This window comes from Gordonia sp. BP-119, from assembly GCF_016924115.1.
GTDB classification, from domain to species: domain Bacteria; phylum Actinomycetota; class Actinomycetes; order Mycobacteriales; family Mycobacteriaceae; genus Gordonia; species Gordonia hongkongensis.
Map to the genome: position 1 here is coordinate 1 of NZ_JAFFZF010000018.1, position 97759 is coordinate 97759.

At 68.1% G+C, this 97759-nt stretch carries 82 protein-coding genes and 2 pseudogenes; 42 read left to right on the forward strand and 42 right to left on the reverse strand.

Annotated elements, in window-relative coordinates:
- Positions 1 to 232: 232 nt before the first annotated feature.
- Positions 233 to 946 carry a TetR/AcrR family transcriptional regulator gene (locus tag JW364_RS12115; RefSeq protein WP_065630855.1) on the reverse strand — a complete coding sequence of 238 codons (714 nt, stop codon included), beginning with the start codon at positions 944 to 946 and terminating at the stop codon, positions 233 to 235.
- 102 nt (positions 947 to 1048) lie between these two features.
- Between JW364_RS12115 and JW364_RS12120 the strand changes: the two genes are divergently transcribed.
- Positions 1049 to 1969: a sterol desaturase family protein gene (locus JW364_RS12120; RefSeq protein ID WP_065630856.1), complete on the forward strand. Its 921-nt coding sequence runs from the start codon at positions 1049 to 1051 to the stop codon at positions 1967 to 1969.
- A 311-nt stretch (positions 1970 to 2280) separates the two neighbouring features.
- Here the strand turns inward: JW364_RS12120 and JW364_RS12125 are convergent, their stop codons facing one another.
- From JW364_RS12125 to JW364_RS24415, 5 genes are all read right to left on the reverse strand, one after another.
- On the reverse strand, positions 2281 to 3492 hold the full coding sequence (locus JW364_RS12125) for a helix-turn-helix domain-containing protein (protein WP_307814776.1): 1212 nt from the start codon (positions 3490 to 3492) through the stop codon (positions 2281 to 2283).
- Positions 3493 to 3653: 161 nt separating this feature from the next.
- Positions 3654 to 7343, reverse strand: coding sequence for a murein biosynthesis integral membrane protein MurJ (locus JW364_RS12130; protein ID WP_205333766.1), 3690 nt, complete (start codon positions 7341 to 7343; stop codon positions 3654 to 3656).
- A gap of 390 nt (positions 7344 to 7733) precedes the next feature.
- A complete protein-coding gene (locus JW364_RS12135; protein ID WP_205333796.1) occupies positions 7734 to 10328 on the reverse strand; it encodes a DUF6049 family protein in 2595 nt (864 codons plus the stop codon).
- Between the two features lie 118 nt (positions 10329 to 10446).
- Positions 10447 to 11679 (reverse strand): NUDIX hydrolase, encoded by a 1233-nt coding sequence (locus JW364_RS12140; RefSeq protein WP_058253768.1) that lies wholly within the window; start codon positions 11677 to 11679, stop codon positions 10447 to 10449.
- A 20-nt stretch (positions 11680 to 11699) separates the two neighbouring features.
- On the reverse strand, positions 11700 to 11822 hold the full coding sequence (locus JW364_RS24415; RefSeq protein WP_264186656.1) for a hypothetical protein: 123 nt from the start codon (positions 11820 to 11822) through the stop codon (positions 11700 to 11702).
- 91 nt (positions 11823 to 11913) lie between these two features.
- On the opposite strand from JW364_RS24415, the gene JW364_RS12145 reads away from it, so the two are divergent.
- A complete protein-coding gene (locus tag JW364_RS12145; RefSeq protein WP_058253767.1) occupies positions 11914 to 13362 on the forward strand; it encodes a CCA tRNA nucleotidyltransferase in 1449 nt (482 codons plus the stop codon).
- Between the two features lie 24 nt (positions 13363 to 13386).
- On the opposite strand, the gene JW364_RS12150 is transcribed toward JW364_RS12145, so the two are convergent.
- Complete coding sequence (locus tag JW364_RS12150; RefSeq protein ID WP_078113888.1) at positions 13387 to 14295, reverse strand: diacylglycerol kinase family protein; 909 nt, start codon at positions 14293 to 14295, stop codon at positions 13387 to 13389.
- A gap of 49 nt (positions 14296 to 14344) precedes the next feature.
- Here JW364_RS12150 and JW364_RS12155 point away from each other — a divergent pair, with 49 nt between their 5' ends.
- The gene (locus JW364_RS12155; protein ID WP_065630859.1) at positions 14345 to 14941 is read left to right on the forward strand and encodes a TetR/AcrR family transcriptional regulator; all 597 of its coding nucleotides are present in this window, start codon (positions 14345 to 14347) and stop codon (positions 14939 to 14941) included.
- A gap of 33 nt (positions 14942 to 14974) precedes the next feature.
- Entirely contained in the window at positions 14975 to 16498 is a 1524-nt protein-coding gene (locus JW364_RS12160; protein ID WP_078113889.1) for a glycerol-3-phosphate dehydrogenase/oxidase, read from the forward strand.
- 23 nt (positions 16499 to 16521) lie between these two features.
- Here JW364_RS12160 and JW364_RS12165 read toward each other — a convergent pair whose 3' ends face one another.
- Entirely contained in the window at positions 16522 to 17613 is a 1092-nt protein-coding gene (locus JW364_RS12165; RefSeq protein WP_058253763.1) for an aminotransferase class V-fold PLP-dependent enzyme, read from the reverse strand.
- A 134-nt stretch (positions 17614 to 17747) separates the two neighbouring features.
- On the opposite strand from JW364_RS12165, the gene JW364_RS12170 reads away from it, so the two are divergent.
- Positions 17748 to 18305, forward strand: a complete 558-nt coding sequence (locus tag JW364_RS12170; protein ID WP_058253774.1) for a hypothetical protein — start codon at positions 17748 to 17750, stop codon at positions 18303 to 18305.
- Here JW364_RS12170 and JW364_RS12175 read toward each other — a convergent pair.
- Positions 18286 to 19620 carry an MFS transporter gene (locus tag JW364_RS12175; protein ID WP_058253762.1) on the reverse strand — a complete coding sequence of 445 codons (1335 nt, stop codon included), beginning with the start codon at positions 19618 to 19620 and terminating at the stop codon, positions 18286 to 18288. The genes JW364_RS12170 and JW364_RS12175 overlap by 20 nt on opposite strands.
- A gap of 145 nt (positions 19621 to 19765) precedes the next feature.
- Between JW364_RS12175 and JW364_RS12180 the strand changes: the two genes are divergently transcribed.
- Complete coding sequence (locus tag JW364_RS12180; protein ID WP_240199018.1) at positions 19766 to 20359, forward strand: YqgE/AlgH family protein; 594 nt, start codon at positions 19766 to 19768, stop codon at positions 20357 to 20359.
- 147 nt (positions 20360 to 20506) lie between these two features.
- Positions 20507 to 22558 (forward strand): CocE/NonD family hydrolase, encoded by a 2052-nt coding sequence (locus JW364_RS12185; RefSeq protein ID WP_205333768.1) that lies wholly within the window; start codon positions 20507 to 20509, stop codon positions 22556 to 22558.
- Positions 22559 to 23169: 611 nt separating this feature from the next.
- Here the strand turns inward: JW364_RS12185 and JW364_RS12190 are convergent.
- Together JW364_RS12190 and JW364_RS12195 are read right to left on the reverse strand one after the other, a co-directional pair.
- A complete protein-coding gene (locus tag JW364_RS12190) occupies positions 23170 to 24186 on the reverse strand; it encodes a bile acid:sodium symporter family protein (protein ID WP_078113891.1) in 1017 nt (338 codons plus the stop codon).
- Between the two features lie 43 nt (positions 24187 to 24229).
- Positions 24230 to 24739, reverse strand: a complete 510-nt coding sequence (locus tag JW364_RS12195; RefSeq protein WP_065630867.1) for an SdpI family protein — start codon at positions 24737 to 24739, stop codon at positions 24230 to 24232.
- A gap of 107 nt (positions 24740 to 24846) precedes the next feature.
- Between JW364_RS12195 and leuS the strand changes: the two genes are divergently transcribed.
- Positions 24847 to 27729 carry a leucine--tRNA ligase gene (gene leuS, locus JW364_RS12200; RefSeq protein WP_205333769.1) on the forward strand — a complete coding sequence of 961 codons (2883 nt, stop codon included), beginning with the start codon at positions 24847 to 24849 and terminating at the stop codon, positions 27727 to 27729.
- Positions 27730 to 27906: 177 nt separating this feature from the next.
- Here the strand turns inward: leuS and JW364_RS12205 are convergent, their stop codons facing one another.
- The gene (locus JW364_RS12205) at positions 27907 to 28239 is read right to left on the reverse strand and encodes a TfoX/Sxy family protein (protein WP_065630869.1); all 333 of its coding nucleotides are present in this window, start codon (positions 28237 to 28239) and stop codon (positions 27907 to 27909) included.
- A 72-nt stretch (positions 28240 to 28311) separates the two neighbouring features.
- Between JW364_RS12205 and JW364_RS12210 the strand changes: the two genes are divergently transcribed.
- Positions 28312 to 29505: an acyl-CoA dehydrogenase family protein gene (locus JW364_RS12210; protein ID WP_205333770.1), complete on the forward strand. Its 1194-nt coding sequence runs from the start codon at positions 28312 to 28314 to the stop codon at positions 29503 to 29505.
- 130 nt (positions 29506 to 29635) lie between these two features.
- On the opposite strand, the gene JW364_RS12215 is transcribed toward JW364_RS12210, so the two are convergent.
- Positions 29636 to 30883, reverse strand: a complete 1248-nt coding sequence (locus tag JW364_RS12215; RefSeq protein WP_205333771.1) for a lipase family protein — start codon at positions 30881 to 30883, stop codon at positions 29636 to 29638.
- Between the two features lie 60 nt (positions 30884 to 30943).
- A complete protein-coding gene (locus JW364_RS12220; RefSeq protein WP_205333772.1) occupies positions 30944 to 31828 on the reverse strand; it encodes an RDD family protein in 885 nt (294 codons plus the stop codon).
- Between the two features lie 111 nt (positions 31829 to 31939).
- Here JW364_RS12220 and JW364_RS12225 point away from each other — a divergent pair, with 111 nt between their 5' ends.
- On the forward strand, positions 31940 to 32935 hold the full coding sequence (locus tag JW364_RS12225; RefSeq protein WP_205333773.1) for a stage II sporulation protein M: 996 nt from the start codon (positions 31940 to 31942) through the stop codon (positions 32933 to 32935).
- 81 nt (positions 32936 to 33016) lie between these two features.
- Positions 33017 to 33292 (forward strand): hypothetical protein, encoded by a 276-nt coding sequence (locus JW364_RS12230; RefSeq protein WP_159371745.1) that lies wholly within the window; start codon positions 33017 to 33019, stop codon positions 33290 to 33292.
- 34 nt (positions 33293 to 33326) lie between these two features.
- Here the strand turns inward: JW364_RS12230 and JW364_RS12235 are convergent, their stop codons facing one another.
- The 6 genes from JW364_RS12235 to JW364_RS12260 all read right to left on the reverse strand — a co-directional run bounded on the left by JW364_RS12235 (position 33327) and on the right by JW364_RS12260 (position 38573).
- Positions 33327 to 34061: an RraA family protein gene (locus JW364_RS12235; RefSeq protein ID WP_240199019.1), complete on the reverse strand. Its 735-nt coding sequence runs from the start codon at positions 34059 to 34061 to the stop codon at positions 33327 to 33329.
- Positions 34061 to 35566: a tripartite tricarboxylate transporter permease gene (locus tag JW364_RS12240; protein WP_205333774.1), complete on the reverse strand. Its 1506-nt coding sequence runs from the start codon at positions 35564 to 35566 to the stop codon at positions 34061 to 34063. Before JW364_RS12240 ends, JW364_RS12235 begins: the two co-directional genes overlap by 1 nt.
- A complete protein-coding gene (locus JW364_RS12245) occupies positions 35566 to 36135 on the reverse strand; it encodes a tripartite tricarboxylate transporter TctB family protein (protein WP_205333775.1) in 570 nt (189 codons plus the stop codon). Before JW364_RS12245 ends, JW364_RS12240 begins: the two co-directional genes overlap by 1 nt.
- Positions 36125 to 36523: a universal stress protein gene (locus JW364_RS12250; protein ID WP_165629334.1), complete on the reverse strand. Its 399-nt coding sequence runs from the start codon at positions 36521 to 36523 to the stop codon at positions 36125 to 36127. The genes JW364_RS12245 and JW364_RS12250 overlap by 11 nt, the downstream gene beginning before the upstream one ends.
- A gap of 64 nt (positions 36524 to 36587) precedes the next feature.
- Positions 36588 to 37634: a tripartite tricarboxylate transporter substrate binding protein gene (locus JW364_RS12255; RefSeq protein WP_205333776.1), complete on the reverse strand. Its 1047-nt coding sequence runs from the start codon at positions 37632 to 37634 to the stop codon at positions 36588 to 36590.
- A gap of 258 nt (positions 37635 to 37892) precedes the next feature.
- A complete protein-coding gene (locus tag JW364_RS12260; RefSeq protein WP_165629336.1) occupies positions 37893 to 38573 on the reverse strand; it encodes a GntR family transcriptional regulator in 681 nt (226 codons plus the stop codon).
- Positions 38574 to 38681: 108 nt separating this feature from the next.
- On the opposite strand from JW364_RS12260, the gene acnA reads away from it, so the two are divergent.
- Together acnA and JW364_RS12270 are read left to right on the forward strand one after the other, a co-directional pair.
- Positions 38682 to 41279, forward strand: coding sequence for an aconitate hydratase AcnA (gene acnA / locus JW364_RS12265; protein WP_205333777.1), 2598 nt, complete (start codon positions 38682 to 38684; stop codon positions 41277 to 41279).
- A gap of 92 nt (positions 41280 to 41371) precedes the next feature.
- Positions 41372 to 41665 (forward strand): hypothetical protein, encoded by a 294-nt coding sequence (locus JW364_RS12270; protein WP_058253737.1) that lies wholly within the window; start codon positions 41372 to 41374, stop codon positions 41663 to 41665.
- A 359-nt stretch (positions 41666 to 42024) separates the two neighbouring features.
- On the opposite strand, the gene JW364_RS24420 is transcribed toward JW364_RS12270, so the two are convergent.
- Complete coding sequence (locus tag JW364_RS24420) at positions 42025 to 42150, reverse strand: hypothetical protein (protein ID WP_269434039.1); 126 nt, start codon at positions 42148 to 42150, stop codon at positions 42025 to 42027.
- Between the two features lie 685 nt (positions 42151 to 42835).
- Between JW364_RS24420 and JW364_RS12275 the strand changes: the two genes are divergently transcribed.
- Complete coding sequence (locus JW364_RS12275) at positions 42836 to 43294, forward strand: Hsp20/alpha crystallin family protein (RefSeq protein WP_159371737.1); 459 nt, start codon at positions 42836 to 42838, stop codon at positions 43292 to 43294.
- Positions 43295 to 44357: 1063 nt separating this feature from the next.
- Here JW364_RS12275 and JW364_RS12280 read toward each other — a convergent pair.
- Genes JW364_RS12280 through JW364_RS12300 form a run of 5 tightly spaced genes read right to left on the reverse strand, consistent with a single transcriptional unit; the run spans position 44358 to position 49636 of the window.
- The gene (locus JW364_RS12280; protein ID WP_205333778.1) at positions 44358 to 45650 is read right to left on the reverse strand and encodes a DUF58 domain-containing protein; all 1293 of its coding nucleotides are present in this window, start codon (positions 45648 to 45650) and stop codon (positions 44358 to 44360) included.
- On the reverse strand, positions 45650 to 46732 hold the full coding sequence (locus tag JW364_RS12285) for a MoxR family ATPase (protein WP_205333779.1): 1083 nt from the start codon (positions 46730 to 46732) through the stop codon (positions 45650 to 45652). The genes JW364_RS12280 and JW364_RS12285 overlap by 1 nt, the downstream gene beginning before the upstream one ends.
- Positions 46729 to 48021 (reverse strand): DUF4350 domain-containing protein, encoded by a 1293-nt coding sequence (locus JW364_RS12290; protein WP_307814777.1) that lies wholly within the window; start codon positions 48019 to 48021, stop codon positions 46729 to 46731. Before JW364_RS12290 ends, JW364_RS12285 begins: the two co-directional genes overlap by 4 nt.
- Positions 48018 to 48698 carry a DUF4129 domain-containing protein gene (locus JW364_RS12295; RefSeq protein WP_205333780.1) on the reverse strand — a complete coding sequence of 227 codons (681 nt, stop codon included), beginning with the start codon at positions 48696 to 48698 and terminating at the stop codon, positions 48018 to 48020. The genes JW364_RS12290 and JW364_RS12295 overlap by 4 nt, the downstream gene beginning before the upstream one ends.
- Positions 48695 to 49636: a glycerophosphoryl diester phosphodiesterase membrane domain-containing protein gene (locus tag JW364_RS12300; protein ID WP_240199020.1), complete on the reverse strand. Its 942-nt coding sequence runs from the start codon at positions 49634 to 49636 to the stop codon at positions 48695 to 48697. The genes JW364_RS12295 and JW364_RS12300 overlap by 4 nt, the downstream gene beginning before the upstream one ends.
- 316 nt (positions 49637 to 49952) lie before the next feature.
- Here JW364_RS12300 and JW364_RS12305 point away from each other — a divergent pair, with 316 nt between their 5' ends.
- On the forward strand, positions 49953 to 50342 hold the full coding sequence (locus JW364_RS12305) for a nuclear transport factor 2 family protein (protein WP_064572124.1): 390 nt from the start codon (positions 49953 to 49955) through the stop codon (positions 50340 to 50342).
- A gap of 205 nt (positions 50343 to 50547) precedes the next feature.
- Here JW364_RS12305 and JW364_RS12310 read toward each other — a convergent pair whose 3' ends face one another.
- Positions 50548 to 51228 carry an SDR family oxidoreductase gene (locus JW364_RS12310; protein ID WP_205333781.1) on the reverse strand — a complete coding sequence of 227 codons (681 nt, stop codon included), beginning with the start codon at positions 51226 to 51228 and terminating at the stop codon, positions 50548 to 50550.
- A gap of 85 nt (positions 51229 to 51313) precedes the next feature.
- Here JW364_RS12310 and JW364_RS12315 point away from each other — a divergent pair, with 85 nt between their 5' ends.
- Positions 51314 to 52654 carry an amylo-alpha-1,6-glucosidase gene (locus tag JW364_RS12315; RefSeq protein ID WP_058252975.1) on the forward strand — a complete coding sequence of 447 codons (1341 nt, stop codon included), beginning with the start codon at positions 51314 to 51316 and terminating at the stop codon, positions 52652 to 52654.
- Here the strand turns inward: JW364_RS12315 and JW364_RS12320 are convergent.
- A complete protein-coding gene (locus JW364_RS12320) occupies positions 52651 to 53274 on the reverse strand; it encodes a TetR family transcriptional regulator (protein WP_065631127.1) in 624 nt (207 codons plus the stop codon). The two genes, JW364_RS12315 and JW364_RS12320, sit on opposite strands and share 4 nt — an antisense overlap.
- A 122-nt stretch (positions 53275 to 53396) precedes the next feature.
- Between JW364_RS12320 and JW364_RS12325 the strand changes: the two are divergent.
- Positions 53397 to 54871 (forward strand): annotated as a pseudogene (locus tag JW364_RS12325) (MDR family MFS transporter).
- A 25-nt stretch (positions 54872 to 54896) separates the two neighbouring features.
- Here JW364_RS12325 and JW364_RS12330 read toward each other — a convergent pair.
- Both JW364_RS12330 and JW364_RS12335 read right to left on the reverse strand, forming a co-directional pair.
- Positions 54897 to 55229, reverse strand: a complete 333-nt coding sequence (locus JW364_RS12330; RefSeq protein ID WP_205333782.1) for a hypothetical protein — start codon at positions 55227 to 55229, stop codon at positions 54897 to 54899.
- A gap of 125 nt (positions 55230 to 55354) precedes the next feature.
- The gene (locus tag JW364_RS12335) at positions 55355 to 55645 is read right to left on the reverse strand and encodes a WhiB family transcriptional regulator (RefSeq protein WP_137809188.1); all 291 of its coding nucleotides are present in this window, start codon (positions 55643 to 55645) and stop codon (positions 55355 to 55357) included.
- Between the two features lie 554 nt (positions 55646 to 56199).
- Between JW364_RS12335 and JW364_RS12340 the strand changes: the two genes are divergently transcribed.
- The 13 genes from JW364_RS12340 (at position 56200) to JW364_RS12400 (ending at position 69865) form a co-directional block, all read left to right on the forward strand.
- Positions 56200 to 56583: an ethanolamine utilization protein gene (locus tag JW364_RS12340; RefSeq protein WP_205333783.1), complete on the forward strand. Its 384-nt coding sequence runs from the start codon at positions 56200 to 56202 to the stop codon at positions 56581 to 56583.
- 9 nt (positions 56584 to 56592) lie between these two features.
- On the forward strand, positions 56593 to 57177 hold the full coding sequence (locus tag JW364_RS12345) for a dimethylamine monooxygenase subunit DmmA family protein (protein ID WP_159371727.1): 585 nt from the start codon (positions 56593 to 56595) through the stop codon (positions 57175 to 57177).
- Entirely contained in the window at positions 57174 to 58175 is a 1002-nt protein-coding gene (locus JW364_RS12350) for a PDR/VanB family oxidoreductase (protein WP_205333784.1), read from the forward strand. Before JW364_RS12345 ends, JW364_RS12350 begins: the two co-directional genes overlap by 4 nt.
- Positions 58172 to 59704 carry a DUF3445 domain-containing protein gene (locus JW364_RS12355; protein WP_205333785.1) on the forward strand — a complete coding sequence of 511 codons (1533 nt, stop codon included), beginning with the start codon at positions 58172 to 58174 and terminating at the stop codon, positions 59702 to 59704. Before JW364_RS12350 ends, JW364_RS12355 begins: the two co-directional genes overlap by 4 nt.
- Entirely contained in the window at positions 59701 to 60699 is a 999-nt protein-coding gene (locus JW364_RS12360; RefSeq protein WP_065631121.1) for a PDR/VanB family oxidoreductase, read from the forward strand. The genes JW364_RS12355 and JW364_RS12360 overlap by 4 nt, the downstream gene beginning before the upstream one ends.
- Positions 60696 to 61706 carry a DUF3445 domain-containing protein gene (locus JW364_RS12365; RefSeq protein ID WP_165629345.1) on the forward strand — a complete coding sequence of 337 codons (1011 nt, stop codon included), beginning with the start codon at positions 60696 to 60698 and terminating at the stop codon, positions 61704 to 61706. Before JW364_RS12360 ends, JW364_RS12365 begins: the two co-directional genes overlap by 4 nt.
- Positions 61707 to 61762: 56 nt before the next feature.
- Entirely contained in the window at positions 61763 to 63133 is a 1371-nt protein-coding gene (locus tag JW364_RS12370; protein WP_065631120.1) for an ammonium transporter, read from the forward strand.
- A gap of 226 nt (positions 63134 to 63359) precedes the next feature.
- A complete protein-coding gene (gene glnT / locus JW364_RS12375) occupies positions 63360 to 64718 on the forward strand; it encodes a type III glutamate--ammonia ligase (RefSeq protein WP_374100821.1) in 1359 nt (452 codons plus the stop codon).
- A 64-nt stretch (positions 64719 to 64782) separates the two neighbouring features.
- A complete protein-coding gene (locus JW364_RS12380; RefSeq protein ID WP_205333786.1) occupies positions 64783 to 65679 on the forward strand; it encodes a glutamine amidotransferase in 897 nt (298 codons plus the stop codon).
- The gene (locus tag JW364_RS12385; protein WP_205333787.1) at positions 65667 to 66425 is read left to right on the forward strand and encodes a protein glxC; all 759 of its coding nucleotides are present in this window, start codon (positions 65667 to 65669) and stop codon (positions 66423 to 66425) included. Before JW364_RS12380 ends, JW364_RS12385 begins: the two co-directional genes overlap by 13 nt.
- A gap of 179 nt (positions 66426 to 66604) precedes the next feature.
- Complete coding sequence (locus tag JW364_RS12390) at positions 66605 to 67936, forward strand: FMN-binding glutamate synthase family protein (protein WP_137809192.1); 1332 nt, start codon at positions 66605 to 66607, stop codon at positions 67934 to 67936.
- Entirely contained in the window at positions 67933 to 69123 is a 1191-nt protein-coding gene (locus JW364_RS12395) for an FAD-binding oxidoreductase (protein ID WP_205333788.1), read from the forward strand. Before JW364_RS12390 ends, JW364_RS12395 begins: the two co-directional genes overlap by 4 nt.
- 94 nt (positions 69124 to 69217) lie before the next feature.
- The gene (locus JW364_RS12400) at positions 69218 to 69865 is read left to right on the forward strand and encodes a helix-turn-helix domain-containing protein (RefSeq protein WP_374100822.1); all 648 of its coding nucleotides are present in this window, start codon (positions 69218 to 69220) and stop codon (positions 69863 to 69865) included.
- Between the two features lie 9 nt (positions 69866 to 69874).
- Here JW364_RS12400 and JW364_RS12405 read toward each other — a convergent pair whose 3' ends face one another.
- From JW364_RS12405 to JW364_RS12450, 10 genes are all read right to left on the reverse strand, one after another.
- Positions 69875 to 70561 carry an EthD domain-containing protein gene (locus tag JW364_RS12405; protein WP_205333789.1) on the reverse strand — a complete coding sequence of 229 codons (687 nt, stop codon included), beginning with the start codon at positions 70559 to 70561 and terminating at the stop codon, positions 69875 to 69877.
- A gap of 404 nt (positions 70562 to 70965) precedes the next feature.
- Complete coding sequence (locus tag JW364_RS12410; RefSeq protein WP_205333790.1) at positions 70966 to 72252, reverse strand: MFS transporter; 1287 nt, start codon at positions 72250 to 72252, stop codon at positions 70966 to 70968.
- Between the two features lie 57 nt (positions 72253 to 72309).
- A complete protein-coding gene (locus JW364_RS12415) occupies positions 72310 to 72783 on the reverse strand; it encodes a MarR family winged helix-turn-helix transcriptional regulator (protein WP_205333791.1) in 474 nt (157 codons plus the stop codon).
- Between the two features lie 90 nt (positions 72784 to 72873).
- Entirely contained in the window at positions 72874 to 73503 is a 630-nt protein-coding gene (locus JW364_RS12420) for a TetR/AcrR family transcriptional regulator (protein WP_205333792.1), read from the reverse strand.
- 129 nt (positions 73504 to 73632) lie between these two features.
- Positions 73633 to 75162 carry a long-chain fatty acid--CoA ligase gene (locus tag JW364_RS12425; RefSeq protein WP_205333793.1) on the reverse strand — a complete coding sequence of 510 codons (1530 nt, stop codon included), beginning with the start codon at positions 75160 to 75162 and terminating at the stop codon, positions 73633 to 73635.
- 7 nt (positions 75163 to 75169) lie between these two features.
- Positions 75170 to 76297, reverse strand: a complete 1128-nt coding sequence (locus JW364_RS12430; protein ID WP_065631111.1) for a DUF5938 domain-containing protein — start codon at positions 76295 to 76297, stop codon at positions 75170 to 75172.
- A 79-nt stretch (positions 76298 to 76376) separates the two neighbouring features.
- Positions 76377 to 77180, reverse strand: a complete 804-nt coding sequence (locus JW364_RS12435) for an SDR family NAD(P)-dependent oxidoreductase (protein ID WP_205333794.1) — start codon at positions 77178 to 77180, stop codon at positions 76377 to 76379.
- A gap of 260 nt (positions 77181 to 77440) precedes the next feature.
- Positions 77441 to 79534, reverse strand: a complete 2094-nt coding sequence (locus tag JW364_RS12440) for a PhoX family phosphatase (protein WP_205333795.1) — start codon at positions 79532 to 79534, stop codon at positions 77441 to 77443.
- 185 nt (positions 79535 to 79719) lie between these two features.
- Positions 79720 to 81762: a TPM domain-containing protein gene (locus tag JW364_RS12445; protein ID WP_205334519.1), complete on the reverse strand. Its 2043-nt coding sequence runs from the start codon at positions 81760 to 81762 to the stop codon at positions 79720 to 79722.
- A gap of 93 nt (positions 81763 to 81855) precedes the next feature.
- Positions 81856 to 82647 carry an LLM class F420-dependent oxidoreductase gene (locus JW364_RS12450; RefSeq protein WP_165629357.1) on the reverse strand — a complete coding sequence of 264 codons (792 nt, stop codon included), beginning with the start codon at positions 82645 to 82647 and terminating at the stop codon, positions 81856 to 81858.
- A 94-nt stretch (positions 82648 to 82741) separates the two neighbouring features.
- Between JW364_RS12450 and JW364_RS12455 the strand changes: the two genes are divergently transcribed.
- The 3 genes from JW364_RS12455 (at position 82742) to JW364_RS12465 (ending at position 86000) form a co-directional block, all read left to right on the forward strand.
- Entirely contained in the window at positions 82742 to 83905 is a 1164-nt protein-coding gene (locus JW364_RS12455) for an aminotransferase class I/II-fold pyridoxal phosphate-dependent enzyme (RefSeq protein WP_307814780.1), read from the forward strand.
- 84 nt (positions 83906 to 83989) lie between these two features.
- Positions 83990 to 84637 carry a bifunctional 2-polyprenyl-6-hydroxyphenol methylase/3-demethylubiquinol 3-O-methyltransferase UbiG gene (locus tag JW364_RS12460; RefSeq protein ID WP_205334402.1) on the forward strand — a complete coding sequence of 216 codons (648 nt, stop codon included), beginning with the start codon at positions 83990 to 83992 and terminating at the stop codon, positions 84635 to 84637.
- A 112-nt stretch (positions 84638 to 84749) separates the two neighbouring features.
- Positions 84750 to 86000, forward strand: coding sequence for a triacylglycerol lipase (locus tag JW364_RS12465; protein ID WP_205334401.1), 1251 nt, complete (start codon positions 84750 to 84752; stop codon positions 85998 to 86000).
- 36 nt (positions 86001 to 86036) lie between these two features.
- Here the strand turns inward: JW364_RS12465 and JW364_RS12470 are convergent, their stop codons facing one another.
- Both JW364_RS12470 and ilvD read right to left on the reverse strand, forming a co-directional pair.
- Positions 86037 to 86303 carry a lipopolysaccharide assembly protein LapA domain-containing protein gene (locus tag JW364_RS12470; RefSeq protein ID WP_137810943.1) on the reverse strand — a complete coding sequence of 89 codons (267 nt, stop codon included), beginning with the start codon at positions 86301 to 86303 and terminating at the stop codon, positions 86037 to 86039.
- A gap of 130 nt (positions 86304 to 86433) precedes the next feature.
- Positions 86434 to 88149: a dihydroxy-acid dehydratase gene (gene ilvD / locus JW364_RS12475; protein ID WP_065631105.1), complete on the reverse strand. Its 1716-nt coding sequence runs from the start codon at positions 88147 to 88149 to the stop codon at positions 86434 to 86436.
- Positions 88150 to 88205: 56 nt separating this feature from the next.
- Between ilvD and JW364_RS12480 the strand changes: the two are divergent.
- The 9 genes and pseudogenes from JW364_RS12480 to JW364_RS12520 form a co-directional block, all read left to right on the forward strand.
- A pseudogene (locus tag JW364_RS12480) lies at positions 88206 to 88657 on the forward strand (alpha/beta fold hydrolase); the annotation flags it as partial.
- A 246-nt stretch (positions 88658 to 88903) separates the two neighbouring features.
- The gene (locus JW364_RS12485) at positions 88904 to 89596 is read left to right on the forward strand and encodes a GntR family transcriptional regulator (protein ID WP_307814781.1); all 693 of its coding nucleotides are present in this window, start codon (positions 88904 to 88906) and stop codon (positions 89594 to 89596) included.
- On the forward strand, positions 89593 to 89820 hold the full coding sequence (locus JW364_RS12490; RefSeq protein ID WP_010843879.1) for a ferredoxin family protein: 228 nt from the start codon (positions 89593 to 89595) through the stop codon (positions 89818 to 89820). The genes JW364_RS12485 and JW364_RS12490 overlap by 4 nt, the downstream gene beginning before the upstream one ends.
- Positions 89821 to 89903: 83 nt before the next feature.
- Positions 89904 to 91343 (forward strand): ABC transporter substrate-binding protein, encoded by a 1440-nt coding sequence (locus JW364_RS12495; protein WP_205334399.1) that lies wholly within the window; start codon positions 89904 to 89906, stop codon positions 91341 to 91343.
- On the forward strand, positions 91340 to 92197 hold the full coding sequence (locus JW364_RS12500) for an ABC transporter permease (protein WP_205334398.1): 858 nt from the start codon (positions 91340 to 91342) through the stop codon (positions 92195 to 92197). The genes JW364_RS12495 and JW364_RS12500 overlap by 4 nt, the downstream gene beginning before the upstream one ends.
- Before the next feature lie 23 nt (positions 92198 to 92220).
- Positions 92221 to 92997 carry an ABC transporter ATP-binding protein gene (locus tag JW364_RS12505; protein WP_240199022.1) on the forward strand — a complete coding sequence of 259 codons (777 nt, stop codon included), beginning with the start codon at positions 92221 to 92223 and terminating at the stop codon, positions 92995 to 92997.
- Between the two features lie 7 nt (positions 92998 to 93004).
- Positions 93005 to 95722 (forward strand): fumarate reductase/succinate dehydrogenase flavoprotein subunit, encoded by a 2718-nt coding sequence (locus JW364_RS12510; RefSeq protein ID WP_205334397.1) that lies wholly within the window; start codon positions 93005 to 93007, stop codon positions 95720 to 95722.
- 145 nt (positions 95723 to 95867) lie between these two features.
- The gene (locus JW364_RS12515; protein WP_205334396.1) at positions 95868 to 96704 is read left to right on the forward strand and encodes an alpha/beta fold hydrolase; all 837 of its coding nucleotides are present in this window, start codon (positions 95868 to 95870) and stop codon (positions 96702 to 96704) included.
- Positions 96705 to 96739: 35 nt separating this feature from the next.
- Positions 96740 to 97567 (forward strand): alpha/beta hydrolase, encoded by an 828-nt coding sequence (locus JW364_RS12520; protein ID WP_205334395.1) that lies wholly within the window; start codon positions 96740 to 96742, stop codon positions 97565 to 97567.
- The last annotated feature ends 192 nt before the right edge of the window (positions 97568 to 97759 follow it).

Here is a 97759-nt window from a genome sequence, read left to right on the forward strand (position 1 = left end):
CCGGCTCATCGGCATCCTCCACGGCTGCCTCAAACACCGCACCCTCTACAACGAACACACCGCCTGGAACCACCGCGCCAACCTCGCCGCTTGACACCTTGCACCCCTGGGATGTCTTCGTGGCTCGTCGCTTGCGCTCCTCGCACCTCAGGGAGCAAAGGGAGGGCATCGATTTGACCCCACACAGCAGCGGTTCTGTAGTTCTTGCGGATATGGGAGCAGCCTCGAAGGGTCAGGTCAGAAGCCGGCCATAGGCGGCGACGAAGAGCTCCACACAGACGTCGAGGATCTCGTCGAGCGCGTAGCGTTCCGCGTCGGCCTCCCCCGCACCGGCGACGTACCAGTCGACGAGAAGCTGGGTGACTGCTCCGACCAGGCCCACCGACGCCAGCCGTTCGCGGTCCGACGTCGGTCGCGAGCCACGAGCGAGTGCCAGGATGAGCGCGGCCCAGTCGTGGATCGCGCGCATGCGGACCCGCTCGATCTCCGGGGACACACCCACCACTTCGACGAGCATCACACGCGCGCGCCGGGGATCGTCGGCGAGGCAGGACATGAACGCCCCGAGAGCCGCTCGTGTGACCTTCGGAACATGCTCGGCGGCAACGCCTTCCGCCGAGTCCGATGATCCGGGGGCGGCGCCGGCGATCTCCGCTGCGGCATCGACGGTCGCCGCCCGGACGAAGTCGACGCAGTCGTCGTACACGGCGACGAGCAGGGCGGCGCGGTCGGTGAAGGACTCGTAGAAGTATCGCTGCGTCAGTCCGGCGAGGTCGCAGATCCCCTTCACCGACACGTTCGCGTATCCGTCGGTTCCGAAGGCGTCGAGCCCGGCCGCGATCAGGGCGGCGCGACGGCGTTCGCGCCGCTGCGTCGGGTCGGCTCCGCCATAGCGTCGTCCGGGCGGGGTCGGCGTCGACGGGGTCGGGTCCGGCACGGCTGTCACGCGAGCTCCCTCCCGGGTCTTTACAGCAGATATTCTGACACGTTACCTTGTCAGAAGTAAGTGACATGGCATCGTGTCAGATATCGCTGTGAGGGGACAATCGTGCTGGAGTTCTTGCCGGAGCCGATGCGTGAGCCGACCGTGCTCGCGATCCCGTTCTTCGTCACCCTGCTGGCCATCGAGTGGTTCGCCGCGGCCAAACTCGAGCACGATCACACCGAGACAGCGCCGCCGGGCGCCTACGACTCGCGGGACGCGCGTTCGAGCGTCTCGATGGGACTGGTGTCGATCGCGACCAGCGCCTTCTGGAAATTCCTCGGACTCCTGCTGTACAGCGTGCTGTTCGCCTATGTCGCCCCGTGGCAGCTGCCCGCGGACGAGTGGTACACGTGGATGATCGCCTTCCTGGGCGTGGACTTCCTCTTCTACTGGAGTCATCGCGTCTCGCATCGGGTCCGCCTGGTGTGGGCGACCCATCAGGCCCATCACTCCAGCGAGTACTTCAACTTCGCGACGGCGCTGCGGCAGAAGTGGAACATCAGCGCCGCGGTGCTGATGTGGATCCCCCTACCGCTCCTCGGCATCCCGCCCGCACTGGTGTTCGCCGCCTACTCGCTGAATCTCATCTACCAGTTCTGGATTCACACCGAGCGGATCGGAAAACTGTGGGCACCCGTCGAATTCGTGCTCAACACACCGTCGCATCATCGGGTACACCATGGCTGCGACCCCGAGTACCTCGACCGCAACTACGGCGGGGTCTTCATCCTGTGGGACCGGATGTTCGGCACGTTCGCTCCGGAGATCCGCCGGCCCCGCTACGGCCTGACCAAACCGGTGGACACATACAACATCCTGCGACTGCAGACGCACGAATATGCGGCGATCGCGCGGGATGTGCGCGGTGCGTCGACGTGGCGCGCCCGCCTCGGCTACGTCTTCGGGCCGCCGGGATGGACGCCACGCGACCTGGTCGGAGAGCAGGTGGCGGGGAAGACTGGCGCATCCTCGGAACGCATCTGACGGAGCGACCTCAAGGGCGAGGTCGGTCGGGCGCCATATGCGGTCACTGTGCCGATCGTCGTGACGAGTGAGATGAGCGCGGTCTGGATGCCGAGCACCGCCCGTCTGATAGCCAAGCTCATGAGCCAGACCTCAACTCACGCAATCTGGTGCGTGCATCTGAGTCTGCCGCGAACAGGTATCCGAGCCCTGCTGCCACCACCGTCGCCCCGAGAACGGCGAAGCGCCCGAGGCCCCCGGGTCGGTCCTACCCTTCTCGCGTGTCAGGCTGTCGCGTGAGTACCGTAGGGCGGCCGAGGGAACCGTCACGGTCAGATACGGGCGCGCGGTATCAGGATGGCGTATGCCAGTTTCCTCAATTGCCCGTCGATGCCCGGCCGAGAGCGGAGCTCGGGGGACGAGATCACGTGGCCGGCGAACCCGGCCAGAGCCTGCTCCAGAGCCTTGGCATCGGCCTGTGACAGGCTGGGCGTACGCACACGGATGGCAGTGGTCCACTCGGCGGAGTAGTCCGAGGTGGTGCGGCCGAGAGAGATCTGGTCGGCTTCCGGTAGATACACCGCGTCCCGAACTGCCACGGCCAGCACCCGCCCATTGGGGCCCAGCGAGTAGTCGACGAACACGCGCAGGAGCACGTCGAGCGTGTCACCGGCGGCGGCTCCGTCGAGTGCCGCGATCGACGTCCCCAACAAGCCTTCGATGCCTCGACGGATGACCGTCCACAAGATCTCGGTCTTCCCTGCGTGCTCGTGATAGACGGTCGCCACCGAGACGCCCGCGTGGGCGGCGATCTCGTCGATACGAACGTTCCGGAAGCCGCGTACGAAGAACAACTCGGTCGCGGCGTCGAGGATTCGTTCGCGTCGGGCGATCGGACTTCGACGTGATCGTGCGTCATCTGTCCCCACCACAACAGGAGCCGTGGCCAGGTCACAGTCGAGAATCGAGTCCGTGAGCGCCCGCTGGACCTGCATGAGGCGCTTGGCCGACAGTGAGCCACGCATCCGGGCCGTGCTCGAGTACACACTGAGGACAGCGGTCGCGAGTAGTTCCGCGCCCGCCGGGTCGACCGCGGGTCGGGCGGCGCTGATCTTCGCCGCCAGCGTGTCCACGAGTCCCCCGAAGGAGCGATTCAACTCGGACAGGCCCGATCGCTCCAGGTGCAATCGTTCGCGGTTCCAGAGGATGGAGACATCTCGATGCGCGGTCATGTCACCCAATGCGTCGAAGAACAACCCGATTTGCTCCTCGGGAGTGCCACCGCGCTCCTGCGCATCGGCCATGAACCGGCTGACGGTCCGCACCTGCGCGGTCAACGCCTGCGCGAGGATGTCCTGCTTGGACGGGAAATGTCGGTACAACGCAGGCCCGGTCAGTCCGACCGTCGCACCGATCTGTTCCATGCTCACGTTGCGGTAGCCGAACTCCTGAAACAGGCGTGTCGCCTCTCGGACCAGGTGTTCGAGCCGGAGTTCGGGCAGTCGAGCGCTCTTCGCACTCGCGGTGTCTGCGGATTTCGACACTGGTGTCGAGGGCAGCGGTACAGGAGACCGCGCCGATGGATCTGCGTCATGACCCGCTCGTACGCGAGTGCCGTCGTCGTTCATACTCGTTGGTCGTAACTCGGACCTCGAGTTGCACGCGCCGATAATCGCGGGGCGCGGTCAGGTGCTCGACCGGTGCGTCAGCCGGCCATCGTGACGCGCGAGATCTCGGCCTGATAGCCGCTTCCCGAACTCGGCAGGCTCGTGAGCCAGACCATGACGTAGCGGGTGGTCGGCGGCTGGGCGATCGGAATCGTGGTGGACGCCTGGTCCACCTGACCCGACGCCACCGTCGTCGTCCGGGCGAACGCCGGACGCGCCGACGGCGACGTACGGATCTCGACGCTGATCCCGGGCGTCGGACTCTCGATGGTGACCGACCGCACCGGGCGTTCCGCTCCGAGGTCGAACATGAGGCCCAGCCCCGGCTTGAGCCCGCCGAAGTCCGGACGCCCGCGATAGTTGTCGGTCTGCCACGGCGGGGCGGCGCCGGTGATCACGTTGCGTACGTTCGCCGAGTTGTCCGGTGTCTGCGCGGAGAAGTCGACGACCGAGACCGACTGCAGCGCAATGGGTTGCGGGGCCGCCGGGGCCGCGGGCGTCGGCGGCGGCTGGGCGCCGGGCGGAGGCGAGGGCTCGGTCGTGGTGAGGATCGAGTCGATGTCGCTCGAGCCGCTGCTGCCGCCGAAGATGTTGGTGGCACCCACGATCAGCGCGATGACGATGAACAGGGCGAGGAGTCCGGCCCCGATGAGCAGCGCCAGGTTGCGGCGCGGTGGCTTCGCGTCGCCACCGGCACCCAGTCGGGGCGCCACGCTCACCGGCTGCGGGGCGTCGGCGTCGGTGATGGCGGGCAACATGTCGGTGTTCAGGTCGACGACCGTGGCCTGATCGAGGACGTGCTGCACCGTGGCCGCGGTACGGATCCCGCGGGAACCGTCGAGCGCGCGCGCCGCGACCGCCGAGATCTCGAACGGGATGTCGGGCTTGCTGAGCCGCGGCTCGACCGGTTGTCCGTCCTCACCGGGTGTGGCCACGGGGATCCCACCCACGGGCTCGGTGGTGTCGGCGGTGGTGATCAGCCGGGACCCGTCCGCGGGATCGAGCGCCCAGCGGTTGAGCAGGAGCGCGTACAGCACGGCCCCGAGGCCGCGGACATCGGACGCCTTGTCGTCCCCGGCGAGGGTGCCGGGGAACGCGAGCACGGCATTGCCGTCGTGGCTGATGCGGATGCGGTCGGGATGGTCGATGGACAGCGCGCCACCGGAGCGGTGGGCGATCTCGGCGGCCGCGGCGAGTGATCGGACGGCCCGCGCGGCGCCGATCGGCGACGGTCCCGACCCGGCGACATCCGCCAGGGACGATCCGGGCACCCATTCGGCGACGACGATGCCGCCCGACGATCCGCGGACGACGTCGAGGACCCGTGCCACCCCGTCGGAGTTGATCTGGCCCAGGCGCAGGGTGCGCGACAGCACGGCCTGCGGTCCCTGATCGGACATCTTGGCGGCCTGACCACGCTCGGGCGGCGGTGCGAGTTGCTCGGCGTCGACGAAGGTCAGCGCGACCTCGCGGTCGAGGTTGATGTCCTGGGCCCGCCAGAACTGCAGACCGCGGGTGCCGCCGTGCTGCTCGAGCAGTCGGTACCGGCCGCCGGCGACCGCAGCGCCGGGGATGAGGCGTGGTCCGCGGCGGCGTGGGCTCGCCGCGCTGTCGGCCGCACCGGTTTCGGCGGCGGGAGTCGGGGTCGGTGGAGTGGGTGCGTCGCCGGCTCGGGGCTCGGCGGGCGGCCCGGTGGCAGCAGTGGTGTCGACCTCACTGTCACTCACGCGACGGACTCCTCTCCTGCGGTATCTGATGTCGCGCGGTACCGGCGCGCGTTCGGGGATGGGGCGCACATCCCGGGTCGCGCCGATCGCGCCACCGGAGTGTACGGAGTACGACTGCCACGTCGCGGTACCTCTGTCGAAGCGGCGCAGCACCTGTACCTGACCAGAGTACGGGAGCGATTCGTCGCCGGTGACGCGCGGAAACTGAACTGTGATCGCCGGTGACTGTTCACGTTCGGGCTGCGGCGGCGGGGCGAGCGCCGGGATGAACCGGCCGAGCAGACGGCGTACGGCCAGCCCGATCGCGACGACATCCGGTACGCGGGCCGCGGCGAGACCGGCGTAGGTCACCGCGAGCACCACCGCGGCGGTCAGCCCGAGGTAGAGGACCGACCCCACCTTGCCCAGCCAGCCGATCATGTCGTCGAGGCCGGTGAGTTTCGCGACTGCCCACACGGTGGCGGAGACCCCGATCGAGACGGCCAGGGTCACGACGGACGTGCGTGCCACATCCGAGAGCCGGGCCCCGCGAAGACGGCTGCGGAGCAGGAAGTGCCCGACGACGGCACCGACCAGATAGCCCAACCCGTTGGACAGCGCGAGCCAGCGCACGACGAGTTCGGGATCGTCGAAGAGCACCGGCCCCAGGTACGACGACACCACCTTCACCACGGTGATGCCCAGCGCGATGAACGTCGGGGTCCACGCGTCCTCGCGGGCGTAGAACACGCGCAGCTGGACGAGGGTCATCGAGTACGGGATGAGGGTGAACGCACCCCACGACAGCACCGAACCCAGCTGCGACGCGGAGGCGGCGTCGAACTTGCCGAAGTTGAAGACGGCGATGGCGATGGCCGGTCCGAAGAACGTCATGAACGACACGACCGGGACGAGGGCGACCATCGTGAGTCGCGTCGCCAGGGACAGATCGTCGACGACCGCCTTGGTGTCGTCGGCGGTGGCGTTGCGCGACAGTCGCGGCATGATCGCGGTCAGGATGGTCACGCCCAGCACGCCGTACGGAAGCTGCAACAACTGCCAGTGGGTGAAGTAGATGCTGACGCCCGACGCGTCGGCCGACGATGCGATCCGGTAGGTGACGATCAGGCCGACCTGGAGCAGCGCCACGTACGCGACGATCGCGACGGCCATGTTCCCGAACTGGCGCAGGCGCGCGTCGATCCCCCACTGCAGGCGCAGCCGCACCCCCGACTTGCGGAGGAACGGCACCAGTATCAGCGCCTGGAGCACGACGCCGGTCGTGCAACCGATGCCGAGCACCAGGAGCTGCGGATCGGACATCCGGACGGGGTTGAGGGTGATCTCGCCGGGCACCACCGCGTAGAGCACGAGAGTGGTGATCTGCACGACGTTGTTCAGTACGGGCGCCCACGCACCCGGCTTGAAGTAGCCGCGCAGGTTGAGGATCGCGATGAACAACGCGGACAGGCCGTAGAACAGGATCTCCGGCAGCAGCAGGTAGGCGAGCGCGGTCGACAGCTCGCGATTGACCTGCCCGTCCCCCAGGTTCAGATAGGTGAGCAGCGGCGCCGCGATCACCGCCACGACCGTCGCGGTCCCGAGGACGACGACGGTGATGGTGAAGATCCGGTTGATGAAACCCTCGCCGTCGTCCTCGGCCTCGGCCCGGGCGAGCAGCGGGATGACGATCGCCGTCAGCACGGCGCCGAGGACGACCTCGGCGATCATGTTCGGCAGCACGTCGGCCGCCTGGAACGCCGAGGCGATGGCAGGGCCGAGCATCGCGAGGATGAGTACGGTCCGCAGGAAGCCGGTGATGCGACTGAACAGGGTGGCGATCGCGATCGACCCGCTGGTGCGCAGGATGCTCGAGTCCGAGTCCCGCGCCAGACCGGTCGACGACGCTTTCCCGTCGGGCGTTTTCCCGTCGGGCGCCTTCTCGTCGGGTGCCTTCTGGACGGACACCGCGCCGGCGGCCACCGGACCGTTCGACGGTCCGCGGGGGTCGGACGCGGTCATGACCCGCGTGTTGTTCTGGGCCGGTGACACGTCCGGCCGGGCCGGCGTGGGGGCCGGTGGAGTAGGTGCCGATGGCGCGGGCGGACGCGGGGCCGAGGGTGCCCGCCCGCCCGGCCGCGGCGGCGCGGGTCGTGGGGCCGCAGACCGCGCGTCGGGCGATCGTGGTTCGGCAGGCCGTGGCGCAGTGGGTCCCGGATCCGGGGACCCGGGCGGGATCCGCGTCGGAGGGACCCGGCCACCCGAAACCCGGTTCGGCGGAATCCGCCGGGGTGCGGCGCGCTCGGGACGCTGGGGCGGCACCGGGCCGGGTGTCCCCGACCGCGGTACACGCGGCTCATCGTTCCAGGTCACGTCGCTTCTGCCGCCGTCCTCGGGTCGTGGTGATGTCGGTCATGGAGGGTCATCGCCCGGTTCCTCGCCGTACGTCCGACCCTCGCTCTGCAGGGTACGGCGTCGCTCCTGATACCCGCTTCCGGCAAGCAATCGCTCGAGTTCGTCGGGTTCGGGACGGTCGGCGTCGGCGGGATCGGGCTGGCCGCGGAAACGATGCCACAACCGACGCGCGGTGAGCAGGACCAGCGCTGCCGCAGCGATGATCGTGATGTAGAACAGCGGCTTGCCGTACGCGTTGGTGTGCACCGACAGGCTGATCGGCTGGCCCAGTGGCACGCCGGTGACCGTCGACAACCGGATCTGCACACTGATCGCCTCGGAGGCGTCGCCCTGGGTGGGCAGCTGGATCTGCCGGGTTCCGCGCGCCGGGATCTCGATCACCCCGAGGTCGCCGATCTCGATGCCCGCCGGCTCGGACGTGGTGATCCGGGCACGCACCGGGAGCGCGAGGTCGTTGCTCACGACCAGCAGCAGCGGACTCCGCTCGGAAGCCAGCGTGTAACGACCGCCGGGATCGAGGATGGTGACCGACTGCGACATCCGGTACAGGGTCGACGCGACGGCGTCGATGCGTTCGGTCTGCGCGCGCCGCAGGTGGGTGTAGACGGCCGACCCCTGGGCATCCGGGGAGCGGATCGCCCGGAGCTGGTCCTCGCGCAGCGGCGACATGTACCGCTCGGGGGTGGCGGCGACATCCGCCGAGCGCACCAGGGCGCCCTCGAACTGCCAGCTGTCCTCGACATTGCGTCGTATCGATCCGGTCGCGTCGCTCGTCAGCACCGAGCCCACCTCGCCCACCGGACCGACCCCGGGCGGGTCGATCAGCCGCGCCTGCTCGGGCGCGGAATTGAGGTCGGCGGCCAGCGTCGACAGCGGAGCCGGTGTCGCGGCACCCGATTCGAGGAGCAGCCGTGCGGTGGTGAACAGGGCCTCGGCGTCGGCGGACGTGGGCGACCAGTACGTCGGGGGCATCAGGAACGCCGATCTGCCGACGACCGGGTCGGGCGACGGGCGTGCCCCGGGTGCGGTCGGACCGGGTTCCGGCGCGGCGATCGCGGGATAGGCGAGGGCACCGATCGCGCTCTGGCGCCTGCTTCCCTCGGACTCGTCGGACAGGTCGACGCGCTGACTCGGAGGCGTCAGAGCGGGGGTGGACGGCGCCGTACCGAGCGCGGCGAACGAGGCGGTCACAGGTGCGTCGTAGGTCTGGGCGGCGAGGTCACCGATCCGGTAGCGGCCGGCGGCGTCGCGGCGACCGACCGGCGCGACGGAATTCGACGACACCGCGGTCGCGGTCATCTCGGCCTCGGTGAGGGCGGCGGCGCCGTCGGCGTCGATCGCCCCCAGGGCGGGGATCGAGAGACCGCGCACGCTCCGGACGCCGAGCACGGTGTCGATGATGTCGGCCGGTGACCGCAGCGCGGCCTCGGTGAGGCCGGTGTTGCCGATCCGGGTCAGGGAGGTCAGATCGGCCTGCGCGTACGGCAGGGCCACCACGCACATCCGCTGCGCGATCCATCGCAGGCCGGTGAGCCAGCGACCGGCGGCGTCCACGCCGCTACCGGGCCGGGTCGTCGACCTCGGATCGGCGGGATTGTCGGACACCTCGTACCCCAGCGACATCGCGCGCACCGTGACGACGAGGTCGGGGTCGATCGCCAGGCACATGCTGTCGGCGAGCTTCTCCGAACCGGGCAGTGCGCTCGGTTCCGGGTTCTCCGGTGTCTCGGATGGCGGCGTGTCCGATGTCACCGAATCCGATTGTGCGGGTGGGGGTTCCCCGACGACCCGCTGCAGCGCGGCGAGTAGCTCGGCGAGTCTGCCGCCGTCGGCGAGCGACCGCGCCATGTTTTCGTTGATCAACCGGACCGGTTCGGTGTTGCCGCCCAGCACACCCGGCGCGAGCTGCGGCGGGGCGGCCAACGGCCACACCATCGTCATGCGTGCCGGACTGGACAGGTTCGCCGACACCGACCCGTCCGGCCCGAGCCCGACGACCGGGTCGGCGTCGGAGTACTCGGTGGACGGGTCGACGTAACCGGCGGCCCGGGTGTCGTCGGGTGGCAGGGACAACACCGGCAGCAGCATCCGCGATCCCGCGACCTGCGCGGTGTTGCCGTACTCCGGGGTGCCGTTGACGTTGACCTGCATCGGGTACACGCCGGGCTGGGAGATGGCCAGGCCCTGGCCGTCGGGACCGTTGTTGGCCGAGAGTGCCATCGACATGCGGAAGCCGACGCTCTCGCCAGGGGCGAGCGAGTCGGACAGCGCTTCGAAGGGGCCGGCCACGGCGACGGCCGGATCGTCGTCGGCGAGGTCGGTGCGCAGGCCCGCGGCCGACGCCACCGGATCGCCGCGCTCGAGCCGGATGGTCAGGTCGGTGATGGACCGGTCGCCGACGTTGTCGACGCGTCCGCTGACGGTGACCACCGGCCGGCTGGTCGTGGTCACGATGTTCGGGGTCATCGAATCGATGACGATGCGGGCGAAGCGGCTCGGTGACCGGTCCGACGCGCCGGATCCGGCGTCGGAATCGCTGGTGGCCGTCTCCGGCGCCGCCGACGCCGGTCCCACCGCGCCGGACAGGACCATCAGACCGAGAACGGCCAGGACCACGGCGGAGGCCAGCGTCGCGAGCGCGCCGGACCGCAGCGCATGCGAGAAGGCGAGAGAACGAGACGAACGGGGCTCGGCGGCGGACGGGCGCGGCTCAGCCATCGCCGGCCGCGGGCCGTCGTGGACGGCGCCGGCGCCGGCGCGGACGAACCGGGGGCGGTGGCTCGTTGCGGCGCTGGTTGCGCGCGGCGGCGGCTTTCTCATAGGCGTTGGGTTCGGTACGGATGCTGTCGGCCTCGGACTGGGCCAGCCGGGTGGGGTCGGCGGCGAGTTCGGCGATCACACCCCGGGCCATCCGGGCGAGTCGCCGCTCGTCAGAGTACGTGAGCCGACGCGGGAGCTCGTGTAACGGCACCCAGGCCACCTCGGACACCTCGTAGTCGGCGTCGGACAGCTCGCCGCCCGTGCACCGCAGCAGGTAATGATGCACGGTCTTGTGGATCCGACGACCTTCGCTGACGAACCAGTAGTCGATCTTGCCGAGCGGGGCCACCACCGTGCCCTGGATCCCGGTCTCCTCCTCGACCTCGCGGATGGCGGTCTGCTCGGCGGTCTCGCCGGTTTCGATGTGTCCCTTGGGCAGCGACCACATGGTGCGGCCGCGACGGTCGACGCGACCGATGAGCGCGGCCGACAACTGGTCGACGGGGAGGTCGAGGTCGGAGATGACGAGCCCCCCTGCCGAGGTCTCGCGCACGGTGCGGAGTTTCTCGTTGCCCGCGCGGTCGGGATGGACGCGCTCGGCAGCCGGGCGTTCGGACGCACGGTCCGCCCGCGCCGTGCGCCGTCGACCCTTCGACGCCTTGCCGCCGGCCTGGGTCAGACCGGTCTTGGTCAGCTTGGCGCTGACGGCGACCATGTCCGACGGCTTCGGCGGGGTGACGCGGGGTCGCGCACGATCGGGATCGACCGGGAGCTTGTCGACGGGCTCGGCCTCGACCGGATCCGGGCACGCGGGATCGGCGGCCCGGGCGCGGGCGAGGTCATTGGGAGTCGGGTGATGAGTGCTGGGTGCCGGTTCGGAGGCCGGGTTGGGCGAGCCCGGTTTGTGGCCCGGCCGCGAGCCCGCCTGGCCGGGAGTCGGCTGCTTGTTCTTGGGTTGGGCATGACCGCTCTGTTTGTGCCCGTGCGGACTGTGCGCCGTCGGGGTGTGAGCGGGCGCCGCACCTCGGTTCTCGGACTTGCGCCGGCCCCGGCGGCGTCGGCCGCGCCGGGCACGACGCCCCTGGCCGGAGGCATTCTGCTCGCCTTGTCCGCCACCCTCACCGTGCGCACCCGACGAGACGCCGCTGACGTCTGAAGGGTTGGTCGAGGAATCGGTGGACACTCCACGATGCTAGCGGCTGGTCACCTGCAGTTTGTCCGGACGCCTCCGAGGGCGCGTAGGTTGTGGATTCGCAGTGTCGCGAGTGCGCCGGGGGTGTATGAGTCGTCGCCGACGAGCTGTGCGGCGTCGTCGTCGCGGGTCACGACGGTAGGGTGGCAAGCCGTGAACGACACTTCCCCGTCCGGTGCGGCGGCGTCTGGGCCATTCCGGAATGGGGCAGCCCAGCCGGACCAGGTGCACTCGGCGGACCCGGAACGGCGCACCCGTCTGCTCGCCGCCGCGGCGATCGCACTGCGCGACCTCGACGACGTCCTCGTGCCCCTCGGCAAGCTGTTCGAGACCGCCGGCCACGAGCTGTACCTGGTGGGCGGCTCGGTGCGCGACGCGGTTCTCGGGCGTCTGGGCAACGACCTCGACTTCACGACCGATGCGCGCCCGGAGACGGTGTCGCAGCTCCTCCGCGGCTGGGCCGACGCGTTCTGGGACGTCGGCATCGAGTTCGGCACGGTCGGGGTCCGCAAGGGCGACCACCTGATCGAGATCACGACGTTTCGCGCGGACTCGTATGACCAGGTCAGCCGCAATCCCGAGGTCACGTTCGGCAAGACCCTCGACGACGACCTGATCCGACGGGACTTCACCGTCAACGCGATGGCGGTCCGGATCGGCTCGGCGGGCGCCCAGGACTTCCGGGACCCGCTCGACGGGATGACCGCCCTGCTGGCCGGGGTCATCGACACCCCCGCCACGCCTGCACAGTCCTTCGGCGACGACCCGCTCCGGATGCTCCGCGCCGTCCGGTTCGTCTCCCAGCTGGGATTCCGGCTCGCGCCGCGCGTGTGGCAGGCGATCACCGACATGAACGGTGAGATCGAACGCATCACCGTCGAACGCATCCGCACCGAGCTGGACAAACTGATCTGCGGCGAGTTCCCGATCGAGGCGATCGACGCCATGGTCGAGACCGGTCTCGCCGAGCGGGTGCTGCCCGAGGTGCCCGGCATGAAGCTCACCATCGACGAGCACCACCAGCACAAGGACGTCTACCAGCACTCCCTGACCGTGCTCCGCCAGGCCATCGATCTCGAGGACGGCGATCCGGACCTGGTGCTGCGCTGGGCGGCTCTGTTGCACGACATCGGCAAACCCGCGACGCGGCGGCACGAACCGGGGGGTGGCGTCAGCTTCCATCACCACGAGGTCGTGGGCGCGAAGATGGTGCGCAAACGGATGCGGGCGCTGAAGTATCCGAAGGCGGTGGTGTCCGACGTGGCGCAGCTGGTCTTCCTGCACCTGCGCTTCCACGGTTACGGCGACGGCGCGTGGACCGACTCGGCCGTCCGTCGGTACGTCACCGATGCCGGTCCCCTGCTCGACAAGCTGAACAAGCTGGTGCGCGCCGACTGCACCACCCGTAACAAGCGGCGCGCCCGGCGGCTGCAGCAGAACTACGACAGTCTCGAGCAGCGGATCGCCGACCTCCAGGCGGCGGAGGATCTCGAGAAGGTCCGGCCCGACCTCGACGGCAACGCGATCATGGAACTCCTCGGCGTGCCGCCCGGCCCGATCGTCGGACAGGCGTGGCGTCATCTGAAGGAGCTACGCCTGGACCGTGGACCGCTCAGCCGCGACGAAGCCGAGGATGCCCTTCGCGAATGGTGGGCGGCGCGCAGCGGTCAGTGAGGACTGCGAGACGCCCCGGGCGTTTCAGCTCGCGGGCGCGAACACCTCGATCGCGTGCGGTACCGCCTCGAAAACCGCCGGCAGCTCGCCGACGAGGTCACCGTCGACCGACACGAGGGCGGGCGGATCGCAGTACAGCTCGACCTCTGCGCCGCGCATGGTCCGGACGTTCGGGCTGTCGATGTGCTTGCCCGAGAACACCTTCGGGAAGACACGCGCAATCGTCCAACGTGCCAGCCGCGGTGGGGTGAGCGCGAGGGTAACGTCGAGCCGGCCGTCGGTGATCGACGCCTGCGGCGTGATCTTCATGCCACCGCCGTACGACGTGGTGTTGCCGATCGCGGCGAAGATGAGGTCGGATTCGACGGCCTGGTCGTCGACGCGGACCTGGTAGTGACGCGACCGCAGTGCGAGTAGTTCGAGCAGCGCCGCGATCGTGTACCGGGACTGTCCGCGCGGTCGGCGCATGTCGATGGCCCGCGCGGTGACCGCGGCGTCGAACCCGGTGGCGGCGACCGTGCTGAACAGCGCGGTCTGCCCGTCCGGGAAGCTGACCCGGCCGAGGTCGATGGGTCGTCGGTGGCCGGCCAGGATGACCTCGACGGCGTCGGCCGGATCCAGTGGGATGCCGAGGTTGCGGGCGAAGTCGTTCCCGCTCCCGGCCGGGATGACGGCCAGCGGCTTGCCCGACCCGATCGTGGCCTCCACCGTCAGACGCACCGTGCCGTCGCCCCCCACGACGACGAGGACGTCGGTGTCCCCGCGGGCTGCCTTGCCGGCGAGATCGGCGGCGTCGGCGATGTCCTCGCCGACGATGATCTCCACCTCCACGCCGCGGGCACGCAGCAGTTCTGCGGCGTCGTGGGCGACGCGCAGGCCCGTTCCGTGCCGTGCGTACGGACTGGCCACGAGTGTGGCGTGTTCGATAGTCATATGAGTCGGCCCCCCGCCGTTCAAGTGATCCGTTACAGTGTTACACATCATGGCAATCCGTAACGAGGAGATCGGGGATCTCGTTCTGGATGCAGCACGGAGCTGTCTGCTGCGTAGCGGCGGACGCAAGGTGACTGTTTCCGAGGTGGCCCGACAAGCAGGCGTGAGCCGACCGACGGTGTACCGCCGGTGGCCCGACATCAACGAGATCATCCGCGGGCTGTTGACCCGCGAGGTCCTGGGGGTCGTCGAGGACGCCATCGGCGGACGAGGCGAACCCGCCGATCTGGATGCGCTCGTCGATCGGGTGGTCGCGGTCGTCGGCGCGCTCCGCGACGACGAACTGATCGCCTCGCTGTGGCGCGAGCAGCGAGACTTCATGGCGCCGTACGTCTTCGAGCGTCTCGGTACGAGTCAGCAAGGGGCGCTCGCGATTCTCTCGGACATGCTGTCGCAGGCCCAGGAACGGCGCCACGTCCGGGCGGGTGACGCCAAACGGATGGCGGCGATGGTGCTGCTGATCGCGCAGTCGTTCCTCCAGTCCGGGGCGCTGGTCTCCGACATCATCGCCGAGGGCTGGAGCACCGAGTTGCACGAGATGCTGGCCGGGTATCTGCGTCCGGCCGGTGCGGGCGTCGACGGATGACGTCGTGAGCGTCGGTCCCGCGGTGCGAGTCTGATGGCGACCCTGTCCGCCGACACCCGTCGTCGTGCGCTCGACCGTCTGACGTCCGGCGATCCCCTGGATCTGCTGGTCATCGGCGGCGGTGTGACCGGCGCCGGGGTGGCGCTCGACGCCGCGACCCGTGGCCTGCGCGTCGCGCTCGTCGAGAAGGACGACCTCGCGGCCGGAACCTCGCGCTGGAGCAGCAAACTCGTCCACGGTGGTCTCCGTTACCTGGCCAGGGGTGATCTGCGGATCGCGCGCGAAAGTGCCGTCGAACGTCATCATCTGATGACCGCCATCGCTCCGCATCTGATCGCTCCCCTCCGCCAGATCATCCCCGACCGTGGCGGCAGGCAGACCTCGATCATCCGATTGGGCCTCCGCGCGGGAGATGTGCTCCGACGCAACGCCGGTACCCCCGACTCGCTGTTGCCGCCGCCGACCCGGGTGTCGGCGCTGGAGACCCTCGCCCGCTTCCCGGCGGTGTCGCCCCACGGTCTGCGCGGTGGTATCTCCACCTCCGACGGTCAGCTCGTCGACGACGCTCGGCTCGTCGTCGCCCTCGCACGTACGGCGGCTGGCTACGGCGCATCCGTCTGCACCCGGGTGCGGGCCGAGCGCGTGGACGGCCGCGGGGCCACCCTCACCGATCAGTTGACCGGTGAGAGCTTCGACGTCGGTGCGCGGATGGTCGTCAACGCCACCGGCGTCTGGTCCGGCGGCATCGATGATGCACTCGCCGTACATCCCAGTCGGGGAACGCATCTCGTCGTCGACGCGGCGCGGTTGGGATTCCCCGACGCCGCGCTGATGACCCCGCTCGGCACCTCGGTGTCCCGGTTCGTTTTCGTGATCCCCGCGCAGCTGGGGCGCGTCTACGTCGGCCTCACCGATGTCGCGGCGCCCGGGCCGATCCCCGACGTCCCGATGCCGGACGAGTCCGAGATCGACTTCCTGCTCGACGCCGTGAATCCCGCTCTCGCACGGCCGTTGGATCGCTCGGACATCATCGGCACGTTCGCCGGTCTGCGACCGTTGGTCGACACCCGCGGCGGCGGCCGCGACTCCGAGGCCCTCGCCGACGTCTCGCGGCAGCACCACGTCGGCGTCCGCGGCGATGGTCTCGTCAACGTCCTCGGCGGCAAGCTCACCACCTACCGGCGCATGGCCCAGGACGCCGTCGACGCCGCGCTCGCGACCACCGACCTCACCGCCGGGGACTGTGTCACGACCACGACCCCGCTGGTCGGAGCCCTGCGGAGTCCGCGCGAGCAGGGGCTGCCGGCTTCGCTCGTGCAGCGGTTCGGCGGGGAGGCGCCGGCGGTGGTGGACGCCGCCGTTCTCCCCGGTCCCCTGGATCCGATCGTCCCCGGCATCGATGTCACCCGCGCCGAAGTCGAGTTCGCGGTCACGCACGAGGGTGCCCTCGACGCCGACGACATCCTGCACCGGCGCACGCGGATCGGCCTCGTGCGAGTCGACGCCGACGCGGCACGGCCGGAGATCGAGCGGATCCTCGGCGAGATCCTCGGGTGAGCGCGCTCGGCGCCGGGTGAGCGTCAGTAACCCATGGTGCGCAGGGCGTCTGCGACGCGGTCGAGTTCGGACCGGCGTACGTCGAGGTGCGGGCTGATTCGGAGCACCGGATGCTCGGTCGCCAGCGGGGCGCGCCAGGTGTCCGCGGCGGTGACCAGGACACCGAGTGACAACAGCTTGTCGCGGGCCGCGGCGACGTCGTCGAACTGCCATCCGGGCGGTGGTGCGAGGGTGATGATCGCCGACGGCTCGTCGATCGGTTCGAGGACCTCCCAGCTCGCGATGCCGTGGAGTCGTTCGCGGGTGACCCGGCCGATCTTCGCGAGTTCGCGGAAGACGCGCTGCTGGCCGATCTCGAGCAACTCGCGGACCGCGACACCGAGTCCGAGGCGCCCGGCGATGAATGCCTCGGAACCGTCGATTCGTACCGGCCGCAACGAGTCTCGACGCACCGCGACGAACCCGACGCCACGCGGGCCGGTGAGCCACTTGCGGCTGGTGCCGTAGACGACGTCGGCACCGGTGACGGTGGGGACGTGACCGACCGACTGCGCCATGTCCACCACTACGGGCACACCGGCCCGATGCGCGAGTTCGACGATCCGCGTGACCGGCTGCACCACACCGGACATCGAGCCGATGTGGCAGACGTGGATGAAGTCGGGCTGCTCGAACTGCAGCATGTTCTCGAGCGCGTCGGTGTCGACGTGACCGTAGACGTCCCCGTCGGGCATGGTCCGTACCGCGTACCCGCGGCGCTCGAACTCCTCGAGGTTGGGGCCGAATTCGTTCTTCGCCACCCACACGGTCGATGTGACGGGCAGGCTCCAGTTGGTGAGGAGGGCGCGCAGAGCGGCGCGGGCGCTCTCACGGAAGACCACCTCGTCGCCGGTGTGTCCGATCAGGGCAGCGAGATTCCTTGTGTCGCGCGCGATCTCCTCGGCGCGGTCGTCGGCGGCGACATACGACCCGCGTTCGGTCTCCCGCCAGAGGTGCGCGGTCATCGCGCCGATCAGTGCGTAGGACGAGCGGCCCGCCGAAGCAGAGTCGAGGTGTGCCAGGGCTGGTTCGAGCCGGGCCGCATGCCACTGCTCGCCGAGATCGCTGACGTACATGGGCCACAACCTACCGGGTGGTCGAGGTGTCCACACCCATCGGGAACCGCACAGCGGGAACCCGGGCGCTGGGAACCGATCGATGGGAACCGATCGATGGGAACCGGATTGGGCCCCGTTGCGTCCAAGACCTCATGGACCCGGCGATCGAGTACTTCTTCGGGACCGGCGACGGTCCGACGACGCGCTGGTCCGGGACCGCCGACCTCGCGCTCGGGGATCCGCGGTCCGATGTCCTGGACGCGATCGGGCTCGACTTCGACGGCGACGGCCGTCGCGATGACGCGATGTGGGACACCGACGCCGACGGTGTCGCCGACGTCGCCGCCCTCGACACCGACGACGACGGCGCGCCCGACGCCTTCTACCGCGACTCCGGTGCCGGTCTGTGGGACCGGCCCGTCGCGCGAGCCGACCTCGTCGGCGAACAACTGCCGCGGCGCGACGTCCCCGAGCGGACTCCGCAACCCCCGCCGGCGCAGGTCACCCGGGTCGACCTCGACGACGACGGCGACCCCGACGTCGAGATCGTCGGCGCCGACCGGGGCGGCCGGATCGTCGGCGAACGACTCTACGTCGACTCCGACGGGGACGGCAGCCACGATGTGATGCTGGTGGACCTGGATGCGAACGGCGTGGCCGACGCCGCCTACGACAACCGGGACCCGCGGTTCACGCGGCGGGGTCGGTGACGGTGTGCCGCACCGTCGTGGGCTCGGCGGACCAGTGCCCACGCGGATGCAGGAGGCGCACCACGAGCATGCCGAGCAGGTACAGCACCACCCCGAGCACGACGAGCCCGACCGCCCGGCCATCGTCGGGGATCGCGAGGGCCGCGACGGTCACCGCACCCACGTAGGCGATGTTGAACACCGCGTCCTGCACCGAGAACACCTGTCCGCGCACCGCGTCGTCCACGTCGACCTGCATCGCCACGTCGCCACACAGCTTGGCGATCTGGCCGATGAGTCCGAGTACGAACGCCGACCCGCAGATCACCGCGAACTCGAAGCTGAGTACGGACAGCTCGGCGAACGCGCCGACGGCCAGTGCGGCGAGCAGCGTCACGTACCGGCCCACCCGTGCCACCGCGATCGGTGTGATGATCGCGGCGAGAAGCGCCCCCGCGCCGGTGAAACCGATGACCACGCTGACGCGGTCGACCCCGTCGCCGGGACCCATCTGGCGCGTCAGCACCAGGATCATCAGCGTGTTCATCCCGAACACCAGCCGGTGGGCCCCGATCGCCGACAACGCGGCGGCCACGGTCTTGTGGTGGACGACGGCGCGGGCACCGTGCCAGAGGCCGACCGAGACCGCGTGCACGGCCGAACGACCCGGGTCGTCGGGCTCGTCGGGACCGAGTTGCAGCGGACGGAACCGATGCGCCAGCCCGCCGGAGACGACGGCCAGCACGATCCCGGCGATCATCGTGAGGGCACTGCCCACGTTGTCGTCGCCGAAGATCGCGCGGAGTCCCAGGGTGATGCCGAGCCCGACGGTGAGCATCGCGCCGCCCAACGTCGTGAACAACGCATTGGTGGCGACCAGCACCTCACGCCGCGCGACGTGCGGCAGTCCGGCCGACAGTCCGGCCGCCACGAACCGGCTCGCACCCGTCGCGGCGAGGGCGGAGATCAGCACCACGACATCAGGTGCGCCGGAGGCGACGGCCAGTGCGACGAGCCCGATGATCAGCCCGCGCAGCAGGTTCGCGTACAGGAGGACGTTGCGTCGATCCCAGTGGTCGAGCAACGCGCCCGCGAACGGGCCGATGAGCGAATACGGCAGCAGCAGCACCGCGAGGCCACCGGCCACCGCGAGCGGATCGGCATGGCGCTCGGGGTTGAACAGGATGCTGCCGACCAGCGCGGCCTGGAAGATCCCGTCGGTGATCTGACTGGACAACCGGACCGACAACAACCGGCCGAGTCCCGGCGACGAACGGAGGGAGTGGACGAACACCGACCACCCGCGTTGGTCACGGGTCACCTGGGTGCTGCTCACCGATCCAGCCTACCGAGCTGACGATGGACGCCGTCGGCCACGGACGTGCGATGATGGTCGGGTGGCCGGAGGTGAAGACGCAGACGATCCCACACCGGAATCCCGCCCCGGAGAACACTCGGCGGACAGCGGTGGTGGTGCGCGTATGCCCGGCGTCCCTTGGGATGCCGACCCCACGCCGCGGGTGCGTCCGGGCACCGCGCTGATCGCCTCGACCGATCTCATCGAACCCACCTTCGCCCGGACCGTCATCTACGTCATCGAGCACAACGAGTCGGGCAGTCTCGGGGTCATCCTCAACCGGATGAGCCAGACCGCCGTGCACAACCTCCTGCCGCAGTGGGCCGACATCGCAGCCTCGCCGCGCGCCCTCTATGTGGGCGGGCCGGTGAACCAGGAGGCGGCGCTGTGCCTGGGCGTGGTGAAACCCGGCACCGACATCGACGACGTGCCCGCCCTGCGTCCGGTCGACGGCCGGGTCGTCCTGGTCGATCTCGACGCCGACCCCGAGCCCCTCGCCGAGATCCTCGAGGGTGTCCGGATCTTCGCGGGCTACAGCGGATGGGGCATCGGGCAACTCGACGATGAGCTCGACCAGTTCAGCTGGATGGTCGCCTCGGCACTCCCTCGCGACCTGCTCGCGCCGCCGGCGTCGGACGTGTGGTTCGACGTCCTGCGCAGGCAGGCCTGGCCGAAACCTCTCCTCGCGACCCACCCGATCGATCTCAGCGTGAACTGAGTCCGTCCGTCCGGACGGTGATGCTGAGCATTGCCTGAGACACCCGGTGATCCACGTCACCGGCGGGGTGTTAGGTTGTGGACGCTCGATCAATTTTTCGCTGGACAAGCCGTGGATTGTTCCAGCGCATGACATGCGGGGGTGTGCATGAGCGGGTCGAAGAGTGCGCGGGTTCTGGCCGGGGTGATCCTCGCGGTGGTCGCGCTGGTGGCGCCCATCGCCGTGGCGGGCGCTGCCCCGGTCGGACCCACCGGCGGCGCCGACGGGGCGCGATGGGCGGCGAGCCACGACGGCCCGCAACCCTATGCCGGCGTCAATGTCACCTGGGATGTGCCGATCCGGATGAGTGACGGCACGGTTCTCCGGGCCAACGTGTACCGCCCGGCCGACGCTCGCGAGCGTCCCACGTCGACGAAGACGCCGGTCATCGTCAACATGACGCCCTACACCAAGCTCATCACCACCGTCGGTTCCGCGGTGATGCAGAACCCGGTGCTCGAGCCCTACCTGCTGCAGATCGCGCGGTCGATCAACCTGTCCGGCACGCCGATCGACGGCATCAACGACATCGCGCACACCATCCGCGACGGCGGCGCGAAGACCTTCCTCGTCGATTTCGATCTCGTGCGCAGCGGCTACACGCAGGTCGTCGTGGATGTGCGCGGCACCGGTTTCTCGCAGGGAGTCTGGGACGTCTTCCAGTCGCGGGAACAGCGCGACACCATCGAGGTCATCGACTGGGCGTCGAAGCAGCGGTGGTCCAACGGCAAGGTCGGCATGTCGGGTGTGTCGTACTCGGCGATCAACCAGATCCAGGCCGCGAACAAGAACCCGAAGGCACTCAAGGCGATCTTCCCGGTCGAGCCGGGCGGCGACCTCATCCGCGACATCGTCGCGCCCGGCGGCGCTCTGGGTGTCGGCTTCCTCCCGCTGTGGCTGACGCTGGTCAACACCACCAAGATGATCCCGAACGTCGCGTCGATGCTGAACGGCACCTTCGACTGGAAGTGGTTGGCGGACCGGATCTCCGACCCGTTCACCTTCTACCCACAGCTGTTCGCCGCACTGCTCACCCCCGACATCCCGTCGGTGCCGCCGAACCTGAAGGCGTTGCTGGACAACAACTCCGAACCGAGGTCCGCGTGGCTCGACCACGCCGACCGCATCACCACCCCGACGCTCATCTACGGCGGCTGGTTCGATCTCTTCACCAACAGCGAAGTCCGGATGTACAACAACATCCCGTTGCCGCCCGGCAAGAAGCAGTTGATCATGGGCGACGGGTATCACCTCACAATCGGCGGCGGCCAAGAGGGCCGGCGGAACACCCCACCCCGGTTGGACGTCCTGCAGAAGGCGTGGTTCGACAAGTGGCTCAAGGGAATCGACAACGGTGTCGACCGCTACGGACCGGTCAATCTCAAGCAGGTCGGCGACTCGTGGATCACCGCCCAGCAGTTCCCGCGCGCCGGGATGGAGCGCCAGCGGCTCTACCTCGATGACCGGCGCAGCGGTACCGCGGCACACGCGGTCCGGGACGGCAGCCTAACTCCCGTTGCACCCACATCCCGCGCTCGGTTGACCATCGCGCCCGGTCTGGCGACGATGTGTTCGCGCGACGCCGCACAGCAATTGGCCGGTGCCCTGGCGATCTTCCCCTTCTGCGCCGACGACGCCCGCATCTCCGAGCGCGCCGCACTGACGTTCACCACTCCCCCGATGACCACGACACGCAGCGTGTCCGGGTACGCCAACGTGCGGTTGAACACCGTTCTCGACGCCACCGACGGATACTGGACCGCCACCCTCAACGACGTCGCTCCCGACGGGACGTCGAAGGTGCTGACCTCCGGTCAGGTGATGGCGTCGCTGCGCGGATACGACGAGGCGAGGTCGCGGTTCGCGCCCAACGGCGACGTGATCGATCCGTTCTACGAGCTCACGTTGGCGTCACGCCAACGCGTCGTGCCGGGCCGCCCGGTGAGTGTCGACATCGGCCTGCTGCCGACCGAGGCACTCATCAAACCGGGCCACCGCCTGCGGATCGACGTGTTCGCGATGAACTTCCCGCGCGGTCTGCCGTTGCGTCCGCTGTTGAACGAGTCCGGACTCCGGCCGCAACACATCCAGCTCGACCCGAACCGGCCGAGCTTTGTGAACCTGCCGCTGTCGACGCCGGTGGGACCCCCTGCTCCCTGAGGAGCGCCCGGAGCTTGCGGAGGGCGCGTCACGAAGGGTCTTCGCAACCCGACTCACCAGGACCCTTCGTGACGCTCGCAAGCTCGCTCCTCAGGGAGCGGGTGGTGACGCCCGCGAGCTCGCTCTCAGTATCTACGGCTTGGCGGTCGTGGACTACGAAAGAACCCGTTGTGTCGGAGCGGGCCCAACCTCCGCTCCCTGAGGAGGCCGGAGCTTGCGGAGGCCGTCACGAAGGGTCCTGGCGAGATGACGTCGCCAACCCTTCGAGGCCCGTCGACCTCGACGCGCTCCTTCGTCGCTTGCTCGGCCCGGCGGCCAACGCTCCTCGTACCTCAGTATCTGCGGCCTGGCTGCCGTCGTGGGGTCGAAAGAACTGCATCGTTGCCGCCCTATCTTGAAGCGCAATCTCTGCCGAACTTGCGCTACTCGCGTGCACTGTGGCGCCGCATTCTCGTGACCGACGAACTTCAACTCGACTCCTAGACTTCGATCGAAGTCCATCGGTCGAGTTGAAGTCTGCCGGTCGCGGGCCCGGCGCCCTCCGTTGTTATCTGCTCTACCCGCAGGCCGCTTTGCGGACTCCGGAACCGCTGAACTGGCGTTCTTTCGGATCAGGGAGCCGGGGTGGGCGCGCCGGCCGCTTCGGCGTCGTCGGCCTGCCGCCCGTACCGAGTGGCCAGCCACGAGCAGATCATGAGCTGGATCTGGTGGAAGATCATCAGCGGCAGCACGATGAGGCCGACGGTGGTGCCGGCGAACAGGACGGTCGCTATGGGCAGGCCGGTGGCCAGGCTCTTCTTGGTGCCGCAGAACTGGATGGCGATCGTGTCGGCGCGGTCGAAGCCGAGCCGCTTCGGGAGCCAGCCGGTGATCGCGAGCATCACGATGACGAGCAGCAGCGAGATGACGGTCACGGCGATCACCTGACCCACCTCCACCGACGACCAGATGCCCTGGACGACCCCCTCGCTGAACGCCACGTAGACGACGAGCACGATGGCGCCACGGTCGGCCAGCTTGGTGATCTTCGCGTGCCGGGTGAAGAACGGGCCGACCCACCGGCGGGCGAGCTGCCCGAGCAGGAACGGCACCAGGATCTGCGCGACGATCTTCAGGACCGACGTCGCGTCGATGCTGATGTCGCCGGCGTTCTGCATCAGCGCGACCACCAGCAGCGGGGTCAGGAAGACGCCGAGGATGTTCGACGTGGATGCGCTGACGATCGCCCCGGCGATGTTGCCTCGGGCCATCGAGGTGAAAGCGATCGAGGACTGCACCGTCGATGGGACCAGGCATAGAAAGAGCAGTCCGGCATAGAGGTCCTCGCCGATCAACGGCTCGACAACCGGTTTCAGCGCCAGTCCCACGATCGGGAAGACGATGAACGTGAACGCGAGGATCGTGACGTGCAGCCGCCAGTGCCGGAGACCTTCGAGCGCCTCGCGTGGATGAAGTCGAGTGCCGTAGAGGAAGAACAGTGCGGCGATCGCGACGATCACCACCCAGTCGAGTGCCTCCGCCGCCGCGCCGCGAACCGGCAGGAATGCGGCCACCGCGACGGCGATGCAGATGGCCAGGATGAAGCCGTCGATCGGAGAACGATCGAGGAGATTCTTGAGAGTACGCATGGATGTGCCCCGAGATCAGTGATGTGAGACGACGCCGGCCGCCTCAGGCCTGGGCCGAGTCGCCTGCGCAGACGCCGCGCAACGAGCAGGCACCGCAGCTGCTGGTGCCGCAGTCGGCCGCCGGGGCCGAGGGGTTCTCGTCGGCGGCATGGCTGTGGGCGTCGCCGCCGGAACAGCAGGAACAGCCCTCGTCGTCGGCGGGTACGGCTGCAGCGGCGCGTACCCCGATCCCGCTGACCAGTCCGACCACCACGAGCGCGGCCACCAGCGCGACGAGTCCGAAGGCCAGTGCCCACCCGCCCGGGACGGCAAGGGTCGCGATGGCCCCCAGCGTGAGGATCACCGACGCGCCGAGAGTGCCCGGTCCGGCGATGCGGTTGGCGATGCGGAAAGCCTCGTCGGACCGCATGGTCTCCGCGGAGCGAACGCCGATCCAACGATTGCGCGGGAGGGTGCCGCGGAGTCCGCGGATTCCTACCACCGCCCAGAGTCCGGCCAGCACGAAGAGCAGTACGGCAACGGCGACGGACACGGCATTCACGACCCACAGCATACGACCGTGCGTCGTACCGAAGTGAATCGGTATCTGACGAGCCGGTGCCGCCCACGTCGGAGGCGACCGGATTGGGGGCGGCGACGGACAGGATTTACCCTGGTCGCGTGACTTCAGCCGAGAAGACGAGCGGCGACACCGCCGGCACGACCGCCCACCGCTACACGGCGGCGGTCGCCGGCGAGATCGAGCAGCGCTGGCAGCAGACCTGGTCCGACGAGCACGCCTACGAGGCGCCGAATCCCGTCGGGCCGCTCGCCGGTGACCTGTCCGCCTTCGGCGGCGGGGACGCCGACGCCGCCGACAAGCTCTTTGTGCAGGACATGTTCCCCTACCCGTCCGGCGCAGGCCTGCATGTCGGCCACCCGCTCGGCTTCATCGCGAGCGATGTCTTCGCGCGCTACCAGCGGATGACCGGCAAGAACGTGCTGCACACGATGGGCTTCGACTCGTTCGGCCTGCCCGCCGAGCAATACGCTGTGCAGACCGGCACCCATCCGCGCACCACCACCGAGCAGAACATCGAGCGCTACCTGGGCCAGATCCGACGGCTCGGGCTGGGCCACGACGAGCGCCGTCGGGTGGCCACCACGGACGTGGACTTCTACCGGTGGACCCAGTGGATCTTCCTGCAGATCTACAACGCCTGGTACGACACCGACCAGGGCAAGGCTCGGCTCATCTCCGAGCTGGTCGACGAATTCGCTTCGGGTGCACGAGCATTGGGTGGAAAGCATGAGGGGCGCCGCTGGGCCGACCTCTCCCCCGCCGAGCGCACCGAGATCCTCGACGACCATCGCCTGGTGTACCTGAGTGATTCGCTGGTGAACTGGTGCCCCGGACTGGGCACCGTGCTGGCCAACGAGGAGGTCACCGCCGACGGCCGCAGTGACCGCGGCAACTTCCCGGTGTTCCGGAAGCATCTGCGGCAGTGGATGATGCGGATCACCGCGTACTCCGACCGGTTGCTCGACGACCTGGATCTGCTGGACTGGCCGGACAAGGTCAAGACCATGCAGCGCAACTGGATCGGACGCTCGCGCGGTGCCCAGGTTCGCTTCGACGTGCCCGGCGTCGGCGGCATCGAGGTGTTCACCACCCGTCCCGACACCCTGTTCGGCGCCACCTACATGGTTCTCGCGCCCGAGCATCCGCTCGTCGGCGACCTCATCACCGGAGCATGGCCCGAGGGCACCGATGATCGCTGGACCCGCGGCGGGGCCGACCCCGCGGCCGCGATCGCGGAGTACCGCGCGTCGATCGCCGCGAAGTCCGACCTCGAGCGCCAGGAGAACAAGGAGAAGACGGGTGTCTTCACCGGGAGCTTCGCCGTCAATCCCGTGAACGGAGAGCAGGTTCCGGTCTTCGTCGCCGACTACGTCCTCATGGGCTACGGCACCGGCGCGATCATGGCGGTCCCGGCCCACGACGCCCGCGACCATGAGTTCGCGACGGTGTTCGGACTGCCGATCCGCGAGGTGATCGGCTCCGACACCGACATCGCCACCGAGGCGTACGTGGGCGACGGACCCCTGGTGAACTCCGGGTTCCTCGACGGTCACAATGTCGAGGACGCGAAGGCGGCGATCGTCGAACGTCTCGAAGCCGACGGTATGGGCACCGGGAGAATCCAATACAAGCTGCGCGACTGGCTGTTCGCCCGTCAGCGTTACTGGGGCGAACCCTTCCCGATCGTCTACGACGCCGCCGGCCAACCCCACGCGCTGCCGGAATCGATGCTGCCGGTGGAGCTTCCGGAGGTCGACGACTATGCGCCGGTGTCCTTCGACCCCGACGACGCGGACAGCGAGCCGTCGCCTCCGCTGGCGAAGGCCACCGAGTGGATGACGGTGGAACTCGACCTGGGCGACGGCGTGCAGACCTACACTCGGGACGCCAATGTCATGCCCCAGTGGGCGGGCAGTTCGTGGTACCAGCTGCGCTACATCGACCCCACCAACTCGGAAACCCTGTGCGCCAAGGAGAACGAGGCGTACTGGATGGGGCCCCGGCCGGCACTGCACGGCGAGAACGACCCGGGTGGCCTCGACCTCTACATCGGTGGCGTCGAGCACGCGGTGCTGCACCTGCTGTACTCGCGGTTCTGGCACAAGGTCCTCTTCGACCTCGGATACGTCACGAGTCGCGAACCGTACCGAAAGCTGTTCAACCAGGGCATGATCCAGGCGTACGCCTACACCGATTCGCGCGGCATCTATGTGCCCGCCGAAGAGGTCACCGAAGAGAACGGCGAGTTCTTCTACAACGGTGAGAAGGTTCGCCGGGAGTACGGCAAGATGGGCAAGTCCCTGAAGAACTCGGTGGCGCCCGACGACATCTGCCGCGACTACGGTGCCGACACGCTGCGCGTCTACGAGATGTTCATGGGTCCGCTCGACCAGTCACGGCCGTGGGCCACCAAGGACGTGGTGGGGTCGCAGCGATTCCTGCAGCGCATCTGGCGACTCGTCGTCGACGAGGAGTCCGGTGCGCTCCGGGTCGCCGACACCGAGCTCGACGACGACACGAAACGGTTGCTGCACAAGACGATCGCCGGCGTCCGCGAGGACTACGACGCGTTGCGCAACAACACGGCGGTCGCCAAGCTCACGGTGCTGACCAACCACCTCACCAAGAACTTCGAGAAGACCGGCGCCCCGCGGGAGGCCGTCGAGGCGCTGGTGATCATGCTGGCTCCCCTGGCCCCGCACATCGCCGAGGAGCTGTGGCACCGGCTGGGTCGGGAGACCCTGGTGGTGCGGACCGCATTCCCGGTCGCCGATGAGGAGTGGCTGGTCGAGGACACCGTCGAGATCCCGGTTCAGGTCAAGGGCAAGGTCCGCAGTCGGATCACCGTCCCGGCCGACGCCGACGAGGAGACCCTGCGTGCCGCCGCGCTCGCCGACGAGAAGATCGTCGCGCTCCTCGACGGCGCCGAACCCCGCAAGGTCATCGTGGTGCCCGGTCGGATGGTGAACATCGTTCCCTGACGGCACCTCTCTGATCCGAGTGGGCCGTACTCATGCTCCCTGAGGTGCGAGCGAAGCGAGCCACGAAGGGCTCGCAAGGTGTCTCACCAGGCCCTTCGTGGCTCGTCGCTTTCGCTCCTCGCACCTCAGGGACCAGAGATCGACGCTCGCTCCTCAGGGATCCTAGGCCGGTCGTATCTACTTCGGCGGCAACTTCCGCGCGTAGTTCGAACCGATCGCAATCCAGCGGGAGAGCTGGCGGTCGGTGGCGATGCCGGCGTCGTCGACGCGTAGCCATCCCCGGAGCTCGCGTTCCGACATCACCATCGGCCGGGTGTGCGGGTACTCGAGGAGGCTCTCGGTCTCCTCGGGTGCGACGCGCACCATGATCCCGCCCTTGCCGCTGGCAGCGACGGCCATGTTGCCGTTGATCAGAAAGGCCAGCCCGCCGAACATGCGCTTCTCGTCGAGGCCGCACTCGGTCGCCAGCAGAGCACGGATGCGGTAGGCCAGTTCCTCGTCGTACGCCACCGGTCCACATTATTCGGCTTCGGTCACGAACCGGGACTTGGCAACGAACTTACTGCGCAGTAAGGTACTGCCATGGCGATCAACCTGGAGCTCCCGAAGAAGTTCGATTCGACGGTCGAGCGCACCCACATGGCTGCCGAGCACCTCTTCCGGCCGATCTCGCGCAAGTACGACCAGGCCGAGCACGAGTACCCGGTCGAACTCGACGAACTGGCGAAGCTCGCCAAGCAGAGTCGCTCCACGGAGAAGTCCGCCGACGCCGAGAAGTCCGCCTCCGACGCTCCGTCGGTGAACGGCGCGAACATGCGCGGCCTCCTGTCGGCTCTGGAGATGAGCTGGGGCGACGTGGGCCTGCTGCTCTCCATTCCCGGTCAGGGCCTGGGCAATGCCGCGATCGCGGCCGTGGCGAACCCCGAGCAGCTCGAACGCTTCGGCGACGTATGGGCGGCGATGGCCATCACCGAACCGAGCTTCGGTTCCGATTCGGCGGCGGTCTCCACGACCGCGACCCTCGATGGCGACGAGTACATCCTGAACGGCGAGAAGATCTTCGTGACCGCGGGATCGCGCGCCGACCACGTCGTCGTGTGGGCGACCATCGACAAGAGCGTCGGACGCGCGGCCATCAAGAGCTTCGTCGTGCCGATGACCACCGAGGGCGTCACCGTGGCCCGCCTCGAGCACAAGCTGGGCATCAAGGCCTCCGACACGGCCGTCATCCGGTTCGAGAACGCGCGGGTCCCCGCCGAGAACCTGCTCGGCTCGCCGGAGATCGACACCAAGAAGGCCTTCGGCGGGGTCATGCAGACCTTCGACAACACTCGTCCGGTGGTCGCCGCGATGGCCATCGGGCTCGGTCGCGCCTCCCTGGAGGAGCTGCGTCGGATGCTGGAGGAAGCGGGTCACGAGATCGACTACGACCGTCCCGCGTCGTCGCAGCACGCCACCGTCGCCGAGTTCATCCGCCTCGAATCCGATTGGGAGGCCTCGTGGTTGCACACGGTGCGGGCGGCGTGGATGGCAGACAACAAGCAGCCCAACTCGACCGAGGCATCGATGTCGAAGGCGAAAGCCGGTCGGACCGTCACCGACATCACCAACAAGACCGTCGAGATCGGTTCCACGGCAGGCTATTCCGAGACGTCACTGGTGGAGAAGTGGGCGCGTGACTCGAAGATCCTCGACATCTTCGAGGGAACCCAGCAGATCCAGCAGCTGATCATCGCCCGGCGCGTGTTGGGGAAGAGCTCAACCGATCTGACCTAAGACTCTCTGGAGTCGGCCGCAGTCAACTGGTCGCGACCGCCGAAGAACGCACCCGAAGAACTCATTTCGACCGCCAGACCTTGATCGAAGTCTGGCGGTCGAAATGAAGTCTGGGTGTCGTCGAACGTCCTCAGACCTGCGCGATGAGCCACGCCGCGATCGTCGCAGCGTTCGCGCGGTCGGTGGCCACGCCCGCATGCCCGGTGAACCGGTCGGAGTACGTGACGCGCACCCCGGCGCGCCGATAGGTCTGCACCAGACCGGACACCAGCGGTTGCGGCGACACGGTGTCGACGGTGCCCGAGTCGATGCGGACCGGTAGCCCCCGATCGAAACGCAGTTGGTCGACATCGTTGTCGCGCAACACTTTCAACAATGCGGCCTTCATCTCGTCGCCGCGCGGTCCCAGGAGCTGGGCCGGTGCGAGGCCGCCGAACGAGTCCGGTGAGGTCAGGTCGGCGTAGCAGCGGGCCTCGACCTGCGGACGGAGCCTGCTCGCCGCCGCGCTGAGCCCGCCGTTGGACATCAACTCGTCGAACTCGGGATCGGCTGCGGCCGCGCCATACCCGATGAGAGCGGCCAATCCCATCAGTTCGTTGATCGCGGGACCGGACACCGGAACGTGGGACGCCCCATCGAGGAGCGCGGCCACCTGCGTCGGCGGTGCGAGTGCCGACACCGCGCGGAGTCGGAGGTCGCCCCATTCCGATAACGGCCGCGCCGCGGCGGCCAAGGCGGCGACGGCGCCCTCGGAATGCCCGGCCACGACGACGTCGCGGCCGATCCGTCGGTCGTGATCCGCGACAGCCAGCGCCATGTCGACCGTCGATCGCGCCAGCGAGTCGCCGATGAGATACGGGTGCGGCCCGGGCCCGCCGATACCCTCGAAGTCGGGCCGTGCCACGGCGAATCCGGCGTCGAGCAACCGGCCGACGATGCCGTCACCTGACGTCATGCGGGGAAGTTCGGAATGACCGGCATGGGCCTGCGACGGCGCGCATCGGTCTGCAGCGCCGACCGTCATGTGATTCCACACGGCGAGCGGCCAACCCCCGGCGGGCGGCCGCGTCGACGGTGTGAGCAGCGTGCCGGTCATCTCCGTCGGGAGACCGCGGACGGACGTCGAGCTGTATCGCACGCGCAATGTCGAACCCGCTTGGGGGAGTGCGATGACCGGGTCCGTCACGGTCTCGGAGTCGACGATGCGCGGGACAGCGTGAACACCGGCCGCCGAATCCGGCCCTGGACCTCCCGCCCTGGCGGGAGCCTGCACGGTCAGCACCGTGGCGAAGGTCAACGCGACTCCGACGACTGCGGCGAGAAGCCGTCGGCCGCCGATCGATCTCGTGTCCTTCGCAAGCAGGGTGGGCACCGTCACCCGTAGCAGAGTAACCGGGATCCGGGTGCGCCGCGCCGCCTCTGCGGGTCGCAGCACAGATCAGCGCAGGAGACGTTGGCGCAGTGCGGCTTCGCGCGCGAGCCGTTCGGCGTCGCGGCGGCGGCGCTCGGCCATGATCGCCGACAACACGTCTTCGAACGGGGCGCCGGGCGGGGGAGCGGGTGCGACGAACGGCGCGACGTCGAACACGATCCTCCGGGCGGCATGGGCTCTCGGCTCGGGCTTCATGCCGTGGCGGCCGTTGAGGAACTGGCGGATGATCACCGCGAGTGGGTCGGGGAGGGCGGCCATGTCGGCGGACACGGCCCACGAGTGCAGGCCGGGTGGCATCTCGATGGGTGCCTGCTCGACGAGCCGGTGGCGGTCGCGGATGACGTAGGTCCCGGCGAGCAGGTCGCCCAGGCGCTTGCTCTTGCGCGAGATCGCCGCCGAGATCAGCGCTGGGAGTCCCAGGCACGCATACAGTTCGACGAAGCCGACTAGTGCTCGGGTCAGGGAGTGGCGGAACCCGGTCGGGCCCGCGTCATCGCGGACTGTTCGGAGGCCCAGGACGAGGTGTCCCACGGTCTTCCCCGGGGTCACGGTCTCCAGCAGCGTCGGGAGTGCGACGACGGCGACGATCGGGATCAGGGTGTTGATGGTTCCCCGCCACGCCTCGCTCGCCTCGCCGGCGACCTTGAACGACATCCACCACAGGAACAACCACAGTCCGAACCCCAGCAGGACGTCGATGATGCCGGAGAGAATCCGGTAGCCGAGGTTCGCCGGCGGGAGTGCGAGAGCGACCGCCTCGCCGGAGACGAGGTCGTTGCGTCCAACTCCGACCGTCGTCGTGGCGCCCGCGCCCCATGCGACCGGACCGGGCCGGCCGGCGACGGGTGCGCCCGGGCCCGCGGGGGGCCGAGGCGGCACTGGACGAGACATCACGCCTCACCCTACGACGCAATTCGTCGACAGGGCATCGGGAACTCACAGCCCCGACGTCCGCTGAATGACACGTGCCGCGGAGGTGAGAATGCCCGATACGCTGGCCGAGTGGATCTCGACGCCTATGTGTCCGCGCACCGCGCGACGTGGGAGCGGCTTGACGCGCTCTCCCGGCGCCGCCGACTCACCGGTGCCGAGGCCGACGAGATGATCGACATCTATCAGCGGGTGGCCACCCACCTGTCGGTCATCCGGTCGACGGCGCCCGATGCCTCGCTGGTGGCATACCTGTCGGGCCTCCTGGCCCGCGCCCGCGGTCGCGCGACCGGAACCCGGGTCAGCACGCCGGCGACGGTGATCGAGTTCTTCACCCGGTCGTTCCCCGCGGCCCTGTACCGGATGCGCTGGTGGTGGCTCTCGGCGATGGGCGGATCGCTCGGTGCGGCCGTGATCATGACGTGGTGGGTCCTGGCGCACCCGCGGATCGAGAGTTCGTTCGCATCGCCCGCGGAGATCGAGCGTCTCGTCACCAACGACTTCGAGAACTACTACAGCGAATACGAGGCGACGTCGTTCGCCGCTCGCGTGTGGACCAACAACTTCTGGCTGGCCGCGCTGTGTATCGCGTTAGGGGTCTTCGGGTTCCCCGTGATCTGGATGCTCTATACGAACATCCTCAATCTGGTGGTCGTGGCGTCGATCATGATCCGGCACGGTCGTGGTGACCTGTTCTTCGGACTGATCCTGCCGCACGGAATGCTCGAACTGACCTGTTTGTTCGTCGCTGCGGGCGTGGGCCTGCGGATCTTCTGGGCCTGGGTGGCCCCGGGGAATCGAACGCGTGCAACGGCTCTCGGGGAGGAGGGCCGAGCAGCGGTCGGTGTCGCGCTGGGTCTGGTCGTCGTGCTGCTGCTGTGCGGGGTCATCGAAGCGTTCGTCACGCCGTCCCCGCTGCCTACCTGGGCCCGGATCGGGATCGGCGTGACGGCGTGGACGCTGTTCATGGCGTACGTCTTCGTCGCCGGGCGCCGCGCGTACGAGTACGGCGACACCGGCGATCTCGACGAGGCAGCTCGCGGGCTCACCGTCCCGACGGCGAGATAGCGGCCCGTCGACGTCGAACCGGAATCGAACGACGCCTACGATCACCGGAAAGGGTCGACGACGACGAAGGGGAACACTCTGATGGCAACTCGCAAGGGATCACTCGACGCTGTTTCGCTGCTGGGCGGGGGACTGGCCGCCACCGGGGTTGCGCACTTCATCAAGCCCGAGATCTTCGGCCCTATCACCGAGCCGGTATTCCCCGACGACACCACCACCTGGACCTACCGCAACGGTGCCTGCGAGACCGCTATTGGCCTCGCACTGGTGTCGCCGCGGACCCGCCGGCTGGGCCTGGCCGGGCTGGCCGGTTACGTCGGGTTCCTCGGTTACCGGGCGGCTCTCGCGAAGAAGTGACCGTGGGGCGGAGGTGACGCCGCAGAGTGCGGGATCAGAACCGTCCGAACTCCGCCATCGCGTCGGCGAGGGTCATGCCGTTGCGGATGGCGGCACGGACGTCGATCTCCTTCTCCGTCATGGTCTCCGCTGCCTCGAGCACGACGTCGACGATCCCAGCGGGGATGACGATGACACCGTCGTCGTCGCCGAGGATGAAGTCGCCGGGCTCGATGACGACCGGTTCCCCGGATGCGCCCGGCAGGGTGACGGGTTGCTGCCACGTCTCGACGCGCCAACGGCCGCTGGTCTGCACCGAGGTCGGATAGCGGGAGAACGTCGTGAAACCGATCTCGTGGAGCCATCTCTTGTCGCGCACACCGCCGTCGACCACTGCGCCGACGGAGCCCCGCTGCATCATGCCGATCGCGACGAGTTCACCGAAGTAACAGACGCCCCGGCCGTTCCCCTGCCACACGGAGACCTCGTCCGGGCCGATCTGGCTGCACGCCTGCGCTTTCAGCGGGTCCCGTCCCGGGGCGGCGCTCGTCGCGCCCGAGATGGTGAACGCCCAGCCGGCCAGCCGTTCGCGTCCGGCCGCACACGTGAAGTCGGTGCTGAGCGCCTGATCACGGTGACCCAGGTCGTCGAGGACGTCGGCGACGTTCGCGACGTCGACGGCGAGGAAGCGGGAGCGGATGAGTGCGCGGTCGGTGCTGGTGCGCATGGGCATCGGCGGCTGACTTTCGGTGAGGGCGGGCGAGGAGCGGGGAAGGAACTGCTGTCGCATCAGGTGTCCTGACGCGTGCGCATCCGCAGGCGGCGGAACGCGGTGAACAGGACGACGACGGCCAGGACTCCGTAGAGGACCCAGGTGATCGCGCTGCCCACCAGCACACTCGGATCACCGCCGCTCGACATCATCGCGTTGCGCAGGCTGGTCTCGGCAAGGGGGCCGAGGACGACGCCGATCATGACGGGGGCGAGCGGGAAACCATAGCGCCGCAGCAGATATCCGACGAAGGCGATGGCGATGACCAGGATGAGGTCGGTGATCGCGGCCGAGGTCGCGTAGACACCGAGCACGCAGAACACCGCGATCCCCGCGTAGAGGTAGTGCCTGGGGATCAGCAGCAGTTTCGCCCAGATGGCGGCGAACGGCATGTTGAGGATCAGCAGCATGACCAGGCCGATGAACAGGCTGGCGATGAGCGTCCAGACGAGATCGGCGTTGCGCTCGAAGAGCAGGGGGCCGGGCTGCAGGCCGTACTGCTGGAATGCGGCCAGCATGATCGCCGCGGTGGCGGAGGTGGGCAGACCCATCGCGAGCAGGGCACCCATCGCGGTGCCCGACGTCGCGTTGCCCGCCGCCTCCGGACCGGCGACACCGCGGATGGCGCCGTGACCGAACTGGGGGTCGGGTCGTTTGCGGTCGAGACGACGCTCGGTTCCGTAGGCGAGGAACGTCGGCACCTCTGCGCCGCCGACCGGGATGACGCCGAAGGGGACGCCGAAACCGGTGCCGCGCAACCACGCCGGAAGCGCCTCGCGGAACTCGGCGCGCTTGAGGAAGGGCCGCCCGATGACGGCGTCCGCGTCCGGCGCACGCGTGCGATGGATGCGGGAGGCGACGTAGAGGACCTCGCCCAGAGCCAGGGTGCCGACGGTGATGACGATGATGCTGATGCCGTCGAACAACTCGGGCGCGCCCATCGTGAAGCGCTGGGTGCCCGAGATGCCGTCGATCCCGATGACCGCGAGGATCAGCCCGATGAGGAGTCCGGTCAGACCCTTGATGACGGAGTCGGAGACCACCGAGGCAATCGCGATGAAGGCGAAGACGGCGAGGGCGAAGTATTCGGCGGGACCGAACTGGATGGCGAGATCGGCGAGCTTGGGTGCGAAGAACACGACGATGGTCGTCGCGATCAAGCCGCCGATGAAGGCGCCGATCGCGGCGGTGGCGAGGGCCTGGGCGGCGCGCCCGCGTTTGGCCATCCGATGGCCCTCGAATGATGTTGCGATGGCGGTGGACCCGCCGGGCGTGTTCATCAGGATGCCCATGGTCGAGTCACCGAACAGGCCGCCGAAGTACACGCCGGCGAACATGATGAACGCGGCGGTGGGGTCGAGGGTGAAGGTCACCGGCAGCAACAGTGCGACGGCCATCGCCGAACCCAGGCCCGGGAGCACACCCACCGCGGTGCCGAGCAGCGCGCCGATGAAGACCCAGAGCAGGTTCATCGGGGTGAGTGCCTGGGAGAAGCCCTCCAACAGGAGTGAGACGTTGTCCATCAGAACAGCCCTCCCAGGACGCCGGCGGGCAGGTTCAGCCCGAGACCCGCCGAGAAGAACGCCTGCACCGCACAGGAGACGACGAGCGACACCGCGATGTCGAGGACCGGACGGGTGGAACCCATGGCGTAGGCGACGATCCAGAACAGCAGCGCAGCGGACAGGATCCAACCCAGCGGGATCAGCAGCACGGTGAAGGCGATGAGTCCGGCCAGGACGAGACCCAGTGCACGCCAGTCACTCTGCGTTCGCCACTGACCGGTCGCGGGCGGCACGATGTCGGGATCGGGCTCGTCGGGGTGACGCAGGGTCTGCACGGTCAGGAGTCCGGCGATCAGGTAGGCGCAGATCGTCAGGATGATCGGGAAGAACGCGGGCCCGGGAGTCGCTGCGCTACCCGGGATGTCCATCCCGATGATGCCGGCGGTCAGGTAGACGGCAAGTGCGAGCATGAGGCCCGCGACGACCAGACCGCTTCGGCCGGTGAGCGGTCGGCGCGCGCGGTCCGATCCGTGTCCGTCGTCGAGCGTCGTGCCGGCGGGCTGTACCGCCGCATTGTCAGTCGTCATGATGGGCTGCCTTCACTGCCAGTACGGGGACCTCGGCGTCGATGAGGATGCGCTGTGCGTTCGAGCCGAGCAGGAGTTTCCCGACCCGCGACCGACGGCGCAGGCCGACGACGATGAGATCGGCGGACAACTCCTCGGAGACGTCGATGAGTTCGGCGGCCGGATCGGAATCCTCGCGACGATGGCCGATCCAGCGAATCGCGGTGTTGTTGCCGGCGTTCTCGATAGGGGCGAAGTCGGGCTCGGGAATGCCACCGTCGTCGTCGACAGCAGGGGTTTCCATGTCGAAGACGATCAGTTGAGAGCTCTCGTTGCGCGCGAGGCGCCGGCCGTGTTCGAAGGCCGCTCGACCTTCGGGGGTGTGGGCGAAAGCGACAAGGATGGGCATGGGTTCTCCGTGATGTCGTGTGGGGCAGAAGTTGTGCAGTGCAGGTTCGGCGACCGCCGGTCAGTCAGTACCCGAGGTCGGCCCAGATGCCGCGGACGAACTCCGATTGCTGGTCGATGACCTGGTCGAATCCGGTGCCCGGCGTGAACGTGTCGGACCAGTTGTTGCGCTGCAGTGCATCTCGCCACTCGGGTGATTCGACGACTTCGGTGACGATCGCCTCGAGTTCGGTGCGCTGGTCATCGGTGATGCCCGGCGGTGCGACCACCCCGCGCCAGTTGGTGAGGGTGACGTCGTAACCCAGTTCGGACAGGGTCGGCAGATCGATGGCCGGGACCGGCTCGGGGGCCGAGATCGCCAGCGCGCGTAGATTTCCGGCGGTGATCTGGTCGACGAAATCCTCGTAACCACTGACCGAGGCCTTGATCGTCCCGGACATGAGTGAGGTCGCCAGTTCGCCACCACCGGAGTAGGCGATGTAGTTGACCGCGGCGGGGTCTATGCCGTTCTCCCGAGCCATCTGGCTGATGATCATCTGGTCGACGCTGCCCAGCGAACCGCCACCGAACGTGAAGTTCTTGGGGTCCTTCTTCCATTCGGCCATCAGCTCTTCGATGGTCGTGATCGGAGAATCAGCCGGTACGACGACGACGTCGTAGTCATCGGCGAGCCGCGCGATGGGGGTGACGTCTCCGAGATCCACGTCGGACCCGTTGATGTTGATCGCGCCCAGCATCGTGATGCCCATGACCATGATCGTGGTGGCGTCGCCGGTCATCCCCGCGAACTGGCTGAGTCCGATCGTGCCGCCGGCACCGGGGATGTTGACGACCTGCGAGTTATTGACGATGTTCTGGGCTCGCAGCGCCTGCTGCATCTCGCGCGCCGCACCGTCCCAACCTCCACCGGCGGCCGCGGGCGCGATCAGGGTCAGTTGCGATCGCGCGTCGGCGCCGCCCTCGCTCCCGGCCGCGTCGACGACGCCGACGACGACGATCGCCGCGGCGACCAGTGCGCCGAGTGCTTTGACGAGAGTGGGAACACGTCTCGGCGGGCGAGGTGCCGGGGTCTTGTCGGCCGACTCGTCGGTGCCGGGGGATGGTGCGGTCATGCGGTCCTCGTCTTCGTTCGGGGTCGGGTCCCGAGGCCGAGGGCTACCAACATCGTCTGACTCGATTCTGCTGCGGATGTGAAGACAACTTCGTCGGTGGTCACATCGGAAGTGTTGGCGTAACCGTCGTCACAGTCACGCTTGGGCGCATAAGTATCGTTTTGCGCTTTTCGCGCGCGCTCGGCGTCGCACAGTTATAGATTATAACCTATGACCGTGACGCAGGACACAGGGGTTGGAAAAGTGGCAGCGGCCAGGTCAGCCGGCGACGGGGTCCTCGGTGAGCGCATCGATGGCACGACGTCCGAGACTGTTGCCGATGTGCTCGCGCATCACCGCGTCGGCACGCTCGGCGTCACCGTCGGCGACGGCCTCCATGATCGCCCGGTGCTCGGCGGTGACCCGCGACCGGTCGTCGGGTGAATCGCCCCGGTGGGAGAGGCCGATGACTCGGTAACGATCTGCTTTGTCCCAGAGTCGTTCGAGGATGTCGATGAGAACGGGGTTGCCCGACGCGCGGTACACCGTGCGATGGAATTCCCGGTGTCGGACAAGGGCATCGACATCGGACGCACTGGCAATGGGCGAGAGGCGATCGAAGGCATTGCTGATGGCGGCGATGTCGGCCGCCGTTCGCGTCCGCGCGGCGAGCGCCGCCGCGAGCGGGTCCAGGTTCTCCCGTACCTGGTAGAGGTGGCGCGCCTCATTTGCCGATACGGGGGTCACCCGCGCGTCTCGGTGGGCCTCGAGTTCGACCATGCCCTCGGCGGACAGCCGGCGGATCGCCTCGCGGAGGGGAGTCGTGCTGACGCCGATCTCGGCCGCCAGCTTGGCCTGGGGGATCACCGCGCCGGCCGGCAGGACCCCGGTCAGAATTCGCCGTTGGAGCTCGGCGTATGCGTAATCGTTCTTGGTGAACATCCCGCCTGGCGTGGTCATGGCGGGCCTCCCGGCAGTGGTCATGGGACGTCGAGGTGCGGCAGCGCCGGACGCCGCGATGATATCATCGGTGGTGCAAGTTATAGGTTATAACCTATGGTGGGATGCATGAGTGGAGCTGAACGCCGCGCGCAACCCGATCTGCCGGTCGTCGATGTCGAGCGGCGGGTCGGGTCCGACGTGTACCGGCAGTGGCCCACGGTGGTCCGTCTACTCGCCGAGAACGTGACTCGCCATGCCGACGCCGAGACGCGCGATCGAGCCCTGGACGACATGACCCGCTGGCTTCGCGCCGGCACCAGCGACGCCGAGATCCCGTATGTGCCGGGCCGGTTGCTGATGCACGACACCACCAGCACGCCCGCCCTCGTCGACATCGCCGCGATGCGTGACGCGGTTGCCGCCCGAGGTGGGGATCCGACGGCGTTGAGTCCCCGCCTGCCGGTGGAGGTCTCGGTGGACCATTCGCTCGCGGTCGAGTCGTTCGCGCGCCGCGATGCCGCCGCGGCCAATCTCGCCCACGACATGCGCCGCAACGCGGAGCGGTATCGCTTCCTGGCCTGGGCGTCGAAGACGATGGACACCGTGCACATCAACCCGCCGGGTACCGGGATCATGCACACGATCAACCTCGAACAGCTCGCCACCGTGGTGACGGTGGAGAAGGTCGGTGGCGTCGACCACGCGGTGCCCGACATGATGCTCGGTACGGACAGCCACACGCCCATGATCAACGGGCTCGGTGTATTGGGCTGGGGCATAGGAGGTCTGGAAGCCGAGACGGTGATGTTCGGCATGCCGACCACACTGCGGATCCCCGAGGTCGTGGGAGTCCGCCTCACCGGGACGCTCTCCGCGGGCGTGCTGGCCACGGATCTCTCGCTGGTCGTCACGCACCGTCTGCGCGAGCTCGGGGTCACGGGTGAGTTCGTCGAGTTCTACGGGCCGGGCGTATCGGCACTGACGGTGGGCGCACGGGCGGTGATCGCCAACATGGCCCCGGAATATGGTGCCACCACCGGGTTCTTCCCCGTCGACGCACAGACCGTCCGATACCTGGCCGACACCGGACGTACCGCAGAACACTGCGAGCTCGTCGAGTCGGTGACACGACGGCTCGGGCTGTGGTTCGACCCCGATGCCGAGCCGCGTTTCACCCGCACGATCGACATCGACCTGGGTGCGGTGGTCCCGTCGGTGGCCGGTCCGCGTCGCCCGCAGGACCTGGTCCCGGTGACCGAGTTGCCGTCGACCTTCGACGCCGAGGGGCCTTCTCGATGCGACGACGACATCCCGATGCCCGCCTTCCCGATCGCCATCGCGTCGATCACGAGCTGTACCAACACCTCTGACCCGCGCCTCCTCATCGCCGCGGGTCTGGTCGCCCGCCGCGCACGGGAGCGAGGGATGCGGGTGCCGGAGTATGTGAAGACCTCCCTCGCGCCGGGTTCGCCCTCTGCCGCCGGCGTGCTCGAGCGGGCCGGTCTCGCCGACGATCTGTCCGCGGTCGGCTTCGACATCGTCGGATTCGGTTGTGCCACCTGCATCGGCAACTCGGGACCGCTGCCGGCGGAGATCACCGCGGTGGCCGAGGCGCACACACGAAAGCCGGTGGCTGTGCTGAGCGGCAACCGCAACTTCCCCGGCCGCGTCCACCCGGACCTCGAACTGGGCCTGCTGATGTCGCCGCCGATGGTGATCGTCTTCGCACTCGCCGGTGACGCGGCCATCGATCCCACCGCGGAACCGATCGGCGTCGACGCCGACGGACATGACGTGCTGCTCGCTGATCTGTGGCCCGCGCCGGAGGAGATCGACGCGCTCACCGATGCAGCGCGGCGTCCGCGTGATGTCGTCGACGATTTCGTCTCCGCGTCCCGCAATCCGGCATGGGACGCACTCGATGTGCCGGATGGGCCGCTGTTCCCCTGGGACCCGTCGTCGACGGCCCTGCGGCGTCCTCCTTTCGCCGATGACGGCTACGCGCACACCATGCTCGGGGAGTACACCGCGCATCCCCTGCTCGTGCTCGGCGACGACATCACCACCGACCACATCTCCCCGGCCGGGGCGATCAAGCCCGACAGCCCGACCGGTCGATACCTTGTGGAGCGAGGTGCGGAACCGGGCGACCTGAACGTCTACGCCTCCCGGCGAGGCAATTGGGAAGCCATGTTGCGGGGCGGCTTTCAGAACAAGAACGTCCGCAACGCGCTCGCACCGGATGCGGCTCCCGCGCACACCGTGCATGCGCCTACCGGCGACGTCGTGTCCCTTCCGGAGGCCGCTAGCCGGTACGCCGACGACGGCGACGCGGTGGTGATCGTGGCGGGGGAACGGTACGGCATGGGCAGCTCGCGCGACTGGGCGGCGAAGCTGGTGCGTCTTCTCGGAGTGCGGGCCGTGCTCACGCGCAGTTTCGAGCGGATTCATCGGTCCAATCTGATCGGAGTCGGCGTCCTGCCGTTGCTGATTCCTGCTGACGTCGACGGCGGGTTGCAGGACCTGCAGCCCGGAGACCGACTGCACGTCAACGGGACTGCCGACGCCGTCGACCGCGGGACGGTGGCGGTCGTCGTCCGGCGGATCGACGGTTCCGAAATGCGTTTCGACGCGCAGGTGGCCGCCGAGACCGAACTGGATCGTCGGCTTCTCCGACGCGGCGGAGTCATCCCCAGCATTCTCGACGAGCAACTCGTGCGGTGACCTCGCGGGCCGGGGGGTGGCAACGCGTAGCTGCCAGCGAATTCACAGTGATCGGTCAACCCCCTCATAACCTGCGAGTTCACTCTCGATACATGAGAAAGAACAAGCACATCTCCTCGGTCCCGCTCGTCGTCCTCGACGACCCCGCTGCCATCGACCACGCGTACGACCTGTTCCGTCGCGACATCCCGCTGGCTGTCGTCAGCAGTGAGTACTCCGCGGTGCTGCCGTTCATGCTCGGCAACAACGGGCACACCGCGGCATTCGTCGCCGACGTCGACGACCCCGACCAGCTCGCGGAGGCGATCGTGATCATCGAACGTCGCTTCGGTCGGGTCGGCTCGGTGATCCGCTACGCGGCCGACATCCCGGCGGTGGCGGTGTGAGTGTCGTGGAGGAGTGAGATCGGACCGGCGGCGGTCCTCGAGAAGGTCATGACGTTCGGCTTCTTGCGTGGCTTCGCGCTGCCTCCGATCGCGTGCACGCGCGGCTCGCGGAGGGGCCAGTATTGCGGCGAGTCGGGTGGTGGTGCGCCGCGGAATGTCCCCTGTCGCAACGGTGTGCGGTGAGGGCTTTCCTGCGCGGCTGCTCGAACCGGATACGGCGCGGGTTCGGAGGTAGGTCGTCGAGGGTTTCGAGGGAACCGCTGCCGTCACCCGCTGTCGGGGTGCCCGGCCAGGGCTGGCCGAGGCGTGGACGGACGTGGTCTGTCGCGGCGCCGGCAAACCCGCCAGGGATCGAGGTGTCATTGCGACGTGGTGAGGAATACAAGGATGGCGGCCAGGGTGATGAGGTAGGCAAGGGCCCACCGTAGGTCGTGGTGCGGGGTGGGCGGGGTGTAACGGTGAAATGTGAGGCTGCGAGAGGTCATGACTGCGAGTTCGATCCAAGTGGTGGGATTGGGGTTGTGCGACAACAAGAGTCGTCGCAGGGCCGACGCTCGTCCCGAAACGCCACCCTGAGCTCGAGGCGTCCAAGTCACTACGCCTCGGGAGGCGTGGCCCGGCCGTAGAGGTGTGTGACGCGGTCAGCGCCGTCGAGCGGAAGCCAGCTGCTGTCGAGGCATGCTGTGGCGGCCGCGGGCACCCATGCTGGCGGTCAATGCCGGGCCGGGCGTGCGTCGTTGCTGGTCATGGGTGCCGGGTGTGGCTGGTACCGGTGTTTCGGATTGATCCGGGTGGAGACGTGGCCGGCCCATGACGTGGGTCCACCAGTGCTGCAGCGGGCTGGGGTCGGGCCAGACGATCGGGTGAAGTTCAGGGGCGGGGGCCGACATCGGTTGGGTCCTTCCTGGGTCATGTCGTCGGAACGTGCCGGGGGTGAACGTCGTGTTCCTAGATAGCACTCGTCTGGGTGAATCGCCACCCGATGCCGAAAGCGGACTACTGCTCTGCTCTTGGGGCGAGTGCTGTTGTGCCGGTGGAGGACTGAGTGCGTTGATCATCGAAAAGATGCTTGGCACTCACTGGCGTTGAGTGCTAATCTGATGGCGCGCAGTGATGGTTGATGTGGTGCCGTCAGCGTGGCGGCACCCGTGGATCAAGGAGGTGTTTGCGATGCTGGGTATCGATCCGTTCTCCATGGTTGATGACTGGGCTCGAGGACTTCTCACCGGCGAGTCCGGCGCTGGCCGACGTACACCGCGATTCATGCCGATCGATGTGTACAAGATCGACGACCACTATTCGTTGATTGCCGACCTGCCTGGTGCTGATCCTGGTTCGATCGATCTCAACGTCGACAACGGGGTGTTGACCTTGTCGGCGCATCGCAGCGCACTCTCGGATGAGGGTGTGCAGTGGTTGGCCAACGAGCGTTTCGCCGGCACCTATCGTCGGCAGATCACTCTGGGTGAGGGTGTCGATCCGGCGAAGATCTCTGCTGCCTATGACAACGGTGTGCTCACGGTGACGATCCCGGTGGCCGAGAGAGCCAAGCCTCGCAAGGTGGCCATCGAGCATTCCGGCGACGGACGTCAGGAGATCACCGCCGGCTCCGAGGCGGCCTCGGGCTGACTGACCGGGGAGGTGGTTCGTCACTGTCACCCCAGTACCGGGAGGTCTGAGATGATGATGGGCTGCGTCACGGCTGCGTCGCCAGCCGGATGTGTCGACGTGATCGACGCCGAAGACACCTGGCTGGCCGCTGAAATCGATGCTGTCTTCGCGCAGGTCGGCGATCCGCAACAGGTGCTACCTACCCTCACGTGCGGGGTCGCCACCGTTCGGCGCCGGGTACCTGGTTCAAGCCGAACCGCCGCTCGCATCGCGCACCTGCGGCCGCGACACCGAGTGGTGAGGCGAGGTGGGCGGCAGCGTGGCCCGCCCACCTCGATCTGAGAGCTTCTGAAAGACGCCTGCGTCCGGGAGCCGGAGGGGTTGGCGGTCTCGGGCTCCGGGCGATCGCAGGCAGAAATGGACAAGGATGACACCCGCCGTCCTCCCCGGCGGCCGAGTGCCATCCTTGTCCATATTCAGTTCGACTGATGGACCTTTGCGGATCGCTGATACTGCCGTGATCGCTGTCACGCATCGAGCGTGACGTGGCATGACCCGAGTGAGGTGGGCGGCCCAGGTTCATTCGGGTGTCTCATGACGAGCCCGACACTTTTGAACAGCCCGACAGTCGATGCTGCTCGCTAGTTGTCTTGGGTAGTGGCACAGTCGCATACGTTGTCACAGATTGAGTGCACTCTGATCGTCCGCGTCGCGCCGAAGCTGTGATCGATCGGCTCCTCGAATGCCATGCCAGCAAGGTGTTCGTGACCATGGTCAGTGTCGGGAACATAGTGATGCATCGGACGCGACAAGCAGCAACGAGTGACTGTGCAGTGGTAGCGGAGCGTGTCGGTTGCTCTCGACTGTCGGTGTCCGTCGTCTCGCCTCGAGAGCAGAGGATGAAGGCTGTCTGTCAAGACCAACTTCACAACGTCTCGGGCGACGCGCGACACAGCTGTGGGAATGCAACGACACCGGTGCCAGCGGAGACACCTCGCGTGGTCGGCGCCGCCGGCATACACAAGATTGAAAACGATTGTCGAGCAGTCACTGTCATGACGAAGACCATCAATCGCGCCGGTCAGAGCAACCCTCGCGACTTGAGTAACAGATAGTGATCGGCGAGCTTGGCGGCCAGCTTGTCCGGTGGGGCATCCACCACGTCGACGCCGAGCCGGCCCACCGCGGTGGCGGTTCGGTCCCGCAGGGTGAGTGTGCGTGCCGCGGCCGCCGCATCGTAGATTTGCGCGGCGTCGGCGCGCTTGGTGAGCATGGCGTCGAGGGCGGGGTCGGCGACGGAGCCGATGATGACCTTGTAGCGCTGCGCCAGCACTGCCAGCGGGGGCAGCAGCGACTCCTCGACAGCTGCGGGTTCGAGGGGTGTGAGCAGGACCAGCAGCGCGCGCTGCCGCCCGATCTTGGCGACCTCGGCACCGAGCAGGGGCCAATCCGCCTCCAGGAGAGCGGGTTGGAGGTCGGCCATTGCGGTGACGAGGCTGTTGAGCAGCATGGTGCGGCCGACACCGACCACCCGTCGATGGACCCGGCGGTCACCGGCGATGAGATCGACCCGATCGCCGGCGTGCGACGCGAGCGCGGCCAGCAGCAACGCGGCGTCCATCGCGGCGTCGAGGCGCGGGGTGTCGCCCACCCGCCCGGCCGACGTCCGAGATGTGTCCAGGACGATGACGATGTGCCGATCCTTCTCCGGCTGCCAAGTCCGCACCACGGTCGAACGACGCCGGGCGGTGGCCCGCCAGTCGATGCTGCGGACATCGTCACCCTCGACATAGTCACGCAGGGAATCGAATTCGGTTCCCTGACCACGTACGCGCACCGCCGACCGACCGTCGAGCTGACGCAGGTGGGCCAACCGTGACGGCAGCAACCGCCGCGAGTCGAAGGGCGGGAGTGCGCGGACACGGCCCGGCAGCGGCACCGACCGCTGGCGTCCGGCGATGCCGAGGGGACCCACCCGACGGACGGCGACTCGGACCGCGAGTCGGTCACCGCGTCGGGTGGGGGTGAGAGTCGTTGTCACCGAGCGGGTCTCCGCGCGGGGGATGCTGACGCGGTGGGTGTTCGACGAGGCACCCGCCGACGGCTGCCAGCCGTCGCGCAGCACTCCGCGGAACGTACCGGAACCGTGGTTGGTGACCGCGATCGCGCACGTCGTGCTCTGGCCGAGCCGGATCGGGCCGGGTGCCGACCGCGACATGTTGATCGACTTTGTGGACCCCGCCAACGCAATGTCCAGGCACACGAGCAGCACACAGAACAGCGCCCACAGCACGGGGACGAAGTAGTTCGGCCATATCAGGATGGGCACCGCACCGAGCAGCACCAGGATCAGAAAGCGGCCGGTGAGGAACATCAGCGGGGGACGGGCACCGAGTTGATCGCCGCGTCGAGCACCGAACCCACCGACACGCCTTCGAGTTCGGCCTCCGGGCGCAACGACAGGCGGTGCGCGAGCGTCGACTGGGCGAGCGCCTGCACGTCGTCGGGGGTCACGAAGTCGCGGCCGTTCAACCACGCCCATGCGCGGCTCGTGCCGAGCAGTGCGGTGGCGCCGCGCGGACTGACGCCGAGGGCCAGGGACGGCGAGAACCGGGTGGCCCGGGCGATGTCGACGATGTAGGCGGTGACCTGCGGGGCGATCGTCACCCGGCGGACCTGTTCGGCGCCGGCCTCGATGTCGGCGGCCGAGGCGACCGGACGGAGGCCGGCGGCGGACAGATTCCGCGGATCGAATCCGGAGGCGTGCCGCGTCAGCACGGTGATCTCGTCGTCGCGAGGGGGGAGCGGCAGGGTGACCTTCAGCAGGAAACGGTCGAGCTGCGCTTCGGGCAGCGGGTAGGTGCCCTCGTACTCGACCGGGTTCTGCGTCGCCGCGACGAGGAACGGACTCGGCAGCGGGCGGGGATCGCCGTCGACGGTGACCTGTCGTTCCTCCATCGCCTCGAGCAACGACGCCTGGGTCTTCGGCGGCGTGCGGTTGATCTCGTCGGCCAGCAGGAGATTGGTGAACACCGGCCCTTCGCGGAACGTGAACTCCGAGCTGGCGGAATCGAACACGAGCGATCCGGTGACGTCGCCGGGCATCAGATCCGGCGTGAACTGCACACGTTTCGTCTCGACGTCGAGTGCGGCGGCCACCGACCGGACGAGCAGCGTCTTGGCGACGCCGGGAACGCCTTCGAGCAGGATGTGCCCGCGGCAGAGCAGCGCGATCAGGATGCCCGCCACCGCCGGGTCCTGGCCGACGACGGCCTTCCCGACCTCGCCGCGGACGGCCCCGAGTGCATCGCGGGCGCGGTTCGGCGCTCCGCCGGGTCGGTGGTGGGCGTGCTCAGGTGGTGGCCCGGCAGGTGCCTTGGCGAACGGGTCTGCGTGTACGGATGCGTCCGGGGCGAACGGACCGGGGCCTGGGTTGCGGGACGGGTCGACGGTCATGGCGTGTGTCGGACTTCCTTCTCGAGGTTGGTCAGTTCGGCGGTGAAGTGCACGAGCTGGGCGTCGGTGGTGGGAAGCGGACCGGACAGCAGCGACCGGACCTCGCCGAGATCACGGTGCGTCGCCCCCACCACGGCGAGGACGATCGCCGACACCATCGGGTCCGAGTTCTCGGTCGACGCGACGACGGTGTCCCAGTCGGGTCGCGACAGTGCGTCGGTGGCACGGGCGGCGTCGAACGGAAGTCCCAGATACGACGCCAGCGAACCCAGTGTGTGGATGCGCAGCGCAGCCGCGGCACGCGCGTCGGCTCCAGCGCGGTGATACATCCGGCCCCGCGCCCGGGTGGTCTCGACCGCCTTGACGACCGCCGGGAGCGGCTCGGTGACCAGCGGGCCGAATCGCCTGCCCCGCCACAACATCAGGGCCAGAACCGCGAAGACGGTCAACACGATCAGCGGCCCGACCGCGGCCGGGATGTCGGACTCCTCGTCCTCGGTCGCGACTTGATCGGTGAAGAAGGGCACGTACCAGAGGATCTCGTCGGACCTCGCGAAGACCCGCACGGCGACGCCGGCGTTGTCCTGCTGTGCCAGTTGCTCGTTGGTGAGCATTGTGCCACTGATGACGACGAATTCGGGACGGTCGGTGGTGCGGGGAACCACGACCAGATTCGATGTCCCGTCGGACGTGAAGCAGGCGGTGGCCGCGGGCGAGGTCGGTGTGTATCCGAACGGACTGAAGTCGACGACGTCGGTCTCGTCGATGCCGGGCGTGCGGCAACCCGCGGGGACCGCTGCCGGGCCGGCGCCGTAACCGGACGTGACGGGCAGGTCGAGCGCGGTGAGCATGGTGGTGTCCGGCGCGATCAGGATCACGCGGTCGGCGTCCTGCACGCGCTCGCGGAACTGTTGCGTCGTAGCGGGATTGAACGACGAGGTGGAGCTCACCACCACCGTGGTCCCGCGGCCGGGGCGTGGGGCGTCGGTGAACTCCTCGAGCCCGCGCACCTGCCGGAGGTCGGCCCCGTGGTCGTCCAGGATCTGAGCGAGAGCGCGCGATCCGGTGGGCTGGGCGTTGTCGGGGTCGTAGCTGACGCCGGGACCGGGCGTGCCTTGCACGCCGGTGAGTGCCGTGACACCGAGGAGTCCGACGCCGGCGACCACGACGACCACCACCAGCACGATGGTCACCCAGATCCACGCCGGCGTCTTGTTCTTCGCGGGCGCCGGTCGCATCGGCGTCGACGCGACGGGCCCGGATGGCGTCGCCTGCATGGTGCCGGTCACCGGGGCACCGCCAGTCGCTTCGACCGGACCGCGTCCTCGTCGACTGGTCGTGCGGACGAGACCCCGCGCTCGATGTCGAGGACCGCGCGCGCGGATTCGGCTGATGCGTGTCGGTCGCCGTAGGCGATGGCGTCGAACAGGTCTGTCGCTGTGTGCAATCCGGAGTCGTAGGTGGGAAATCGGGGTCCGAGGTCGACAGCGACTTCGTGGGCGGTCAGAGACGGTTCATCGGCCAGCAGACCGCGCTCGATACCCCGACGTGCCATGGCGCGGACGGCGGCGAGCACGCACTGGTCGTACCGGCCTGCGGCGAAGGCGGCGTCGGCGTCGGACCGGAAGTCGGCCGCGGACCGAGCCGGACCTGTCAGTACCGACCCCGTTGGCGGGCCAGCGGTGGTGCGGGGAAGTCGTGGGTTGCGTCGGAGATGCCGGACGACCGCGACGACGAGCCCGAGGACGAGGGCGATCGCCACGACGATCACGATGCCCCGAAGGGTGTCGGAGCCGCCGAACCAGCCGAAGACGTTGTCGGCGATCCACTCCCAGAGCCGCTCACCGAAGCGGTCGAACCACGACGGTTCGGGTGGTTGATACTCGGAGTCGGACAGCTCCTCCTCGGCCCACCGGCGTGCTTCGTCGTTGCCGGGGTCCAATGGCGCAGCGAGAACTCCGATCACCGGTCGCCCTGTCCGGAGAAGAACGGCGTCGGGGCCGCCTCGGCGCGTGCATCGTCGTAGAGGACGGCCGGGACGACGGTCAGTACCGGTTGCACGACCATCGACGCCACGACGATGCCAATCACCGCGACGACGGTCTCGGTGCCACGGGCGTCCCCGTCGGCGAACCACACGCCGGCGATCGATCCGAGAAGATCGAAGGGGTACATCATCGTCGTCATCGCGACCCACGCCAGCACGACCATGACCGCCAGGATGCCGAAGGTCCGCCAGAACCGCTCCGCCGACAACGACCCCGAGCGGGCGATCGCGCCTCGCACGGAGAGGCCGTCGACCACGATCGCAGGCGCCGTGAACACCGTGCGTACCAGCAGCCACGTCACCGGGATGAGCGCGACGAGGAAGAGGAGGAGACTCCCGGCGATCAGTACGATTCCGTCGGAGCTGACTCCCAGACCGAGGAGTGCGATGCCCGGGGTGAACGCCGCCGCGACGGCGAGTCCCAGGAGGGCGGTCCACCCCGACAGTCGGGCGAGGGACCGGCGACCCGCGCGCAGGGCGTCGTCGAGCGTCGGTACGGACCCGGCGCGCAGGCGGGCCAGGGGACGGGCGGCGAGACCGCTGAGTGCGCCCGTCATGACGGCCCACTGCGCAAAGACAGTGAGGACGAACGCGGTGACCGGTGCCAGGCTCGCCCAGTCGTCCGGGTCGTCGAGGGTCGGTTCGGCGCTCACCAGCCACCAGGTGATGAGCGCGACTGGTGCCGCCGCCGCGCCCCAGCTCACGCCGACGAGGCCCAGGAAGACACGCGGTGCCGCGAACGTGGTCGAGAAGATCTGTTGCAGCAGTGCGCTGACGGGCGTCGGCCGTCGTGGCGGCATCCACCCCGCCCACCCGTTCCCCGGAAGGGGAGCACTCGAGCCAGGTGGGGTCGACATCGCCGAACCCCATTGCGGCTGCGGTCCGGGCACGGTAGGCGGCCGCGGTGTGGGTGGACCCTGCGGCGGTCCCGCATCTGGCACCGGGCTCCACTCGTCGGAGACGACGGGCGGCTGCCACGGGGGCTCGCCGGACGGTGGTGGAGGTACGCGCGGCGGCTCGGTCATCGAGAGGTGCACCGGCCTTTCCGCACGCGGGGAAACTGTGCGGCGAACGTATCAAACAACTCCGACCGGGCACCGAAATCATCCACCGGTTGACGGACGCCGTGCTACCGTGCCGAATTAGAACACGTTCTACTTTTCTGGAGGATTCATGACCGTGGAACAAGCCGGGCTCGCGGAGAAGATCGACGCGGCCGTCGACGCCTATATCGAGCTGCTCAACTCGGGTACCGCAGAGCAGATCGCCGACCTCTACGCCGCGGACGCGACCGTCGAAGACCCCATCGGCGCGGACATCCGCGACACCCGCGAGCAGCTGGTGGAGTTCTACTCGGTGATCACCGGTATGGACGAGCGCACCGCGACGCTCAAGTGGAAGAAGATCGCCGGCGACACCGCGGTCTTCGAGTTCACCCTGGTCACCAAGACCGCCGGACTCGCCTTCGAGATCACCCCCGTCGACATCATGGTCTTCGACGCCGAGGGCAAGGTGTCGACGATGCGCGCGGTCTGGCAGCAGTCGGATCTCAAACAGCTCTGACCGCGATCCCTCCGCTCCTGACAGAGCCCGGAGCTTGCGGAGGGCGCGTCAGCCTTGCTCCCTGAGGTGCGAGGAGCGCAAGCGACGAGCCACGAAGGGCCTGGTGGACGGCGGTTTCTAGCGATCCCCCAGACGTCTTGCGGGCCCTTCGTGGCTCGCTTCGCTCGCACCTCAGGGAGCAGAGAATACGGACGCTCAGGAAGGGTCAGCCCCGCCCCGTCGGCCTCAGCACGATTTCTTCGGGGTGGGCGTCGGCCGGGGTGGAGATGGCGTGCACGACTGCTCGGGCGACGGTCGCGGGACGCAGGAACCGCGACCCGTCGTACTCGTCTCCTTCGATGGCGACGATGTCGCGCTGCATGTCGGTGTCGATGCGGCCGGGGAAGACGGACGTCACCCGGAGGGTCGGTTCCTCGACACGCAACCCGTCGGCGAGCGCTCGCGCCGCGAACTTGCTTGCTGCATAGGGGGTCCATCCGGGGTTGACCCGACGTCCCGCGCCCGAGTTGATGAACACGACGTGGCCGGCGGCCGCTCGTAACGCGGGGAGCAGCAACCGCGTCAGTTCGGCAGCGGCGACGACATTCACCTCGAGGACATGACGCCATTCCTCGACGGGGGTCTCGCCGACGGGCTCGAGGCTGCTGGACACCCCCGCATTGTGGACGAGGACGTCGAGTTCGGTGATCGCCTCCACGGCGGCCTCGACCTCGTCGTAGTCGGTCAGATCGGCAGCGAAGGTGCTCGCGCCGTCGAGTTCGGTCGCCAGCCGATCGAGTTCGGGGGAGGGGCGTCCGCCGAGCAGGAGGTCGTGGGTCGGCGCGAGCTGGCGGGCGATCTCGGCTCCGAGGCCGCGGCTCGCCCCGGTGATCAACGCGGTGGGCACCTCTCGACCCTACTGCGAATTCGTGGGCGGCAGCCCCGTCGGGCTCGATGAGCAGACGCCGACGTCGCGGGGCACAATCGTCGACGTGGCCCGGTACGGATTCACCCCAACGCAGCTGTCGGCACGTGCCGCGTACCTGCTTCGAGGCAATGACCTGGGCACGATGACAAGCGCTGCGCCCAAGTTGTATCCGCACATGTGGAGCTGGGATGCGGCGTTCGTCACGGTCGGTCTCGCGCCGTTGTCGGTGGAGCGGGCCGTCATCGAGATGGACACCCTGCTGTCGGCGCAGTGGCGCAACGGGATGATTCCGCACATCGTCTTCGCGAACGGCCGCGACGGCTACTTCCCGGGGCCGGCTCGCTGGGAGTGCGCCCGCCTCGCCGAGTGCGCGCCCGACTTCCCCGACACGTCCGGTATCACCCAGCCGCCGGTGCATGCGATCGCGGTGCAGCGGATCCTCGACCACTCCCGACGCCACGGTCGCACCACGCGCGCCGTCGCCAACGAGTTCATCGACCGGCGATGGAGTTCGCTGGTGCGGTGGCACCGGTGGCTGGCACACGCGCGAGACCCCAACGGGCGCGGGCGGATCACTATCTTCCACGGCTGGGAGTCGGGGATGGACAACTCGCCACGCTGGGATTCCGCGTACGCCAACGTGATCCCCGGGGTCGACCTTCCGCCTTACCAGCGCGCCGACCTCGATCACGTCGACGATTTCTCGATGCGGCCCACCGACCTCGAGTACGACCGTTACATCTGGCTGGTCGAACAGATGAAGCGCGCCAATTACGACGACGCGCTGCTCCCGAAGGTGATGAGCTTCGCCGTCGAGGACGTCTTCGTCTCCGCCATCTTCGCCGTCGCCTGCGATGTATTGGCGACGATCGGTGAGGACTACTCCAAACCGCGGTCGGATGTCCGAGATCTCCGCGCGTGGGCCGATCGATTCCGGGCCGGGGTCGTGTCCGCCGCCAACGACCGGAACGGTGCCGCAAGGGATTTCGACCTGCGAGCCAACTCGTGGATCAACACCGAGACGATCGCGGTGTTCGCGCCGCTGCTGTGCGGCGGCCTCTCCCGGGACCGCGAACGCGCGCTGCTGCGACTCTTCGACGGTCCGCGGTACTGCGGCCACCCGGATCTGCGGTATGCGGTCCCGCCGTCGACGTCACCGATCTCGGCCGACTTCCGCCCGCGCGAGTACTGGCGCGGGCCCGTCTGGCCGGTGATGACCTGGCTCTTCAGCTGGGCGTTCGCCCGCCGTGGCTGGACCGAGCGGTCGGCGCGCCTGCGCGAGGAAGGGCTTCGCCAAGCCACCGACGGGACGTTTGCCGAGTACTACGAGCCGTTCACCGGGGAGCCGCTCGGCAGCATGCAGCAGAGCTGGACCGCGGCGTCGGTGCTCGACTGGCTCGACTAGAGCTCCCGCATCCGACGGCACACGTCGTCGTAGACGTCCACCAGCGGCCGGGGCGTCCCCGACGACCCGGGACGCTCGTTGATCTCTACCCACTCCTCGAAGGCGCACTGCACCTCGAGATTGGCGATCTCCAGGATCATCCGGAGCTGGCCCCGCGTCCGAGCCGAGCTGCGGTCGCCGAGGGCCTCGGGCCGTCGGCGTGACTTGTCGGCGTAGCGGCCGAGGGCGGCACGGCTCAGGGTGGGTGTCGCGAGTACGAGTTTCTGCACGCGCATGAAATGGGCGGACACGTCGTCGCTGCGATCACCGAACCCCTCCAGGAGCTGCCGGTAGACGCCCTCGATGTCGGCGAGCGACAGGGCATCGGGGTCGATGCCGGCCAGATGGTCGTCGAGTGCCTGGTCGAAACCGAAGCGGTCGAAGAGCACGCACTCTTCCTTGGTCGGGAAGTACCGGAAGAACGTGCGCGGTGAGACCCCGGCGGCAGCGGCGATCTCGTCGACCGTCGTCTCGTCGAATCCGTTGCGCTCGAACAGTTCCACTGCGGCCTCGTGGATCTCCAGGCGCGTCGCATCTCGACGGCGGGCCCGCAACCCGCCGGTCTCGGAGGGTTCCGGCATGGGTCGAGACTAGCGGTCGACCCGCCGATATGTCAGTCGGTGCCACTCTGGCAGGCGCTGCCACTTTCCGGTAGCGTCGCCGTGTGATCGACCCGGACCCCCACAGCGATGAGAGAACGACAGTGACCGAGAACGCCGCCCTCCCGGGCACCGACAACCGCACCGACACCGGCACGGATCGCAGCGCCGTGCTGCTCATCGGGGTCCTGCTGGTCGCGGCCTTCGTGGTGATCCTGAACGAGACGATCCTGAGCGTCGCATTGCCCACCCTGATGGCCGACCTCGAGATCACCGCCGCCACCGCGCAATGGCTCACCAGCGGGTTCCTGCTGACGATGGCGATCGTCATCCCGATCACCGGCTACCGATGCAGCGATTCACCCTGCGGTCGATCTACATCGCGGCGATGACGTTGTTCACGATCGGCACCCTCGCCGCCGCCCTCGCGCCGGGCTTCGAACTCCTGATCGTCGCCCGCGTGGTGCAGGCGTCCGGCACCGCGCTCATGGTCCCGCTGCTGATGACGACGATCCTGAACGTCGTCCCGGAGCAGAATCGTGGCCGCACGATGGGACTGGTCTCCATCGTCATCGCCGTCGCGCCGGCCGTCGGTCCGACGGTGTCCGGCCTGATCCTGCAATCCCTCAGTTGGCGAGCCATGTTCTGGATCGTGCTGCCCATCGCGATCGGTGCGCTGATCCTCGGCGGGGTGTTCGTCCGCAACGTCACCGAACGTCGGCCCGCGCAGCTCGACCTCATCTCGGTCCCGTTGTCGGCTCTCGGCTTCGGCGGTGTCGTCTACGGTCTCAGCAGCATCGGGGAGTCGGCGGGTGGGCACGCCCCGATCCCACCGTGGGTGCCACTCGTCATCGGCGCCGTCGCGCTCGCGTTGTTCGTCGTGCGACAGCTCAAACTCGCCGACCGCGGCTTGGCACTGCTCGACCTGCGGACCTTCGCGATCGCACCGTTCCGCTTGGCCGTCGTGCTGATGGCCGGGTTCATGCTGACGCTCTTCGGCGCGCTCATCCTGCTTCCCCTTTTCCTACAGAACGTGATGGGCAAGGACGTCCTGACCACCGGCCTCGTGCTCCTGCCCGGTGGCCTGGTGATGGGTCTGCTGGCGCCCTTCGTCGGTGCATTGTTCGACAAGGTCGGTGCACGACCACTGGTGCTACCGGGCACCTTGGCCGTCAGTGCCGGCACGTGGCTGCTCACCACGCTCGACGCCGGGTCGTCGTTGGGCATGGTGATCGCGGCTCACGTGATCCTCAGTGCTGGTATCGCTTTCGGTCTGACGCCGCTCATGACCTCAGCGCTGGGATTGCTGAGTCCCGAGCTGTACTCGCACGGCAGCGCGACCGTCAGCACCATCCAGCAGGTCGCGGGAGCGGCAGGCACCGCGCTGTTCATCACGCTGATGTCCCGGGGTACACAGTCGGCCATCGACGACGGGGTGAAGCCGCTGCAGGCGGGGGCCGACGGCATTCACCTGGCCTTCGTCGTCGCGGCCTGCCTGTCACTCGTGCTCATCGCAGCGGCCGCGCTCGTCCGTGGCCGAACGGGTGCGCCGGCGGCCCGGGCCGCCGAGTCGGCCTAGCCGCTCGACCGTCGGCCCGGCCGGCTCACCGGGTCCGGTAATCCAGCAGACCGGACCAGAACTCGTCGGGGATCTCGTCGCCGGCGCGCAGCACCTGCGCCAAGCCGGCGGCCATGAAGACGCCGAGCAGACCGAGCCATAGCCCGGACACCGAGATCGCCACCCAGGCGATCACGACAGCGGCAGGCCACGGGTCGAGGATCAACGAGACCGGCGCGAAGAAGAAGCCCGCCCCGATGAACCACGAGGACAGGGCGCGGTCGCACCGCATGACCGCGGTCAGCCACCGCGGACTCGAGCCCGTGGGCGCGAGGAGAGCAGCGGGTCTTCTGCCGACGGCGGTCGGTCGGTCGGTCATCGGACACCTCCTCTGCGGATCGTCGTGATCCTAGTGTCGGCGTCAGACATCGTGAGAGCCACTACCTCTCAGGTAGTCGCCGCACCCGGGCCGATGTCGTGTGCGAGTGCCACCGCATCGTCGGGTCAGGCCGTCGTCCGGTGCTCTTCGTTCGGGTGCGCGTGCGGAAAGCCGATGGATTGCAGTCGATTCAGTGCATGGGTACGGGCCCGGTGCTGGTTGCCCGGCGGCGGCACGTAGACACCCGCCCAGATCCCGGTCAGGTGAGTCGGATCGTCGAGGGCGAGGCGGGCGCAGCGCGAACGGATCGGACAGCGGACGCACCCGTCGACAGCGTGCCGATTGGCCAGGCTCCGGGCACCGGCGGCCTGCTCTGGGAACCAGGCGTCCGGGTTCGAGGTACACGTGGGTCGCATGTCAGGCACTCCGCCGACATCGCGCGCACTTCGTGCACGACCTGTCGTGCTGGTTGCGCCGGCAACCGTCACCCACTGACGCCGATGGCCCATTGATCCCTCCGATCAAACTGAGAACGTATGTTGTCAGAGTCTGGTCGAAGGTGCAACACTGATCGCGAATCACGTTGCGGCGCGGTCGCAGTCGTGCCGAGCAGGCCCGCGGAGTCGAGTCATGAGACGGCGCCCGGCTGGGTTCTCAACCGGGCGCCTGGGCCGGGTCGCTCGCATGCGGCGGAACCGGCTTGCCGACCGCGGTACCCGACCGACCAGGGGCCGAAACGGTGCGCACCTGCGGGTCGATGTCTGCGTGCCCGACCGATCACCCTGTCCGGGACGGGCCGGTTCCGTAGCACGCCATTACAGTGCCGTCACACCTACGAAACACGACGCTTGTTTCATAACAGGGGACAAAGTCCACTACGGGGAGTCGCGCCGATGGGTCGCGGACCCCGGATGTCGTCGACGTACCGCCGCCCGCGAGTACGCCCAGATCGAACCTGTGAAGGAGCATCGTGACCATCGAGAGTGCCAAGGCCCTGGAGTTCCGCGTGACCAGCGGCGGATACGAGGATCTGCCGAAGATGCCCGAGGCGGAGTACCCGGGCACCGAGGGCTTCATCGGAGACGTCTACGAGAACCCGGACGGAAGCCCCATGTGCAGCGGGTACTTCGAGCTGCGCCACACCGACGAGCCGCTGTACTACGAGTACGAATACGACAAGATGAAGGTCGTGCTCGAAGGCGAGTTCCTCCTGGAGAACAGGGAGACCGGGCAGAAGACCGTGGCCAAGGCCAAGGACGCGATCTTCTTCCCGAAGGGGTCCAAGATCTACTTCAGCACCCCCGACTACGCGCTCGCCTTCTACACCGGGTTGCGCGACGCCACCCTCCTCTGAGTCGCTGCCATGTCGCAGATCGACTTCTCCAGCGTGCCGACGTGGGCACGTCCAGGCGTACCGATCGAGGCGACGACGCCCCCACCGACCGGCAACTCGTACGTGCTGGTCGGTGTCGGGGATGTCGCCGAGACCCTGGCTCGCTGGGAGTCATCACTACCTCCGCGTGCCACCACACGTATCCACGGGGATACCGACTCGGTCGCCGCCCAGCTCGGCAGCACCCTCGCCGAAGCCGTTGTCGGCGTGCGAGTCTGGATAGCAGCGGAGCCTGGATCGGCACTGACACTGCGCGCGGTCGCGCTCGGTGCCGGACTCGAGGACGACGAGATCGCCGTCGTCCCGGTGACTTCCGCGCCGCAGTCGGTCGTGCAGATCTTCTGCGCACACTGCCGATCGGTCACCCGCGCGGCCGCGGCCGTCGATGACATCGTCGGGTGCGTCGGTTGCCGTCGCGACCTGCTCGTGTACCACCACGTCTCGCGTCGAACCGGACAATATCTGGGTTTCATGGCCGACGCCGAGACCGCCCAGTCGGCCTGTCCGGGAACCGGACCAGGCGAGGTACCCACCCTCACGAAGGATCCCTCATGAACACCGGAGTGGCCGACATGAGCAGCCCCGAGTCCGTCGTGCGTCCCGGAGCCGGCGCGACGACGCTGGAACTCGTCGTCACGGCTGTCGACGCCCCCGCCCGAGACATCCGCGCGATCACCTTTTCCGACCCCGGCGGCAACGTGCTGCCCGGTTACATCCCGGGCAGTCACGTCGTCGTGCACGGGGGTGCCTTCACCAACGCCTACAGCCTGACCGGCGACGGCGCGCATCCGTTGCACTACTCGATCTCGGTGCTCCGACTCGATGACGGCAAGGGCGGATCGCGTTGGTTGCACGACGAACTCGAGGTCGGCGCAACGGTGTCGGTGGGGTTGCCGCGCAGCGCGTTCGCTCCGGTCGCCCGGGCGCGTAAACATCTCCTGATCGCCGGCGGGATCGGGATCACGCCGATGATGTCCCACCTTCGGTCGGCGGCTCGCTGGCGCCGGGATGTGCAACTGCTGTATGTCTTCCGTGATTCGGCGGCCGCCCACCTCGACGAGGTCACCGCACTCGCCGGACCCCGTGCCGAACTGTTCACCGACCGGCACTCTTTCGCCGATCGCCTCGCACAGACCCTGCGTACCCAGCCGATCGGTACCCACCTGTACGTATGCGGTCCGGCGGCGATGATCGACGCGGTCACTGCTGCGGCGGTGGACGCCGGCTGGCCGGAATCGCGGATTCATCTCGAGCGGTTCGGGATCGACGCTCTCGACGCCGGCGACCCCTTCCGTGTGGAGCTGACCGCTTCCGGGCGGACGGTCGATGTACCGGCGGGGACGAGCATGCTCGAGGCTCTCGAGAACGAGGGCATCGTCGTGCCGAATCTCTGCCGGCAAGGCGTGTGCGGTGAGTGCCGCATCCCGCTCGCCGGCGGTATCCCGGTCCACCGCGATCTCTACCTCACCCCCGAGGAGAAGGACGCGGGCAACGCCATCATGCCGTGCGTCTCGCGCGCTTCGGCCGCCAGCACCCTGGAGGTTCCCCTGTGACAGACACTCTCGACCCGGGCGGAGCGACGACGACGGTCGCGCCAGATCTCCTCGCGGGCTTCCCGTTCCCGTTCCCCGAGGACCGCTATCGTTACAGCACGAATGTCGAGCCGGCCCGGACCCCGGTGACCACGGCGGCCGGCGAGTGGGGGACGTCGGTTGTCGACATCGATTCGGAGTACCGCACCGAGATCGATCAGCGCGCGGTGATCCTGGCCGCCGATCCCACCCGCCATGCTGTGTTGCCGCATATGGTCCCGGCCGCGTGGGACGCGATGTTGACCGTCATGGGTGAGCTCGCCGCGACCTGTCCCGGGTTCCGGCTCGCGTCGACCGGACCCGACACCTGGTTGTGGCACAACGAAATCCTCGGGATCGAGCAACACTTCCGATACGGTGACCCGGCGTCACTTCCCGAGGAACCGTTGCGCTACATCAGCTCTCAGGTCCAGGAGGACATCGCCCTTCTGGATCAGCGCAATGGGCAACTCCACGTCGATGCCGGGGTCGTCACCTTCGCGGCCGATTGGAGTTTCGGGTTCGACGTCGGGATGAGCTTCCTCGAGATCCACGGACCGGTGCCGCGCATCCACCCCGAAGGCGTCATCACCCGTGCGCACGAGTTCCTCAAGCGCCTCCAACCTCATCAGCCGTATCGACGAACCAACTGGACGTTGACGATCGACCGCAGGCTCGACGTCTCGACCGAGATCTATCACAAGTGGGGACCGGACCGGGAGGTCATCCAACAGGTCCCCGACGACGAGTTCGGCAGGCGGGTACACCTCCGCGTCGAAGTGCAACACCTCATCCGGCTGCCGGATTCGGGTGCGGTGATGTTCCTCATCCGGACGTACATGCTTCCGCTCGAGCAACTCGCCACCGTCGAGGTCTGGCGCCGACGCACCGCGGAGGTGTTGGCCGAATTGCCCGGTGACATGGCCGATTACAAGGGCATCATCAAGTTCCGGGATCGTGCGGCGCAGTGGCTGCGCGCGGCCGCACCGGCGACGCAGGAGACCACCGGGGCCGGCATGCCGCGGTGGCCCGCCTCGCCCCCGGCCGTCGACACCACCGGGGCGGCGTTCCTCGTGGTGGCGATCGGCGACGATCCGGCAGCCGCGCACGTGTCACGGAACTGGGTGGCGGCCGCCGAGGCCGCCGGAGGGACGCGGTTGGTGGTCCTGGACTCACTGGGCGACGCGGTCGACAGATCGGCGTTGCAGTCTGCTCTGGACGAGTGCCGCACCGGTACCCGAGTCCTGGTCACCGGCGGGCAGTACGACGTCATGACGGCACTCGCCATGGCGCGTAACGCGGGGGCGGTGGCGGCCGAACTGTCGTGCTATGTCACGCACACCCGCGACCTACCGCTCTACTGCGCGCATTGCCGCGAGACCTTTCGCGCCGAGGCCGTTGTCGGCGGCGTCGTCGCGTGCCCCGGTTGCGCTCGGGATCTCGAGGTGCACGAACACCATTCACCGGTGATGGGCAGCTTCCTGGCCTCTGCGGTCGGCGGCGACGAATGACCGCGGTCGCCGTAGGGCAGTACCCGGCCCACCTTCATCCGGCCTATGCCACCGGTCCGCGACCGATGCGTGTCATGTCCGTGCGACAACTCACGGACGAGGTCACGCATTTCCGGTTCGGCCCCGTCGACGACGCCCACGCGGTCCTGACCGCGTACCAGCCGGGCAGCCATCTCATCATCTCGGCCGGCGGACAGCGGAATGCCTACTCGCTCGTCGACGACGGGATGTACCCGACCAGCTACGGCATCTCGGTGTTGCGACGTGGTGCGGGCGGTGGTTCGGATTGGTTGCACGACAACCTCGTCGTCGATGCCGTCATCGAGATCGAGGGTCCGCGTTCGATGTTCCCGCCGGTGCTCGATCAGCGCGGCGCATTGCTGATCGCGGGCGGAATCGGGGTCACTCCGGTGCTGTCGCACGCCCGTGCCCTCGCTCGGGACGGGCGTCGGGCCGACATCGTCTACTCCTATCGGCGTGGATGCGGTGCGCACACCGAGGACCTGCGGGCGCTCGCCATGCAACCCTCCGTGACGCTGCACGAGGTGTCCGGGGCCGCGGCCACCATGCGGGTGATCGCTGAGCGATTGCGGGCGCAGCCGCTCGGAACGCACGCCTATGCCTGTGGTCCCACGTCACTCCTGGAGGCGTACACGCGGCTCGCGGAGGACGCCGGATGGCCCAGCGCGCGAGTACATCTCGAACGTTTCACCGCCCCCGAACAGGATCCCGGCGATCCCTTCACCGTGACGGTGGCGTCTTCGGGCCTCCGCATCGACGTGCCACCGGGTGTGTCGCTGCTGCAGCGGTTGCTCGACAACGGCGTCCCGGTGCCGAGTCTGTGCCGCCAAGGCGTGTGCGGCGAATGCCGAATCCCGGTGCGAAGCGGCCGAATCGAGCACCGCGACTTCGTACTGACCGACGACGAGAAGACCGTGGGCGACGCCATGCTGTGTTGTGTCTCGCGCGGTCAGGACATCGAGGTGGACCTGTGAGCATCGAATCGTTCCCGACCCGTCGGGTCGACCACCTGGCGAACCTGCCGTGGCCGTTTCCGGACGAAATGGAGGAGTTCTCCTACAGCGTGAACGTCGAACCGGCACGCATCCCGCGTCCGACCCGGGCCGGCGAATGGGGCAGGCACCTCGTCGATCTCGGCGGCGCCGAGTATCCGGAGATCATGGCCGAGCGACGGCGGATCCTCGACGCCGATCCGACACGCGTCCGTGTGCGCCCGGGGATGGAACTGGCCTCCTGGGATCTGCTGTTGTACTACCTGCGCGATCTCGGTCACGCCTACCCCGCGGCGATGGAGCTCACCGAACACGCTGACGGTCGATTCCGTTGGTGCAACCGGCTTCTGGGTACGGATCAGGAGTTCGTCCTGGGTGATCCGGCCACCCTTCCCTACGGCCCCATGGAATTCCTGGCGCGTGAGGTACCCGACGACCTGCTGCTCGTCACCGAACGCGACGGGCACCTGTACTTCGACGCCGGCGTGGTCACCTTCGCCGCCGCGTGGTCGGTGTCCTTCGACGTCGGGATGGACATGTACGAGATCCACGCGCCCGTTCCCCGCATGCTCCGCGAAGGCATCGTCGCCCGCGCCGAACAGTTCCTGCGGAGGCTACCCGCAGACCAGGTGTACCGCAGGGTGAACTGGACGCTGTCGGCGTCGGACTCCCACAAACTCGACGTCAGCCTCGAGGAGCTGCCGGAGTGGGCGGCCGACGTCGCGGGCATGATCGCCGACGGCGATTTCGGTCGCGCGCGACTGCGCATCGAGCTGGAACACTTCGTCCGGTTGCCGATGTCGGGTGCGGTGACGTTCAATATCCGGACATTCATGGCCTCGCTCGAGGACGTGAAGCGCATACCCGAGTGGGCCGGTCAATTGGCGACCGTCATCGAGACGCTCGGCGAGGACATCGCCGCCTACAAGGGTTTTCTCGACTATCGCGACAACGTCGTCGCATACCTCCGCGGTCAAAGTCGCCCGTGAGCCCTGGTCCCGTAACACCCGACTTCTCGTAGAGTCCCAGAACCGAAAGATCGCTCATGGAACCCATACTCGCCGCCAATGCCGACCTGGCATGGATGCTGGCGGCCTTCGTCTTCGTCCTGCTGATGTTCCCGGGCCTGGCCTTCTTCTACGGAGGCATGGTCGGATCGAAGAACGTCCTCAACATCATGACGATGGTCATGTCCACCCTGGCGATCACGGCGGTCCTGTACGTCGTGATCGGGCACGGCCTGGTGTCCGGTCCGTCGGTGGGCGGGTGGGGCCTCATCGGCAACCCGACCGACTACATCGGCCTGACCAACTGGCTCACCGACGACGCTTCCGGCGCCACCCAGACGCTCTACTTCGCAGCCTGGTTCATCCTGTTCGCGGCCATCACGATCGCGATCGTCGCCAGCGGCGCGGCGGGCCGGATGAAGTTCTCGGCGTGGCTGGTCTTCGCGCCGATCTGGCTCATCGTGGTGTACTTCCCGGTCGCCCACTGGGTCTTCGCGGCCGACGTCGACGACAACTACAGCGGCGGTTTCCTGCTGAACGATCTCGAGATCGTCGACTACGCAGGCGGCACCGCCGTCCACATGAATGCCGGTGTCGCGGCCCTTGCCCTCGCGGTGGTGCTCGGTGCGCGCAAGCGGCGGATGGAGCGCCCGCACAACGTGCCGATGACGATCATGGGCGGCGGCATCCTGTTCTTCGGCTGGTTCGGGTTCAACGGCAGTTGCGCGCTCGGCGCCAACTTCCTCGCGCAGGCCGTCATCCTGAACACACTGCTGGCCGGTTCGGCGGGCATGATCGGGTTCGCGATCATCGAGAAGTGGCGCGAGGGGCACGTCACCTCGCTCGGCATGATCACCGGCACCGTCGCGGGCCTCGTCGGGATCACCCCCGCGGCCAGCAGCATGGCACCGCTCGGTGCGCTGCTCGTGGGCATCTTCGCCGCGGCGGTCGTGGCGTTCCTGCTGAGCTTCAAGAGCAAGCTCAAGATCGACGAGACGCTGGATGCCTTCGCCGTGCACGGCATCGGCGGGATCGTCGGAACCATCTGCATCGTGCTCTTCGCCACCGAGGCCGCGCCGGCCGGTGTCCAGGGGATCTTGTTCGGCGGTCCGGTGGACATCGTCTGGCGTGAGCTCGCCGGCATCGTCATCACCTGCACGTACTCGTTCGTGATGACCTGGCTGATCGCCAAGGGACTCGACAAGCTCATCGGCATGCGCGTCGACGAGGAGACCGAGATGGTCGGCCTCGACACCGCGGTCCACGCGGAGACGGCGTACGAGATCCCCGCCGCCTCGGTCGGTCACGCCGGCGGACTCGCGACCATGTCGCCGGCCCGCGCCGCGGACAAGGTGGAGGAGGCGATGCCGCCGTCGACTCCGGCCTCGGCGCCACCGGCCGGGGTCTGATCCATACCGGTCATCGGTTGGCAACTGCTCGGGGGTTCACCGTTCGACGGTGGGCCCCCGAGCGCTGTGCGTCCGAGGACGTGGAAAACGTTGCCGGACAGATTGACACCCACCGCTCACGGAGTCGAAACAGGGACGAAACATCCACCAGGTCTACTAATAGTAGACAATGGTTCACGCGAGTGGACATGCGGAACGAAAGCCCTTAGAGTCGACCCCGGAGCACATGATGACAACCACCGAGACAACGACCGGCGAACTCGCCGATCTCTGCTCGACGCACGGCACCAAGTTCATCCTCGCGATGTTCGTCGACCTCCGCGGCAAGCCCTGCGCCAAACTGGTGCCGGTGGAAGCGGTGGACGAATTGGCCACCGAGGGCGTAGGTTTCGCCGGATATGCGGTCGGCGCGATCGGCCAGGAGCCGAAGGATCCCGATCTCATCGCTATCCCCGATGTCCGGTCCTTCCTGCCCATCCCGTTCATCAAGGAGGGCCTCGCGGTCGTCCAGTGTGATCCCCATGTCGAGGGCAAGCCGTGGCCGTTCGCGCCCCGGAACATCCTCAAGGCGCTCATCGCGCAGACCGCGGACGCGGGTTTCGAGCCGTGGGTCGGGGCCGAGGTCGAGTACTTCCTCCTGAAACGGGCCGCCGACGGCTCGCTGGTGACCGCCGACGCCGCCGATGATTCCGACCAGCCGTGCTACGACGTCCGCGGTCTCACCCGGATGTACGACCACCTCACCACCGTGTCCACCGCGATGAACCAACTCGGCTGGAGCAACTACGCCAACGACCACGAGGACGGGAACGGCCAGTTCGAGCAGAACTTCGCCTACTCCGACGCGCTCACGACCGCCGACCGCGTCGTCACGCTCCGGTACCTGCTCTCCGCCCTGGCTGCGGAGAAGGGCATGATCGCGACCTTCATGCCGAAACCCTTCGCAGAGCGCACCGGGTCGGGTCTGCACTTCCACCTGTCCCTTACGCAGGCGGGCGACCCGGTGTTCCCGCAGGTCACCGACGACGAGCGAGGACTGGGGTTGTCGGAGACGGCGTACGGGTTCATCGGTGGGATTCTGGAACACGCACCCGCGCTCCAAGCCGTGATCGCACCGACGGTCAACTCCTACAAGCGAACCGGTGCGACGGCGACGCGCTCGGGTGCGTCCTGGGCTCCGCGGCGGGCGACCTACGGCGGCAACGACCGCACCCACTACATCCGGGTGCCCGATGAGCAGCGCGTGGAGCTCCGTGGCGGTGACGGGTCGGCGAATCCGTACCTGGCCGTCGCCGCGCTGCTCGGTGCGGGACTCGACGGCATCAAGCGGAGTCTGGACCCGGGCGCCGTCGGCAACTGCCCCGGCCACATCGCCGAACTCCCGCTCACCCTCCTGCACGCGGTGGAGGCGCTGGAGGCCGACGGGGTCGTCGCCGGCACGCTCGACGCCGCGCTTCCCGAGGACTGGCCCGAGGACGAGCAGCGGGTCTCGGCATACTTCGCCGGACTCAAACGCGACGAGTTCTTCGACTGGCACGCGGCGGTCACGCCGTGGGAGGTCGACAAGTACCTGACGGCGTTCTGACCGTCCTTCCCCCAGAACACAAGATCTCTCAACGAGATTCATCGATCGACGTAAGGAACTGATCATGTGCGGAATCGTCGGGCTGCACCTGCGCAACCCTGACCTTCACCCCCGGTTGGGCGAGATGCTCGCCGGGATGCTCGGCGAGATGCAAGACCGTGGCGCGGATTCGGCGGGTATCGCCGTCTACGGCAACCCCACGTGGGCACCGCCCGGACACGGCTGCATCTCCCTCCTCGAACTCGACGTTCTTCCCGACGAGGTGTCCACGACGCTGGGTGCGGCCCTCGGCGTGCCGGTCGCCGCACAGACGATCGACGTGACGCTGGTGGCCTCCGCCCCCGCGCCGGCCGAGGAGCTGCTGGCCGCCGCCCGGGCCGCATACCCGCAGGCCCTGGTGGCCGGTTTCGGGTCGGACCTGACCGTCCTCAAGGGCGTCGGCGCACCCCGTGACCTGACCGAATCCTGGGGCCTGGCCGCGGCGTCGGGATGGCAGGGCGTCGGGCACACCCGGATGGCGACCGAATCGGCGGTCACCTCCTCGGGCGCACATCCGTTTGCGGTCGGCCCCGAACAGTGCCTGGTCCACAACGGTTCGTTTGCGAATCACGCGACCATCCGGCGTGAACTGCGCGCTGCCGGAGTGGAGTTCGACAGTGAGAACGACACGGAGGTGGGGGCGCGCTTCGTCGCACACCAGCTTGCGGCGGGCAAGGACGTGGAAACAGCACTGAAAGAGGTCTGCGCGAACTTCGACGGTTTCTACACGTTGCTGGTGTCGAATCGCGATTCGTTCGCGGTGGTCCGTGACGCCATCGCATGCAAACCGGCCGTGATCGCCGAGACCGACGACTGGGTGGCGATGGCGAGTGAGTACCGCGCACTGGCCAAACTGCCCGGCGTGGAGAACGCCCGCATCTGGGAGCCCGAGCCGGAGGTCGTCTACGCATGGACTCGATGACCGCCGAGTTTCCCTCCACCCCTCCCGTTCCCGCCTCGAACGACACGGCGAAAGCTGAGACGATGAACCCCAATCACACCTTCGACCTCGCCGAAACCCCGTTGCGCGAGATCAATTCGATGCTGCACGGGGACATCTCCGGCGAGATCGTCATCGACAACCCGGCCGGAGCCCACAGCGTGGCCGCGGGCGTCAACCTCCCGGTGAAGATCACGATCAACGGACATGTCGGCTACTACGCGGCCGGCATGAATCAGCAGGCCGAGGTCACGATCAACGGAAACGCCGGAACCGGCGTCGCCGAGAACATGATGAGCGGCAGTGTGATCGTGAAGGGCAACGCCTCCCAGTCGGCCGGCGCCACCGCCCACGGCGGGCTCCTCGTCGTCGAGGGTGATGCCGCGGCGCGCTGCGGCATCTCGATGAAGGGCGTCGACATCGTCGTCGGTGGAAACGTCGGCCACAACAGCGCTTTCATGGCGCAGGCGGGGCGTCTGGTCGTCCGCGGGGACGCCGGCGACGGTCTCGGTGACTCGATCTATGAGACCCGCATCTACGTGCGCGGCGAGGTCGCCTCGCTGGGTGCCGATTGCATCGCCAAACCGATGCGCGCCGAGCACCTCGAGGAACTGGCCGGATTGCTCAAGGCCGCCGGTTTCGGCGACGACGACCCCCGCGACTACACCCGCTACGGCTCTGCCCGCGAGCTCTACCACTTCAAGGTCGACAACACCTCCGCGTACTGAGCCGTCCTCCGCTCCCTGAGGAGCGCCCGGAGCTTGCGGAGGACACGCAACCCCCCGCTCCCTGAGGTGCGAGGAGCGTTAGCGCGGCCGACCACCTGCTCCCTGAGGTGCGAGGAGCGTTAGCGACGAGCCACGAAGGGCCGCAACGTCGCACAACCACACGACGAAAGAGAACCACCATGACCGACAACCTGAGCGTCGAACAGCGCGGCCTGCGCGAGTCGGCCACGTTCGACCGCACCACCATCGCCGCGATCCAGCGCGCGGCCGAGACCGGCATCTACGACATCCGTGGCTGGGGCGCCAAGCGCAAGCTGCCGCACTTCGACGATCTGCTGTTCCTCGGCGCGTCGATGTCCCGCTACCCCCTCGAGGGTTATCGCGAGCGCTGCGACACCGACGTCGTCCTCGGCTCGCGAAATGCGAAGTACCCGTTGCATCTCTCCACCCCGGTGACGATCGCCGGGATGAGCTTCGGCGCGCTGTCGGCCGGGGCGAAGGAAGCGCTGGGGCGCGGCGCCTCGGAGGTCGGTACCTCCACCACCACCGGTGACGGCGGGATGACGCCCGAAGAGCGGGGTCAGTCCAAACACCTCGTCTACCAATACCTTCCGTCGCGATACGGGATGAACCCCGACGACCTGCGCAAGGCCGACGCGATCGAGATCGTGCTCGGTCAGGGTGCCAAACCGGGCGGCGGGGGAATGCTGCTGGGACAGAAGATCTCCGAACGCGTGGCTGGGATGCGGACCTTGCCACAGGGTATCGACCAGCGCAGCGCGTGCCGTCACCCCGACTGGACCGGACCGGACGACCTGGCGATCAAGATCAGCGAGTTGCGCGAGATCACCGACTGGGAGAAGCCGATCTATGTGAAGGTCGGCGCCACCCGCACGTATTACGACGTGAAACTCGCGGTGCATTCCGGCGCCGACGTCGTCGTGGTCGACGGCATGCAGGGCGGAACGGCAGCGACCCAGGACGTCTTCATCGAACACGTCGGCATCCCGACCCTCGCTGCCATCCCGCAGGCGGTGCAGGCCCTGCAGGAGTTGGGCGTTCATAGGGAGGTCCAACTCATCGTGTCGGGCGGAATCCGCAACGGCGCCGATGTCGCGAAGGCGATGGCCCTCGGTGCCGACGCCGTCGCCATCGGCACCGCTGCGCTGATCGCGTTGGGCGACAACGATCCCCGATACGCCGCGGAGTACGAGGCGCTGGGATCGGCAGCCGGTTTCTACGACGACTTCCAGGACGGGCGTGATCCCGCGGGCATCAGCACGCAGGACCCGGAACTCTCGGCGCGTTTCGACCCAGTCCTCGGCGGAAAGCGCCTGGCGAACTTCTTGCGCGTGATGACGATGGAGGCCCAGACGATCGCCCGTGCGTGCGGCAAAGCGCACCTGCAGCATCTGGAGCCCGAAGATCTCGTCGCCATCTCGATCGAGGCGTCGGCGATGGCCCGCGTTCCGCTCGCCGGGACGAGTTGGATTCCGGGGGCGGGCCTGTGAGCACCGAGACCGCCTCGGTCGTCATCGTCGGTGGCGGCCTCGAGGGCGTGGCGGCCGCCTGGGCCTTGGGACAACGCGGCATCACCGATGTGATCGTCTGCGAGCGGGACACCGTCGGCGGCGGGATGACGGGCAAGTCTTCGGGAATCGTGCGGTGCCACTACGGCGTCGGTTCGCTGGCGGCGATGGCCGCGGTCGGACTCGAGGTCTTCGAGAAGGCGGAGGAGATTTTCGGCTCCGACATCGGATTCCGTCAGACCGGATATGTCGTCGGCGTCGGCGAGCCGAATGTCGAGAACATGCGCAAGAGCCTCGCGGCGCAACGTGCGGTCGGCGTGCAGACCGAGGAGATCGACGCCGCCGATGTCGCCGCGATGTGGCCCACCGCCGACCTCGAACCCTTCGCGGCCTTCGGTTGGGAAGAGCGCGGCGGCTACGGGGACGCGTATCAGACCGCGCAGGCCTTCGCGGCCTCGGCGCGGGCAACAGGAATCCGAATTCGTCAGGGCACCAACGTCGCCGGCCTGATCGGCGACGCCGACCGGGTGACGGGAGTCCGACTCGCGGACGGTTCGACGATCTCCGCGGACACCGTGGTCGTCGCCACCGGTGTCTGGTCCAAACCGTTCCTCGCGCCCTACGGGGTCGACATCCCGATCGAGGTGCACCGCGAACAGATCGTGATGATTCACCCCGGTGAGGACCTCGGCGAGGTGCCGGTCTTCTCCGATCTGGTGTCGCTGCAGTACGTCCGACCGGACGTCCGGGGCGAGATTCTGTTCGGCAACAGCGATCTCGCGGCGCTCGACATAGCGAATCCCGACGACTACCGGAACCGCGCGGACTCGGACTTCATCGACCTCACCGTCGACAAGGTCGGCACCCGGTTCCCCGGGTTCACCGATCCGGCCATCACCACGAGCTACGCCGGGTGCTACGACGTCACACCCGACTGGAATCCGATCATCTCCCGCGGACCACTGGACGGGCTCGTCCTGGCGGCCGGGTTCAGCGGCCATGGGTTCAAGATCTCGCCGGCGGTCGGCCGGTTGATCGCCGACCTCGTCGTCGACGGACGCAGCGCGGACCCGCGTATTCCGGAGTCGGACTTCCGGTTCACGCGGTTCGCCGAAGGCGACCTGCTGACGACGCGCTTCCCGTATGTGGGAGCCGGCGAGATGCGCTGACCGGGACGCCGGATGATCCGAGGCCGTGGCCGTCGACAAGGGTGGAATCGTGTGTCAACTGTCAGGAAACGTTGTTTCTCACTATGCTGGCGGCGTGACGGACGACCCATTGATCCGGAATCAGTCCGGCACCGCGCGAGAGAGACCTGTCGACCAGTCGGTCGAGGAGCTGGAGCTCGAGACGGCGATCGCGCACAACGTGCGGCGCCTGCGACGTCAGCAGGGACTGTCGGTGGGGGACATGGCCACTCGCGTCGGCATCTCCAAGGCGATGCTGTCGAAGATCGAGAACGCCCAGACCTCGTGCAGTCTCAGCACGCTCGCTCGCCTGGCCAACGGCTTCGACGTGTCGGTCACCTCGCTGTTCCGCGGCGCCGAGATGGAGCGGTCGGCGGTGTTCGTCAAAGCGGGCGAGGGCTCGGAGATCGTGCGCGAGGGGTCCCGGGAGGGTCACGAGTACGAGCTGCTCGGGTCGCTGCGCGGTGAGCACAAACGCCTGGAATGTCTCCTCGTCACCTTGACGGAGAAGTCGGTGACCCAGCCGTTGTTCCAGCATGCGGGAACCGAGTTCCTGTACGTCCTCGAGGGCGTGATGGACTACGCCCACAGTCGCTCGGTGTACCGGATGCACCCGGGCGACTCGCTACAGCTCGACGGCGAGGGCGCGCATGGACCCGTCGAACTCGTCGAGCTGCCGGTGCGCTTCCTGTCGGTGATCGCGTTCCCGGATTCGGCCGTGTGACAGCTCGATTCAGGTTCGCGACCGGCTGAGGTCGAAGTCGTAGCGCGATGTCGGCACCACGTCGAGATGGCGGTCCGCGCCGAAGCGGGACACGCTCTCGAGCATCAGGGTCATCCGACGCTCGAGTTCCCGCTGATCACCGCCGCTTCCGTAGAACGCGTGGATGTCGCTGACCGCCGCCATCGGGAACAGTTCCTCGACGATGGCCGCGACCGGCGGGGTGTCCTCGGTCAACGGTCGTTCGACGATGTTCTGGACGTAACCGAACGTGGCCTGGGTGTCGATCGCGACCTGGGTGTGGTCGTCGAGCCACCGACGAAGCCACTCGTCGCGGTCGAGTTCGTCGGGGCGACGCAGGAACGCGACGTTGGACAGCGCGTCGACCCGCGTCCCGTCGGCGGGCAGGTCCGGAGCCAGCGGTGCCCGCGCGGTGACCTCCCAGGCGGCGATCGGACCGTCGATCGCGGCATCGACGGCGGCCAGGACGGGTCCGGAACCGGGCGCCCAGAAGGACAGCACCGCGACGATGGGCGGGTCGAGTTCGTCGATGCGCATGGCCCCGGAGACCGCGTCGTCGCTGAGGTTGACCTGCACGCGCGATGCCCCCGCTGCCGCACAGCGGTCGACGAGATCGTCGGCAGCGGTGCGGCTGCGCCCGTCGCCCCGGATGGCGACGATCACCTTGGAATCCGTCATCCCGCGGACGGTACCGGGCGATCCGCGCGACGGTCACCGATTCGCAGATCCATCCGCGCTTTTGCTCCCTGAGCTGTGGGGAGCGCAAGCGACAGCCCCCTGCTCCCTGAGCTGTGAGGAGCGATAGCGACAGCCCCCTGCTCCCTGAGGTGCGAGGAGCGATAGCGACGAGCCACGAAGGGCCTGGTGAGACACGTTGCGGAGCCCTTCGTGGCTCGCTTCGCTCGCACCTCAGGGAGCATAGAATTCGGGCGCCCAGGAGTGTTCGCTCGGTGGTCCACGACGGCCGTCCGGCCGCTCCTCAGGGAGCGGAGGCGTCGCGCTCGTCGCACCTCGGGGAGCGGGAGGGGGCCGTGCTCCTTGCGCCTGTGCTCAGGGAGCGTGAAGCCGCGTGTGCGCGAACCTCAGAACTCCTCGGCGCCGATGAGGGCGGCGTCGTCGGCGACCTTGCGGTCGTGGGCGACCTTGGCCAACGACACCGCGCCGAGGGCCACGACGCAGTATCCGGTGGCGAACCACCACGGTGTCGCCTCCGAGCCGGTCCACTTGGCGAGGTAGGCGACTAGCACGGCCGCGATCGCGGCGCCCATCCAGCGGAGGAAGCTGAACCCGGCACTCGAGACCGAGCGCGGGGTGTCGCCGCCGACGGCCGACATCGCGACGTCGGTGAAGAGGGTGTTGAGCACGCCCGAGGGGAAGCCCGAGAGGATGACGGCCAGGCCGATCAGCCAGATCTGTCCGGTGAACGTGCCGATCCCGGCCAGAACCATGACGAGTCCGTATGTCGAGATGGCAACCATGACACCGGCCTTCTCACCGACGACCCGAGCGAGCAGCGGCGCGACGAAGACTCCGGCGACCGCGGTGAGCAGACCCCAGCCGAAGAAGACGAGTCCGGCGTAGATGGGTCGCAGGCCCATCGCGATCGGAGCCCAGGCGATCACGGTGAAGAGGGCGCCGGTGTAGAAGGCAGAACCCACGGACGTGACGAACAGGGTGCGGTTGCGTAGGACCTTGATCGGGTCGACGATCCGGACCCGCACTCGTTCGGACCGCGGTCCGTCGGCGGGAAGCATGAACGCGCACAGGATGGCTCCGGCCAGCATCAGCAGGGCGGTACCGGCAAACGGTGCGCGCCAGGTCCATTCACCGAGCGTCGCACCCAGGAGCGGTCCGACGGCCAGTCCGATGCCCAGGGCGGCCTCGTACATCATGATGGCGCTGTTGCGGTTGCCGACCGCCGATTGGACGATGAAAGCCAGTGCGGTGGCGAGGAACAACGCGTTGCCGAGACCCCAGATCACCCGGTAGGCGATGAGCTGGTCGATATTGTCGGCGAAGGCCGAGACGCCGGCGGCGACGACGATGAGTCCCAGCCCGACGGTGAGTGTGCGTCGCGGCCCGAAACGGTATGCGGCCCAACCGGTCAGCAGCATCGCGACGCACTGGACGCCGACGTAGACACCGAACAGGAGCGTGAGCTTCTCCGGTGGGGCGTTCAGCGCTTCGGCGATGCTGTGCAGGATCGGATCGACGAGGCCGATGCCCATGAAGGCGATGACGGCGGCGAAGGCGGTGATCCACACCGCGCGCGGTTGGGCACGCAGGGAGGCGAGCATCGACGGTTCGGTTGCGGTGGTTTCGCGCGCAACCGCGGCGGTGTCGCCCGGGGTGTGTTCGGTGACGGTCATGAATTCCTCTGCCAGATCAGGCGGACGGCCGGCGGTGTCGAACCGCGACCGGGCCGCTCACGCACTCGCCGGGCGGGCGGGGTGCGATACCGGGTGATTGTCGAGCTGGTCGCGCAGGGCCTGCAGGGCCGGTCCGGCCGCGGCGATGGCTTCGCGCTGCTGATCGTCGAGCGCGGCGAGCGCACCGGTCAGGATGACGTCCCGCTCCTCGCGGATCTGCCGCACGAGGGTGCGCCCGTGGTCGGTGAGGCCGACGAGCACGGCTCGGCGGTCGTCTGGATCAGGTCTGCGTTCGACCAGGTCGTGCTTGGTGAGTCCGTCGATCACCGACGTCGCTGTCGGCATGCGGATGGATTCGCGGGTGGCGAATTTACCCATCCGCATCGGCCCGTGATCGGCGAGGACGCTCAGGGCGGACGTCTGCGCCGCGGTCAGCTCGACCGAGGGTGCGCGACGACGAAGGGCCAGGTACAGCCTGGTGATCGTCGGCCGCAGGGTCTGGGCGAGCTGGGCGGGGTCGGAAGCGGACACGTTTAGAGAGTCTAATACTTAGGGGTTCGAAGTATTAGGGCAGGGGCCTGTGACGCTGCGCACGAATGTGCGGCTCGATTCGTCAGACGGTCAGTGGTGCCCCACGACTCCGAAGAAGGCGATCAGGTCCTCGCGGGCGGTCGCGACGCCGTCGGGCCGGCCGTCGATCTCGCTGAGCAGTCCGCGCTGGAAGATGCCGTCGAGCGCGATGTAGGCGACCGCCGGTGTCACCGCGGGCTGCGTCCCCGACAACTCGCAGAATTTCTCCACCACGCGCCAGATCATCTCTTCGCGCCGGCGCTCGATCTCGATCACGTCCGCGCGGAAGGAGTCGTCGAACATGCTCTGATTTCGCAGGTCGTACCAGAGCCGATGAATGGCTGCCTCGGAACGCATGCCTGCGAAGAAGGTGTCGGCGAACTCGTCGCGCAACTGATCCGCGGTCACCGCGTGGGCCACGACCTCGTCGTAGCGGGTGACGCAGACGGCCTCGTACTGCCGGACCGCGTGGGCGATGAGGTCGAGCTTGTCGGTGAAGTAGTAGTGCAACACCCCGTGCGAGTACTCGGAGTTCTGCGCGATCTCGCGCAGGCTCGTCCGCGCGTACCCCAGTTCGGCCAGCGTCGTCAGAGTCGCCATGGCCAGCTCGTCGCGCTTGGCCTGGAACTTGTCTCGTGCGCGGGCCTCGATGCGGGCCTGTCGGTCGACGACCTGTGTCATCTCGCGGTCCTTGCCGGGGGATTCCCTTGCTCGGGGAGTGATGGAGTTCGAGACCCGAGTGTACCCACCCGGCCGAGTTCGACGCTTGTCGGCGCCGGCCGGGCGGGCACCGGTGAGGCCTCGATGCGGTCAGCTGAATGCACCCCGGACCTCGGTCTTCAGGATCTTGCCGACCTTGGACCGCGGCAGTTCGGTCCAGATCTCGATCTCTTTCGGCGCCTTGACGCTGCCGATCCGTTCCTTGACGAAGGCGATGAGCTCCTCGGTGTCGGCGTCGTGCCCCGCACGCAGTTCGACGGCGGCCGTCACTCGTTCGCCCCATTTGGGATCGGGCAGCCCGATGACGGCCGAGTCCTTCACCGCCGGATGGGCCAGCAATGCCTGTTCCACCTCGGCCGAATACACGTTGAACCCGCCGGTGATGATCATGTCCTTGGCGCGGTCGACGACGAAGAGGTAGCCGTCGTCGTCGAGGTAGCCGATGTCGCCGGTGTGATGCCAGCCGTGCGCGCTCACTTCGGCGGTGGCCGTTGGGTTCTCGTGATATCCGTCCATCACGAGTGGTCCCCGGACGACGATCTCGCCGCGCTCGCCACGACTCAGCAGCGACCCGTCCTCGGCCATGATCGCGACCGTGGTCAGCGGTGTCGGCCGACCGGCCGATCCGAACCGCTCGGTGGCCATCGACCCGTCGTCGTGGAAGTGCTCGGCGGGCGCGAGGGTGGCGATCATGTTCGGTGCCTCCGTCTGCCCGAACAACTGGCCGAGCACCGGGCCGATACGCGTCAGTGCTTCTTCCAGCCGCGTGGGCGACATCGGCGCCGCGCCGTACCACAGACATCGCAGCGAGCTCAGATCCCGACTGTCGAGGTCGGGATGGTCGAGCACCCCGTAGATCACCGTCGGCGGCAGGAAGGCGTGGGTGATGCGATGCCGCTCGATCAGCGCCAGGAACTCCCCGATGTCAGGTGCCGGCATGATCACGACCTCACCGCCGAGGCTGAGGATGGGGAATGTCAGCACCCCCGCCGAATGGGTCAGCGGGGCGAGCGCCAGATACCGGGGGCGCTCACCGAACGGGTAGCTCATCAACGCCAGTGCCGTCGAGGTCATCATGTTGTCCTCGGTGAGTCGCACCCCCTTCGGTCGGCCGGTCGTCCCGCCGGTACCGGCGAGCATGCACAGACCGCCATCTGGTCGTCGGCGTTCGTCCGGTTCGGCCCGATGTTCGTCGAGCCAGCCGTCGAACGGCGTCGCCCAGTCGACGTCGCCGTCCAGACAGATCAACCGGTCCAATTGCGGGAGCTGATCTTTGATCTTCTCGATCAGGCCGGCGAACTTCGCCTGGAAGAACAGCAGCCGGCACCCGAAGAGTTCGAACAGCTGTCGGTTCTCCTCGGCCTCGTTACGCGGATTGACCGGGCACCACACGGCACCCGCACGCGAGATGCCGAAGACGCATGTCAGGGCCAGCGGATCGTTGGCCGACAGGACGGCGACCCGGTCGCCGGCCTCGATCCCGTTGTGCTGCAACGCGCCCGCGATGGCGGTGGACCGATCCTGGACCTCGCCGTAGGTCGAGGTGACCCCGCCGGCGGTGAGGCACGGCGCGTCGCGCCCCAGCGAGGCGCCCTTGTCGAGGTACTCCGAGAGTCGCATGTCGTCCTCAGCGGTGCACGGTGACGATCGGGTCCAGGACCAGACCGAAAGCGCGAAGGGTGCCGAGCAATTCGCGATGGCCGAACGCCTGGCAGCTCGAGACGAAGCCGACACGGCGGGGGCGGGCCTGGAGCAGTTCGTTCGCGGCGTGCGCGTTGAGCAGGGCGGTCTGCTTGTAGTTGGAGTTGCCGTGGATCACGCAGTGCGCGCGGCCGAGCGGACCGGAGGCGTAGACCGAGTCCAGCGAGGTGTTCAGGCGCGGGTTCTCACGCGGGGGCATCTCGCTGCGGATGGCGGCCGACTGCTCGTCGATGATCCGGTACTTCTCCTCCTCGGACTTGCCCTCCATCTGTTCGAGCGCGGCGGCCACCAGAACCGGAACGCCCTGCATCAGTGGCCGATTGAAGACGCCGCCGAGTGCCTTGGCGGTGGCCACGCGCGGGTCGTTCTTGAACCACACCGGGTGTGATGTACCGCCCCAGGGCAGAGCGAGACCGAGGTCGTGCTGACCGGGCACGCTGACCGTGTACAGACCCGCGTCCGCCGGCCATTCGACGTACTCGTTCTCCTCGAGGTAGTACGCCTTCGCGAATGCGGCATTGGTGAGGATCGTGTTGGTCGACGCGACGGTCGGGTGGCCCTTCCAGAACACCTGGATGTCGAGGGTGTCCAGTCCGGGGTTCTCCAGGCAGATGTTCGCGGCGATCTCGCCGATCGAGTACATCTGCGCCAGGCCCGGCGTCAAGACCAGTTCGCGAGAAGCGAATTCGGCTCCGTACTGCGCCTCGGCATCGATCATCCAGTTCTGTTCACCGTTGGTGTCGGTGTAGTGGGCCCCGATCTCCAGGCACGCCTGGACGACCTCGTGGCCGTAGCGGGCGAACGGCCCGACCGTGTTCAGTACGACGTCGGCGCCGCGGAAGGCCTCGGTCAGCGCCTCGACCGTGTGCTCGACCTCGACGATGTCGTACGCGACCGTGTCGATGCCCGGCACCGCCTCGACGGCGCTCTTCAGCCGGGCGTGGTCGCGGCCCGCCGCCAGGAACGGGATGTTGTACTCGCGCAGGTACTCACAGATCAGTCGGCCCGTGTATCCGGACGCTCCGTAGACGACGACGCGTTTGTCAGTGGGCATGGTGGGACTCCTCGTGTCTGGTTCGGGTGTTCGATGCGGGTGTTCGGGAAAAGCGTTGCGGCAGTGAACGTCGGTGGGATCACATCCCCATGCCGCCGTCGACCGGGAGGCCCGCGCCGGTGATGAACTTCGCGGCGTCGGAGACGAGGAAGACCACGGCGTCGGCCATGTCGTCGACCTGTCCGAGTCGGCCCAGGGGTGTCAGCTCCGCGACTGCCTGGGCAGCCGCCTCCGGGGACTCGAATAGCCCCAGGGCCGCGGTCTCGACGGCAAGCTTGTTGCCCATCGCGGTCGGGGTGAGTGCGGGATAGATCGAGTTGACGCGCACTCCGTAGCCGAGCTTGCCGGATTCGGCGGCCGCCACCCGGGTGAGGCGGTCGATACCCGACTTCGTCGCGGAGTAGACGCTGATGCCGGGGAAAGCGATTGTCGCAGCGACGGATGCGATGTTCACGACGGCTCCGCCCCTGCCTGCGATGCCGCCGGGACGCATCGCGCGGAACGCGTGCTTGATGCCGAGGGCAGTACCGAGCACGTTGACGTCCAGCATCTTCGACGCCTCGCCGGCGTCGAGATCGACCAGGAGGTTCGTCACCTCGATGCCGGCGTTGTTCACGACGATGTCGAGCCCGCCCAGCGACTCGACGGTCGACGCCACGGCCGACTCCCAGGCTGCGTCGTCGGTCACGTCGAGGGCGACGAACTCGGCCTTCGCGCCTTGTGCCCGAAGCGTTTCGACCGTCTGCCGACCGCCGTCGGAGTTCACGTCGCCGATCGCGACGGACGCGCCCGCTGCGGCGAGCGCCTCGGCCATCCCGGCACCGAGACCCTGCGCGCCACCGGTGACCAGTGCCGTCCGCCCGGTCAGGTCATAACTCGTCATCGTTCCACCTCCGTGAGACCGCCTCGGCCGAGGCGGAGAAGTAAGACACAGTCGAGACAACATGTGCTGCACGCCACACTAAGCCTGGGTCTTGACAGTCGTCAAGAAAAACCTTGACGACTGTCACGATCGGGGTGTGGTCTACGAAAGACCCAGCTCAACGGCTCGGTACCGCGGGACAGTCCTGGTGGGAGATGCAGAACACCCCCGAGCCGGGCCGCAGGGCCGGGACTCGAGGGTGCTCGGATGAAGCGGTGCGGTCAGACGCCGATCTCGCCTCCGTTGTCCCGCCACACGGCGACGACGGACGGCCGGGGTTGGGACTGTCCGCCGTCGGGCCAGTGCGACGCCGGGTTGTCCGCGGAGTGGTCGTCGAGTTCGCCGGGGTGCTGAACCGCGATCAGGACACGATTGGTGTCGATGATCGGGCCGCAGGTCTCGCCACCCTTGGGCACGGTCAGGAACTGCTTGGTCTCCCCGCGCCGCTCGCCGTCCAGGGCGACCGCGAACAACCCGTCGTTGCTGTCGAGTGCGTTGCCGTCCGTGGAGATCCACAGATTGCCATGGGGATCGAACGCGACGTTGTCGGGGCAGGAGATCGGACTGACCTTGGTCTTGTCGAACCCGCCGTAGTAGGTGTCGGCAGCAGCCGGGTCGCCGCACACCAGCAGGAGTTCCCAGGTGAACTCGGTGCCGGTGTGGTCGTCGGTCATCTCCAGGACCTGACCGTTCTTGTTCTCGTTGCGGGGGTTCACCGCATCGGCAGGCGCTTCACCATCGGTGCCGCGATCATCGTTGTTCGTCAGCGCGCAGTAAACCTTGCCGGACTTCGGATTCGGTTCGATGTCCTCGGGCCGGTCCATCTTGGTCGCGCCGGCGGTGTCGGCGGCCTGCCGGGTGAACACCGCGACCTCGGCGGGGGACATTCCGGGGATGTACGAGCGTGCCGAACCGTCGGCATTGACCGTCAGCAGCGGCTTCCAGGACCCCTTCCCGGCGAATTTCCCTGAGGCGGGCGGGGTTCCGGTGCCGTCCACCGGGTCGGGGGAGTCCCCGGTGAAGGTGGCGACGTAGAGCGTGCCTTCGTCGAGGATGCCCATGTTGTGCTCGCGGGCCGTCTTCGACAGGCCGGACTTCATCTTGCGGCTGGAGACGAACTTGTAGATGTACTCGAACCGCTCGTCGTCACCGCTGTAGGCGACGACGGTGTCCTTGTCCGGCCCGCTCCCGACCACGTAGATGTTCGCCGATTCGTGCTTGAACCGGCCCATCGAACTGTGCTTCACCGGAACGGAATCCGGGTCGTGCGGATCCACCTCGACGATGTAACCGAAGCGATTCCCCTCGTTCGGCTCGACGGCCAGGTCGAAACGCTTGTCAAACCGTCCCCAGTAGTGCTCGTCGCCGTCGTCCTCGAAGGAGTAGCGCTCGAGCCGCTCCTTGGCCTTGGCATCGGTGACGGTGCTCGGGTTCGCGAAGTAGTTGTTGAAGTTCTCCTCCCCGGAGAGCATCGTGCCCCACGGGGTGAGACCTCCGGAACAGTTGGCGAAGGTGCCCAGGACAGTGGTGCCCGCCGGGTCTGCGGCCGTCCTGACGAACTCGCTGCCCGCGGCCGGGCCGGTGAGGCGGAAGGGGCTCGACGCAGTCAGACGTCGATTCCGGGGTCCCACAACGGTTTTGAGAGCTCCGCTGTCGGATTGCGCGGCGACCTCGACGACTGCGATGCCGACCGACGCCATGGCGATGCGGGCCTGCTGCTCGGTGGGTTCGCCTTCCTTGTAGCCGGCGAACATGAAGGGCTCGGTCGGATACTCCAGGTTGGCGACCAGGTAGTGGTGATCGGCGACGCCGTCGACCGGGATCAGGCCGGCGAAGTCGTTGTTGAAGCCGAACTGCCCGGCCTGCGCCTCGGGCGTCTGATTGGCGAAGTCGAACTCGGGAGCGCCGGGCAGGATCGGGTCGCCCCACCTGATCACCACCTCCTGGCGGTACCCGTCCGGGATCACCACGGCGTCCTCGGTGTTCGGCGCGACGGCGGCGAAGTTCATGCCCGGCATCGCATCTCCGGATGCCGCACCGCTGGACGACGAGGCCGACCCTGACGACCCGGAATCACCGCACGCCGCGAGGAGCGAGGTCGCACCGACGGCCACCGCTGCACCGGCCGAGGTCTTGAGAACGCTTCGACGCGAGACCGCGGTGCGGACGACGTCCCGGAAGTAGTTGTTGTCGCTGGTGTTCCCGGGATCGTGGCGGCACGCGTCGCCGCACTTGTAGCGGCAGGTCACGTTGGCGCGGGACGAACGTCCGGCATCCTCACCGGTGGACATGAACAGCTGCAACGGAATACGCACACGGGCTCCTCTGAAAACATGGTCGCGCCACGGGGCCGGCGCACGACGAGGAGCACGTTAGGAGGATGAAACGAACCGATGGCTACCCGAGCGTTAACGGCAGCCCAACACCCCTGTTGGTTCCACGTGGAACATCACGCGGCCGTGCTGATCCGGCCCGCTCGCTGCGCTCCCGGCGCCGGGGCCTAAAAGCGCCCGCCGGTTCCGATCCGGCCCGAGGACCCGGAGCCGCCGAAGGAACCGGGGCTGCGTCCGCCGCTTCCGAAACCGCCCCCGCCGAAACCCCCGCCGAAACCGCCGCCACCGAAGCCACCCCCGCGTCCCGCGACGGTGCCGCGCAGGAAACTGTCGACGAGGATTCCGCCGAGGACCGCACCGGCGGTGGACGAGCCGCCCGGATGTCGCTGTTGCGACTGCCAGTCGACGACGTCGGTCTGAGCGGCCATGAGCGCCTGGTCGGCCAGGGAACCGGCGCGACGTGCGGTCGCGGTCGCCACCGGTGCATCGGTGGCAGCGGCGTCCGTCGCGGACTGCAGAAGCCGCTGCGCCTCCGCCAGTCGGGTACGTGCGGTGGACTGCACGGCCCCCCGCCGGGTGCCGATGAAGTCGGCGGTCGCTGTCACCTTGGCCTCCGCCGATTCGAGTGCCGCGGTGAGGACCTGTGCTCGACGGATGCGCTCGGCAGCGGCGTCCCGCGCCGCGGCGAGTGCGTCGTCGAGATCGGCATCGGCGTCGACGAGTGCCGTGAAGGTACCCAGCGGATCGGCGTCGAAGTTGCTGCGGGCATTCGCGACTGCGGCGCTCGCGACCTCGATCGCGGTCACCAGCGAGGTCTCGCCGGTCTGTGGCAGGGCGTTGGCCTCGGCCAGTTCGTCGTCCACCTCGGCGATGAGTGCCGGCATCCGCGAGCGGGCGATGGCGATGTTCGCGTCTGCATGATCGATGGCGTCGAGCAGCGTGGTCGCCTGCTCGATCGAACCCTCGGCAGACCTGATCGCGGCGACGGCCGGCCCCTGCTGACCCACCGGCGCGGTGATGGCGGCGCGCCCCTGATCCGCGGTCGCCTCGGCGAAGTCGATCTGGGCTCGGGCGAGATCGACGTTGTCGAGGATGGAGGTCAACGTGGCCTCGCCGTGCTTGCCGATGAGCTCGGTCAGCTGCTGCGACGCCGTCTCCAGACGGGCGCGTAGACCGATGAGTTGCTGGGTGATGGCGTCGAATCGCGAGTCCGCATTGATGAGGAGGTTGCGCATCGCGTCGAAGTTCTCGACGTGGTCGTCCAGCGTGCTGTCGATCTCGGTGCAGGTGGTGATGATCTGGACGAGCATCGAGCGTCGTTCGTCGTCGGTCTCGGGAACGTTGTCATCGAGACGCTGGCGCAGCCCGAACGCCCGTCCGAGCGCCTGTTCGGCGTGCCGCACGGTGTCGGTGAACGGAGCCGTCTCGGCCTCACCGAACTCGCCGACCGCCAAGTCCAGCTCCTCCTTGCTGGTACGGATGGCGTTGTCGAGGTCGGTGAGCACCTCACGCGACCACGGGTCGAGCACCTCGACGGGTTGCGCGGCCAACTGGTCGACGGTCAGTTCCTGCTCGCGCAGGGTCTCGACGCTGTCGTCGATACGACGCTGCCTGCGGCGTCGGGAGTAGAGGTACGCGCCGCCGCCGCCGAGGACGGCCACGCCGCCGACGACGCCGGCTGCGATCAGGCCGGTGTGGTTCGGATCGAGTGCGCCGGACAGCCCGTTGACCGCCGCCAGGCCCGCACCTGCCCAGTTCGCCTCACGCAACTGCGGGACGACGTCGTCGTTGGCCACTTCTTCGAGAGTCGATTGATCGAGACCGCCCACACTGTCCGGTGCGAAGAACCGATACGCCCGGTCCTCGGTGGCGACGGCGAGCAGGGCGTCATGGTCACCCAGCTCGCTGGCGGCAGCGGTCCGATCCGCCCATTCCTCGCTGGTCAGACCGTCGAAATCGCGGACGTACACGATCCACATCTGGACCGCGTGGGCGTTGTAGAGCGAGTCGATCGCCGTCTCGAGCTCGGTGCGCTGTGCCGGGGAGATCGCATCGGCGGAGTCGACGACGTAGTTCGGCAGCCGGGTGGGCGGCTCCGCCGACGCCGCGCCGGGGGACGCCAGGGCCATGAGGACGCCCAGCAGTCCCGTCAGCGCGACCGCCGAAGCCGCGCGTGTCAGCAGTTCCCGAAGTGCCGGCACTCGATGCATGATCACAAACCTAGCCGTGCGGGCGTGCGGTGTCGTCGACGCCTTCGGGGGAGTGTCGGCACCCGGGCGCGGGTGCGCCCGGGTGCTACGCGGTCAGTTCCGCGAGTCGCGCCACCGGCACAGCGCCTCGAGAGCGGTGAGGTCATAGTCGGGACCGGTGACGCCGACGGTCAACAGCGTGACGCCCTCGTCGGCGAGTGCATCGGCATCGCGCAGCAGCGCGTCGGTGTCCCCGTCGAACTGCACGCCCGACGACCGCTCGATGGTCTCGGGATCTCGACCCACGGCGGCGCAGTGCTCGGCCAGCACCTTGGACTTGTGCCGGTACTGCTCGACGTCGTTGAAGCCGTGCCAGACGTCGCCGTGCTCGGCGATGTAGCGCAGCGTCTTCTTCTCGCCGCTGCCGCCGATGAGGATTGGGATCTCGCGTGTGGGAGCCGGATTCAGCTTGGCCAGCCGCGACTTGATCCGCGGGAGGGCGGCACCGAAATCGTTCAACCGGGAACCGACGGTGCCGAAGTCGTAGCCGTACTCGTCGTAGTCCTTCTGGAACCAGCCGGCTCCGACGCCCAGGATCAGACGGCCGTTGCTGATGTGGTCGACGGTGCGGGCCATGTCGGCGAGCAACTCCGGATTCCGGTACGAGTTGCAGGTCACGAGCGCACCGATCTCCACCCGGGAGGTCTGCTCGGCCCAGGCGCCGAGCATCGTCCAGCACTCGAAGTGTTCGCCCTCGGGGGCGCCGTACAGCGGGTAGAAGTGATCCCAGTTGAACGCGATGTCGACGCCCGTGTCCTCGGCGCGGCGGACCGCGTCACGGATCAGCGAGTACTCGGGTGCGTGCTGGGGCTGGATCTGGACACCGATGCGAATGGGGAAGGCCATGCCGACCAGTCTGCCCGCTGACGGCGGAATCGTCGACGGACATGGTGGCCGCGCACTGGTGGTGCCACGTTGGCATCGGCGGTACGAAGTAGCGGTGAGCATCAGACCGGTCGCACCGCCGCTCGACGAACTACGCCGTCGTACGAGCGCGAAGTGGAGCACGCACCCCGACGACGTACTACCGCTGTTCATCGCGGAGATGGACTATCCGCTCGCACCGGTGGTCGCCGACGCCATCATCGACCGAGTACGTGCGTCCGACATCGGTTACGCGGCGACCTCGGGCTCGGCAGGGGAGGCCTTCGCCGGGTTCGCCGACCGTCGGTGGGGGTGGCGGGTGGATCCGGCTGACGTCAGCTCGACGACCGACGTGAGCGTCGTCATCGTCGAGAGTCTGCGCGTCGCGATCAGTCCTGGCGACGGTGTCGTGCTGATGCCCCCGGTCTATCCGCCGTTCTTCGAACTCATCCCGGAGGCCGGAGGTCGCGTCGTCGAGGTGCCCCTTCTCGAAGAACGCGGGTCGTCGTCGACGGCCTGGCGGATGGATCTGGCGGGCATCGAACGCGCCCTCGCCGCCGGCGCCCGGGCGGTTTTACTGTGTCACCCGCACAATCCGCTCGGTCTCGTCCACGACGCCACCGACCTCGCACGACTGGCCGACTTGGCCGCGGCACACGGCGCGACCGTTGTCAGTGACGAGATCCATGCGCCGCTCGTCCACCCCGGCGTGGAGTTCGTCCCGTTCCTCGCGGTGAGCGACACGGCGCGTGACGTCGGCGTGGCCGCACATTCGGCGAGCAAGGCCTTCAATCTCGCCGGTGCCAAGTGCGCGCTCACGGTTGTCGCGTCGGATCGGGGCCGGGCTCTGATCGCGCGGCAACCCGACGAGGTGCGCTATCGCACGAGCATTCTGGGCCGCGCTGCGACCGAAGCGGCATTGGCGCACGGTGATGAGTGGCTCGACGCCACCCTCGAGGTCATCGGGGAGAGCTTCGATCTCCTCGAACTGCTGCTCGCGCAGTATCTTCCGACGGTGCGGTACACGCGGCCGGAGGCGTCGTATCTCGCCTGGCTCGACTTCCGCGAGACCGGACTGGGCGACAACCCGGGACTCCCGATTTTCGAACGGGGGCGCGTTGCATTGCATTACGGACCGGCCTTCGGTGGACCGGGGGCGGGGTTCGCCCGTCTCAACGTCGCGTGCTCGGCCGACGTGCTGACCGAGGCCATCCGGCGGATCGCGGGCGTGGTGCACTGACCCGGGGTCTCCCTCCACCATCACTTCTTGCCGGATCGGCAACCGTCCTTGCCGCTCACGACGGTGCGTGCCACAGTCGAAGGCATGACCACCGAGAACAGCCATCGCCCCGAGGCCGCGACCGAGTCCCGGGGGAGCAACGATCCGGGAACCGCCGAAGGGTGGGACGAGCGGTACCGCAGCGCGGACCGTCTGTGGACCTCCGACGTCAACCCCGCGCTCGTCGCCGAGGTGTCGGACATCGAACCGGGCACCGCGCTCGACGTCGGGTCGGGTGAGGGTGCCGACGCCCGATGGCTCGCCGATCGCGGATGGCAGGTCACGGCCCTCGACATCTCGCAGGTCGCGGTGGATCGGGCCCGTGAGATCGACCCGCGGCCGTCGATCACGTGGTTGCGTGCAGACGTGATCGCCGATGACGTCCCGGCGGCCAGCGTCGACCTCGTGACGCTGCACTACTTTCCGATCCCGAAGGAGGGTTTGGACGCCGCGCGGCGGCTGGTCGAAGCCGTCGGCCCCGGCGGGTCCCTGCTCGTCGTGGCACACGCCCCCGAGGGTGTGCGTGCACATGGCTTCGACCCTGATGCCTACGTCCAACCCGCTGATTTCGCGGGACTGCTCGGCGACGGTTGGGAAATCGTCACCGACGAGACGCGGGCACGTGGACGGGCCGCAGGAGGAGGTCACCACACCCACGACGTGGTGTTCCGGGCGCGGAGACTGGCCGCCTGAGATCCCCTTGCGTTTTTTCCCGGTAGCCGGGACAAAACGCAATCGGATCTGCGTTGCCCGGCGATTGTGATCGGACGGTCCGCAATTGAGTGCACATCTGTACACTCGGGGCATGACCGCCACGACCACGCGTGAGTCCGAGCTGCGGGCCCTCACCGATCTCGGGCTGTACGAGGCCGGCGCCGCGACGCGCGGCGTCGGAGCGATGCACCGCGTCATCGCCGGGGGCGTCTTCCGGATGCTCCGGCCTGTCCTGGGGAGTTCCGTCGACACCGCGCGGATGGTGCATGACGCCGTCAGCGAGGGGACGTACAACTCGATCACCGCTGCCCTCGACGCCGGCCGGTCGGCTGCGGACCATGTGCCCTGGTCGGAGGGCCGCGCGCCCTCGCACACCCCTCGAGGCGCGGTGCTCCTCGGCATCCTCAACGGTCTCATCGGCGATGAACTGGAAACCGTGCACTCGCCCCTCACGGCCGACATGTCGATCCGCGTCGACGGCCGGCCGGTCTCCCTCGACGCCGGATCGCTCCGCGATGGCTTCCCCGACGCGGGTGGACACGTCGTCGTGTTCCTGCACGGCCTGATGGAGTCGGAGTTCGCGTGGTCTCTAGGTGAGCAACCCACATACGGCGAGCGGCTGACCGACGACATCGGCGCCACCGAGGTCCAGGTCCGCTACAACACCGGTCGCCACATCAGCGAGAACGGCCGCGCCCTCGCCGACCTTCTCGACGCACTCGTCCTGCTCTGGCCGACGCCGGTGACACGACTGACCCTCATCGGGCATTCGATGGGTGGGCTGGTCGTCCGAAGTGCTTGCCACGCAGCCGATCAGCGCGGCGACTACTGGACGGGCCTGGTGTCGGAGACAGTGTGCCTCGGCACGCCGCACCTCGGAGCTCCACTGGCCCGCGGGGTCCACCTGGCCACGAATGCGCTGAACCGGACGCCGGTCACCCGCCCGATCGGCTCATTGCTGCGTCGTCGCAGCGCCGGGGTGCGAGACCTGTTCCACGGCAGCCTGACCGACGACGACTGGATAGGTCACGACCCGGACGCGTGGTCACAGCCGCCCGGCGCCGACGTGCCGCTGCTGGCGGGCGCTCGCCATCTCTTCGTCACCGCGACGATCACCCGCGACCCCGACCACCCGGTCGGGCGTCTGCTGGGTGACGGCCTGGTGCTCGCGCCGAGTGGGCGCGGGCAGCACACGCGGCAGCGTCGCGGGCTGAAGTTCCAGGAGGGGTTCCACATCGGCAACGCACACCATTTCACCCTGCTGAACAACGACGCGATCTACGACTGGCTGCTCGGCCACCTCACCCCGCGAAAGGAGCTGCCGCCCGGCCGATCGTCGTGAGACCGCGCGGGTTTCGCCGACGAAGCGGCGTCGAACTCAGTGCGGACGCCGCTGCCGGTAACGTCCGCGCGCGGCGAGTACGCCGACGACCCAGCCGACGAGAAAGACCACGGCCAGGATGAACCACAGCGGAGATTCGACACTCACCCAGAACAGGTCGATGCGCACCGTGGTCCGGTTCTGCACGATGAAGACCACCGCGAGAACGGTCAGTCCGAGCGCAATCCATTGCGGCAAAGACACCTTCGACAGCGCGGACGATTTCCCGGTCGCGGGTTTCGGGGTGCCACGGTCTTTGGCCATGCCAGAGACTGTAGGCGCATTCGACGGCGGTCACCGGAGATCCGGTTGCGATTTGTCCCGCAATCCGGGACAAACCGCAACCTGACGCCGGCACCGGGGTTCAAGGGGTCCAGCGGGACCGGTACCGCGATCAGCGGCAGACCGCCCCTTGCGACGCCGAGGTGACGAGCTTGGAGTACTTCGCCAGCACGCCGCGCGTGTACCGCGGGGGCAGGGGAGTGAACTCCTGTGCGCGCGAAGCGAGTTCGTCGTCGTCGACGAGGAGGTCGAGGAGACCGCGGCCGACGTCGAGCCGAATCCGGTCGCCGTCGCGGACCAGAGCGATCGGTCCGCCGTCGACGGCCTCCGGCGCGATGTGACCCACGCACAGACCGGTGGTGCCGCCGGAGAACCGGCCGTCGGTCATCAGGAGCACGTCCTTGCCGAGACCCGCGCCCTTGATGGCGCCGGTGATCGCGAGCATCTCCCGCATGCCCGGTCCGCCCTTCGGGCCTTCGTACCGGATGACGACGACGTCCCCGGCGGTGATCGTGCCGTCTTCGAGTGCGTCCATCGCGGCGCGTTCGCGGTCGAAAACCCGTGCCGTTCCCTCGAAGACGTCGGAGTCGAAGCCGGCGGACTTCACCACCGCGCCCTCTGGTGCGAGCGATCCCTTGAGGATCGTGATGCCGCCGGTGGGATGGATGGGGGACTTCGTGGCCCGCAGAACCTGGCCGTCCGGGTCCGGCGGCGCGATGTGCGCCAGGTTCTCGGCTACCGTCGATCCGGTCACCGTCAGGCAGTCGCCGTGCAGGAGGCCCGCGTCGAGGAGTGCCTTCATCACCACCGGCACACCGCCGATGCGATCGACGTCGGTCATCACGTGCCGGCCGAACGGCTTGACGTCGGCGAGGTGCGGAACCCGGCTGCCGACGCTGATGAAATCGTCGAGCGACAGTTCGACCTCGGCCTCGTTGGCGATGGCGAGGAGATGGAGCACCGCATTGGTCGAGCCGCCGAACGCCATCACCACGGCGATCGCGTTCTCGAAGGCCTCGCGGGTCATGATGTCGCGCGCGGTGATCCCGCGGCGCAGCATCTCGACGACGGCGACCCCGCTCTGGCGGGCGAACTGGTCGCGGCGCTTGTCCGGGGCCGGGGGCGCGGCACTGCCCGGGATGGACATCCCGAGTGCCTCGGCCGCGCTGGCCATCGTGTTGGCGGTGTACATGCCGCCGCACGCACCCTCACCCGGGCAGATCGCGCGCTCGATGGTGTCGACGTCCTCCCGGCTCATCAGTCCGCGCGAGCAAGCCCCGACCGCCTCGAAGGCGTCGATGATGGTCACCTGACGCTCCTTGCCGTCCGACAGCGTCGCGTATCCGGGCAGCGTCGACCCGGCGTAGAGGAACACCGACGCGAGGTCGAGTCGGGCCGCCGCCATCAGCATGCCGGGCAGGGACTTGTCACAACCGGCCAGCAGGACCGAACCGTCCAACCGCTCGGCGCTCATGACGGTTTCGACGCTGTCGGCGATCACCTCGCGGGACACCAGCGAGAAGTGCATGCCCTCGTGACCCATCGAGATGCCGTCGGAGACCGAGATGGTGCCGAACTCGAGCGGATACCCGCCGCCCTCGTGCACGCCTTCTTTGACCGCCTTGGCCAGCCGGTCGAGCGACAGGTTGCAGGGCGTGATCTCGTTCCACGACGACCCGACGCCGATCTGCGGTTTCACCCAGTCGTCGTCGCCCATGCCCACCGCGCGGAGCATGCCGCGGGCCGCGGTCTTCTCCAAGCCGTCCGTGACGTCGCGACTACGCGGTTTGATGTCGATCTCGGCGTCCGGTTCGGTTCGCTTGGTCATGAGGGCAAGAGTAGTGGTCATCGCCGGCGAGTGGTCGGAACACCCGATGCACCACGGGCGAGTTCGTCCAGGGGCTGCTGAACCCGATCACCTATCCCGGTAGCCGGCTCCTTCCGCCGGCCCTGCAGCTGACGGTGGTCGAGAACGACCCGACCGGCGTGGCCGGACGCAACGTCGACGGTTACATCGCGCGCCCGTACTTCCGGGAGATCTTCGCGCAGGACGTGTCGCCCGCGGTCGCCGCCGACATGTTCGCCCACCAGAAATCCGCCGCGCTCCGCGCCAACCTGGAACCGTCCGGACCGCCGTCGTGGGCACGGGTGCCCAGCTGGTACCTCGTCTCGCAGCAGGATCGGGTGATCCCACGGCGCTGCAGCGCTTCCTGGCCGGACGAGCCGTACCCGGGCGCACCGCCGAGGTCAACGCCTCGCACGCGTCGTTGGTGTCGCGCCCCGACGCGGTCTCGCGGACGGTGCTGCGAGCGGCCGACGCGACGCAACCGCGCTGACCCGGGGGGGCCGACACCGCATTGTGAGCGCGGTGATTCTAATCGGACCGAGGCGCACGAGGGTGGCGCAATGACCTGCGGCCGAGCACGGGCCGCAGGTCACGGCGTACCGCCGGTGGCGCATTCACCCCGGGCCGCGACCAGCGCCGCGCACAGGCGTTCCGGGGCCGGCGCGATCGCGTTATCGTGCCATTCATGCAGCTCAGGACCACAGCAGCCGGACGGCTCCGGGCGGACAACGCCCGTATGGTCGCCGACGTGCTCCGGCGACAGATCCACGACGGCGACCTCGCCGATTCGCTCGATGAACGCACCCTCATCGCCGACTTCAATGTCTCCCGCAACACCATCCGCGATGCACTCGCGATCCTCACCGAGGAACGACTGATCGAGCGAGCGCCACGGGTCGGCACCCATGTGGTGGCTCGCAAACTCGATCATGGGCTCGATGCCCTGCAGGGACTGAAAGAGACATTCCGCATGCACGGCGAGGTGCGCAACACGGTCAAGATCGCCACCCTCGTCGATGCCCCCCGCGCCGTCGCGAGACGGCTGCAACTCGCCGACACGCAGGCCGTCTACATCGAACGGCTGCGTTACCTCGACGACGAGCCGATCAGCCTGGACATCACGTATCTCGTGCCGGACCTCGGCATCCCGCTGCTCGAGCACGACCTCGAGAACAACGACGTGTTCACGCTTCTCGAGCAGATCGCCGGCGGACCCCTCGGACACGCAACGATGACGGTGGAGGCCGTCGACGCCGATCCGCATTCGGCGGCGCATCTGGAGATCGGTTCGGGTACCTCGCTGCTGCTCCTCGAACGGCTGACCCACCTCGCGCACGAGAGCCGCCCCGTCGATCTCGAGTACATCCGGATGCGCAGTGACCGAGTCTGTCTGCGGAGCACCGCCCGACGCGAGGCGGCCGGCTCATGAGTCAGGTCAACAACCGCGTCGACGTGCCGGTCACCATCGACGAATCGCTGTGCATCGAGGGCTGCACCCTCTGCGTCGAGGTCTGTCCTCTCGACTCGCTGGCGATCAACCCGGAATCGGGCAAGGCCTTCATGCACGTCGACGAGTGTTGGTACTGCGGGCCGTGCGCGGTCCGATGCCCGACGGGTGCGGTCACCGTCAACATGCCCTATCTGCTCCGCTGAAATCTACTGCCCCACAACGCCGGTACTGCAACGCAACCGGCGGCGATCACCCATGCCCATGGTCCCAGCCCAAAGGACGTCCGATGAGAACACGTCTCCGATCCCGACAACTGGCGGCGATCACCGTCACGCTCGCCGTCGCCCTCGGCAGTGCCGCCTGCTCGCTCGAGGACACCGGTGACACCGACGCCATCCGGGTCGTCGTCGGTTATCAGTCGAAGACGATCAACACGGTGACCGCCGGGACCCTGCTCCGCGCGGAAGGTCAGTTCGAGAAGCGGCTCGCCGAGGTCACCGAGCGGACCGGCCAGGAGTACACGGTCGAGTGGCAGGACTTCGACACCGGCGCGCCGATCACGACCGGGATGATCGCGGGCAAGATCGACATCGGGTCGATGGGTGACTACCCGTTGCTGATCAACGGATCCCGTGCCGGTGCCGAGGAGAAGACCCGCACCGAGATGCTGTCGGTCACGGGATCCAGCCCGCGGGGTTCGCTGAACATGGTTGTGGTCCCCCAGAATTCACCGGCCACGACGATCGCCGATCTACGCGGCAAGTCGATCTCGGCCAGCGTCGGATCGGCCGGTCACGGGACGCTCGTGCAGGCCCTCGACCGCGCCGGGATCGACCCCACCACCGGGGTGCAGGTGCAGAACCAACAGCCGCAGGTCGGCGCGTCGGCGCTGGAGTCGGGCAAGGCGGATGCCCTGGCCCAGTTCGTGGCCTGGCCCGGACTCCTGGTCTTCCAGGACAAGGCACGGTTGCTCTATGACGGAGCCCAGCTCGGGGTTCCGACCCTGCACGGCGTCGTCGCGAGATCTGCCTACGCGCAGAAGAACCCGGACGTGGTCCAGGCCTTCCTGCGCGCGCAGCTCGATTCGACCGAGTCCCTGACCCGCGACCCGCTCGCGGCCGCCGAACTCGTCGCGGAGAACAGCGGTCTCCCGGCCGAGGTCGTCTACCTCTACAACGGCCCGGGCGGAACGGATTTCAATCCGGCCATCAAGTCGGACCTCGTCGAGGCGCTGCGCAACGACGTCCCCTACCTGAAGTCCATCGGCAGCTTCCCCCACGAGATCGACCTGGACACCTTCGTCGATCCGGGGCCGCTGCAGGACACCTTCGCCGCGGACGGCGCCGACTACTCGGAAGCCCTGAGCCGCACCGGCAATGCCTCCGTCACCCGTGGTGACGATCCGATCTGCGGGGTCGCGGTCGACCCGGCGACCGCCGGTGAGCTCTGGTTGCGCGGACAGGAACGGACCCAACCCGCCGCGGATCCGACCTGCTTGCTGCGCGCGGTCGCACAGGCTCGACGACAGGGGCAGGAAGTCCGGGCCGCCTACATCTCGGACCCGCAGCTCGGGACCCGCTGGTTCGCCGACAAGGCGGTGTGGCTGCGGGAGGGCGACCGGTACGTCGCGTTCACCACGACCGACAGCGCGCGACAGTACCGCGCGACGCATCCCGGTGCCGTCGACGTGACGTACGAGCAGGCACTTGCCGGAGTCGTGTCATGACCACCGCGACGATCGGATCGGTCGCCGTCGACGACACGGCCACCGATTCGGTGCCGGCCCGGACCCCGGACGGGTCGAACCGGTACTGGCACTGGGGAGTCCGGATACTGGTCCTGGTGGTGGCCGGTGCTGTCTGGCAGCTGCTGACCACGCACGATGTGGTCCTGTGGGCCAGGTTCGACACCATTCCCTCGCTCACCGACGTCGGCCAGGCGTTCTGGGCAGCTCTCGGCACCGAGCAGTACTACCTGGATCTCGGCCAGTCGCTGATCCGGATCGGTACGGGATTCGCGCTGGCGGTCTGCGTCGGCATCCCGGTGGGAATCGCCCTCGGCCGCTCCGGGACAGCGCGACTCACGGTCGGCATCCTCACCGAGGTGCTCCGTCCGATCCCGGCGATCGCCCTGGTACCGGTCGCGATCCTGGTGTTGCCGACCGACGAGGCCGGCATGGTCTTCATCACCTTCGCCGCGGCGTTCTTCCCCATCCTCGTTGCGACCCGCCATGCCGTCCGGGCGCTGCCCACGATCTGGGAGGACTCGGTGCGGACGATGGGCGGCACCCGTCGAGACGTCGTCCTCCGGGTGATCCTGCCCGGCATCGCGCCGGGTGTGTTCAGCGGGCTGTCGGTCGGGGTCGGCGTCGCCTGGATCTGCCTCATCTCCGCCGAGATGATCTCCGGCCGGCTCGGGGTCGGATACCGGACGTGGCAGGCGTACACGGTGGTCGACTACCCGCAGGTGTTCGTCGGCATGCTGACCATCGGCGTGCTCGGCGCACTGACGTCGGGGCTGATCGAGGTGATCGGTCGGCGGGTCACCCGCTGGCTGCCGCGAGGGCAGGAGCAACGATGACCCCGACGACGGCAGGAGCGACGATGGCCCCCACGACAACGGAATTGACGGCGGACTCGGTCGCCGCGATGCGGCTCGATCTCGAGGACATTCGGATCGGTTACGGGGACTCGACGGTGATCGACGGTTTCGACCTCGTCGTCGGCGCCGGCGAGATCGTCGTCCTGACGGGACCGTCCGGGTGCGGGAAGTCCACGATCCTCCGCGCCGTCGCGGGTCTCCTGCCGCTCCGCGGCGGTCGAATCCTCGCAGACGGCGACCCGGTTGGCACCACGTCTCGGGATCGGGCCATGGTGTTCCAGGACGATGCGCTGCACCCCTGGCGGACGGTACGCGGGAACATCCTGCTGGCGTTGACATTGCGCGGCGTCCCGCGGCGACACCGCCGGGATCAGGCCGAGCAGTGGATCACCGAGATCGGTCTGGACGGCTTCGCCGACCACCTGCCGAAGTCGTTGTCCGGCGGCATGCGTCAGCGCGTGCAGCTCGCCCGTGGACTCGCCGGGTCGCCGAGAGCGGTTCTGATGGACGAACCCTTCGGGGCGCTCGACGCGCAGACACGGGCCGCCATGCAGCGATTGCTGCTGCAGACCCTCTCGGCGCATCCGTCGACGGTGGTCTTCGTGACCCACGACGTCGACGAGGCGCTGCTGCTGGGCGACCGGGTCGTCGTCCTGGGCCGTGCGGGCGAGGCCGTCCGCGCCACCGTCGACGTCCCGCACCCTCGCGACCCGGATCGCCGCGGGGACGACGCCACCCGGCGGCTGCGCCGCACCATCCTCGATGCATTGGAGAAGTGAACCGGCAGTGGATATCCCAGACATCGCCGACCGGAGTCGGCTCGACTGTGACGTGCTGGTCATCGGCGGCGGGACCGCCGGGACAATGGCGGCTCTCACCGCCGCCGAGAACGGCGCGTCGGTCCTGCTGCTCGACAAGGCGCATGTTCGCCACTCCGGGGCCCTCGCCATGGGGATGGACGGCGTGAACAACGCGGTCATCCCCGGCAAGGCCACCCCCGAGGATTCCGTCGCGGAGATCACTCGAGCCAATGACGGCATCGTGAACCAGAAGACGGTGTATCAGACGGCGACTCGCGGCTTTGCAATGATCGGGCGTCTGGAGCGCTACGGCGTGAAGTTCGACAAGGACGAGTACGGCGAGTACGCGGTCCGCCGGGTGCACCGGTCGGGGTCGTACGTCCTGCCGATGCCCGAGGGCAAGGACGTGAAAAAGGCCCTGTACCGCGTCCTGCGCAAGCGAGACATGCGCGAGAAGATCACCATCGAGAACCGGCTGATGCCCGTGCGGGTCCTGACCGCGGGCGGGCGCGCGGTGGGTGCGGCCGCGTTGCATACGCGCACAGGCGAGTTCGTCGAGATCGGGGCCAAGACGGTCATCCTCGCCACCGGGCCGTGCGGTCGCCTGGGCCTGCCCGCCTCCGGGTACCTCTACGGCACCTACGAGAACCCGACGAACGCCGGTGACGGCTACTCGATGGCCTACCACGCGGGCGCGGAGCTCAGCAGCATCGAGTGCTTTCAGATCAACCCGCTGATCAAGGACTACAACGGCCCGGCGTGTGCGTATGTGGCGAACCCGTTCGGCGGGTATCAGGTGAACGCCGACGGAGAGCGATTCGTCGATTCCGACTACTGGTCCGGAGACATGATGGCGGAGGTGAAGTCGGAGATCGAGTCGGCTCGCGGCCCGATCTATCTCAAGGTCAGTCATCTTCCCGACGAGACGCTGGAATCGCTCGAGTCGATCCTGCACACCACCGAACGACCCACGCGGGGAACGTTTCACAGCAACCGCGGACACGACTATCGCACCCACGACATCGAGATGCACATCTCCGAGATCGGTCTGTGCAGCGGACATTCCGCGTCCGGCGTCTGGGTCGACGAGCATGGCCGCACCACCGTCGACGGCCTGTATGCGGCCGGCGACCTCGCCTGCGTGCCGCACAATTACATGATCGGCGCATTCGTCTATGGCGAGCTCACCGGTCAGCACGCCAGCGACACCGCCCGCGACCTGGCTGCGCCCACCGAATTGCCGATGGACCAGCTGCGCGCCGCCCACGAGCTGATCTACCGACCGCTGACCCACCCGGACGGTCCACCCCAGCCACAGGTGGAATACAAGCTGCGCCGATTCGTCAACGACTATGTGGCGCCGCCGAAGACGTCGAACAAGCTCGCCATCGCCATCGAGACCTTCGAGCGCATGCGCTCGGAGATCGAGCAGATGGGCGGGCGGACCCCGCACGAATTGATGCGGTGTGCGGAGGTGTCGTTCATCCGCGACTGCGCCGAACTGGCGGCCCGTAGTTCGTTGACACGCACCGAGAGTCGGTGGGGTCTCTATCAAGAGCGTGCCGATCTCCCCGAGCGCCGGGACGACGAGTGGGGCTACCACCTGAACGTCCGCAAGGCCGCCGACGGCACGATGGAGTTCCTCGGTCGGCCGGTCGAACCCTTCCTGGTCGATGTCGAGGGGCTGGACCACATCCCGCCGGCCGACCGCACGGTGATCGCGATCGAACAACCGGTCGTGTCGACGGGCCCGGGATACCGCGGTGTCGAGAGCCCGGTGCGTGAGACCCCGCTGAAAGACGAGTCCACGGCAACGGCGTCACCGAGGATCGTCGAACTGCTCGGAACCTCGGTGACCCACGCCGCCGATCTCGCCGGCTATCTGGCAGACCCGGATCCGACGGTCCGCCGAACCGCGATCGCGGTGCTGACCGAGAACACCCCGGACGGGTTCGAGATGGCCGTGGTCGGAGCGCTGGCCGACGCTGTGGCACCGGTCCGCGGAGCGGCGACGCCGGGGCTGCGGGAACTCGTCGAGATCATCGACCCGACCGCGGAGTTCGTGTCGGCGCTCGCCAATCACGCCGAGTCCCCGGACCCGGTCGTGCGTGCGACCGTCGTCGACCTGTTGCGCGCCGTGCGCGCTGATCGGGTGGACCTGTTCGCCTCCGCCACAGAGGATTCCGACCACCGCGTCCGGACCGAGGCCATCCGCGCGCTGGTGTCACGGGACGAGTCCGAGCTGATCGCCGGCCTCGCAACGGATCCCGACCGTGAGGTCCGGATCGCGGTGGCCGACGGACTGGCGACGGTCGGGGGCGGTGGTGTGGAGGCCGTGCGGACACTGGCGGCCGACCGAGATCCCCTCGTCCGGGCCGCGGCGTTCTCCGCGATGGCGGTCGTGGGTGACGGCGCTGTCGACGGCCCGGTCCTCGTCCGTGCGTTACGGGAGACCGCATGGCAGGTGCGCGTCGGCGCGGCGCGGGGGCTCGCGATCGCACGAGACGAAACGACGGTCTCGGCGCTGGAAAAGACCATCGCGGATGTCCACAACGACGTCCGGCGTGCTGCCGCACTCACCCTCGCGGAGTGGAGTGACGATCCGGTGGTCCGGCGGATTCTCGAAGGGGCCGCCGACGACCCGGACGCCGACGTCCGGGCCGCGGTCCGGCGGAGTCTGCGGAGCTCGCTCGCCCCACACTGAGAAACGTTGCGGGGGCACGAGGCGCCGAGCCACGACCGCCTCCACAACCGGTCCGCGTCACGGACAGCACAGAACCGTGCAGCCTCGACACGATCGGCGCTCCGGTTTCCTCCTACGGTGATCCCACATCGACACCGGAGGACCCATGCCCTACGTCACCACGCTCGACGGAACCGAGATCTATTACAAGGACTGGGGTGTCGGCCGCCCGGTCGTGCTCAGCCACGGGTGGCCGCTCAACGCCGACAGCTGGGAAGCTCAACAGCTCTTTCTAGCGCAGAACGGGTATCGGGCGATCGCGCACGACCGTCGCGGACACGGCCGGTCGTCGCAGACATGGTCGGGCAACGAGATGGACACGTATGCAGACGATCTCGCGGAGCTGATCCGGCATCTCGATCTGCAGGAACTCACGCTCGTCGGATTCTCCACCGGTGGCGGTGAGGTCACCCGGTACATCGGGCGGCACGGTACCGATCGCGTGGCGCAACTCGTGCTGGTCTCCGCGGTACCCCCGTTCATGCTCCAGACCGACGACAACCCCGGCGGGGTCCCGATCGAGGTGTTCGACGGCATCCGGTCGGCATCCACCGCCGATCGCTCGCAGGCCTATCGCGATCTCGCCGACGGGCCTTTCTTCGGCAACAACCGAGGCGGCCAGAATCCGTCGCAGGGCATGCGCGATGCCTTCTGGCGACAGGGCCTGCAGGCGGGCGCGCACAACGCCTACGAGAGCATCGCCGCGTTCTCGGCCACCGACTTCCGGACCGACCTCGCACGCGTGGACGTCCCCACTCTCGTCATCCACGGCGACGACGACCAGGTGGTGCCGTTCGAGGTGGGCGGCAAGGCCTCCGCCGAACTGGTCGACGGCGCGGAGCTGAAGGTCTATCCCGGTGCACCTCACGGGATCACCGACACGCACAAGGGCGAGCTCAACGACGATCTGCTCGCGTTCCTCGACACCTACACCGCCCCCTGAGCCCACGCCCGGGCCCTGACAATCGGAGACAGCACATGACCACACCGTCGCCCGACACCATCGTCCTCGTCCACGGCCTGTGGGTGACCCCTCGATCCTGGGAGGACTGGATCGCGTACTACCAGGACAAGGGGTACCGGGTCATCGCCCCGGCCTACCCCGGCTTCGAGGTGGAAGTCGAGTCCCTGAGGGAGAACTCCGACGTGATCGCGGATCTCACGGTGCCCGCGACGGTCGACCACCTTGCCGGGATCATCCGCGCGCTGCCGTCGCCGCCGATCATCATGGGGCATTCCTTCGGTGGCGTGCTCACGCAGTTGCTGGTCGACCGCGGGCTCGGTGCGGCTGCGGTGGCCATCAACTCCGCGCCGACCGAAGGCGTACGGAAGCAGCCGCTTTCGCAGGTGAAGTCGTTGTTCCCGATCCTCAAGCGCTTCTCGAACCGCCACAAGGCGGCCGGTTTCACACCGAAGGAGTGGCACTACGCTTTCACCAACACCCTGAACGACGAGGACTCGCGCGCGGTGTACGACCGGTACGCGATCGCCGCGCCCGGATCGTGGGTGTGGAAGTACGGCGTGTTCGCGAACCTCACCCCGGGACATCAGGAAACCTGGGTGGACTATCGGCGCGACGACCGTGCACCGCTGCTGTTCATCGCCGGCGGGGCCGACCACATCATGCCGCCCGCGGTGAACAAGTCGAACGCGAAGAAGTACCGCCGGTCCAAGGCGCTGACCGAGTATTACGAGTTCCCCGGGCGGTCGCACTGGACCTGCGGTGAGCCGGGGTGGGAGAAGGTCGCCGACCACGCGCTCCGGTGGGCGGAGGAGCACTCCGCGCGGGGAGCGTTGCCGGCGTGAACATAAACGCCATCCCCGCTCCCTGAGGAGCGCTCGGAGCTTGCGGAGGGCGCGGCAGTCCTGCTCCCTGAGCCTGAATCCGTGGAAGGGGTTCAGGTGGGGTGGGGTTGGGGCGCGTGATCGCCTGATTGTGTTGTGGGCGTGTGGTATTCGCTGACCTGTGTCAGCCTTTTCACTGGGGTTCCTTGGTGG

What these genes read in the sequence shown, in the direction of transcription:
- JW364_RS12130 (WP_205333766.1), bottom strand. Translation starts at nt 7,343, where the DNA reads ATGACCGCGTCCGACCCCCGCGGACCGTCGAACGGTCCGGTGGCCGCC.
- JW364_RS12135 (WP_205333796.1), bottom strand. Translation starts at nt 10,328, where the DNA reads ATGGTCCTGTCCGGCGCGGTGGGACCGGCGTCGGCGGCGCCGGAGACG.
- JW364_RS12150 (WP_078113888.1), bottom strand. Translation starts at nt 14,295, where the DNA reads ATGACTATCGAACACGCCACACTCGTGGCCAGTCCGTACGCACGGCAC.
- JW364_RS12155 (WP_065630859.1), top strand. Translation starts at nt 14,345, where the DNA reads ATGGCAATCCGTAACGAGGAGATCGGGGATCTCGTTCTGGATGCAGCA.
- JW364_RS12160 (WP_078113889.1), top strand. Translation starts at nt 14,975, where the DNA reads ATGGCGACCCTGTCCGCCGACACCCGTCGTCGTGCGCTCGACCGTCTG.
- JW364_RS12165 (WP_058253763.1), bottom strand. Translation starts at nt 17,613, where the DNA reads ATGTACGTCAGCGATCTCGGCGAGCAGTGGCATGCGGCCCGGCTCGAA.
- JW364_RS12170 (WP_058253774.1), top strand. Translation starts at nt 17,748, where the DNA reads ATGGACCCGGCGATCGAGTACTTCTTCGGGACCGGCGACGGTCCGACG.
- JW364_RS12180 (WP_240199018.1), top strand. Translation starts at nt 19,766, where the DNA reads ATGCCCGGCGTCCCTTGGGATGCCGACCCCACGCCGCGGGTGCGTCCG.
- JW364_RS12185 (WP_205333768.1), top strand. Translation starts at nt 20,507, where the DNA reads ATGAGCGGGTCGAAGAGTGCGCGGGTTCTGGCCGGGGTGATCCTCGCG.
- JW364_RS12190 (WP_078113891.1), bottom strand. Translation starts at nt 24,186, where the DNA reads ATGCGTACTCTCAAGAATCTCCTCGATCGTTCTCCGATCGACGGCTTC.
- JW364_RS12195 (WP_065630867.1), bottom strand. Translation starts at nt 24,739, where the DNA reads ATGCTGTGGGTCGTGAATGCCGTGTCCGTCGCCGTTGCCGTACTGCTC.
- JW364_RS12210 (WP_205333770.1), top strand. Translation starts at nt 28,312, where the DNA reads ATGGCGATCAACCTGGAGCTCCCGAAGAAGTTCGATTCGACGGTCGAG.
- JW364_RS12220 (WP_205333772.1), bottom strand. Translation starts at nt 31,828, where the DNA reads ATGTCTCGTCCAGTGCCGCCTCGGCCCCCCGCGGGCCCGGGCGCACCC.
- JW364_RS12230 (WP_159371745.1), top strand. Translation starts at nt 33,017, where the DNA reads ATGGCAACTCGCAAGGGATCACTCGACGCTGTTTCGCTGCTGGGCGGG.
- JW364_RS12235 (WP_240199019.1), bottom strand. Translation starts at nt 34,061, where the DNA reads ATGCGACAGCAGTTCCTTCCCCGCTCCTCGCCCGCCCTCACCGAAAGT.
- JW364_RS12240 (WP_205333774.1), bottom strand. Translation starts at nt 35,566, where the DNA reads ATGGACAACGTCTCACTCCTGTTGGAGGGCTTCTCCCAGGCACTCACC.
- JW364_RS12245 (WP_205333775.1), bottom strand. Translation starts at nt 36,135, where the DNA reads ATGACGACTGACAATGCGGCGGTACAGCCCGCCGGCACGACGCTCGAC.
- JW364_RS12250 (WP_165629334.1), bottom strand. Translation starts at nt 36,523, where the DNA reads ATGCCCATCCTTGTCGCTTTCGCCCACACCCCCGAAGGTCGAGCGGCC.
- JW364_RS12255 (WP_205333776.1), bottom strand. Translation starts at nt 37,634, where the DNA reads ATGACCGCACCATCCCCCGGCACCGACGAGTCGGCCGACAAGACCCCG.
- JW364_RS12260 (WP_165629336.1), bottom strand. Translation starts at nt 38,573, where the DNA reads ATGACCACGCCAGGCGGGATGTTCACCAAGAACGATTACGCATACGCC.
- acnA (WP_205333777.1), top strand. Translation starts at nt 38,682, where the DNA reads ATGAGTGGAGCTGAACGCCGCGCGCAACCCGATCTGCCGGTCGTCGAT.
- JW364_RS12270 (WP_058253737.1), top strand. Translation starts at nt 41,372, where the DNA reads ATGAGAAAGAACAAGCACATCTCCTCGGTCCCGCTCGTCGTCCTCGAC.
- JW364_RS24420 (WP_269434039.1), bottom strand. Translation starts at nt 42,150, where the DNA reads ATGACCTCTCGCAGCCTCACATTTCACCGTTACACCCCGCCCACCCCG.
- JW364_RS12275 (WP_159371737.1), top strand. Translation starts at nt 42,836, where the DNA reads ATGCTGGGTATCGATCCGTTCTCCATGGTTGATGACTGGGCTCGAGGA.
- JW364_RS12280 (WP_205333778.1), bottom strand. Translation starts at nt 45,650, where the DNA reads ATGTTCCTCACCGGCCGCTTTCTGATCCTGGTGCTGCTCGGTGCGGTG.
- JW364_RS12285 (WP_205333779.1), bottom strand. Translation starts at nt 46,732, where the DNA reads ATGACCGTCGACCCGTCCCGCAACCCAGGCCCCGGTCCGTTCGCCCCG.
- JW364_RS12300 (WP_240199020.1), bottom strand. Translation starts at nt 49,636, where the DNA reads ATGTCGACCCCACCTGGCTCGAGTGCTCCCCTTCCGGGGAACGGGTGG.
- JW364_RS12305 (WP_064572124.1), top strand. Translation starts at nt 49,953, where the DNA reads ATGACCGTGGAACAAGCCGGGCTCGCGGAGAAGATCGACGCGGCCGTC.
- JW364_RS12320 (WP_065631127.1), bottom strand. Translation starts at nt 53,274, where the DNA reads ATGCCGGAACCCTCCGAGACCGGCGGGTTGCGGGCCCGCCGTCGAGAT.
- JW364_RS12330 (WP_205333782.1), bottom strand. Translation starts at nt 55,229, where the DNA reads ATGACCGACCGACCGACCGCCGTCGGCAGAAGACCCGCTGCTCTCCTC.
- JW364_RS12335 (WP_137809188.1), bottom strand. Translation starts at nt 55,645, where the DNA reads ATGCGACCCACGTGTACCTCGAACCCGGACGCCTGGTTCCCAGAGCAG.
- JW364_RS12345 (WP_159371727.1), top strand. Translation starts at nt 56,593, where the DNA reads ATGTCGCAGATCGACTTCTCCAGCGTGCCGACGTGGGCACGTCCAGGC.
- JW364_RS12350 (WP_205333784.1), top strand. Translation starts at nt 57,174, where the DNA reads ATGAACACCGGAGTGGCCGACATGAGCAGCCCCGAGTCCGTCGTGCGT.
- JW364_RS12360 (WP_065631121.1), top strand. Translation starts at nt 59,701, where the DNA reads ATGACCGCGGTCGCCGTAGGGCAGTACCCGGCCCACCTTCATCCGGCC.
- JW364_RS12370 (WP_065631120.1), top strand. Translation starts at nt 61,763, where the DNA reads ATGGAACCCATACTCGCCGCCAATGCCGACCTGGCATGGATGCTGGCG.
- glnT (WP_374100821.1), top strand. Translation starts at nt 63,360, where the DNA reads ATGATGACAACCACCGAGACAACGACCGGCGAACTCGCCGATCTCTGC.
- JW364_RS12380 (WP_205333786.1), top strand. Translation starts at nt 64,783, where the DNA reads ATGTGCGGAATCGTCGGGCTGCACCTGCGCAACCCTGACCTTCACCCC.
- JW364_RS12385 (WP_205333787.1), top strand. Translation starts at nt 65,667, where the DNA reads ATGGACTCGATGACCGCCGAGTTTCCCTCCACCCCTCCCGTTCCCGCC.
- JW364_RS12390 (WP_137809192.1), top strand. Translation starts at nt 66,605, where the DNA reads ATGACCGACAACCTGAGCGTCGAACAGCGCGGCCTGCGCGAGTCGGCC.
- JW364_RS12405 (WP_205333789.1), bottom strand. Translation starts at nt 70,561, where the DNA reads ATGACGGATTCCAAGGTGATCGTCGCCATCCGGGGCGACGGGCGCAGC.
- JW364_RS12410 (WP_205333790.1), bottom strand. Translation starts at nt 72,252, where the DNA reads ATGACCGTCACCGAACACACCCCGGGCGACACCGCCGCGGTTGCGCGC.
- JW364_RS12420 (WP_205333792.1), bottom strand. Translation starts at nt 73,503, where the DNA reads ATGACACAGGTCGTCGACCGACAGGCCCGCATCGAGGCCCGCGCACGA.
- JW364_RS12425 (WP_205333793.1), bottom strand. Translation starts at nt 75,162, where the DNA reads ATGCGACTCTCGGAGTACCTCGACAAGGGCGCCTCGCTGGGGCGCGAC.
- JW364_RS12430 (WP_065631111.1), bottom strand. Translation starts at nt 76,297, where the DNA reads ATGCCCACTGACAAACGCGTCGTCGTCTACGGAGCGTCCGGATACACG.
- JW364_RS12435 (WP_205333794.1), bottom strand. Translation starts at nt 77,180, where the DNA reads ATGACGAGTTATGACCTGACCGGGCGGACGGCACTGGTCACCGGTGGC.
- JW364_RS12445 (WP_205334519.1), bottom strand. Translation starts at nt 81,762, where the DNA reads ATGCATCGAGTGCCGGCACTTCGGGAACTGCTGACACGCGCGGCTTCG.
- JW364_RS12450 (WP_165629357.1), bottom strand. Translation starts at nt 82,647, where the DNA reads ATGGCCTTCCCCATTCGCATCGGTGTCCAGATCCAGCCCCAGCACGCA.
- JW364_RS12460 (WP_205334402.1), top strand. Translation starts at nt 83,990, where the DNA reads ATGACCACCGAGAACAGCCATCGCCCCGAGGCCGCGACCGAGTCCCGG.
- JW364_RS12465 (WP_205334401.1), top strand. Translation starts at nt 84,750, where the DNA reads ATGACCGCCACGACCACGCGTGAGTCCGAGCTGCGGGCCCTCACCGAT.
- JW364_RS12470 (WP_137810943.1), bottom strand. Translation starts at nt 86,303, where the DNA reads ATGGCCAAAGACCGTGGCACCCCGAAACCCGCGACCGGGAAATCGTCC.
- ilvD (WP_065631105.1), bottom strand. Translation starts at nt 88,149, where the DNA reads ATGACCAAGCGAACCGAACCGGACGCCGAGATCGACATCAAACCGCGT.
- JW364_RS12485 (WP_307814781.1), top strand. Translation starts at nt 88,904, where the DNA reads ATGGTCGCCGACGTGCTCCGGCGACAGATCCACGACGGCGACCTCGCC.
- JW364_RS12490 (WP_010843879.1), top strand. Translation starts at nt 89,593, where the DNA reads ATGAGTCAGGTCAACAACCGCGTCGACGTGCCGGTCACCATCGACGAA.
- JW364_RS12495 (WP_205334399.1), top strand. Translation starts at nt 89,904, where the DNA reads ATGAGAACACGTCTCCGATCCCGACAACTGGCGGCGATCACCGTCACG.
- JW364_RS12500 (WP_205334398.1), top strand. Translation starts at nt 91,340, where the DNA reads ATGACCACCGCGACGATCGGATCGGTCGCCGTCGACGACACGGCCACC.
- JW364_RS12505 (WP_240199022.1), top strand. Translation starts at nt 92,221, where the DNA reads ATGGCCCCCACGACAACGGAATTGACGGCGGACTCGGTCGCCGCGATG.
- JW364_RS12515 (WP_205334396.1), top strand. Translation starts at nt 95,868, where the DNA reads ATGCCCTACGTCACCACGCTCGACGGAACCGAGATCTATTACAAGGAC.
- JW364_RS12520 (WP_205334395.1), top strand. Translation starts at nt 96,740, where the DNA reads ATGACCACACCGTCGCCCGACACCATCGTCCTCGTCCACGGCCTGTGG.